The 115,343-nt window shown below is 61.0% G+C and carries 104 protein-coding genes (2 of these 104 cut by a window edge); 47 read left to right on the top strand and 57 right to left on the bottom strand.

Annotated elements, in window-relative coordinates:
* A protein-coding gene (gene argA, locus K0V07_RS14705; protein ID WP_220622145.1) for an amino-acid N-acetyltransferase crosses the window boundary here: on the top strand, positions 1-1,187 show its 3' portion. The gene continues 142 nt to the left of window position 1, outside the view; only the last 1,187 of its 1,329 coding nucleotides appear in the window; the start codon falls outside the window, past its left edge; the stop codon is at positions 1,185-1,187.
* A 23-nt stretch (positions 1,188-1,210) separates the two neighbouring features.
* Here argA and K0V07_RS14710 read toward each other — a convergent pair whose 3' ends face one another.
* From K0V07_RS14710 to K0V07_RS14730, 5 genes are read right to left on the bottom strand one after another with little or no spacing between them, the layout of a single operon-like run.
* The gene (locus K0V07_RS14710) at positions 1,211-1,744 is read right to left on the bottom strand and encodes a transglycosylase SLT domain-containing protein (RefSeq protein ID WP_220622146.1); all 534 of its coding nucleotides are present in this window, start codon (positions 1,742-1,744) and stop codon (positions 1,211-1,213) included.
* Positions 1,741-2,796 (bottom strand): hypothetical protein, encoded by a 1,056-nt coding sequence (locus K0V07_RS14715; protein WP_220622147.1) that lies wholly within the window; start codon positions 2,794-2,796, stop codon positions 1,741-1,743. Before K0V07_RS14715 ends, K0V07_RS14710 begins: the two co-directional genes overlap by 4 nt.
* 40 nt (positions 2,797-2,836) lie before the next feature.
* The gene (locus tag K0V07_RS14720; protein ID WP_220622148.1) at positions 2,837-3,724 is read right to left on the bottom strand and encodes an RNA pseudouridine synthase; all 888 of its coding nucleotides are present in this window, start codon (positions 3,722-3,724) and stop codon (positions 2,837-2,839) included.
* 2 nt (positions 3,725-3,726) lie between these two features.
* Positions 3,727-4,923, bottom strand: coding sequence for a hypothetical protein (locus K0V07_RS14725; RefSeq protein WP_220622149.1), 1,197 nt, complete (start codon positions 4,921-4,923; stop codon positions 3,727-3,729).
* A complete protein-coding gene (locus tag K0V07_RS14730) occupies positions 4,920-5,510 on the bottom strand; it encodes a Maf family protein (protein WP_220622150.1) in 591 nt (196 codons plus the stop codon). Before K0V07_RS14730 ends, K0V07_RS14725 begins: the two co-directional genes overlap by 4 nt.
* A 133-nt stretch (positions 5,511-5,643) precedes the next feature.
* Here K0V07_RS14730 and K0V07_RS14735 point away from each other — a divergent pair, with 133 nt between their 5' ends.
* Positions 5,644-7,284: an NAD+ synthase gene (locus tag K0V07_RS14735; protein WP_220622151.1), complete on the top strand. Its 1,641-nt coding sequence runs from the start codon at positions 5,644-5,646 to the stop codon at positions 7,282-7,284.
* Positions 7,274-8,581, top strand: coding sequence for a glutamate-1-semialdehyde 2,1-aminomutase (hemL, locus tag K0V07_RS14740; RefSeq protein WP_220622152.1), 1,308 nt, complete (start codon positions 7,274-7,276; stop codon positions 8,579-8,581). Before K0V07_RS14735 ends, hemL begins: the two co-directional genes overlap by 11 nt.
* Positions 8,582-8,699: 118 nt before the next feature.
* Here hemL and K0V07_RS14745 read toward each other — a convergent pair whose 3' ends face one another.
* The 7 genes from K0V07_RS14745 to lptD form a co-directional block, all read right to left on the bottom strand.
* The gene (locus K0V07_RS14745; RefSeq protein WP_220622153.1) at positions 8,700-9,038 is read right to left on the bottom strand and encodes a P-II family nitrogen regulator; all 339 of its coding nucleotides are present in this window, start codon (positions 9,036-9,038) and stop codon (positions 8,700-8,702) included.
* Between the two features lie 25 nt (positions 9,039-9,063).
* Positions 9,064-10,449: an ammonium transporter gene (locus K0V07_RS14750; RefSeq protein ID WP_255568006.1), complete on the bottom strand. Its 1,386-nt coding sequence runs from the start codon at positions 10,447-10,449 to the stop codon at positions 9,064-9,066.
* Positions 10,450-11,027: 578 nt separating this feature from the next.
* Entirely contained in the window at positions 11,028-11,357 is a 330-nt protein-coding gene (trxA, locus tag K0V07_RS14755) for a thioredoxin (RefSeq protein WP_220622154.1), read from the bottom strand.
* A 39-nt stretch (positions 11,358-11,396) separates the two neighbouring features.
* Positions 11,397-11,864 carry a hypothetical protein gene (locus K0V07_RS14760; protein ID WP_220622155.1) on the bottom strand — a complete coding sequence of 156 codons (468 nt, stop codon included), beginning with the start codon at positions 11,862-11,864 and terminating at the stop codon, positions 11,397-11,399.
* Between the two features lie 133 nt (positions 11,865-11,997).
* Entirely contained in the window at positions 11,998-12,237 is a 240-nt protein-coding gene (locus K0V07_RS14765) for a hypothetical protein (protein WP_220622156.1), read from the bottom strand.
* Between the two features lie 138 nt (positions 12,238-12,375).
* Positions 12,376-13,419, bottom strand: coding sequence for a segregation/condensation protein A (locus K0V07_RS14770; protein ID WP_220622157.1), 1,044 nt, complete (start codon positions 13,417-13,419; stop codon positions 12,376-12,378).
* 74 nt (positions 13,420-13,493) lie between these two features.
* A complete protein-coding gene (gene lptD, locus K0V07_RS14775) occupies positions 13,494-15,641 on the bottom strand; it encodes an LPS assembly protein LptD (protein ID WP_220622158.1) in 2,148 nt (715 codons plus the stop codon).
* A gap of 270 nt (positions 15,642-15,911) precedes the next feature.
* Here lptD and K0V07_RS14780 point away from each other — a divergent pair, with 270 nt between their 5' ends.
* The 8 genes from K0V07_RS14780 (at position 15,912) to K0V07_RS14815 (ending at position 25,717) form a co-directional block, all read left to right on the top strand.
* Entirely contained in the window at positions 15,912-17,528 is a 1,617-nt protein-coding gene (locus tag K0V07_RS14780) for a putative Na+/H+ antiporter (RefSeq protein ID WP_220622159.1), read from the top strand.
* Between the two features lie 208 nt (positions 17,529-17,736).
* Positions 17,737-18,393 carry a GPP34 family phosphoprotein gene (locus tag K0V07_RS14785; protein WP_220622160.1) on the top strand — a complete coding sequence of 219 codons (657 nt, stop codon included), beginning with the start codon at positions 17,737-17,739 and terminating at the stop codon, positions 18,391-18,393.
* Between the two features lie 253 nt (positions 18,394-18,646).
* Positions 18,647-19,957: a PLP-dependent transferase gene (locus K0V07_RS14790; protein WP_220622161.1), complete on the top strand. Its 1,311-nt coding sequence runs from the start codon at positions 18,647-18,649 to the stop codon at positions 19,955-19,957.
* Positions 19,958-20,192: 235 nt separating this feature from the next.
* Positions 20,193-21,227 carry a ferrochelatase gene (hemH, locus tag K0V07_RS14795; protein WP_220622162.1) on the top strand — a complete coding sequence of 345 codons (1,035 nt, stop codon included), beginning with the start codon at positions 20,193-20,195 and terminating at the stop codon, positions 21,225-21,227.
* Positions 21,228-21,278: 51 nt separating this feature from the next.
* Entirely contained in the window at positions 21,279-22,142 is an 864-nt protein-coding gene (ccsA, locus tag K0V07_RS14800; RefSeq protein ID WP_220622163.1) for a cytochrome c biogenesis protein CcsA, read from the top strand.
* Complete coding sequence (gene hemA, locus K0V07_RS14805) at positions 22,129-23,169, top strand: glutamyl-tRNA reductase (protein WP_220622164.1); 1,041 nt, start codon at positions 22,129-22,131, stop codon at positions 23,167-23,169. The genes ccsA and hemA overlap by 14 nt, the downstream gene beginning before the upstream one ends.
* 114 nt (positions 23,170-23,283) lie before the next feature.
* Positions 23,284-24,522, top strand: coding sequence for an MFS transporter (locus tag K0V07_RS14810; RefSeq protein ID WP_220622165.1), 1,239 nt, complete (start codon positions 23,284-23,286; stop codon positions 24,520-24,522).
* A 106-nt stretch (positions 24,523-24,628) separates the two neighbouring features.
* Entirely contained in the window at positions 24,629-25,717 is a 1,089-nt protein-coding gene (locus tag K0V07_RS14815; RefSeq protein WP_220622166.1) for a hypothetical protein, read from the top strand.
* 154 nt (positions 25,718-25,871) lie between these two features.
* On the opposite strand, the gene K0V07_RS14820 is transcribed toward K0V07_RS14815, so the two are convergent.
* The 6 genes from K0V07_RS14820 to K0V07_RS14845 all read right to left on the bottom strand — a co-directional run bounded on the left by K0V07_RS14820 (position 25,872) and on the right by K0V07_RS14845 (position 31,412).
* Complete coding sequence (locus tag K0V07_RS14820; RefSeq protein ID WP_220622167.1) at positions 25,872-26,636, bottom strand: sulfite exporter TauE/SafE family protein; 765 nt, start codon at positions 26,634-26,636, stop codon at positions 25,872-25,874.
* Between the two features lie 20 nt (positions 26,637-26,656).
* A complete protein-coding gene (gene recF / locus K0V07_RS14825; protein ID WP_220622168.1) occupies positions 26,657-27,742 on the bottom strand; it encodes a DNA replication and repair protein RecF in 1,086 nt (361 codons plus the stop codon).
* A 30-nt stretch (positions 27,743-27,772) separates the two neighbouring features.
* Positions 27,773-28,933 (bottom strand): cysteine desulfurase family protein, encoded by a 1,161-nt coding sequence (locus K0V07_RS14830; protein ID WP_220622169.1) that lies wholly within the window; start codon positions 28,931-28,933, stop codon positions 27,773-27,775.
* A 142-nt stretch (positions 28,934-29,075) separates the two neighbouring features.
* On the bottom strand, positions 29,076-29,903 hold the full coding sequence (locus K0V07_RS14835) for a LysM peptidoglycan-binding domain-containing protein (RefSeq protein WP_220622170.1): 828 nt from the start codon (positions 29,901-29,903) through the stop codon (positions 29,076-29,078).
* Positions 29,904-29,960: 57 nt separating this feature from the next.
* Positions 29,961-30,380, bottom strand: a complete 420-nt coding sequence (locus K0V07_RS14840; RefSeq protein WP_220622171.1) for a secondary thiamine-phosphate synthase enzyme YjbQ — start codon at positions 30,378-30,380, stop codon at positions 29,961-29,963.
* 105 nt (positions 30,381-30,485) lie between these two features.
* Positions 30,486-31,412 carry a hypothetical protein gene (locus tag K0V07_RS14845; protein WP_220622172.1) on the bottom strand — a complete coding sequence of 309 codons (927 nt, stop codon included), beginning with the start codon at positions 31,410-31,412 and terminating at the stop codon, positions 30,486-30,488.
* A gap of 232 nt (positions 31,413-31,644) precedes the next feature.
* Between K0V07_RS14845 and K0V07_RS14850 the strand changes: the two genes are divergently transcribed.
* On the top strand, positions 31,645-32,328 hold the full coding sequence (locus tag K0V07_RS14850) for an LON peptidase substrate-binding domain-containing protein (protein ID WP_220622173.1): 684 nt from the start codon (positions 31,645-31,647) through the stop codon (positions 32,326-32,328).
* A 165-nt stretch (positions 32,329-32,493) separates the two neighbouring features.
* Here the strand turns inward: K0V07_RS14850 and K0V07_RS14855 are convergent, their stop codons facing one another.
* Complete coding sequence (locus tag K0V07_RS14855) at positions 32,494-32,781, bottom strand: hypothetical protein (RefSeq protein WP_220622174.1); 288 nt, start codon at positions 32,779-32,781, stop codon at positions 32,494-32,496.
* A gap of 146 nt (positions 32,782-32,927) precedes the next feature.
* The gene (locus K0V07_RS14860; RefSeq protein ID WP_220622175.1) at positions 32,928-33,482 is read right to left on the bottom strand and encodes a PEP-CTERM sorting domain-containing protein; all 555 of its coding nucleotides are present in this window, start codon (positions 33,480-33,482) and stop codon (positions 32,928-32,930) included.
* 343 nt (positions 33,483-33,825) lie between these two features.
* On the opposite strand from K0V07_RS14860, the gene dnaK reads away from it, so the two are divergent.
* From dnaK to groL, 3 genes are all read left to right on the top strand, one after another.
* The gene (gene dnaK, locus K0V07_RS14865) at positions 33,826-35,790 is read left to right on the top strand and encodes a molecular chaperone DnaK (protein ID WP_220622176.1); all 1,965 of its coding nucleotides are present in this window, start codon (positions 33,826-33,828) and stop codon (positions 35,788-35,790) included.
* A 99-nt stretch (positions 35,791-35,889) separates the two neighbouring features.
* A complete protein-coding gene (locus K0V07_RS14870) occupies positions 35,890-36,189 on the top strand; it encodes a co-chaperone GroES (RefSeq protein WP_220622177.1) in 300 nt (99 codons plus the stop codon).
* Between the two features lie 119 nt (positions 36,190-36,308).
* Positions 36,309-37,958, top strand: a complete 1,650-nt coding sequence (gene groL / locus K0V07_RS14875; protein WP_220622178.1) for a chaperonin GroEL — start codon at positions 36,309-36,311, stop codon at positions 37,956-37,958.
* A gap of 176 nt (positions 37,959-38,134) precedes the next feature.
* Here groL and K0V07_RS14880 read toward each other — a convergent pair whose 3' ends face one another.
* The gene (locus K0V07_RS14880; RefSeq protein ID WP_220622179.1) at positions 38,135-39,172 is read right to left on the bottom strand and encodes a metal-dependent hydrolase; all 1,038 of its coding nucleotides are present in this window, start codon (positions 39,170-39,172) and stop codon (positions 38,135-38,137) included.
* A gap of 235 nt (positions 39,173-39,407) precedes the next feature.
* On the opposite strand from K0V07_RS14880, the gene K0V07_RS14885 reads away from it, so the two are divergent.
* The 10 genes from K0V07_RS14885 (at position 39,408) to K0V07_RS14930 (ending at position 48,977) form a co-directional block, all read left to right on the top strand.
* The gene (locus K0V07_RS14885) at positions 39,408-40,844 is read left to right on the top strand and encodes an MFS transporter (RefSeq protein WP_220622180.1); all 1,437 of its coding nucleotides are present in this window, start codon (positions 39,408-39,410) and stop codon (positions 40,842-40,844) included.
* 164 nt (positions 40,845-41,008) lie between these two features.
* On the top strand, positions 41,009-42,466 hold the full coding sequence (locus tag K0V07_RS14890; protein WP_220622181.1) for an MFS transporter: 1,458 nt from the start codon (positions 41,009-41,011) through the stop codon (positions 42,464-42,466).
* A gap of 74 nt (positions 42,467-42,540) precedes the next feature.
* Entirely contained in the window at positions 42,541-42,720 is a 180-nt protein-coding gene (rpmF, locus tag K0V07_RS14895) for a 50S ribosomal protein L32 (RefSeq protein WP_185676746.1), read from the top strand.
* A gap of 139 nt (positions 42,721-42,859) precedes the next feature.
* The gene (plsX, locus tag K0V07_RS14900; RefSeq protein ID WP_220622182.1) at positions 42,860-43,966 is read left to right on the top strand and encodes a phosphate acyltransferase PlsX; all 1,107 of its coding nucleotides are present in this window, start codon (positions 42,860-42,862) and stop codon (positions 43,964-43,966) included.
* Positions 43,967-44,108: 142 nt separating this feature from the next.
* On the top strand, positions 44,109-45,107 hold the full coding sequence (locus K0V07_RS14905; protein ID WP_220622183.1) for a beta-ketoacyl-ACP synthase III: 999 nt from the start codon (positions 44,109-44,111) through the stop codon (positions 45,105-45,107).
* A 21-nt stretch (positions 45,108-45,128) separates the two neighbouring features.
* Positions 45,129-45,620 carry a hypothetical protein gene (locus K0V07_RS14910; RefSeq protein WP_220622184.1) on the top strand — a complete coding sequence of 164 codons (492 nt, stop codon included), beginning with the start codon at positions 45,129-45,131 and terminating at the stop codon, positions 45,618-45,620.
* Positions 45,621-45,718: 98 nt separating this feature from the next.
* Positions 45,719-47,110: a tetratricopeptide repeat protein gene (locus K0V07_RS14915; RefSeq protein ID WP_220622185.1), complete on the top strand. Its 1,392-nt coding sequence runs from the start codon at positions 45,719-45,721 to the stop codon at positions 47,108-47,110.
* 10 nt (positions 47,111-47,120) lie between these two features.
* Complete coding sequence (gene lptE / locus K0V07_RS14920; protein WP_220622186.1) at positions 47,121-47,642, top strand: LPS assembly lipoprotein LptE; 522 nt, start codon at positions 47,121-47,123, stop codon at positions 47,640-47,642.
* A 6-nt stretch (positions 47,643-47,648) separates the two neighbouring features.
* Entirely contained in the window at positions 47,649-48,314 is a 666-nt protein-coding gene (gene rpe, locus K0V07_RS14925) for a ribulose-phosphate 3-epimerase (protein ID WP_220622187.1), read from the top strand.
* A 108-nt stretch (positions 48,315-48,422) separates the two neighbouring features.
* Positions 48,423-48,977 (top strand): hypothetical protein, encoded by a 555-nt coding sequence (locus tag K0V07_RS14930; protein WP_220622188.1) that lies wholly within the window; start codon positions 48,423-48,425, stop codon positions 48,975-48,977.
* A gap of 292 nt (positions 48,978-49,269) precedes the next feature.
* On the opposite strand, the gene K0V07_RS14935 is transcribed toward K0V07_RS14930, so the two are convergent.
* Positions 49,270-50,277, bottom strand: coding sequence for a hypothetical protein (locus tag K0V07_RS14935; RefSeq protein WP_220622189.1), 1,008 nt, complete (start codon positions 50,275-50,277; stop codon positions 49,270-49,272).
* Between the two features lie 89 nt (positions 50,278-50,366).
* On the opposite strand from K0V07_RS14935, the gene K0V07_RS14940 reads away from it, so the two are divergent.
* Entirely contained in the window at positions 50,367-52,001 is a 1,635-nt protein-coding gene (locus tag K0V07_RS14940; RefSeq protein ID WP_220622190.1) for a hypothetical protein, read from the top strand.
* A 67-nt stretch (positions 52,002-52,068) separates the two neighbouring features.
* On the opposite strand, the gene K0V07_RS14945 is transcribed toward K0V07_RS14940, so the two are convergent.
* Positions 52,069-53,001, bottom strand: coding sequence for a hypothetical protein (locus tag K0V07_RS14945; RefSeq protein WP_220622191.1), 933 nt, complete (start codon positions 52,999-53,001; stop codon positions 52,069-52,071).
* A gap of 157 nt (positions 53,002-53,158) precedes the next feature.
* On the opposite strand from K0V07_RS14945, the gene dnaG reads away from it, so the two are divergent.
* The 4 genes from dnaG (at position 53,159) to K0V07_RS16625 (ending at position 58,135) form a co-directional block, all read left to right on the top strand.
* On the top strand, positions 53,159-54,991 hold the full coding sequence (dnaG, locus tag K0V07_RS14950) for a DNA primase (RefSeq protein ID WP_220622192.1): 1,833 nt from the start codon (positions 53,159-53,161) through the stop codon (positions 54,989-54,991).
* A 39-nt stretch (positions 54,992-55,030) separates the two neighbouring features.
* Entirely contained in the window at positions 55,031-56,755 is a 1,725-nt protein-coding gene (gene rpoD, locus K0V07_RS16620) for an RNA polymerase sigma factor RpoD (protein WP_220622193.1), read from the top strand.
* A 34-nt stretch (positions 56,756-56,789) separates the two neighbouring features.
* Positions 56,790-57,737, top strand: a complete 948-nt coding sequence (locus K0V07_RS14960) for a hypothetical protein (RefSeq protein ID WP_220622194.1) — start codon at positions 56,790-56,792, stop codon at positions 57,735-57,737.
* Between the two features lie 110 nt (positions 57,738-57,847).
* Complete coding sequence (locus K0V07_RS16625; RefSeq protein WP_345778180.1) at positions 57,848-58,135, top strand: twin-arginine translocase TatA/TatE family subunit; 288 nt, start codon at positions 57,848-57,850, stop codon at positions 58,133-58,135.
* A gap of 290 nt (positions 58,136-58,425) precedes the next feature.
* On the opposite strand, the gene K0V07_RS14970 is transcribed toward K0V07_RS16625, so the two are convergent.
* Both K0V07_RS14970 and K0V07_RS14975 read right to left on the bottom strand, forming a co-directional pair.
* A complete protein-coding gene (locus K0V07_RS14970; RefSeq protein ID WP_220622196.1) occupies positions 58,426-58,821 on the bottom strand; it encodes a translation initiation factor in 396 nt (131 codons plus the stop codon).
* Between the two features lie 161 nt (positions 58,822-58,982).
* On the bottom strand, positions 58,983-59,207 hold the full coding sequence (locus tag K0V07_RS14975) for a hypothetical protein (RefSeq protein ID WP_220622197.1): 225 nt from the start codon (positions 59,205-59,207) through the stop codon (positions 58,983-58,985).
* Between the two features lie 77 nt (positions 59,208-59,284).
* On the opposite strand from K0V07_RS14975, the gene K0V07_RS14980 reads away from it, so the two are divergent.
* From K0V07_RS14980 to lpdA, 3 genes are all read left to right on the top strand, one after another.
* Positions 59,285-62,026 (top strand): 2-oxoglutarate dehydrogenase E1 component, encoded by a 2,742-nt coding sequence (locus tag K0V07_RS14980; RefSeq protein WP_220622198.1) that lies wholly within the window; start codon positions 59,285-59,287, stop codon positions 62,024-62,026.
* 62 nt (positions 62,027-62,088) lie between these two features.
* Positions 62,089-63,342, top strand: coding sequence for a 2-oxoglutarate dehydrogenase complex dihydrolipoyllysine-residue succinyltransferase (odhB, locus tag K0V07_RS14985; protein ID WP_220622199.1), 1,254 nt, complete (start codon positions 62,089-62,091; stop codon positions 63,340-63,342).
* Between the two features lie 147 nt (positions 63,343-63,489).
* On the top strand, positions 63,490-64,896 hold the full coding sequence (gene lpdA / locus K0V07_RS14990; protein ID WP_220622200.1) for a dihydrolipoyl dehydrogenase: 1,407 nt from the start codon (positions 63,490-63,492) through the stop codon (positions 64,894-64,896).
* Positions 64,897-65,134: 238 nt separating this feature from the next.
* On the opposite strand, the gene plsY is transcribed toward lpdA, so the two are convergent.
* From plsY to K0V07_RS15005, 3 genes are all read right to left on the bottom strand, one after another.
* On the bottom strand, positions 65,135-65,743 hold the full coding sequence (plsY, locus tag K0V07_RS14995) for a glycerol-3-phosphate 1-O-acyltransferase PlsY (protein WP_220622201.1): 609 nt from the start codon (positions 65,741-65,743) through the stop codon (positions 65,135-65,137).
* A gap of 33 nt (positions 65,744-65,776) precedes the next feature.
* On the bottom strand, positions 65,777-67,375 hold the full coding sequence (serA, locus tag K0V07_RS15000; RefSeq protein ID WP_220622202.1) for a phosphoglycerate dehydrogenase: 1,599 nt from the start codon (positions 67,373-67,375) through the stop codon (positions 65,777-65,779).
* A 157-nt stretch (positions 67,376-67,532) separates the two neighbouring features.
* A complete protein-coding gene (locus K0V07_RS15005) occupies positions 67,533-68,105 on the bottom strand; it encodes a hypothetical protein (protein ID WP_220622203.1) in 573 nt (190 codons plus the stop codon).
* Positions 68,106-68,199: 94 nt separating this feature from the next.
* Here K0V07_RS15005 and ffh point away from each other — a divergent pair, with 94 nt between their 5' ends.
* Complete coding sequence (ffh, locus tag K0V07_RS15010; protein ID WP_220622204.1) at positions 68,200-69,606, top strand: signal recognition particle protein; 1,407 nt, start codon at positions 68,200-68,202, stop codon at positions 69,604-69,606.
* A gap of 42 nt (positions 69,607-69,648) precedes the next feature.
* Positions 69,649-70,599, top strand: coding sequence for an alpha/beta hydrolase (locus tag K0V07_RS15015; RefSeq protein ID WP_220622205.1), 951 nt, complete (start codon positions 69,649-69,651; stop codon positions 70,597-70,599).
* A gap of 187 nt (positions 70,600-70,786) precedes the next feature.
* Here the strand turns inward: K0V07_RS15015 and K0V07_RS15020 are convergent, their stop codons facing one another.
* From K0V07_RS15020 to K0V07_RS15040, 5 genes are all read right to left on the bottom strand, one after another.
* Positions 70,787-71,428, bottom strand: coding sequence for a phosphoribosylanthranilate isomerase (locus tag K0V07_RS15020; RefSeq protein WP_220622206.1), 642 nt, complete (start codon positions 71,426-71,428; stop codon positions 70,787-70,789).
* A 187-nt stretch (positions 71,429-71,615) separates the two neighbouring features.
* On the bottom strand, positions 71,616-72,077 hold the full coding sequence (locus tag K0V07_RS15025; protein WP_255568011.1) for an RNA-binding protein: 462 nt from the start codon (positions 72,075-72,077) through the stop codon (positions 71,616-71,618).
* Positions 72,078-72,308: 231 nt separating this feature from the next.
* Positions 72,309-74,861, bottom strand: a complete 2,553-nt coding sequence (locus K0V07_RS15030) for a carboxy terminal-processing peptidase (protein ID WP_220622207.1) — start codon at positions 74,859-74,861, stop codon at positions 72,309-72,311.
* 73 nt (positions 74,862-74,934) lie between these two features.
* Positions 74,935-77,658: a hypothetical protein gene (locus K0V07_RS15035; RefSeq protein WP_220622208.1), complete on the bottom strand. Its 2,724-nt coding sequence runs from the start codon at positions 77,656-77,658 to the stop codon at positions 74,935-74,937.
* A 106-nt stretch (positions 77,659-77,764) separates the two neighbouring features.
* Complete coding sequence (locus tag K0V07_RS15040; RefSeq protein WP_220622209.1) at positions 77,765-78,634, bottom strand: rhomboid family intramembrane serine protease; 870 nt, start codon at positions 78,632-78,634, stop codon at positions 77,765-77,767.
* 165 nt (positions 78,635-78,799) lie between these two features.
* On the opposite strand from K0V07_RS15040, the gene K0V07_RS15045 reads away from it, so the two are divergent.
* A complete protein-coding gene (locus K0V07_RS15045) occupies positions 78,800-79,036 on the top strand; it encodes a ferredoxin (protein WP_220622210.1) in 237 nt (78 codons plus the stop codon).
* A 296-nt stretch (positions 79,037-79,332) separates the two neighbouring features.
* Here K0V07_RS15045 and K0V07_RS15050 read toward each other — a convergent pair whose 3' ends face one another.
* Both K0V07_RS15050 and trkA read right to left on the bottom strand, forming a co-directional pair.
* On the bottom strand, positions 79,333-80,808 hold the full coding sequence (locus K0V07_RS15050; protein ID WP_220622211.1) for a TrkH family potassium uptake protein: 1,476 nt from the start codon (positions 80,806-80,808) through the stop codon (positions 79,333-79,335).
* An 11-nt stretch (positions 80,809-80,819) separates the two neighbouring features.
* Positions 80,820-82,172 carry a Trk system potassium transporter TrkA gene (trkA, locus tag K0V07_RS15055; RefSeq protein ID WP_220622212.1) on the bottom strand — a complete coding sequence of 451 codons (1,353 nt, stop codon included), beginning with the start codon at positions 82,170-82,172 and terminating at the stop codon, positions 80,820-80,822.
* 172 nt (positions 82,173-82,344) lie between these two features.
* On the opposite strand from trkA, the gene K0V07_RS15060 reads away from it, so the two are divergent.
* The 4 genes from K0V07_RS15060 to K0V07_RS15075 all read left to right on the top strand — a co-directional run bounded on the left by K0V07_RS15060 (position 82,345) and on the right by K0V07_RS15075 (position 85,716).
* The gene (locus K0V07_RS15060) at positions 82,345-83,337 is read left to right on the top strand and encodes a purine nucleoside permease (RefSeq protein ID WP_220622213.1); all 993 of its coding nucleotides are present in this window, start codon (positions 82,345-82,347) and stop codon (positions 83,335-83,337) included.
* Between the two features lie 303 nt (positions 83,338-83,640).
* Entirely contained in the window at positions 83,641-84,156 is a 516-nt protein-coding gene (gene purE / locus K0V07_RS15065; protein WP_220622214.1) for a 5-(carboxyamino)imidazole ribonucleotide mutase, read from the top strand.
* Positions 84,153-85,286, top strand: coding sequence for a 5-(carboxyamino)imidazole ribonucleotide synthase (locus K0V07_RS15070; RefSeq protein WP_220622215.1), 1,134 nt, complete (start codon positions 84,153-84,155; stop codon positions 85,284-85,286). The genes purE and K0V07_RS15070 overlap by 4 nt, the downstream gene beginning before the upstream one ends.
* A gap of 25 nt (positions 85,287-85,311) precedes the next feature.
* Positions 85,312-85,716, top strand: coding sequence for a hypothetical protein (locus K0V07_RS15075; protein WP_220622216.1), 405 nt, complete (start codon positions 85,312-85,314; stop codon positions 85,714-85,716).
* A gap of 285 nt (positions 85,717-86,001) precedes the next feature.
* On the opposite strand, the gene K0V07_RS15080 is transcribed toward K0V07_RS15075, so the two are convergent.
* From K0V07_RS15080 to tgt, 14 genes are all read right to left on the bottom strand, one after another.
* The gene (locus K0V07_RS15080; protein WP_220622217.1) at positions 86,002-87,084 is read right to left on the bottom strand and encodes a class II aldolase/adducin family protein; all 1,083 of its coding nucleotides are present in this window, start codon (positions 87,082-87,084) and stop codon (positions 86,002-86,004) included.
* A 37-nt stretch (positions 87,085-87,121) separates the two neighbouring features.
* The gene (locus K0V07_RS15085) at positions 87,122-87,418 is read right to left on the bottom strand and encodes a EutN/CcmL family microcompartment protein (protein ID WP_220622218.1); all 297 of its coding nucleotides are present in this window, start codon (positions 87,416-87,418) and stop codon (positions 87,122-87,124) included.
* Positions 87,419-87,420: 2 nt separating this feature from the next.
* Entirely contained in the window at positions 87,421-87,675 is a 255-nt protein-coding gene (locus tag K0V07_RS15090) for a EutN/CcmL family microcompartment protein (protein WP_220622219.1), read from the bottom strand.
* Between the two features lie 52 nt (positions 87,676-87,727).
* Positions 87,728-89,188, bottom strand: a complete 1,461-nt coding sequence (locus tag K0V07_RS15095) for an aldehyde dehydrogenase family protein (protein WP_220622220.1) — start codon at positions 89,186-89,188, stop codon at positions 87,728-87,730.
* A gap of 29 nt (positions 89,189-89,217) precedes the next feature.
* The gene (locus tag K0V07_RS15100) at positions 89,218-89,529 is read right to left on the bottom strand and encodes a EutN/CcmL family microcompartment protein (protein ID WP_220622221.1); all 312 of its coding nucleotides are present in this window, start codon (positions 89,527-89,529) and stop codon (positions 89,218-89,220) included.
* A 94-nt stretch (positions 89,530-89,623) separates the two neighbouring features.
* A complete protein-coding gene (locus tag K0V07_RS15105) occupies positions 89,624-89,914 on the bottom strand; it encodes a BMC domain-containing protein (protein WP_220622222.1) in 291 nt (96 codons plus the stop codon).
* 49 nt (positions 89,915-89,963) lie between these two features.
* A complete protein-coding gene (locus tag K0V07_RS15110; RefSeq protein WP_220622223.1) occupies positions 89,964-91,154 on the bottom strand; it encodes a hypothetical protein in 1,191 nt (396 codons plus the stop codon).
* A 106-nt stretch (positions 91,155-91,260) separates the two neighbouring features.
* Positions 91,261-91,539 carry a BMC domain-containing protein gene (locus K0V07_RS15115; RefSeq protein WP_220622224.1) on the bottom strand — a complete coding sequence of 93 codons (279 nt, stop codon included), beginning with the start codon at positions 91,537-91,539 and terminating at the stop codon, positions 91,261-91,263.
* 27 nt (positions 91,540-91,566) lie between these two features.
* Positions 91,567-91,836, bottom strand: coding sequence for a BMC domain-containing protein (locus tag K0V07_RS15120; RefSeq protein ID WP_220622225.1), 270 nt, complete (start codon positions 91,834-91,836; stop codon positions 91,567-91,569).
* Between the two features lie 76 nt (positions 91,837-91,912).
* Positions 91,913-92,593, bottom strand: coding sequence for a phosphate propanoyltransferase (locus tag K0V07_RS15125; protein WP_220622226.1), 681 nt, complete (start codon positions 92,591-92,593; stop codon positions 91,913-91,915).
* A 189-nt stretch (positions 92,594-92,782) separates the two neighbouring features.
* Positions 92,783-94,684, bottom strand: coding sequence for an apolipoprotein N-acyltransferase (gene lnt, locus K0V07_RS15130; protein WP_220622227.1), 1,902 nt, complete (start codon positions 94,682-94,684; stop codon positions 92,783-92,785).
* Positions 94,685-94,720: 36 nt separating this feature from the next.
* Positions 94,721-97,846 carry a preprotein translocase subunit SecA gene (secA, locus tag K0V07_RS15135; protein ID WP_220622228.1) on the bottom strand — a complete coding sequence of 1,042 codons (3,126 nt, stop codon included), beginning with the start codon at positions 97,844-97,846 and terminating at the stop codon, positions 94,721-94,723.
* Between the two features lie 366 nt (positions 97,847-98,212).
* A complete protein-coding gene (locus tag K0V07_RS15140) occupies positions 98,213-99,187 on the bottom strand; it encodes a UDP-glucuronic acid decarboxylase family protein (protein WP_220622229.1) in 975 nt (324 codons plus the stop codon).
* A gap of 65 nt (positions 99,188-99,252) precedes the next feature.
* Positions 99,253-100,392 (bottom strand): tRNA guanosine(34) transglycosylase Tgt, encoded by a 1,140-nt coding sequence (tgt, locus tag K0V07_RS15145; RefSeq protein ID WP_220622230.1) that lies wholly within the window; start codon positions 100,390-100,392, stop codon positions 99,253-99,255.
* A gap of 317 nt (positions 100,393-100,709) precedes the next feature.
* On the opposite strand from tgt, the gene K0V07_RS15150 reads away from it, so the two are divergent.
* Positions 100,710-101,273 (top strand): aminodeoxychorismate/anthranilate synthase component II, encoded by a 564-nt coding sequence (locus tag K0V07_RS15150; RefSeq protein ID WP_220622231.1) that lies wholly within the window; start codon positions 100,710-100,712, stop codon positions 101,271-101,273.
* Between the two features lie 107 nt (positions 101,274-101,380).
* A complete protein-coding gene (gene nrdR, locus K0V07_RS15155) occupies positions 101,381-101,839 on the top strand; it encodes a transcriptional regulator NrdR (RefSeq protein ID WP_220622232.1) in 459 nt (152 codons plus the stop codon).
* Positions 101,840-101,872: 33 nt separating this feature from the next.
* On the opposite strand, the gene K0V07_RS15160 is transcribed toward nrdR, so the two are convergent.
* A complete protein-coding gene (locus K0V07_RS15160) occupies positions 101,873-102,856 on the bottom strand; it encodes a choloylglycine hydrolase family protein (protein WP_220622233.1) in 984 nt (327 codons plus the stop codon).
* 134 nt (positions 102,857-102,990) lie between these two features.
* Here K0V07_RS15160 and K0V07_RS15165 point away from each other — a divergent pair, with 134 nt between their 5' ends.
* The 3 genes from K0V07_RS15165 to K0V07_RS15175 all read left to right on the top strand — a co-directional run bounded on the left by K0V07_RS15165 (position 102,991) and on the right by K0V07_RS15175 (position 104,306).
* Entirely contained in the window at positions 102,991-103,458 is a 468-nt protein-coding gene (locus K0V07_RS15165) for a hypothetical protein (protein ID WP_220622234.1), read from the top strand.
* Between the two features lie 99 nt (positions 103,459-103,557).
* Positions 103,558-103,959, top strand: a complete 402-nt coding sequence (locus K0V07_RS15170) for a hypothetical protein (protein ID WP_220622235.1) — start codon at positions 103,558-103,560, stop codon at positions 103,957-103,959.
* 5 nt (positions 103,960-103,964) lie between these two features.
* On the top strand, positions 103,965-104,306 hold the full coding sequence (locus K0V07_RS15175) for a histidine triad nucleotide-binding protein (RefSeq protein WP_220622236.1): 342 nt from the start codon (positions 103,965-103,967) through the stop codon (positions 104,304-104,306).
* Positions 104,307-104,494: 188 nt separating this feature from the next.
* On the opposite strand, the gene dprA is transcribed toward K0V07_RS15175, so the two are convergent.
* The 6 genes from dprA to rnhC form a co-directional block, all read right to left on the bottom strand.
* Entirely contained in the window at positions 104,495-105,640 is a 1,146-nt protein-coding gene (dprA, locus tag K0V07_RS15180) for a DNA-processing protein DprA (protein ID WP_220622237.1), read from the bottom strand.
* Positions 105,641-105,645: 5 nt separating this feature from the next.
* Positions 105,646-107,184, bottom strand: a complete 1,539-nt coding sequence (locus tag K0V07_RS15185; protein ID WP_220622238.1) for an NAD(P)H-hydrate dehydratase — start codon at positions 107,182-107,184, stop codon at positions 105,646-105,648.
* Between the two features lie 131 nt (positions 107,185-107,315).
* Positions 107,316-107,729, bottom strand: a complete 414-nt coding sequence (acpS, locus tag K0V07_RS15190; RefSeq protein ID WP_220622239.1) for a holo-ACP synthase — start codon at positions 107,727-107,729, stop codon at positions 107,316-107,318.
* Positions 107,726-108,496, bottom strand: a complete 771-nt coding sequence (locus tag K0V07_RS15195; RefSeq protein WP_220622240.1) for a pyridoxine 5'-phosphate synthase — start codon at positions 108,494-108,496, stop codon at positions 107,726-107,728. Before K0V07_RS15195 ends, acpS begins: the two co-directional genes overlap by 4 nt.
* 165 nt (positions 108,497-108,661) lie before the next feature.
* Positions 108,662-109,363 carry a ribonuclease HII gene (locus tag K0V07_RS15200; RefSeq protein ID WP_220622241.1) on the bottom strand — a complete coding sequence of 234 codons (702 nt, stop codon included), beginning with the start codon at positions 109,361-109,363 and terminating at the stop codon, positions 108,662-108,664.
* Positions 109,364-109,535: 172 nt separating this feature from the next.
* On the bottom strand, positions 109,536-110,501 hold the full coding sequence (rnhC, locus tag K0V07_RS15205; RefSeq protein WP_220622242.1) for a ribonuclease HIII: 966 nt from the start codon (positions 110,499-110,501) through the stop codon (positions 109,536-109,538).
* Positions 110,502-110,739: 238 nt separating this feature from the next.
* Here rnhC and K0V07_RS15210 point away from each other — a divergent pair, with 238 nt between their 5' ends.
* On the top strand, positions 110,740-111,792 hold the full coding sequence (locus tag K0V07_RS15210; RefSeq protein WP_255568014.1) for an A/G-specific adenine glycosylase: 1,053 nt from the start codon (positions 110,740-110,742) through the stop codon (positions 111,790-111,792).
* A 293-nt stretch (positions 111,793-112,085) separates the two neighbouring features.
* On the opposite strand, the gene rpsU is transcribed toward K0V07_RS15210, so the two are convergent.
* Positions 112,086-112,286: a 30S ribosomal protein S21 gene (gene rpsU, locus K0V07_RS15215; protein ID WP_185674594.1), complete on the bottom strand. Its 201-nt coding sequence runs from the start codon at positions 112,284-112,286 to the stop codon at positions 112,086-112,088.
* 485 nt (positions 112,287-112,771) lie between these two features.
* Between rpsU and dnaE the strand changes: the two genes are divergently transcribed.
* Positions 112,772-115,343, top strand: the 5' portion of a protein-coding gene (gene dnaE / locus K0V07_RS15220) for a DNA polymerase III subunit alpha (RefSeq protein WP_220622243.1). Its footprint extends 1,181 nt past the window's final position; the window shows 2,572 of its 3,753 coding nt (coding positions 1-2,572); its start codon is at positions 112,772-112,774; its stop codon lies off the right edge, out of view.

Genomic DNA, 115,343 nt, shown 5'->3' on the forward strand with positions numbered 1-115,343 from the left:
CGGACATCGCCGTCCTGCGCAGCCTGAACATCGACATCGTGCTCGTGCACGGGATCGGGCGGCAGATCAAGCGTCTGGCCGAGGACAGCGGTATCCCCATCAGTGATGCCCATGGCAGCGGCCCGACGGATGAGGCCACGCTGGAGATGGCCGTCGCCGCCTCCTCGGAGGTAGCCGAGACCTTGACCCGTGCCCTCACTCAGAACGGCCTGCGCTATGTCGTGACCAACGCCGTGCGCGCCACCGAGATGGGCGTGATCCGCGGTAAGGACCTCGGCCACACCGGTAAGGTGGACCGGCTCGATGAGCGCTTGATCCGGCTCATGCTCTCCGAGGGGGTCGTCCCGGTGTTCTCGCCACTGGCCTTCGACCGCGACGGGCAGCCCTGCCGCCTCAACTCCGACCAGCTGGCCAGTGAACTGGCCATGCGCCTCAACGCCTCGAAACTGATCTACCTCACGCCCTTCCCCGGCCTCGTGGTCGAGGGCGCTCCCCTGCTGAACGTCCCGCTGGACGAGCTCCAGGCCCTCATCACCAAGCACAAGAAGAGCCTCGACGAGCGCCTGCTCTCGAAGGCTTCCTGTGCCGCACGCACGCTGGAGGCAGGCACTCCACGCGCCCACATCCTCGACGGGCGCATCTTTGGCGGGCTGCTGACCGAGATATTTGATAAGGTCGGGCTGGGCACGATGATCCACGCCAACGACTACCAGCAGATCCGGGCCGCCCGCAAAAAGGACGCAGCCAGCATCTTTGCCATCACCCGTAACGCCGCCAAGAGCGAGACGCTGCGCACCCGTACCCGCCACTCCATCGAGGAGGCGATCGGACACTTTTACGTTTACGAAATCGACGAGAGCATCGTGGGCTGCTTCAGCCTGATGCCGCTGGAGGACAAGACCGTCGAGCTCGGCGCTGTGCTCGTACAGCCCTTTTATCAGGGGCGTGGCGTCGGCCTGAAGCTGGTCGAGTTCGCCTGTCTGGAGGCTCGCCGGATGAAAGCAGACCGCGTGATCGCCCTGAGCACGCAGGCCGGGAACTTTTTCCGCGACATCGCCGGGTTCTCCGAAGGTAGCGAAACGGACCTCCCGAAAGCCCGCCGCGAAGACTACAAGGCCAACGCGCGCCGCTCACGCATCTTTGTCAAAGCCCTCGCCCCCGCGCGTAAAAAGCGCACCAAAGCGTAGACGGGCACCAGCCAGCGACCACATCAGGGCGTCTTGACCGGGGACGTATTTCCGGCGAAGAGCTGCTGGTAGATTCGGTTTGTCGGCGCGGGCAGCTTTGCTATCGAGAAGCCTTCGGCTTTGACCTTATAGGGGCCGTAGCGATAGCAGGCAGCCAGCAGGGGATAGGAGAATTTATTGTGCTGCTCCAGGAACTCCTTGCAGAAGGCCAGATAGTCGATGGCCACGTAGACGTTCGAGTACCAGTTCCAGGCAAACCGATAGGAGCTGTTGCTGACCTCGTGCCAGGCGACCTTGCTGAGCTGCATCATCCCGTGGGCGTAGCCGGAGTTCGCCATCGGGTTGAGACCGCTCTCGGCCTTCGCGATGGCATAAACGAATGCTGGATCGATCCCCTGCTTGGGAGCCTCAGAGGAAATATAGCTCCAGACTCGCTGCGGGGTAGCCTCTTTGCGGGCCAGGGGCCGGTAGGTCAAACCATCGACACAACCAAGGATCGCCCCCACTGCTAAACAGACCAGACAGAAACGAACGGGGTCCTGAAGCAGCTTTTTCATGAGGAGGGAGGTGTTGGGCTGTACTTGCGGCGAAGCTTCCAGATCTCGCGCGCGTCAGCGATGAGGCTTTTCAGCGTAGCCGGTGTGATCGACTGTTTCGGATCATCACCGATGCCGCACTTCGGGTCGATGTGTGTCTCCACGACGATGCCATCGGCCCCATAGGCCATCGCGGCAAGCGCCGCTCCCGGCACAAAGGCCGCACGCCCCACCGAGTGAGACGGGTCCACGATGACTGCGGCCCAGGTCTTTTCCTTTAAAAGCTGCGTAATGGACTCGTCCGGATGGTTACGGTAGCCATCCATCGAGGGGAGTGTACCGCGCGGACAAAGGAGCACATTCGGATTTCCGGCGGAGACGACGTACTCAGCCGCCGCCAGAAACTCATCGACCGGGGCCATCGGGCGTCCACGCTTGAGCAGGACAGTGGTGTTCGAGCCCGCCGTGCGCGAGCCGATGTGGCGCAGGAGCGGATAGTTAAGCGCATTGCGGGCACCCACCTGCACCACGTCGACGCCGGCGTCGAGCACGATGCTCAAATGCTCGGGCTCCATGACCTCGGTGTTGATGGCCAGGCCGGTCCGGGCGCGCGCCTCCAGCAGGATGTCGAGCGCGGCGTTGTCCCCCTGGTAGGAGTACGGCATGGTGCGGGGCTTCCAGACACCTCCGCGCAGGACATGGCCACCCGCTTCTTTGACCGCCTCAGCGGTTTCATAGAAAAGGTTCGGATTCTTCGGGTCGATGGTGCACGGGCCTGCGATAAAGAGCGGCTCAGCGCCGACCTCGACCCCACCGAGCCGGAGCTTACCGTCGGCCAGCGTGGACTTGATGTCCATCAGCTTGTAGGGAGAGTCGATCGCATCCACCCGCGCTACGTAGTCGAGGCCGAGGATGCGGTTGATCATGGTCTCGTGACGTTCGTCACCGAGGATCGCGTAGATGCTGCGTTCGGCACCGACGATGGTCTGTATGCGGCAGCCGAATTCGCTCACGATTTTTTCAACCTCAAGCAGTTGCTCTGGCGTGAGGCGGGATGCGCGGGGGATGATCATGAGAGAGAATGGGTGAGAGGATCAGGAAAAAGTCAAACGGTCAGCGGTGGTGCTTGCCGTGGTGAGGGGAGTTGCCGGAGCCATGATGTCGGTGCACATGGGGCACTCCGGCACGTGAAGGACGCACACCCGGCAGGTTAAATTTCAAGCGCGAGAGTTTAGCATTACCGCCCAGAATCTGCTGAAATTCATCCGGTAGCGGTGACTCGGCCCGAAACTTCTGGAGCTTGCCCTCATAGAGAAAATCAAAGGCGAGCAGCCCGGCATGGAGATAGAGCCGGTCCATATCCAGCGCCTGAGCGATGGTGCGATTCATGCGAAAATCTCCGTACGTCCGGTCTCCGAGGATGGGGAAGCCCCGCTTGGAGGTCTGGATACGCAGCTGGTGCGTACGCCCGGTGGCAGGTATCAATTGGATCAGGCTCAGGCCCAGGCGGTTGGCGTCATTTTTGACATAATGCATGCGGCAGCGCATTTCAACCGGGCGCCCTCCCCCGGTATTATGCCCGCCGGGCTTACCGCTGTAGGGCATGGCTGCCGGGCTCATCCGATCCACCCAGTTGTCCTGGGAAGGCGGACGACCGCGCACGATGGCGTGATAATGTTTTTCCATCCGGTGCGTGCTAAAGAGCTCTCGCACGGTTTGCGCCATCTCGGAGTTCTGCGCGAGCAGGATAACGCCCGAGGTAGCCGAGTCGAGACGATGGCAGAGGTATAGCTCATCACCGGCCTCGGGGAGATCGTAGTAGCGCTCGGTCTCGTGATCGTAGTGGGAGGCAACCAGCGAGCGGTGCTTGTCGCGGCGGCCATTCGGATGAGAGAGCACGCCGACCGGTTTCTCCAGCGCGATCAACCCTGCCGGATGCACCGCCAGCACTCGGACACCATCCCCGAGCGGATAACGAGTCTCCCATGCCTGATCGTCCATGGCTAACGATAGAGGAAAGTAATGCGGATGGTCTGGCTGTCGCCGAGGCTGGCCACCATCTCCTTTGTCCACGGGCCATAGGGGGCACGCGAGAGGATGGCATCCTGCACGATGAGCGTGGCCGGGCGGCTGGCACTCGTATAAAGCACCTTCAGGTCCACGACGCGGCCATCGCGGTTGAGCTCGTACTCGACCACGACCTTCGTACCGATGTCGGAATTGGCGTAGTTGTACTGGCGGCCGAGCAGGTTCCACTGCGCGGAGATCGCCTCCCGCATGCGCTGCAGGTAGCCGCCAAATTCGCTGAAATTCGAGTCAATGGCCAAGGCCCCCATGCGGCTGGCCGAAACGGGGTTCTGCATGAGCGGGCCGGGCGGCACCTTAAAGTTAATCCTTGGGCGGGCCTTCGGGACGGGCTGGCCCTGCGGGGCCTGCTGCGCGGGGGTGACCTCCTCCATCTGGACCTCGATCTGGCGCTGCGGACGCGGAGCCGGCGCGGGCTCGACGGTCTTCTCTGCGGGCGTCTCGGGCACTTCTTCGGCCTCACCGGCCTTATCAATACTGGGAGCGCCCTCCTCCTCGATCGCTTCCTGCTCAGGCATCCGGGGTGCCTCCTCCTGCGGGGCTTCGCGCGCATCGCTCTCGGCCGGTTCCTCGACCGGTTCGGTCATCTCCTGCGGCTCGGGCGGCGTCTGCTCGGCAGGCTCTGGCTGCTGTGGCATGGGCTGGGCATCGGGAAGCCCTTGCGGAACAGGCGGTGGTGAAGGCTCTTCGAACAGATCGCCGGTGACGATCTTCTCCGAGTCGGGCATCTCGCCGTCGACTTTCGGGGCGTCCGAGTTTTGAGTCGGATCGGGCTGCTCCTGCGCGGCTACCTGATCCTTGGAGGAGAAATTCTGCGTATCCTCGGGCTTTTCCTCGACGACGTTCGGATTCGTCTCGACGAAACGCTCCGGCGGGGGCGGCGCCTCGACCAGCTCCACCTCCATGGGCGGGTTGGGCTTATCCGGCTCAATGGTTTGAAAGGCGACATCCGGCCACGGCACCACGTAGATGAGCAGCAGGTGAAAGATGACCGTAGCGGCCAGGCCGATACTGACGGAGCGCCGGTAAGACTGCCGCCCATACTCGGATTCGCGGTCCCAGCGCGGCCATTGGGCGGGCTTGCGTTGGGGCGGCGGCAGCGGTGCGGTCGTCATGTCAGGCGGAGCTTTTCGAGCAGGTGCAGCCGGTCAAGCAAGTCCAGGAGGAACTCGGTCGGCAGGCCCATGACGTTGTTCAGGGACCCCTCCAACCCGGCGATAATCATATCTTTCCCCTCCTGAATACCATAGGCCCCGGCTTTGTCCAGCGGATTGACGAGCGAGAAGTATCGAGTGATGGCTTCATCGTCGAGTGGCTTAAAGGTAACGGCACTGGTAACAGCGTGGCATTCGTCGATCCCAGCAGTGGCTCCCAGCAGGCAGACACCGGTGTAAACGGTGTGCGTACGACCGGCCAGACGGCGGAGCATGGCCCGGGCGGCATCCATATCCGCAGGCTTGTGTAAAACCTCGTCATCGAGCGCGACAACGGTGTCAGAGCCCAGAACAAGGGCCTCGGGGCGGCGTTCGCTGACATGAGCGGCCTTGATCCGGGCATTGTGCAGGACGGTTTCCCGCGGGCAGGAGGCCGGGTCCTCGTGCTCCTCGACCTGGGCCGGGTCCACGGCGAAGCGTAGCCCCGCCTGCTCCAGCAGGTGGCGGCGGCGAGGGGATGCCGAGGCGAGAATGAGCATATCGAACATGGACGCCCCCAGCCTTGGCCCTCTCTCTTAAAAGACAAAGCCAAACATGCCTGTTGCACGGTTTTTTCTTTTTCGCCCTCTCAATCGTAAAAAGGGCTGGAACCGGCCTCAGGGATTGCGGATAGTTAAGGGAATGAAAATCGGCCTCGCGCAGATTAACACCATCGTCGGTGACCTCACCGGGAATTCGGACAAGATTTTACGCGCTTACCGCGAGCTGGTGGAAGCCGGGGCCGAGCTGGTGCTCACGCCCGAGCTCGCCGTGGCCGGATACCCGCCCCGCGACCTGCTTTTCAAGAGCCGCTTCGTGGCCGATAATGAGGCCGCCCTGCACCGCGTAGCCGCCGAGATCGGTGAAGTCCCCGCCCTCATCGGCTTCGTCGAGAAAAACCCCTCGGAGCGGGGTCGGCGCTTCTTCAATGCCGCCGCCTGGTGCGAAAACGGTGAGGTCCGCCACATCGTGCGCAAGTGCCTGCTGCCGACCTACGACGTCTTTGACGAGGACCGCTACTTCGAGCCCGCCCGCGAGACGGGACTGGTCACGTGGAAGGGCAAGCGTATCGGCATCACCATCTGCGAGGATGTCTGGAACCACCCCGCCGTCCCCACCCGCCGCCACTACGAGGTGGACCCCGTCGGGCAGCTCGCCGCTGCCGGGGTGGATCTGGTGCTCAACCTCTCTGCCAGCCCGTGGCACAGCGGTAAAAAGCACATGCGCGAACACCTTCTGGGGGAAGCCGCCTCGCGCTGCCGGTGCCCGCTGGTTTACTGCAATCTCGTCGGGGGTAACGACGAACTGATTTTTGACGGCCACAGCAAGGTCATGGCTGCGGACGGCTCTCTGCTGGCCGGATTCAAGGGCTTTGCCGAAGAGTGCCGCGTCGTCGATACTGCCGGGGCCGCCACAGAGCCCTCCCCCGGTTATAATCAGGACGACATGGGAGACATTCATGACGCCCTTGTCCTGGGCCTGCGCGACTACGCCCACAAGAGCGGCTTCCGCTCTGCCCTGATCGGCCTGTCCGGCGGGATTGACTCGGCAGTCGTGGCCGCGCTCGCCGCCAAAGCCTTTGGGCCGGAGAACGTCATCGGCGTCAGCCTCCCCTCCTCCATCTCCAGCCAGCACAGCCGCGACGATGCCCGCATCCTCGCCGAAAACCTGGGTATCCGCTTCGAGACGCTTCCGATCGCCGACATTGTGGAGGCCGCCGGTGGCGCTCTCAAAGACATCTTTGCCGGGACCGCACTCGGAGTCGCCGAGGAAAACATCCAGGCGCGGGCACGCGGCCTGCTCCTCATGGCCGTGTCCAACAAGTTCGGAGCGCTCCTCCTGACCACCGGCAACAAGAGCGAAGTTGCGGTGGGCTACTGCACGCTCTACGGGGACATGGCAGGCGGGCTGGCCGTCATCTCCGACCTGCCCAAGATGCAGGTCTACGAGCTGGCCCGGTACATGAACCGCAACGGTGAGGTCGTGCCGCAGAACACCATCGACAAGCCCCCCTCCGCCGAGCTGCGCCCGGACCAGAAGGACGAGGACTCCCTGCCTCCGTACCCGGTGCTGGACGAGATCCTGCGCCTCTATGTCGAGGAGGGTAAAGTGTCCGACGAGATCATTGCCGCCGGTTTCGATGAGGAGACGGTGCGCGACATCGTCCGCAAGGTAGATTTAAACGAATACAAACGCAAGCAGGCCGCACCCGGCCTGAAAATCACGCCGTTGGCCTTCGGGGTCGGGCGGCGCATCCCGATTGTGCAGAAATATGTCAGCTAACGATTCTCCCATTTCAAACGACCTGTTCGAACGCGCCCTCAAGCTCATCCCCGGTGGGGTCAACTCCCCCGTACGGGCCTTTCGGGCCGTGGGCGGCACGCCATTTTTCACCGAGAGCGCGATGGGCCCGCGACTCGTCACCGCCGACGGGCGCGAGTATATCGACTACGTCTGCACCTGGGGGCCAGCCATCCACGGGCATAACCACCCCGCCATCCGCGAGGCTATTGCCGAGGCGCTGGAGAAGGGCACGAGCTTTGGCACTCCCAATCCCTACGAGGTCGAGATGGCCGAGCTCATCGTGGACATGGTCCCCTCCATCGAAAAAGTCCGCATGACCAACAGCGGAACGGAGGCCACCATGTCGGCCATTCGTCTGGCCCGAGGCGCGACCGGCCGCGACAAGATCGTGAAGTTCGCCGGCTGCTACCACGGCCATGTGGACTCGCTGCTGGTCAAGGCCGGATCGGGAGCCCTCACCCTGGGGAACCCCGACAGCGCGGGCGTTCCGGCCGCTTTTGCCGGTGAGACCATCGTGCTGCCCTACAATGATCTGGGCGCGCTCCAGCTCGCTTTTTCCGAAAACCCCGACCAGATCGCGGGCGTCATCGTCGAGCCCTACCCGGCCAACTGCGGGCTCATCCTGCCGCAGACCGGCTATCTGGAGGGCTTGCGTGACCTCTGCACCCGCCATGGCGCGGTGCTGATCTTTGACGAGGTCATGACGGGCTTCCGTATCGCCGCAGGCGGCGTGCAGGAGAAAACCGGTGTCATGCCGGACCTGACCTGTCTGGGCAAGATCATCGGCGGCGGGCTGCCGGTGGGAGCCTTCGGGGGACGGGCCGACCTCATGGACCATCTGGCCCCACTCGGGCCGGTCTATCAGGCGGGCACGCTCAGCGGTAACCCGCTGGCCATGGCTGCCGGGATCGCATCGCTCAAGCTTTTGCGCGAAAACCCGCCCTACAAGATGCTCGAAGCGGCGGGTAAGCAGCTCGCCATCGCCTTGAAGTTCGCAGCCGCCAACCTCGGCGTACCGCTGCAGGTGCCGCAGGCCGGGTCGATGTTCAGCATCTATTTTTCGGATAAGCCGGTCACAAACTTCGAGCAGGTTATGGAAACTAAAGCTGAGCTGTTTAAGCCGCTCTTCCAGACTGCGCTTGAGTACGGCATCTACCTGCCGCCCTCCCCCTACGAGACGTGCTTCATCAGCACCACGCACTCGAAAAACGATATCGCCCGCACCGCAGAGATCCTCGCCACCGCGATCAAGGAAATCGGCCAGACAGGCGCGTAACACGAGAGACACTTACAGGGCGAAGGACTTTTCCTTTGCACAAAAAAGGCCGGCTCCAACAGGAACCGGCCTTTGCTATTCATAGAATCTGACGTATCGAAAACTCGCTACACCCGCCTTAAAGGACGTTGTCTCCGCTTTCTCCGGTACGGATGCGGATGGCATCCTCGACCGGCAGGACGAAGATCTTACCGTCGCCGATTTTACCGGTCTTGGCAGCCTCAGCGATGGTCGAGCAGGCCTTGGCCACGAGGTCATCGCGGACGGCCACGTTGAGCTGCACCTTGGGCAGGAAGTCCACCGTGTACTCACTGCCACGGTAGATTTCCGTATGTCCCTTCTGGCGGCCGAAGCCTTTGACCTCGATCACGGTCATGCCCTCGATGCCGATCTCGGACAGAGATTCCTTAACCTCCTCAAGCTTGAACGGCTTGATGATTGCTACGATCATTTTCATTGTATCGTTTCTCCTGGTTTAAGGGTTACTTGTGTTCGGATGAGGTGACAAAGTCCGGGTAGGACTCGGCGCCGTGCTCGGAGAGGTCCAGCCCCATGGCTTCATCTTCTTCGCTCACGCGCAGGCCGACCGTGGCCTTCAGGATCGAGAACATGATGAAGGCGCAAACGGCTACGAAGCCGAAGACCGACACCACACCCAGAGCCTGAATGCCCAGCTGGTGAAAACCGCCGCCGAAGAACAGGCCGTCCTGGATGCAGGTTTCGCTGTCCCAGTACATGACGTCGATCGCCTGCTGGCCAAAGAGGCCGACGGCGAGCGTACCCCAGGCACCACAGACGCCGTGGACGCTGATCGCGCCGACCGGGTCGTCGATCTTGAGCACACGCTCGAAGAACAGGCAGGAAAGCACCACAAGGATACCGGCAACCAGGCCGATGATGACCGCGGAGCTGGTCGAGACCGAAGCACAGGGAGCGGTGATACCCACCAGACCGGCCAGAGCGCCGTTGAGCGTCATCGACAGGTCGGGCTTTTTAAACATGAACCAGGTGGTCAGCATGGCAGCAATCGCACCACCGGCAGCAGCCAGCGTAGTCGTCACCGCAACGTGGGCGATACCGTCAACGGCCGCCAGCGTGGAGCCGGGGTTGAACCCGTACCAGCCGAACCACAGGATGAAAACACCCAGCGCAGCCAGCGGCATGTTGTGGCCGGGGATGACGTTGATCTTGCCGTCCTTGCCGTACTTGCCCTTGCGGGGTCCGATGAGGATACACCCGGCCAGAGCAGCCCAGGCACCCACAGAGTGCACCACGGTCGAGCCTGCGAAGTCGCGCATGTTCATCGCGCCGAGCCAGCCCCCACCCCAGATCCAGTGACCGGCGATCGGGTACAGTACTGCGGAGATCAGCAGCGAGTAGCAGCAGTAGGCCACGAAGTGCGTGCGCTCAGCCATGGCCCCCGAGACGATGGTCGCCGCCGTAGCCGCAAACACCACTTGGAACAGCCAGCTGGCGCTCTCGGACATGTCGCCCCCGGCATTCGCAGAGCCGAGGAAGAGCAGATCCTTGCTCCAGCCGATGAAGGCACCGTCACTGCCGTACATGAGGCTGTAGCCGATAGCCCAAAACGCGATGGCTCCCACGGAGAAGTCCATCAAGTTCTTCATCATGATGTTCGAGGCGTTCTTCGAACGCGTCAGACCGGCCTCGACCATCGCGAAGCCCGCCTGCATGAAAAACACGAGAAAACCGGCCAGCAGCAGCCACATGATGTCCGCAGTCACCTGCGGCAGATAGGCGACCGCCTCGGTGTCCTGGGCCTGCGCAGGCAGCGCCATGCCAACAGCTGACAAAGCGAGCAGCATCCATTTCAGGCGCCCGCCAAAGCAATTTCTAAGAGCTTTCATAAGCTATAATGTGTTCGTTTTAACTAGGATTTTGGTGGTTGAACTGAACAGCGGGCTCAGGAAGCCGGCAATGTCCCCCCGGGAGGGGACCCCGCCGGATGCCGCGGGCATGCTTTTCAGTTAAGAGAGCTCCTGCACCGAGGTCTTTCAGGACTGGGACGCCCCTCATCTCCGGCTCAGGCCGAAAGTGAGGGGCCCCTAATATCATGATAAGCCTCTTGGCAGTTACGCCCTCTGTACTAGCTTCACCCGTACCAATTAGAGTAGATATACTTATTCAATAAAAACATTACATCTTTTCATCTTATCAATAAGACAACAAGATAGACCAAGAATAATCCCGTAAACAATTTGCCTTTATAGACTTAGAGAAACACAACGACTACCAACCAGCAAGGGGCCATCCTGACGCCGTCCCACGGTGCGCTGGCGCTGGCTGCAAAAATGGCGTGAAAATCTTTGCTGGTGAAGCAGCCACCCGTGACAAAACAGCAAAAAAAATGCGCAGGCGAATCGCCTGCGCATGGAAAAATGTTGAGCCTCAACCTGTGAAACTCGTGGGTAGCTCCCCGGCTCGACTAGAGTTGAGCCTGCAGCTTGCTGGTAAGATCAGCCTTGCTGGTCATCCCTACAACCTGATCGACGACTTCACCGCCCTTGAAGATCAGGATCGTCGGGATAGCACGTACGTTAAACTTGCCAGCGAGGTCGCCGTTGCTGTCGACATCCACCTTGCAGATGCTGACCTTGCCGTCCAGCTCGTCAGCCAGCTCGTCCAGGATCGGAGCGATGGCCTTACAAGGGCCACACCAAGGGGCCCAGAAGTCCACCAGAACGGGCGTGGACGCCTCGCTGACCGCGGCGTCAAAGCTATCGTTGTCGAGATTTTGAATCTTTTCGGATGCCATAATAAGAATAGTTCGGAGGATAGAGTCGTACGGGGCGGCTTAACCTTTCATCCCAACGAAAATAAGTGCCGCAAAAACAACTGCGACGACGGCGCAGACCGCATCAATCGACAGTCCCAGCGCGCTGACAGAAGCGGACTCGGTGGACTCAAGCGGTTCGGCCGGCTTACCGGGGCGTGCCTTCGGCACGGGCTTGGCAGGCTTGGGGCGAGGAGTGGGAGCCGTAGGCTTCGGAATACCGGCAGCCACGGGTGAAGGCGGCTTAGGGGCAGCAGCAGGTGCCTCCGGGGAGGCAGGCTTCGGGGCTTCTCCCACCGGCTTGGGCGGGGTCGGGAGCTTCACCGGACCATTACCGGGAGCGCCGACCTTGGGCGTAAAGGGCGAGCGCGTCACCTTGAACTGGGGCTTCTCGGCGGGGGCGGCCGGTTGATCGTTACCGTCAGAAGGCGGCTTGGGAGCTGCTTTCGGAGCGGGGGGCGGGGTATCCTTGTTTTGTTCGTCGCTCATGCGTAAAATCGGATTGTTCGTGTTCGGCGGATAAAGTCAAGCGCCAGACGCCTAATCCGGCCTTCCAAGCCTGATAAAAACAAGGCAAACGCCCCTGATCGGGGTCGAAACTTCAGGAAGCCGGTGCGCAGGGCTACTGCGAATGCTTTTGCAGCAGATCGGCGACCTCGCGGTGCTCGGCCTGTTCGATATCCTTACCGCGACGCTTAAGGTCCTCGAAGGTCTTCATCACAGTTTCCGTCATGCGCTCATGCGTCTCTGCCGAGCCACCCACGATGGCAAACTTATCGGCGCGTGTGACACGCTTGTGACCGTCTTCGTTGTCGAGTCCGACACCGAGCAGGCCTGTGATTTTCTTTTCCTTGCGTTCCATAATCGTATCTACTGCTAAAAACGTGCCGCATGTGCACAAAAATGCAAGCCCTTCCGGTATTTAGAGGCTGCCGCTGAGGTGGGACATAAAGCCCGGCTAAGGAACGCCCCGAGCGGCTCAACGGTATAAGAGAGACAGCTAACGTTCGCGAGGCTCGTCTTCGCCCTCAGGCTCTTCCCCACTCTCTTCTGCGGCCTCATCCTCCTCGTCGATGTCTTCGGCCCAGTCCGCATCCAGGGCGTCCTCATCAGAGGTGTCATCCTCACCCTCTTCTTCGGCGTCAAAGTCTACGTCGTACTCCTCCTCCAGCTCGTCGGCAGCTTCGTCGAGATCAGAGTCGGTCGCGGCGGTTTCAGGCGCTTCTTCTTCGTCTTCATCCGGGAGCGGCGGCGGCTCCTCCTCTTCGGGGCGGGCCGCGCAGCGGATGTCGCCAAAGACTTCCTCTTGCTCGACGAAGAGCTTCTTCAGGCGGGCCAGCTCAAGAATCGCCAGCAAAGAGGCGACCACGAGCGGCACACTCACTTTGGGCTGATCTTCAAAGAGGTCGGTAAACAGAAACTCCGGGGTGACCTCCAGTTTCTCTAAAATATACTCCATGCGGTCAGCCACGGTGACCTGCTCATCGTGGATCTCGCCCTGCACGATTTTCTCGGCCAGGCGACGCAGGACGAGGTTAAAGACATTCCAGAGCTCGATGCGGTCGCTACTCTTGATCGGGCGCGGGTCGGTCTCCTCCTCATCGTGCTTGTAGAGGCGGGGCAGATAGTCCTGCTGCTGCTCGATGAGCTGCCGCACCTGCTCGGTGACGTCCTTGAAGCGCTTGTATTCGAGCAACTGCTCGACCAGCTCCCAGCGCGGGTCGGCCTCCTCAGCCTCCTCTTCGGGCTGGGCGTCCTGATCACTGACAGGCAGGAGCATCCGGCTCTTGATGTACATCAAGGTCGAGGCCATGACGAAGAACTCCCCTGCTACCTCCAGGTTGAGGTCCTCCATGGCGCGAAGCACCTCCATGTACTGCCGGGTGACGTCCTCGATCGGGATGTCGTAGATATCCAGCTCGTTCTTGCGGATCAGGAAGAGCAGCAGATCCAGCGGCCCCTCAAACACCGGCAGGCGAATCGCCATCTCCCGGCTTGGCAGCAGGGCATCCTGGTCGTCGGCAGTCTCGTTGGGCGGCGTCATGAGCGGTATAAATCGTTACGAATCCGGCTGGGCAGGAGCCGTTTTTCAGAAAGAGACAGGACCGGGGCCGCTTGTCAAATCCTCACGAGGCTGACGCTGACCTGGAACTTGAAGCCGTTCTGGCGCGAGGAACCCGAGGTGTGGATGATCGCGAAGGTCGCCTCCCAGGAGTTACCCAGCATGGTTTCCCAGAGGTAAGTCTGCTCGGTCAGCTCCCCCAGCCGTGCGTCGATCGACCAGTAGGCCCCGAGCTGGTTACGGCTGTCGAGCCGGTAGCGCGCATCGACCACAAACTGGTTGATAACGCCGCCGGAGACCCCGCTCACGTCGGTCACATAGTCATTACCGAAAAAGACCGTCCACTCTTCACCATCGGTGAATCGTACCCCCGTGGTGACTTCATCGAGGTTCAGCTTGTTGGGGTCGATCCGGAACAAAGCCCCGAAGTTGACCCAGTAGGCCGGCGAAAAGTCGATCACGAGATAGGTGTCGGAGTAGTCCTGCTGGGCAGGCGTGGCACTCTGCCCGAAGCGAGCCGGCTGAGCCGGGCGGGTCGCGAAACGGAACTCCTGATACAGATCGACCTCCAGCAGATCGCGTGAGCCATACTCGGGGTCACGGGTCTGGAAAATATTCTGCACGCCCACGCGAATGGCGTTTTCCTCGTAAAGGTCGTCAATATTGCGCTTGTTGGCCAACCCGATCGGCTCGAGATAGGTATCAAAGGAAGCCAGGCGGTCAATGGGCGGGATCTCGGTATCCCCGGCCTGAGCACCGGGGATGTAGCGGTACTGGATCGTGGGCTGCAGGAAGTGACGCAGGCCGTCGATCTCCCAAAACTCGTTCTGATAGTCCCAGACACCGACCGCACTCAGGTCAACATCGACCCCGAACTCACCCAGCACACGGGTGTAGCTGCCGTTGTTACCGAGCGTCACCGCGTAGTGAGTGGCCATGACGCCAGCTACCGGCGTAATCGTCATCCAGTCAGTGGCAGCGATCGGATAGGTCAGCCCATAGTAGGCGTTGACACGGTTACTCTCCAGCGTCTGAAAGGCACCGGTGGGTGAATTCTCCTGCAGGGTGGCGTAGCTGACATCAAGGCGCTGATAGGCACCGGTCTCGAATATCTCGGTCGGCATCAGGTCGAAACGGATTTCCGGCAGGCGCTGGGCTACGGTCTGGAAATTGTTGGGCTGGACGCGGGCGATGGCATCGAGGTACCAGTTTTCGCCGCGGTAGGTCGTCTCCAGGAAGCTGTCCGGCTGCTGGTTATCCTCGTAGAGACCCTCGCGGAAGTCGCGCTCCACGTAGGAGTCACTCCACCAGCTTAGGGAAGCCGTGATTTCGAGAGACTCGTCCTCAAGTGCGTACTGCTTGTGTCTCCACTCGATAAACCAGCGGTCGGGCTGAATCGGGCGGCCAAGCACGTCTGTGCCCAGCTCGGAGGGGCTCCCCTCGTCATGAATGTAACCGGTATCGAGCCAACCGGACATGGAGCCCAGGTCCGGGTCACTCCAGTTATAGTCGAGGATCGGACCAGCCAGCACGCCGCGTTTGGTGTACCCGTCGATGTTCAACCCGGCAGCCAGCTCAGGGATAAAGCGGAAGGCAATGGCATTCTGCCAATAGAAGCCCAGGTCATTCTGCTGACCGATGTTACCGGTATACTGGACGGGCGAGCCGTCCTGGACATCATACTCGACGTAGGGCAGGTAAAAGAAAGGAACCTCTCCGATACGGAAGACGACATCGTCCATCGCGACCGTCTCCTGATTGACGAGGGTCAGCTTATCGGCATTGAGGTTGAGCGCGAACATGTCGGGCTCCTGGATGTAAATACGTGCGTTGTCGACCTCGACGTTGTCCTTGTCGCCCTGGGCTTGCTTCCCCAAGACATATACCGAGTCATTCCCCAGTCGGAAATCATCCGCGTAGAATGTGCGGTTGAAGTAGTCGTACTCGGCATTATCCGTCAGCAGGCGGAAGTTACCGCTCTTGATCGAAACCTCCTTCTTCGCCTTCACGGTGGACTCGTCCTGCTCGAAGACGATCCTGTCCGCGCGCACGCGCATGTCATCATTGTCGAGGATCGCGTTCCCGCGAGCAGTCATGCGGTTATTCTCCGCGTCGAACTCGATCGGCTCGTCAGCGGATAATTCGGGGGGGACTACCTGCGCGTGGGCCAGCAGCGAACCGCCCAGCAGCGCGAGTCCCGTCAAGAGGTAGCAATGCACTCGCAGCACGGCACGAACTTTGGTCACCCGTCCGGCAACGGGCAAGGACTATTTTGCAGTGCTGTGACAGAATTCACCCTTCATAGCCAGCCCCCTGGTCCAGAGCCCGCTAAAATACTCGCTCACCGAAGAATCGTCACAGATTCGGCAGATCCGACTTGCCATGCGGGCTCTTTGCTTTCTCATAACCGTTGCGAGAACGGCTAATAAGCCGAACAAACAAACGACAACACGACCTCTCACCTGCGTCCAACCATGCCGAGATTTTTCCCGACAGTACTGGCCTGCCTTTGCCTGTTTGCACCCATTATTGCTAACGCTGCAGGCGCCGCCGCCGCCAAAGACCTCCCGACGTTTCCGCTTCCACTGGAAGATTACCGTCACGTCGAAGAAGAAAAAGCCACCCAGGAGGGCGTCGAAGAGCTTGGCTTGTGGGATACGCTTGTCATGCGTGCCGAGGCCGAGCCGATCAACCTGGTGGTGACGCTGCTGTTCTTCGGGGCGATCATTCACACTTTTTTCGCGGGCAAGTTCATGCATATAGCTCACCGGCTGGAAAAGGAGCATGCCGAGAGTGGCGAAGGCAAAAACAAGCGCTACGTCAACGGCAAGGAGCCGGTCAGCTTCCGGGCCACAGTTTTTCACTTTTTGGGCGAGGTTGAGGCGATTTTCGGCATCTGGGTGCTTCCTCTGTTCCTGATCATCACCTTCTGGAACGGACTGGGCCTGGATGTAGCCATCCACTACATCGACGAGCAGGACTACACCGAGCCGGTCTTTGTCGTGGTCATCATGGCCATCGCCTCCTCCCGGCCGATTCTCCAGCTGGCGCGTGACGCTCTCAGCATCGTGGCCGGTATCGGTAAGCACAGCCCGGCGGCCTGGTGGCTGTCCATTCTCACGATTGCGCCGATTCTCGGCTCTTTCATCACCGAGCCTGCCGCCATGACCATCGCCGCCCTGCTGCTGGGTCAGCAGTTCTATAAGTACAAGCCCGCTCCGGTCTTTGCCTACGCAACGCTCGGCCTGCTCTTTGTAAACGTCTCGGTGGGTGGCACGCTGACGCACTTCGCAGCACCGCCTGTCCTGATGGTTGCCACCGGCTGGGGCTGGGACTTGCCGCACATGCTGTTCACCTTCGGCTGGCGCGCCGTGCTCGGGATTCTGATCTCGAACGCCATCTACTTCATGATTTTCCGCAAGCAGTTCGCCACATTGCTGGCGGGTGCTCCCGAGCCTACACCTACGCAGGAGGCCGACCCCGAGGCCGACCCGGTCCCCTACTGGATCGTACTGGTGCATGTCGGCTTCGTGGCCTGGACGGTCATGACCCTGCACCACCCGCCTCTGTTCGTCAGTGGGTTCCTGGCCTTTATCGCCTTTACCGTGGGCACCTCCCACTACCAGTACCAGATCAAGCTTCGCGGCCCGATGCTGGTCGGCTTCTTCCTCGCCGCCCTGAAAATCCACGGCGGCTTGCAGGGCTGGTGGATCTCGCCCGTGCTGGGCAGCCTGGAGCAGATCCCGCTCTTTATCGGCTCGACTCTGCTCACGGCGGTGAACGACAACGCCGCCATCACCTACCTGGCCTCGCAGGTACCGATCTTTGACACCCATACCGCGACGGGCGCGCTGAAGGAAGGCGCAGACCTCCTGCGGGCTCAGGCCCTGCAGTACGCGGTCGTGGCCGGGGCTGTCACTGGTGGCGGCCTGACCGTCATCGCCAACGCCCCCAACCCGGCTGGCCAGAGCATCCTCAACAAGTTCTTCAAGGGTGGCATCTCACCCCTCGGCTTGTTGCTCGGAGCGGCCATTCCGACGATCGTCATGGCCTTCTGCTTCATGATCCTGCCTCACGTGCACTTCCGCTAAGCCGAAGAGCTTCCCATTTGCGAAACCCCGCGCGCAGTCCCGGATTTAAACCGGTCCGCCCGCGGGGTTTTTCATGGTGAGCGAGCACGCTCACCCACCATAAATTTGAATTGCTAAAGCAGTCTCAGCGCAGAATACTTCTGCTGTTGCCAGAAAGACAGCGCGGTCGACTCTCCCAAGCCGCCAACCCTTAACCCGATTAGCTCTCATGCCATTGCGTTTCGCCGAAGAAATCCTCCTGCTGGCTCTCGACGACTCCAGCGGGAAGCTCCATCCCCTCCCCGACCGGGCGCTCGACCTGGCTCTGGCCGGAGCGATCCTGATGGAGCTGGCCTTTCACAAACGGATCGATACGGACGAAAAAGAGCTGTCCGTCCTCGACCGCACCGCGACCGGAGACGAACTGCTCGACCTCGTGCTCGACGCCATGCCGCAAGACCGGGACCGCCTCCCGATCCAGAACGCCCTCTCGGCTGGCCTGCGAAACATCCAGGAGGTGCGCAAAAAACTTTTTCAGGGCCTCGTGGCCAAGGGAATCCTGCGACAGGAAAAATGTCGCTTCCTCTGGGTCATGCCCGAGCGGCGCTACCCCGTGATCGACGGGGCCGAGGAAGCCGAGGTCAAGTCCCGCATCCGTAAGGTCATTCTCAGCGATGCCATTCCCGACCCCCAGGACGTTGTCATCATCTGCCTGATGAAGGCCTGCGACCTGAGTCCCTACGTCTTTACAGAGGAAGAGCTGGAAAAGGCCCGCCCCCGCATCGCGGAAGTCGCCAAGATGGACTTCATCGGGCAGGCGCTCGCCCGCGCCATTCAGCACATCCAGGACGCCATCCTCGAAACCATCGCCTACATCGGCATGTAGCAGGGCGAAGGCCCTGCACCCTGGATGCTTCGCATCCTGATGGGGCTCTGCCCCATCGGCACTGCGTGCCTGCCCCGTCAGGATGAACTCCTGCTGGTGACTGAGTTTCGATGCGCAGTATCGAAAGTACAGGCTTCGCCTGGCGCGGGGTACGGGGGGCGCGCAGCCCCCGAAATCGCAGGCACGGGCTCACCGCGCAGCACGCAAATCGCGCTTGCCTTTGGGCGGGGAGGCTTTGGGATATGTCGTACCTATGAGCGAAAACACGATCCCCATGAAAGGTCTCGGCACCCGTGCCGTTCACGCCGGTCAATCCCCTGACAGCGATTTCGGCGCCCGCGCCGCCCCGATCTACCAGACCACCAGCTTTGTTTTTAAGGACACCGAGCACGCCGCTAACCTGTTCGGCCTGAAAGAACTCGGCCCGATCTACACCCGCCTCGGTAACCCGACCAACGACGTCCTGGAGGCCCGTGTGGCCGCTCTTGAGGGCGGGACTGCTGGTCTGGCCCACAGCAGTGGCTCGGCTGCCATCACAAACTCGATCCTGAACCTCGCCGGTGCCGGGGATCACATCGTCTCCGTTTCCCAGCTCTACGGCGGCACCTACAACCTCTTTCACTACACCCTCCCGAAGCTCGGGATCGAGGTCAGCTTTGTGGACGGCAACGATCCGGAGAACTTCCGCAAGGCCGTCAAAGCGAACACCAAGGCCTTTTTCGGGGAAACCCTCGGCAACCCGCGCCTGAACGTCTTCCCCATCGCCGAAGTCGCCGCCATCGGGGACGAGCTGGGCATCCCGCTCGTCATGGACAACACCGTCGCCCCCCTGATCTGCCGCCCCATCGAGCACGGCTGCAACGTCGTCGCGCACAGCACCACGAAGTTCCTCGGCGGTCACGGCGTGGCCATTGGCGGCATGGTTGTGGACGGAGGTAACTTTGACTGGGGCCGCGGGCGCCATCCCGGCTTTACCGAGCCAGACAACAGCTACCACGGCCTCGTCCACTGGGACGCGTTCAAGGCCTTCCCGCCCGCCGGTGGGGCCAACGTCGCCTTTGCCTTCAAGATGCGCCTGCAACTGCTGCGCGACACCGGTAACTGCCCTTCACCGCACAACAGTTGGCTCACTCTGCTGGGTATCGAGACGGCCCACCTGCGCATGCAGCGCCACTGCGAGAACGCGCTCAAGGTGGCCGAGTACCTCAACGCCCACGACAAGGTCGAATGGGTCACCTATCCCGGCCTCAAGGACCACCCGCATCACGAACCGGCAAAGAAGTACCTGAACGGTGGCTTCGGGGCGCTCCTGGGCTTTGGCATCAAGGGCGGTCTGGACGCGGGCAAAAAGTTTATCGAGTCCCTCCAGCTCTTCAGCCACCTGGCCAATATCGGTGACGCCAAGAGCCTGGCCATCCACCCGGCGACCACCACCCACAGCCAACTCAGTGAGGAAGAACTGATCTCGGCCGGGGTCACGCCGGACTTCGTCCGCCTGAGTGTCGGTATCGAAGACTTTGAGGACATCCACGCCGACCTCGAACAGGCACTGGCAAAGGCCTAAGCGGGGTGCGTGACCGCACCGGACAATGAGGGGCTCCGCCCCTACGCTTCTTTCAGTCGCTGCCCCGGCAACGGATTCTCTAAAACGGGGTGCCACCATTTTACAAGTAGCCCGTTAATGGGGCAGCGAACGCAGTGAGCGATGGGGCAGAGCCCCATCTATGCCACCGGGTGCAACCCGGCGGAAAACGGTGTACTAACGTTGCAAGGAACGCGTAATGTGTTTCTAGTGCGATATGGTCAAACCAGCCGTCCTGTTGCTCAACCTCGGTTCCCCCGACTCCACCTCCGTGCCGGACGTGCGGCGGTACCTGAAGGAATTCCTCCTCGACGAGCGCGTGATCGACGCTCCTGCGCCGATCCGCAACTTTGTCGTGCGCGGGTTGATCCTACCCTTTCGCCCGAAGCGCTCAGCCGAGGCCTACTCAAAGGTGTGGACGCCCGAGGGCTCGCCTCTGATTGTTTCCAGTGAGCAGCAGCAGCAAGCCGTCGCGGAGAAACACCCCGAGGTCATCGCCGAGCTGGCCATGCGCTACGGCACCCCCTCCATCCCCGAGGCCATTGGCCGCCTCAAAGCCGCCGGTGTGACGCACCTGTTTATCGTGCCGCTGTACCCACACTACGCCATGAGCAGCTACGAGACCGTGCTTGTGCGCGTGACCGATGAAATCGCAGCCCAGGATTTTTCTGTAAAAACAGCTACACTCCAGCCCTTTTATAAAGACGACGACTACATAGACGCGCTGATCGAGAGCGCCCGCCCCCATCTGGAGGAGCCCTACGACCTGCTGCTGTTTTCCTACCACGGCATCCCCGAGCGCCACGTCCGCAAGTCCGACCCCTCGCATGCGCACTGCCTGTGCGTGCCCGGTTGCTGCGAGACCGAGCACCCTGCTCACGGCACCTGCTACCGGCACCAGTGCTTCGCGACGACGCGCGCGTTCACCGAGCGGGCCGGATTATCCCCCGACAAGGTCGCCGTGTCCTTCCAGTCACGGCTGGGCCGCGACCCGTGGCTGAAACCCTACACGGACTTCCGGCTCCAGGAGCTTCCCCAAGAAGGCGTAAAGCGCCTGCGCGTGATCTGCCCGGCCTTTGTCTCGGACTGTCTTGAGACCCTGGAGGAGATCGCCATGGAGGGTAAGGAGACCTTTCTGGAGGCCGGGGGCGAGGACTTTAAGCAAATCCCCTGCCTCAACAACCACCCGGCATGGCTGGATGTACTCAATGGTCGGGTCGATAGCTGGCTGGCCACACTGCCCGCATCCTGAGCCCTATTGCGGTTGCTTTTGAAGCCTCTCAGCGTATAGATTACGCGTTTCATGACACCCGAACTCCATACCGACCATTCGCTTTTCTGGATCGGCAGCGTCCTGTACGCACTGTCGTTCCTGTTTGCGCTGGTCTCGATCAGTTCGGAGAAAAGGCTCATCCGGTCCATCTTTATGACGCTGCTGGTGGGCGGCTTTATCTTCCAGAGTCTGGGGCTGTACTTTCGGGGCATCGAGGAGCGGGCCTTTCCGCTGACCAACCCGTTTGAAATCCTCCAGGTACTCTCCTGGAGCGGCGTCTGCCTGAACCTCATCCTGCGGCCCCTGTTTCGGCTCAACCTGCTGAATTTCTTCAGCGCGGGGCTGGCCACCGTACTCGGGGCACTTTCGCTGGCCACCCCCGAGTGGGACTACACCGCCGTGCCCACCCACATCGGGACAAACCCGTGGGTCGGCTTCCACGCGGTGCTGGCGGTCTTCAGCTACGGGGTCTTCGGGGTGCTGGCCATCACCTCGCTGATGTATCTGATCCAGAACTACGGGCTCAACCGCCGCAAGGCCGGGGGTATCTTCTCCCTGCTGCCCGCCATCCGCCAGCTGGAGGACATCAACAGCAAGCTGATCATTTTCGGGGTCAGCGTGCTGACCGTCGCCGTGGCGATTGGTTGCCTCAACTGGATCGCCCTGCCGGGGACGATCGGCGCCCTCAAGCTCATCGTCGCCATCGCCGTATGGGCGGCCTACCTGACCCTGCTTTTCCTACGTAACTCCAACCGGCTCATCGCATCGCCCTTCGCACGGGCCTGCGTGATCCTGTTCGTCGCGGCCCTCGTCTCGCTGTGGCCGCTGATGCTCCGTACCGCCCCAGACGCTCCGGCGACGGGCACGGACCTTTACGACGATGCAAGCCGCTGACAATCCCCGGCTTTTTCTGCTCGGCAGCTCGCACCGGACAGCATCGCTGGAAGTGCGGGAAACCTTTGCGCTCAACACAGACTCAGCCCAGGCCCTCTACGAACGACTCCGCCAGGATGCCGGCCTGAGCGAGTGCCTCATCCTCAACACCTGCAACCGTGTCGAAATCTACGGCGTGGCCGACGCAGTCGGCAGCCGCGAGCAGCTGGAGGAATCCCTGCGCCGCTCGCATGGCTTCGACACCTCGGCCTTTCTCAAGCACGGGTTCTGGCTCACGGGCGAGGAAGTCGTGCAGCATGCCTTTGAGGTCGCCGCCGGGCTGGACTCCCAGATGGTCGGCGAGACCGAAATCCTCGGGCAGCTCAAGAGCTCCTATGCCGGGGCCTCCGGGGCAGCCGCCACTGGCCCGGTGCTGAACCGGCTCTTCCAGAAAAGCTTCCAAGCCGCCAAGTGGGCGCGCACCCACACCGGTATCGGGCGCGGCCAGATCAGCGTCGGTAATGTCGCTGCCGAGCTTGCCCAGCGTGTCTGCGGCGACCTCAAGGACGCCTCTGTCCTGCTCGTCGGGACCGGCGAGGTCGCCGAAAAGACCGTGCAGGCCCTTGTCAGCCGAGGTGCTTCCCGCGTCACCGTAGCGGGGCGAAACCTGATCAAGGCCCGGGAGCTGGCAGACGCCTTTCAGGGGCCGTGCATGAGTATCTCGGATGTGCCGCGCGTATTGGCATTTCATGACATCGTGATCTGCTCGACCGCCTCGACCGAACCCCTGCTGCGCAAGGACGAAGTCGCCCCCGCCCTGCGTCAGCGCCCCACCCGTCCGCTTTTCGCCATCGACCTGGCCCTGCCGCGTGACATCGAGGGCAGCGTCGGCAAGCTCAGCAACGTCTACCTCTACAACCTCGACGACCTCGCCGCCATCGCCAATGAGAACCTGAAAGCCCGGCAGGCCGAAGTCGAAAAGGCCCGCCACGCCCTGCTCGAGCGCGCCGCGCATCTCTGGGGCCACCTGTGCTCGCGGCCCAGCTAAGGCTGAAGCAGCCACACGCCATAGCGTAGCGGCATGACCACGCGCTTTTGAGGGTTGCCGCGGATGGGAGCGGACACCACTGTGGAGGGTTGAACCTCCCGACCCGCACCCAATATGAGACCCGAACCCGCCGTTGCCCCTACCCTTGCTGACGGGGCGGACCGGGCCGTGGCCAAGACCACGTACTTCTACGACCGCTGGCGGGGCTTTTTTTACGGGCTGCTGGAGCCGGGCTGGGTCACCTTTTCCCTGCTGATCGCGATCCGGTACTTTGACATGCCGGTCTATCTGAAGGCGCTGCTCCCGGCGGCGACGTTTATCGGGCTTCTGCTGAATACCTTCACCATCGCGGCATGCGGACGCACCGGTAAGCCCACCTCGTGGCTGATCTCGATCATCATGATCCTGTGCGCCCTGTGTATCAGTGGAGCCATGATCGCGCCCACCCTGGCGCTGTTTCTGGCCTTCTTCATGGCGGCCAATATCCTCTTTGTGCAAAACCCGCCGCTGCTGGTTCAGATTTATTCGGCGAATTATCGGCCCGGCGAGCGCGGCACCAAGGTGTCCACGGCCTTCATCCTGCTCGCCATGGGGGCTATCTGCGCAGGTTGGCTCGGGGGGGAGGCTCTCGACCGTGACATCACGTATTTCCCGATTATTCTGGCCGGGATGGCGGCGGTCTGCGTGGTCAGCTCGTTCATCGTGAGGCGCATCCCCTCGCAGCCGCTGGACCGCAAGGCCAACGCCAACCCCTTCAAGAGCCTGTCCGTGATGTGGAAGGACAAGCTCTTCGGCTGGCTGCTGCTGTGCTGGATGGTGATCGGCACCAGTAACCTGATGACGATCCCCCTGCGCATCGAGTACATGGCAGACCCGCGCTACGGCATCAATGCCACGAACTTCGAGATCGCGCTGGTGACCTTTATCGTGCCGATGATCATCCGCATGCTCAGCACGAAGGTCTGGGGTTTTCTTTTCGACAAGATCAACTTCATCGTCTGGCGCGTGTGCATCAACGCCTGCTTCTTTACCGGCTTCCTCATCTACTTCAACAGTCACTCGCTCCCGCTCCTCGGACTGGGGATGGCCTTCATCGGGGCGGCGATGGGCGGTGGTGCCATCGGCTGGACCCTCTGGGTGACGAAGCTCGCCCCCTCCAGTGAAGTCTCCAAGTACATGAGCGCCCACACCGCACTGACCGGCCTGCGGGGCACGCTCGCCCCCTTTATCGGGTACTGGGTGCTCGCCCACCTCGATCCGCATCTGCTCAGCTACGTCTGCGCAGGGGGCATGATCCTGGCCAGCACGATGTTTGCACTCGCCTGGAAGTCTCCCCGCATGCGGGCAGCATGAGCATCCCTTCTCTTAAGCGGTCGCCTGCCCTCTCATTTCTGGAACCAGCGTCAAAGGACTCTAAAAGCGCTGGACAGCATTTGTCGGTCTTTTATGGTCCATTAGCATGATGAGGCTCACCGCCATACGCTTCGTATTATTGACGTTCGTAAACCTCGCGTTCCTGCACCTGGGGACGACGACTGCCAGCGCCCAGAGTAAGGTCGAGCCCGGCATGCCTAACCCGCCCAGCCAGCCGACCGAGGTAAAGGTCGGGGTCTTTCTAGCCGATATCATCGATCTGGACGAGCTCAACGAAACCTTTGAGGTAGAGCTGATTGTGACAGCCGAGTGGGACGACAAGCGGCTGGCCTTTGACCCCGAGGAAGAAGGTGCCCCGTACAAGCTCTTCCAGGGCGCTTTTCAGTTTAACGAAATCTACTCGGCGTGGTGGCCGCAGCTGCTCTTCGTCAACCAGGTGGGCAGCGGCGATGTAAACGCGGTCAAGATCATGATCGCTCCGGACGGGCACGTCCGCTACCTGGATCAGCGCAGCGTGCTGCTGGAAACGCCCATGAAACTGCGGTCCTTCCCGTTCGATACGCAGACACTGGTGGGCACGATCGTCTCCTTTGGGGACTACAGCGACCAGGTCAAGCTGGTCGTCGATGAGCGCGTACTCGGTGCCAGCGAAGCCCATGCCGAGGCCAACGAAGACGTAAATATCGCCCAGTGGAAGCTGCTCGGCCTCGACCTCAAGGAGCAGGAAGCAGACTTCCGGTACTACGGCGGAAACAGGAGCTTTTCGGAGTTGAGCCTCGAAATCACGCTCAAGCGCCAGTCAAAGAATCTGATCTGGAAGGTGATCGTGCCGCTGATCATCCTCGTGCTGCTGATGTGGGCCGTCTTCTGGCTCGACCCGGAGAGCCTCTCCGACCGCCTGAATGTGTCCTTTATCGGCATCCTGACCATCGTGGCCTACCAGTTCCTGATCGACGGCTCCATGCCCCGGATCGACTACTTCACCTTTACGGACACGATCCTGCTCTACTCCTTTGTCGTGATGTGCCTGACCATCTTTGAAAGCCTGATGATCAGCTCCCTGCGCAAGCGAGGGTACACCAGCTTTTCAAACATGGTCGACCGGTTCTTCCGCTGGAGCTTCCCGATCATTTACTTTGCCGGACTGATCGCCAGCTACCTCTACTACCGCTAAGCAGCCAGCCAGGGCATAGCCCTGGACCCTAGATGCTTCGCATATGGATGGCATTTCTTGGAGTAATGCCATGAAGCAGGCCTATCGGCAACGAACTTGCGGGGCACCATCGATCGCACCCGATGTTGGTGCACTGCGCAGTGATTCCAGCCCCCTAGCCTACGATGAGCGAGAGGGAGGCCACGATGATCAGCGTCCAGATAACGGTATTATAGGCTTTTTGAGGGATGTATTTGACCACATGCGGGGCGATAAAACCGCCCGCTACCGCGAACACTCCGAAGCACAGGCTGATCTTGAGCGAGGACAAGTTCAGGTTGTTGACCCCGGCCTGAAACGGCAGCTTGAAGACATTGATCAGCATGAAGTACCAGGCGGTCGTCCCGATGAAGGCCAGCTTCGGCAGCTTGATCGCCATGAAGTAAAACGAGGCAATCGGCCCTGCGGCATTGGCCAGCATCGTCGCCACCCCACCGAGCGCACCCACTGACCCAAAGAACCACATCTTGTGCGGGACGGGGTCGTCGTGACCCTCCTCTTTCTTACGCATGAGCCACTGGCGAAAGAAGTGCAACGCCGTCATAAACAGCAGCAACCCGCCGATGACCTGCGCAAAGACATCCGCCGGGATCCACCCAAACAGCAACGTGCCGATGACCACGCCGACCATGCTCCACGGCATCAGCCGGAACACCTGCTTGAAGTCCGCATGCCGCCGGTAGGCAATCGTAGCCACCATATCGCCACAGATCAGCACGGGCAGCAGGATGCCCACCGAGGGCTTGGCCCCGAAGGCCGTCGCGTAAAACCAGATGGCGACGTTACCCAGGCCGGGCAGCCCGCCCTTACCCATGCCCATAAAAAGGGCTCCGGCGATGCCCAGCATCCACTGGTTAGCGGTGAGATCGGAAATATCCATAAAAGTGACTTCAATATGTTTTAACTGTCGCTGCGCGAGAAGGCCCCGTCGGCGACATGCAGGATGTCCCAGTCGCGTTCGCCTGCCGGAGGAGGCTCCGTACCGGTAGCGATGATCTGGCGATCCGGCCCGATCGCCCGCCAAAAGCGTTCACGCCGGGGCGGGTCCAGCTCCCCCAGCACGTCATCAGCCATGATGACCGGGCGCACACCCGAGCTTTGCTCAAAGCTGGCCATCTGCGCCAGACGCAGGCTGACCACGAGCGAACGTTGCTGCCCCTCGGAGGCGTATTCGCGAGCCTTTCGGCCCCCCACGCGCAGGTCCAGATCGTCGCGGTGCGGGCCGCGCTGGGTGGACTTGAGCATGAGGTCCGCGGTCCGGTTCTCGCGCAGGCACTTAAGCGCGGACTCCGTATCCTCAAAGACGGACTCCGGCCGATAGCGCAGCTCCGGCTCCTCGGCTCCGTCACTGATCACCGCATAGGCAGCGCGCAAGTCACGCCCCAGAGCCTCGACGCCCTCGCGGCGCAGGCGGCAGACGGTGACAGCGGCCGGCGCCAGTGCCTTATCAAAAGCGGACAGCTCGGCCTCACGCGGGCCGGTACCGGTCTTGAGCAGCTGGTTGCGCTCCTTCAGGGCGCGGTGATAGCGCCGCAGTGCCTCAAAGTAATCGGCCCGCATGGACGAGAGCGTCATGTCCAGAAAGCGGCGGCGCAGAGCCGGGCCGCCACGGATGAGCTGGATGTCCTCAGAGGAGAGCGTCACCGTCGGGAAGCGCCCCAGAAAGTCTGCCAGGCGGGTGACCTTCTCGCCGTCGCACTGGATGTCTTTTCCAGATGAGGAAAAGCCGAGCGTAATCTCGGAAGTGCCTTCGCCCTCGCGCTCGCAGACGACAAAGAGCCGGGCCTGTCGCTGGTGGTGGCGGATGAGCGCGCGCGTCTCCGTGGTCCGAAATGAACGCAGCGCGGTGACCATCCCCGCGGCCTCCAGCAGGTTCGTCTTTCCCTGGCCATTACGCCCGAGCAGAAAGGTGCTGGTTTTTTCAAAGCTCAGCGCCGCCTGTTCGATATTGCGGAAGTTCTCCGCATGGAGCCTGAGCAGTTTCATGCCGGGGATGTGAGAGCGAGCCGCCCCCCTTTAGATCGAGATGACCGTCGAGTTACTGGGAGCATCCTGCTCGGCACGGAGCTTTTTAAAGGCGGTGGCAAAGGCGTTGGCGAGGCCCTTCCAGTCATCCGGCGTGGTGTCCCACCCGGCGCTCACGCGTACGGCGCGCTTGGCTTCCTCCCCGGAGAGTCCGAGGGCGGCCAGCACGTGCGAGGGGGCAGCCTTACCGGTGCCGCAGGCCGAGCCGCGCCCGACCTGAAAGCCGAGCCGATCCAGCACGGTGACCCAGCGGGCGTTGGGAAACTTCGGCATGATCAGGCAGGAGGTGTTTCCGAGGCGATCAGCCTTTTCGCAGACCACACGCGCACCCGGCACGATGTCCTTAACCGTGTGCTCAAAGATCTGGCGTCCCACGACCCAGGCCGTGGCAGTTTCCTCAAGCGCGCGTTCGCGGGCCTCCAGCTGGGCGACCATGGCGAGGATGCCGGGGATATTCTCGGTGCCGGCGCGATGGCCGTCCTCCTGACCGCCGCCCTGGAAGCACTGGAAGTCGTTAAAAGCGTCGGAAATCTTGATAAAGCCGACGCCCTTGGGGCCGCCGAACTTGTGCGCGCAGCCGGTCACGAAGTCCGCCCGGCCCATGCCCGCGCAGGTGCGCTTACCGATCCACTGGGCCGCATCGAGGTGGCAGGGTACGCCCCACTTGCGGCAGAGTTTGACCACCTCGGGCCAGGGCTGCACGGCCCCGGTCTCGTTGTTGGCAGCCATGACGGAGACGAGCGCGACGCCGCCCTTTTTCAAAAGGTTTTCCAGCCCGTCAATATCCACCACGCCCTGCGCATTGACCGGGAGGATGTCGCACTGATTCGGGAAGCAGGTGCGCGCGCTGGCCAGCACACAGGGGTGCTCGACGGCGGAGACAATCACACGCCCCTGCGGATCGAAGCGCTGGAAGAACTGGAAAAGCGCGTTGTTCCCCTCAGTTGCCCCGGAGTTGAACACGATCTGCTTCGGGTCGGCGTCCATCATCTGCGCCAGGCGCTGCCGGGCATCCTCCAGCTTGTTGTGGGCGCGGGCGGCCGCGCTGTACGGGCTGGACGGGTTGTGCCAGAACTCGCGGTTGGCGTCCATCCAGGCCTTTTCGGCCACAGCGTCCATGCGGGTCGTCGCGTTGTTGTCAAAGTAGCTCATCGTCGCAGTCAAACACTATGCCCCAAAACCGCCTCACGCGCAAAACTATTTCACCAGCAATGGCAAAATGCCTGGGATGGGCTACCCCTGGGGCAGAGCCCTATCAAGATGCGAAGCATCTAGGGTGCAGGCCTTGCCCTGCCTACTGTGGCGGGATTTTGATCTGCTGGCCGAGGCGGAGGGAGTGAGGGCTGGCCATGATATCGCGGTTGGCGTTAAAGATGTCCTGCCAGCGGGCTGGCGTGCCATAAAACTTTGAGCTGATGCGAGAGAGTGTATCCCCCTCCTGCACGGTGTACATGCGCATCCCGCTGGTACTGGCGGATGCGGCTGGGGCCGCGCTCGGCCGGGAGGCGGTGCTGACCGGTCGGCTGGTTGTCGTCGTAGGAGCCGTGCGAGTGGTCGTAGTGGGTGTCGAGCTGCGGCTCGTCGTGGTGGAGGTGCTGGCTGAGGAGAAGGATGGCGCGGTGACGGCGACCCCCTCCAACTGCTCAACGCGGGCGCGGGCTCCGGCCAACTGGCGCTTGAGCTCAAGGTTTTCAGCACGGACGCTTTCGATGATCTCCAGCAGGTCCAGGCGCTCGACCTCGTCGTTGTAGGGCTGACCGGGCAGTTGCCGGGCGAAGTCCTTTTTCGCGGACTCGATCATCTGCTTGACCAGCGGGGCCTGATCGCTGTCGGGCTGGTATTCCAGATACTTGCGGTAGTGGTAGATCGCGGCTACGGGATCACCGAGGAAGTCCTGATACAGGCGACCGGCCTCAAGGTGAGACTCCGGGGCCTCCTTACGCTTCTCGATCACCTTCAGAAAGGCGTCCAGCGCCTCATCGTAGCGCTGCTCGCTGAGCTTGATCTGCCCACGGTTGAAGTGTTTTTCGTCCCGCTCGGGCACGACTTCAAAGCTGCTCTTGTCGGAGCAACCCACCAGCGAGAATAGGACGACGGCCAGGGCAAACCAGATTTTTCCCATCGGCAAACTATCTGCCAGCCCTCACACCGAAGGCAAGAATCTTTCGGCCCCGCAAGGCTACTCTCCCTGAAAACTGAGGACGATCCGGCGGGAATGTGAGGCGTCGCGGTGCTCCCAGAGGTATACACCCTGCCAGGTCCCCAGACACAGGCGCCCATCCACAAAGGGAACGACCTCGGCCGTGCGCGTGAGCGCCATCTTGATGTGGCTGGTCATGTCGTCGGGCCCCTCCAGCGTGTGCGTGTAGTGCGGGTCGTCGGTCGGCACGAGCTTGTTTAAAAAGTAGTGGAGGTCGTGCCGCGCGGAGGGGTCGGCGTTTTCCATGATGACGAGGCTGCAGCTGGTGTGACAGCAAAAGACCGTCACCGTGCCCTCCCGGAGGCCACTGCCCCGCAGCGCATCCGTGATCTCGTCCGTAAACTCATAAGTCCCCTGCCCGCTCGTACGCAGGCTGAGCATTTTCGTATATACCGCCATGCGTCCTTACTGCCCGGCCCGTCCCACCGAGTCAAGGATGCGGGATTGTCCCGGATATCATGGTTGGACCCGTTGTTCGCGTTTCACATCCCACTCAGATGCGAGTTATCGCACGACTGCGGCACGATAAAAATACGTTTGGGTAGGCTCCAGGCGATACGGGGAGGCCGAGTCTACGGCACTCCAGTTCTGCAGGTCGGTTGATTGGTAGAGCTTGCCGCGGTAAACAATCTCCCTCGTGCCCGTGTTCTGCCGGAAGAAGATGCTGGGCTCGCTCTCAGTGACACCGGTGTCCTGATTATTACTGATGACCGACCACATCACCTCCTGTGCCAGGGCCTGGTATGCCTGATCCAGCGGGACTCTCGCCACCTCCGAATCGATAGTAAAACTCGAGGGCTCAACACCAAGTAATGTCGAGACCACGGTACGATGAGCGATATACCGCCCCTGCCCTGCCATATGATAAATATCCCGGTACAGATCATACACACTGGTAGCCATCTCTCCGTCCTCTAATACCGGGATAGGGATTTCATTCAGTTTCTGATCCAACTGCGCGAGCACTTGCCCAACCGGTATCATCCGAATGTCCAGCTCAGGATAGGCCTCGCACATCATAGCAAACAGGTACTCGTAGTAAGCCTCACTCTTTATGATTTGCGCAGTCGGGTCTGTATAGGGGCGTGCCCACTCACTCTGCCACGATGCCACTGAGGACACGCTCGGCCAGGGCACATATAAATAAAAAACGCAGTCCTGATTCCGGTCATCCGCCGTCGCCATATCGATCATGACGGACACGGCCTCCATCTCAGTCTGCGCCGTAGCCTCCCCATAGGGATAAGACTGAAACGTGATCGCGTCCCAATCATAGTTTGCCAGCGCGTTTGGCCATGCCCCGTATGGCTCAGGAGGAGTCACGCAGGTGTATTCGGGGTCTTCCAACATGTAGGTGAGAGAACGGCTGCAGGCAATATGCCACCCGGCCTCCAGGCTCCAACCCGCTGACTCAAAGGCTTCGTCAAGCATACTTGGGCACATATCCCAGGTGAGAGAATTACCGACACAATAGAGCCGCATCCCATTAGCATAGAGCGAGTGCGCGCAACAGATGGCCAGAAAACAGATATAGATGAAGGTTCGAGACAGCTTATTCCGGGGCATTACACACCCTACCTATCACATAGTAATAGATGCTTACTGAGCATTTTCGATAAAATCCGTTCGCATGTGCCCGGAAAATGCTTAAACTATATTATCCATGAGCATGCAGGTGGACATTCCCGCCGAGATCCCCGTCATGACGCTGCCGGATGTGGTGCTGTTTCCGCATGCGATGTTACCGTTGTATATTTTTGAGCCGCGCTACCGGCAGATGCTTCAGGATGTGCTCAAAAACGACCGGCTCTTTGTCGTGGCCGGACAGGACTCCGAGAAAGAACGCGCCACCGGGGAGTTCGAGCCGCCCTTTGGCATCGCCTCTGTCGGCATCATCCGTGCCAGCCACCTGAACGAGGACGAGACCTCGAACCTGATCATCCAGGGGCTGGCCCGCGTCCGCATCCAGCAGATCATCTCCGAGGATCCGTACCGGATGGTGCGGATCGAGCCGCTGGCCACCGAGCCCGGCGCCCAGCAGGACTCTCTCAATGCCGACCGTGCCCGCCTGACCGAGCTGCTCCTGGCCCACGCCAAGCTCGGGGGCGAAGTCCCCGACGAGGTGATGGACTTCCTTGGCTCACTCGGCGACGACGACACCTTTCTGGATCTGGCCGCCTTTGCGCTGTGCCCGGACGACCGTGAAAAACAGCGCCTGCTCGAAACGCTCAGTACCGCCGAGCGCTTCCGGCACTTCCACTCGGTGCTTCAGCGCGCAAATGAGAACCTCGTCATCGAGCACAAGTTGCGTGGCGACCTGCCCGACGATCGCATCGAGCTGAACTAGGGTTGAGGGCGTGATCGCACAGGACACTCCGGCTGGTGCAGCATCAGGGGTGCCAGCCACCTACTGCGCTACGCGCCTACCCCGGTAACCGATAATGCCTAAAATGGTGCTGCCTTTGCGTCTTTGCGGTGAAATTTTTTCACGAAGAACTAAGCTGACACCACACTAGTTTTTCCGCCAGTGGGAGAGCTCCAGCATCGCGGGCTCGGGTGGCTTATGCTCGGCGCAGTACACCGCCAGACGGAAATAGGCCAGCAGCTCAGGGTCGGCGTTCGGCTTGAGCTTTTTGTAGTCGGCGAAAAGCGACTCTCCGGAGCGCCCCTCCAGCTCATAGGAGTACTTCATCCCGAGCGAGAGCAGCGCGCGCGCCGCCTCGACCTTCATCTTGGGGATACGCATGAAGTCCGAATTGAGCGCAGCGTAGTCGGTTTCCTTTTTCTTATTCGGCGGCATAAAAGCCAACAAGCTCGGCCAGGGCGGGCCAAGAGTCAAGCGTGCCCATCCGTCCCCCTGCACTGAGCACATAAAAAAGCCACCCCTGAGCAGGAGTGGCCGAAAAGAGTCGTTGTGAGCAAGGCGTTGAACAGTCGCCTCCGCTGCTATTCGCGTGAGCGTCGGCAGCGGCGTACAAAAAACGCCACGACCAGCACGGCGGCCCCTGCGATCAAGGCGTAGGTGGAGGGCTCGGGCACCGTCAGTGCCTTTTCGATACGGATGCTGCCAAAGCCGCTGCCGTCATACTGCCCCATGCTCAGGTCCTGTCCGATGAGAGCCTCAAAGCGCTCAATCGCCTGAGCCTCGCCATCTGCCCCCAGCCCCGCATACGAAATGAACGTACCGGTACCGGTGATGGCTCCGCTGATCGTGTCGGCGCCACCGAGCTGGGTGTACATGCTCAGGTTGATATTAACGTTTTCCGTTTCGCTGGTGAAGTCCATGTACATGGTCACCTCTTCGCCTCCAGAGACCACAAACTTCAGGGCATCGGAGACCCCCGTCAGATAGCCGTCTTCATTCCCATAGACACCGGCATTGAGGTTCTGAAAGGAGATAATGTAGTTACCGCCTCCCGAATCCTCGATCGTGCCATCAAACGATCCGACAAAGGCCATCGTTTTATTATCAGTGTTCACCTGCAGGGTCAGAGCAGCCATGGCTGATAAACACGGTGAGAGAAGACAGAGAGTAAGTAAGGTGAGTTTTTTCATAGCGAATAGCCTACACGAGTCCTTATGGGGGTTATTATTCCCATGAATGTCAAGAAATTGCCCCAGCAGGCCCGATACCAGTCGAGTAGACGCTCAGTGACACGCAAATCCGCTGCCTTGGCTCCTGTCACACTCACCGCGCCAACTGTGACACAGGTGGGACATTCTGCGCCACATTGACGATGTCCCAGTCGCCTCCCCAGCCGAACAAGACAACGGTATCATCCTGTTAGTAAGCAACTTAAACAAATAAAAATCCTAACGGCACAGTCCCTGCAAAGGGATTGGCATGAGCAAAGTTTTAGGAATCGACTTGGGCACGACCAATTCGTGCATGGCGGTGATGGAAGCCGGCGAGCCGGTCGTCATCCCGAACTCGGAAGGCGCGCGTACCACGCCGTCCGTAGTGGCATTCGCCAAGAATGGCGAACGTCTTGTCGGGCAGGCGGCCAAGCGCCAGGCGATCACCAACCCCGCCAACACCATCTTTTCGGCCAAGCGCCTCATCGGACGTAAGTACACCGAAGTCCAGGAAGAGGCGAAGGGCCTTCCCTACAAGGTTGTCGAAGGCAAGAACGGAGACGCCTGGATCGAATACGTCGTCAACGGCGAAACCAAGCAGAGCGCCCCGGAGGAGATCTCCTCCATGATTCTGCAAAAGCTGAAGGCCGACGCCGAGAAGTACCTCGGTGAAAAGATCGACAAGGCCGTCATCACCGTGCCGGCCTACTTCAATGACGCCCAGCGTCAGGCCACCAAGGATGCCGGTGCCATTGCCGGTCTTGAAGTCCTCCGCATCATCAACGAGCCGACCGCTGCTTCCCTCGCCTACGGCCTCGACAAGAAGAGCGACGAGTTCATCGCGGTTTACGACCTTGGCGGTGGTACCTACGATATTTCCATCCTCGAGATCGGTGACGGTCTCTTTGAGGTCAAGGCTACCAACGGGGACACGCACCTCGGCGGTGACAACTGGGACACGACCATCATCAAGTGGCTGGCCGAGGACTTCCAGAAGGAGCACGGCATCGACCTGCTCGGCGACCCGATGGCCAAGCAGCGTCTGAAGGAAGAAGCCGAGAAGGCCAAGATCGCCCTCTCCTCCTCCCAGAGCTACGACATCAACCTGCCCTTTATCACGGCGGACGCCTCCGGCCCGAAGCACCTCAACGTGCAGATCTCCCGCTCCAAGCTCGAGCAGCTGACCGGCGACCTCAATGCACGCACGAAGGAGCCCTTCATGAAGTGCCTGAAGGACGCTGGCCTCGACGCCGGGCAGATCAACGAGCTCGTCCTCGTCGGTGGTATGACCCGCATGCCCGCCATCGTTGACGTGGCCCGCGAACTCGCCGGTAAGGACCCCCACCAGGGTGTGAACCCGGACGAAGTGGTCGCCATCGGTGCCGCCATTCAGGGTGCAGTTCTTTCCAACGACCCGTCCGTGCGCGACGTGCTCCTGCTGGACGTGACGCCGCTGACCCTCGCGATCGAAACGGCCGGTGGCGTTGCCACCCCGATGATCGAGCGCAACAGCCGCATCCCGACCAAGAAGAGCCAGGTGTTCTCCACCTACGCGGATAACCAGAGCGCCGTTGACATCGTCATCACCCAGGGTGAGCGCCCGATGTCCAACGACAACAAGCGCCTCGGTAACTTCCGCCTGGACGGCATCCCGCCCGCACCGCGCGGCATGCCTCAGATCGAGGTCACCTTTGACATCGACGCCAACGGCATCCTCCACGTCACCGCCAAGGACAAGGGCACGGGCAAGGAGCAGAAAATCTCCCTGACCGGCTCCTCCGGCCTCGACAAGGACGAAGTCGAAAAGCTCCGCAAGGAAGCCGAAGCGCACGCCGCCGAGGACTCCAAGAAGCGCGACTCCGCCGAAGCCCGCAACCAGCTCGACGGCCTGGTCTTCCAGACCGACAAGCAGCTCGGTGAACTCGGGGACAAGATCCCGGCCGACAAGAAGGCCCCGATCGAAGCCGCCGTGGCCGAGGGTAAGAAGGTTCTCGAAAACCAGTCCGCCTCCGCTGACGAGCTCAAGGCCGCCGCGACCAAGATCACCGAGGAGTTCTCCAAGGTGGCTCAGGACATCTACGGCCAGGCCGGTGCCGAGGGCATGGACCCCGCCGCCGCTGCTGCAGCCGCAGCCGCCGGAGCGGGAACCGCTCCCCCCGCCGAGGAGTCCAAGTCCAGCGACCCGAACGTAGTTGACGCCGACTTCGAGGTCGTCGACGACGACAAGAAATAAAGTTTCAAGCCAGTCACTGGCCGGTCATTCACGCATCGGCCAGTGACTTTTCTTTTAGACACAACCATTCAAACTAAACCCAAGTTCTAACAACAAACCATGAGTAAAGCACCTAAGATCCAACCCCTCGGAGATCGCGTCCTCGTAAAGGCGGTCGAAGAACAGGAACAAATCAAGGGCGGTATCTACATCCCGGATTCCGCTAAAGAAAAGCCGCAGGAGGCCGAAGTGGTCGCCCTGGGCACCGGCGCCAAGAACGACAAGGGCGAAGCCCAGCCGTTCAACGTCAAGGTCGGTGACAAGGTCATCGTCTCCAAGTACGGTGGCACCGAGGTCAAGTTCGGCGACGACGTCTACACGCTGCTGCGTGAGGACGACATCCTCGCCATCGTCGGCTAACGGGTTGCACCCGCTGGCATTGATCATGGCTGCGCCATGATGCCGTATTCAAAAAATGAATACGAGTGCCAACAGGACCAAACACTTACAAACAAGAAAACAACAAACTTATATAGACCATGCCTAAGCAAATGGTATTCGATGAAGCCGCCCGCAAGAAGATCCTCGCTGGCGTCGAAGCTCTCGCCAAGGCCGTTGCCGTGACCCTCGGACCGAAGGGCCGCAACGTTCTTATCGACAAGAAATTCGGCTCGCCGACCGTCACCAAGGACGGTGTCAGCGTCGCCAAGGAAGTTGAGCTCAAGGACCCGTACGAAAACATGGGTGCCCAGATGGTTCGCGAAGTCGCCTCCAAGACTTCCGACAGCGCTGGTGACGGTACCACCACCGCCACCGTTCTGGCCGAAGCTATCTTCCGCGAAGGCCTGAAGAACGTCGCCGCCGGCTCGAACCCGATCTTCCTCAAGCGCGGGATCGACAAGGCTGTTGAAGCCGCCGTCGCCAAGCTCGCCAAGGACTCCAAGAAGGTCTCCAGCCGCGAAGAAATCAAGCAGGTCGCTACCGTCTCCGCCAACTGGGACAGCGAAATCGGTGACATCATCGCCGACGCCATGGACAAGGTCGGCAAGGACGGCACGATCACGGTGGAAGAAGCCAAGGGTATCGAAACCACCCTCGACGTCGTCGAAGGTATGCAGTTCGACAAGGGCTACCTCTCCCCGTACTTCGTGACCAATGCCGAGACGATGGACTGCGTCCTCGAAGACGCCTACATCCTCATCCACGAAAAGAAGATCAGCAGCCTCAATGACCTGCTCCCGATCCTCCAGAACGTGGCCAAGACCGGCAAGCCCTTCCTCATCATCTCCGAAGACGTCGAAGGCGAAGCCCTCGCCGCTCTCGTGGTGAACAAGCTGCGTGGCTCCCTGAATGTCGCTGCCGTCAAGGCTCCCGGATTCGGTGACCGCCGCAAGGCCATGCTCGAAGACATCGCCATCCTCACCGGTGGCCGCCTGATCACCGAAGACCTCGGCATCAAGCTCGAAAGCGTTCAGCTCGCCGACCTCGGCCAGGCCAAGCGCGTTGTCATCGACAAGGAAAACACCACCATCGTCGAAGGTGCCGGTAAGAGCTCTGACATCCAGGCCCGCGTGAAGCTGATCCGTCGCCAGATCGAGGAAACCTCCTCCGACTACGACCGCGAAAAGCTCCAGGAACGCCTGGCTAAGCTCGCTGGCGGTGTCGCCGTGATCAATGTTGGCGCCCCGACCGAGCCCGACATGAAGGAAAAGAAGGCCCGCGTGGAAGACGCCCTGCACGCTACCCGTGCCGCCGTCGAAGAAGGCATCTCCATCGGTGGTTCCGTCGGCCTGCTGCGCACGGCTGCCGCTATCGAAAAGGTTGCCGAAGAACTCGAAGGTGACGAACAGGTTGGCGCCAAGATCATCCGCCGCGCTATCGAACTGCCGCTGAAGAAGCTCTGCTCGAACGCCGGTGTCGAAGGCAGCCTCGTCGTCCAGGAAGTTCTCAAGTCCAAGGGCTCGAAGGGCTACAATGTCGCCACGGGCGAGTACGAAGACCTGGCCGCTGCCGGTGTCGTCGACCCGACCAAGGTGACCCGCTCCTCCCTGCAGAATGCAGCTTCGGTCTCCGGTCTGCTCCTGACCACCGAGTGCATGATCACCGATATGCCCGAAGAAAAGTCTGCCGGTGGCGCTCCCGATATGGGCGGCATGGGCGGTATGGGCGGCATGCCCGGCATGATGTAGGCGGGCTGCACCCGCGGGCAATGAAGAGGCTGCGCCTCTTGGTTCCCGCAGGTCACTCACTCAGCATCCTGTCAGCTGACCCTGACAACTCATCCTTTACAAGGGCGTCGCTTTCGAGCGACGCCCTTTTTGTTTACGCAGTACTCACTAGATGAGAATCGGGGGCTACGCGCCCCCTACCCCTCTGCTTGCCAGATACGGTCCCAGATGACATCGAGGGACCAGCGGTCGCCGCCGTTGTTACGGGGCAGCATGCGGGGGTCGATTTCGCGCCAGGGGGCCGTGGGGTCATCACGCTCGGCCACAGCGAAGTTAAACGCGTAGGAGGGCTCGGCGCCCATACGCAGATCCCGCAGGATCAGCCACTCCCCACCCTCGGGGGCTGGGACGACCTCGGCCTTGACGAAGCCGTGATTGAACCACAGCAGGCGCTGCACATTCGGGTAATCACGTACCTCTGCCAGCGCCGCCGTATCCGAAGCATTGCGACGGAAGCGCGTGGGGCCCTCATCAGCGACGAGCGAGCGTTCGCCCTCGAAGAAGCCGTCTTCAGTCATGGCAACAGAGCGCCACAGCAGGGTGTTCAGCGGCGTGGGCACAGAGAAGTACGGAGCATCCGCGTAGCCGAGACGAGCCAGCTCCGCGCGGGCCTCGCGGTCGGCCTGCGTTTTTGCGATAAAGGCCCACCCCGCATAGGCGGTACTGATGACGAGCCCGGCGACGAGGGCCTTTTGCGCGAGTGGGCGCGCTCCTGCAATCAGCGCGATGATACACCCGAGCAGGAGCCAGATCGTGTAGAGCGGGTCGATGATGAAGAGATTTGCCAGCATCACCGGCGGCGGCATGAAGGGCCAGAAGAGCTGGGTGCCGTACACCGTGCAGGCGTCGATCAGCGGATGCGTGACCAGCGCCGCCTCGATGGCCCAGAACCAGCGACGCGGAGCCGCCCGGACTCGGCCGCGCCGCCCATAGCGTTTACACAGCCACCAGATCAGCCAGCCGATGAGGGGCAGCACGAACAGCGAATGCGTAAAGCTGCGGTGCCAGGTCATCAGCACGACCGGGTTATCCGTGGCCAGGATAAGCGGCAGGCTGTCGAGGTCGGGAAGCGTCCCCAGAGCCGCCCCGGCCAGCAGGGCTGCCCGACGGTTTTCAGCCGGCGCGATAGCCGCACAAAAGGAAGAGGCGAGGACGATTTGAGTCAGAGAATCCATGTAACTTAAGTGAAAGCCAGCGCGAGAACGTACGCCTACCGGGCAGGGAATGCGGCCCCTTAAAAAAAGCAAGTGGGCTCGGCTGCTCAGGACAACCGGGAGTGCGTTCGCTGCTGATTGAGAGCTCACCGAACGGGTTCAGTTCCCAAACGCCCGTCAAATGGGTGTTTTTTTGCCAAATGGGCGTCCTTTAGCCTTGCAGGCGAGGAGCATGTTTTATCTGCGTTGTAGGGGTATGGACCCCCAAACGCGCAAAAACCTGCGCTGCAGCATTGCTGATGCTATCCTGGCTACCCCGTGGACGATTATCTCGGTCCCCGCAGGGTTTATCATCTCGGCGCTCCTGAACCTGCACTACGGTATCCGGCCGGGGATGTTCGGGCTCATCGTATCCCTGCCCGCCTGGGCGAATGCGTCGCAGATTTTGCTCATGCCCTTTATCGCGCGGTTCTTCAATGCGCGGGACATGACACTGAGCATGTCGTGGCTAAACCTCGGGCTGTGGATTATGCTGACGGGCGCGCTGCCATTCTTCCCCGAGGACAACCGCGTCGCCGCCGGGCAGATATTTCTGATTTTCTTCATTCTTTCCAGCAGCAGTGCGGCCTTTATGGGGTTGGGGTGGCTGGCATGGATGCGGCAGATCGTGCCGGGAGAAATCCGGGGGGAGTTTTTCGGGCGCCGTAACCGCTACATCGCATTTGTCACGCTGGGCTTCCTCTTCGTGAGCATGGGCCTGCTGGAGTGGTACCCGGACAACGTCAGCACCTACCAGATCCTGCTCGGGATCGGCATGGCCGGACGCTTTGGGGCACTGCTGGCCCAGCACCTGATCATGGACGAAAAGTCCAACAACGAGCCCCTCGTCCAAGGGAAGTGGTGGAGCCAGCTGCGCGTGACTCTCGTCCACCCCGGTTTCCTGGCCTTCATTTTGTTCAATGCGTGGGTGAACTTCTGGATGAACGTGACCGGCCCCTTCAGCACGGTCTTTGTCTACGAGCACCTGGGTCTGAGCCCCGGTCAGTTCGCGATTTTCAATATCCTGGCCACGATCACCGGCGCATTTGCAATGCCGCTGTGGGGCAAGTTCATCGACCGACATGGTTGCGTCCCGGCCATCGGCCTCGGACTGCTGCTGTGGCAGTGTCAGAACCTGATGTGGGCCGTGCTGACCCCGGAAAACACCTGGCTGCTGTACCCGATGTGGCTGTGGGGTGGCTCGGTAGCCGCAGGCTTTGTGCTGGGATCGTTTAACCTGCTGCTGAAAATCATCCCGCCGGGAGCCAAGACGACCGCGATCAGCCTGAACCTGGCCGCGACCTCAATCGCCGCGGGCTCGGCCCCGATCATCGTGGGGCTCCTGCTCGATATGGGTGATGACCGGGGCTGGTCGCAGGTGATGATGTACCGGGTCGGATTCGTGACAGCTCCCGTCGCCATCCTGCTATCGCTGATCTTTCTCAAGCGCATCCGTGAGCCTGCCGCCGACTCGCGCTACTCCACCGTGTGGGGCGCGATGCGCATGGTTCGCCAAAGCATGCAGAGCTTTGGACTGGCCACTTTAGGGAACATCACGCTCATCCGCCACAGGCGTAAGAACGAGCCGTCCGATGACAACGATCATGATGACTCAGACGGTCCGCTCTCCGATAATGACGACTCGGACAAGTAAAGCATCTGCTTGGAGACAGGGCGCTTAAGAAACTCACCGGCCATCACATTATCCGTGCAGAGGGCACAAATCCCGCGCGGCAGGTCTACCTGAGGCGGTTTTTTGCCGTTATTCTGGCTTTATTCTTGCAGCTCTGCCGAAGGTGTTATCTCCGTGAATAGAGTATGGACGCACGCACAGAAAAAAATCTGCGCGTCGTGATGGTTGACGGTATTCTGGCCACTCCCTGGACAATTCTGTCGCTGCCGGCGGGCTTCATCATCTCCGCTTTGCTGAATCTGCACTACGGGATCAGGCCGGGGCTATTCGGCTTGATTGTCTCGATGCCTGCGTGGGCCAATGCCTCGCAGATCGTGCTCATGCCGTTTCTGGCGCGTTTCTTTACGGCCCGAGACATGACGATCGGAATGTCCTGGCTAAACCTCGGGCTGTGGATCCTGCTGGCCGCGGTGCTCCCCTACCTGCCAGATCAGGACCAGGCGGTCGCGGGGCAGATTTTCCTGATCTTCTTTATCCTGGCCAGCCTGAGTGCCTCGCTGCTGGGGCTGGGTTGGCTGGCGTGGGTCCAGCGGCTGGTCCCCTCGGAGAGCCGGGGCGACTACTTCGGCCGCCGCAACCGCTACATCGCCCTCACGACGCTGGCGTTTCTCTTCATGAGCATGGGGCTGCTTAAGTGGTTCCCGGACAGCGTGTATGGCTACCAGCTGATTCTATCTGTAGGCGCGATCATGCGCTTTGGCTCCGTACTCTCGGAGCACCTCACCCGCGAAGACCCCAGCGAGTCCGACCAACCGCTTATCCAGGGTAAATGGTGGTCGCAACTGCGCCTGACGCTGCGACACCCGGGCTTTTTGACCTTCGTCGCCTTCAATTTCTGGATCAACTTCTGGATCAACCTCACCGGTCCCTTTGGGGCGGTCTATGCCTACGAGCAGTTGGGGATCAGCCCCGGCCAGTTCGCACTCATGAACATCTTTTCCACCATGACAGGGGCCCTCGCGATGCCGCTGTGGGGGAAGTTCATGGACAAGCATGGCTGCATGCCCGTGATCGGGCTGGGCCTGCTGCTGTGGCAGCTGCAAAACTTCCTCTGGGTCGCACTGACTCCCGGCACCACCTGGCTGCTGTACCCGATGTTTCTGTGGGGCGGCTCGGTCGCAGCGGCCTTCCTGCTGGGCTCCTTTAACATCCTGCTCAAAATCATCCCTCACGATGCAAAGACGGCTGGCATCAGCCTGAATCTGGCGGCGACATCCGTCGCTGCCGGGATGGCCCCGATCCTCGCCGGTCTGATCCTGAACTTTGGGCAGAGCATGGGCTGGTCCACGGTAGTCATTTACCGGATCGGGTTCACCATCAGCCCGGTGGCCATTTTGCTGTCGCTGCTGTTCCTGAAGCGTATCCGTGAGCCGGAGGCCGACCCACGCTACTCCACCGTCTGGGGGGCCACCCGCATGGTGCGCCAGTCTATGCAAAGTATTGGTCTGGCCTCGCTGGCCAATACCACGCTCGTGGGCCGTAAAATCCGCCGCCCGCGCCGCTCCGCGCGGAAGGCAGCCGCCAGCAAGTCCTCTCCCCCTCATAAGGATGCCAATACCGATCCTGAAAATAAGATTGAATAAATCCAGTAATAGGCTTGACGAGGGGCCGGGATAGCCCCAATTTCTACCGCTTTTCACAAGAACCCTTTCCGACGATGGCACAACCCAAACGTAAGCAGTCCAAGATGCGCAGCGCAAAACGCCGCGGCGCCAACCGATTCAAGGCCCCCTTGCTCGCCAAGGATCCCACCGACGGCACCGCCCATCTGCCGCACCGCGTCAACCCGGCCAACGGCATGTACCGCGGGCGTCAGGTGATCGAAGTCGATCTCTAAGAGATACGGTATCAACCTTTTTAGAAAACCGGCACGCCTCATGCGTGCCGGTTTTTTTATCTCCTGCCCCCACCCGTAAAAATGAGAACACACCGTTTTTCGTGCCCTGGGGTGATGGATAACTCCTTGACGCTTTTGAATGATCAACACAGCTTATGCTCCCATGGTTGATATGACGTGTGGAGCCACCGTTGCGGTGGATGCTATGGGGGGTGACCTCGGCCCGGCCGAAGTTGTTGCCGCCATCCAGCTGGGGCTTGGTAGCCCTGATTGGACCAAGCTGCACAAAATCATCCTGACAGGCCGCCAGGAAGAACTCTTGCCGCTGCTGCGTGAGGCCGGGCTGGAGAAGCACCCCAAGCTCGTGCTGGAGCACGCCTCTGACGTGATCGCCATGGACGAAAAGCCCAAGGTGGCCTTCCGGCGCAAGGAGTCCTCCCTGCTGCGCGTGATTGACCTGGTCCGCACCGGGCAGGCTGATGCCGCCGTGAGCTGCGGTAACACCGGGGCGCTGATGTTCTCCTCCACCCTGATTCTGAAAAAGATGTCCGGGGTCGAGCGCCCGGCCCTGCCCGCCGTCATCCCGAGCAAGAACCACCACTTTATCCTGCTGGACGCCGGAGCCCAGCCCGAGACGACGGCCCGCCAGCTCGCCCACAACGCCATCCTGGGCGAAGCCTACGCCCGCGCCATCTTCCCCATCGAGAAGCCCCGTGTCGGATTGCTGACCATCGGTACCGAGGAGGGTAAGGGCACGGCCCGTATCGCCGAGGCGCACGACCTGCTCAAGCAATTGACCGGTGAGATCAACTACATCGGGCTGATCGAGGGATTCGACACCTTTAAGAACGTGGCCGACGTGGTCGTCTGTGACGGCTTCACGGGAAACATCCTGCTCAAGACGCTTGAGTCCATGGTGGTGACCCTCAAGGACGTGCTCAAGGACGAGTTTAGCGCCACCCCGATCCGCAAGATCGGAGCCCTGCTCAACAAGGGCTCCTTTGCCAGCATCAAAAAGACCTTCAGCCCCGAGCATTACGCCGGCGCTCCCCTGCTCGGTCTCAACGGCCTCGTCGTCAAGGCTCATGGCTCCAGTAACCGCGAGTTTATCAAGAGCGCCATCCGTATCGCCTGCGATGCACTGGAGCACGACATGAACGCCCATGTCGGCGATGCTATCGAAAAAGCTAACGCGTTCGCAAAATCCTCTACAGAACCGGCTGCCAGCGTAGAATTTTCTGGTTAAGGCTGGCTTTTTTCGCCAAGGTCTTGCGCCATCAAGCCATTGCCCGATTTAAAACCGCTGCCCCATGGCTAAAACGGTTCTGAATCAGGTATGAGATCACTCCACACCGCCTCTTTGCGCGGTGACGCCTACACCCGAGTCAATGCCCGCAGACACAGCCTCCGTTATCGTAAAAGGAATTGGTGCCTATGTGCCCGCACGCATCGTTACCAACGATGAACTTTCCAAAACCGTCGATACCTCCGACGAGTGGATCCGCACACGTTCCGGTATCAGCGAGCGCCATGTAGCCGACCCGGACCAGGCCACTTCCGACCTTGCCACGCAGGCTGCCCTGGCTGCCATGGCCGATGCAAACGTGTCCCCCGAGGACATTGACCTGATCATCGTCGCCACCATGTCCCCTGACATGGCCTTCCCGTCCACCGCCTGCCTCGTACAGAGCAAGATCGGCGCGGGCTGTATCGCCGCCTTTGACATTACCGCCGCCTGCAGCGGCTTCCTCTACGCGCTGGAGACCGGCACCCGCATGCTGAAAGCCGGTGACTACCGCCACGCGCTCATTATCGGTGCCGAGAAGATGACCAGCCTGATGGACTGGGATGACCGCACCACCTGCGTGCTCTTCGGCGATGGAGCCGGGGCCGTTGTCCTCGGTAAGAGTGACGAGCCCGGCACCGGGGTGATCGACAGTATCCTGCGCGCCGACGGCGAGCGCCCCAGCCTGCTCTACATGCCCGCAGGCGGCTCGGCCCGCCCGGCCAGCGCCGAAACCGTGGCCAACCACGAGCATTTCCTCAAGATGAACGGCAAGGAGATCTTCAAGGTCGCCGTCCGCGACATGGGTAAGGTCGCCCTCGACCTGCTCGACAAGGTTGGGGTCAAGCCCGAGGAGGTCGCCTGCTTCATCCCCCATCAGGCCAATATCCGCATCATCGAGTCCATGGTGGCCCGGATGGGCGTGCCGATGGATAAATTCCTCATCAACATCGACCGCTTTGGGAACACCTCGGCGGCCTCCATCCCGATCGCCCTCGAAGAGGCCCGCCGCACCGGTAAGGTCAAATCCGGCGATTATGTGCTCATGGCCGCTTTTGGGGCCGGGCTGACCTGGGGCGCTTCGCTGGTCAAGCTGACCTGAGCACCGTTGAAATCCTGACAGATGCGCGCGACATTCTTTCTGCTGATCTGCCTTTGTCTGGCTCCTTTCGCCCAGTCCTGGGCTGAAACGGCCTCACCCCAGTCAGAACCGGGCATCGAGGTGCGCCTGCTGGGTAAAGGGAAGCCCGCTCTGTTCGCACTGGATAAAACCAGCCAACTGCGCGTGGGTAAGACCATTGCAGCCGACAGCGAAAAGGACGGCGTCTTCACCGGAACCATTCTGACCCTGAAGCCGACACTGACCGATAGCGGCGACATCGCCTACGAAGGCTCACTGCAAGTCATTGATTTTATGGGGCTTGAGCCCGACAAGGACGGCAATATGACCGTCCTGACCCAGTCTGAAACCGCCCCCGTCAAGGGCGTCCTCGGCAACCATCAGGCCGTGGCCGTACAGCTACCCAAGCTGGACCGCACCGTCTATTTCGCGGTAGACGACCCGGCCCGGCCAAAAAAAGATTGCGCCGCGTGCGGCCCTGACGACAAAGAGTGAACCCAATCCACCCCGATCATCAATTTATACCGGCAGCTCAATCCGTGCAAAGGAGGGCTTGCCAAGCCGGAAGGCAGCTAACACAGTCATTGATAAATATGCCTACGCGCATCCTGACATTTCTCCTGTTCCTGAGCACCCTCTGCGGCCTGCGGGCTGAGCTGGTGTGGACTCCCGATGAGGGCTGGCACGTCGTTGGCGGCGTGACCGAAAAACTCGTAGGCCCCTCCGGCGAGGACTTTGCCAATGCCATCGACATCATGAACGAGGCCCGCGAGGACCAGGAGAACGGTAGCCAATGGTCCGCCCTCGATCTCTACGACGATGTCGTCAGCGATTATCCGAACTCTATCTTCGCGCCCGAGGCCCTCTACCAGAGAGCCGTCATCTACATCGACCGCAACCAGTACGAAGCCGCCACCAAGGAGCTTCAGAAGATCGTCCGGAAGTATCCCAACTACGAGGATTTCAACCTCGTGGTTAAAAGCTTCTACGATATCGGCGAAAAGGTTCAGGACGGCTCCCTGCCCTACTACTGGGGCCTGATCCCCGGCTTTTATAACTCTGAGCTGTCCACCAAGGCCTACGAAGAGGTCGTCCAGAGCGCACCGTACAGCGACTACGCACCGATGGCCCTGATGAATCTCGCCATCGTCGCCAATGAAAACGAAGAGCCCGAGCAAGCCATTGATGCCCTCGACCGGTTGATCAACAACTACCCGGACAGCTTCATCACCTCCGACGCCTATCTCAGCCTGGCCCAGACCTACGGCTCCCTCGTCCAGGGCCCCGAGTACGACCAGGGCGCCACCCACCAGTCCATCTCCTACTATAAGGACTTTCTGATCCTCTTCCCGGATTCCACCAGTATCGCCGATGCCGAGGCTGGTCTGTACTACATGCAGGAGACCCTCGCCGGTAACCGCTACGACATGGGCACCTTTTACTGGGAGTATCGCAACAACCCGCGCGCTGCTCTGATTTTCCTGAATGAAGCTATCACCGTCGCCCCGGACTCGCCCAGTGCCCGCAAGGCCCGCGAGCTGATCATCAAGATCAAGTCCGGCGAAGAGCCGCCCATGACCCCCTACGACTGGGTCTTCGGCCGCTACCGCGAGCCCTCCGACCGTCAGTACGACGATCAGAGCGAGGTCGATATGCTCGAGAACGAAGGCTTCCAGATCGAGCAGACCGAGCAGTTCCTCGAAACGCCCGGCGACGAAGCAGTCGAGACTTACGATCCTGAAACCGGCACCACCCAGGACTACATGGGCGTAGGTGTGCCGCTGGCTGATCCTTACCTCGACGACCCGATCATGGAGCCCTACAACGGCGGTCCCATTGACCCGATGATCGGCCCCGAGTTTGAGGACGTGAACAACCTCTTCCCGGTCCAGCTCCCTGGCCCGAACACTCCCGAACAGCAGGCCGTAGACAAGCAGCAGACCGAAGCGGCTGAAAACGAAAACCTGCCCGCAGGAGCCCAGTAAAACCGCCCCCATGCCCTCTTCGACCCGCTTTCGTCCGATCTTTCTCGCTGTCATGGCGCTGATGCTCCTGCTGGGTGCCTGCTCGCACTATCAGCTCGGACCTCCCGGAGAGTTGCCCTTCCGCACACTCTATGTCCCTCCGGCGATCAATCGCACCTACGCTCCCCAGCCCGGTGCGCTGCTGACAGACCAAACCATCAGCGACCTGCAGGGGCACAGTAACGTCAAGATCGTCCAGAACGAGCAAGCCAACGCCACCCTGAGCATCTCTATCGTCGAGTACGAGCGCTCGGTGGGTGCCACGCAGAGCCAGGATACGGGATTGGCTCAGTCCTACATCCTGACCATGGTTTGCCTCGTCACCTTGACCGATAACCGTACCGGAGAAGTCCTCATGGAGGGTCGCCGTGTGACTGCCTCGCAGCAGGCTTACGTCCAGGGCGGCTTCCAGATTGCCGAGTATCAGGCCATGCCCGTGCTGACCCGTGAAATGGCACGCAAGATCAGTAACATCGTCGTCAGCGTCTGGTAATTTTTCATGTCCAAGCCCTTTATCGTAGCCCCCTCCATCCTCGCTGGTAATCACGCCCGCCTGGCAGAGAGCCTCGTACAGGCAGAGGAAACCGAAGGCGTTTCCTGGATCCATCTAGACATCATGGATGGGCACTTCGTCCCGAACCTCAGCTTCGGGCCGCAAACGGTGGCCGATCTGCGCGGAGGCAGCAATCTGTTCTTCGATGTCCACCTCATGCTGGACAACCCGCACCTCTACATCGACGCCTTTATCAAGGCAGGGGCACAGAACATCACCATCCACGCCGAGCCCGACTACCCCAAGGCGGAAACCCTGCGCCAGATTCGCGCAAGTGGTGTCAAGTGCGGCATCTGCATCAACCCCGGCACACCGGTGGAAATGCTCGAGCCCTACCTGGAAGCCGTTGACCTGATCCTTTTAATGACCGTGCAGCCCGGCTTCGGGGGCCAGTCCTTCCGTGAGGACGTCCTGCCCAAGATCGAGAAAGTCGCCAGCTGGCGTCAGCAACACGGCTACAAGTGGCGCATTGAGGTAGACGGGGGCGTGAACCTCGAAACCGGCCTCCAGTGCCGTGAGGCGGGAGCCGATACCTTTGTCGCGGGCACCGCGTTTTTCAAGCACCCCGACCGCGCCCAATTTGTCAGCATCCTGGAAAAACAGGACGCTTGAGCTGCCCCATTACCTCATTTTCTCAGAGGCAGTAGGCTAGCTACCAGTGTGCAAGCTGACAAAAATAGGCAAATGTCAAGGTTGACATCATTCATTTTTTACGGCTGAGTGAAGTTTGTGGGTCCGTGGAGAAATTATACCCTGCTTCTCCTGCTGTGCGTGATGTTTGGCGTACGGGCACATGCTGCAGAGCTGAATAAGCCCAATGAAACGATTACCGAGTATGTAGTCGGATTCGATGAAGACCCCGAGCAGGCCGAGAAAAAGGCCCTCGAAATGGCTAAGGCTCATGCCAAATACAGCCCGTTTGAGATCAAGTATGTCACCATGGACGCGGGTACCGGCGACTATTACTGCCGGATTCTCATCGAGCATAAAATTTACTCTAAGCCCAACCAGACCAAGAATTCGCAGGCTACAATCGGCTACGGCAACAGCTGCGAACGTGCTTACGAGGATGCCATCGAAAAGGCTGCTGAAATCCTCAAACAGTGTGATACCAACACCTCTCGGATCAACGACGAGAAAGACGATCGCGCCCAGACCCGCAACCGGGTGAACGACGAGAACTTCTGGGTAAAATCCCATACCTTCGAGAAATTCGGCTCAAAGTGGACCTGCATTATCAAGTTCGAATATCTCAAGGACAAAAAAGCCGACTAGGTTGTCGGGCTGATAAGCCATAAGGCATGTAGCATGCCCGGCCTTGAGCGTGAGGCAGCGCTTCGATAATCAAGTGTCATGGACTGCCCTCACCAGATCGGCAGCGATTCCAATCGGCTGATGAACTGAGCCTTTTTGAAGAGGCGGCAGCTGAATCGCAGAAGCCCCCCTCTAGCCTTGAAAGGCCCTAAGCGCACGCAATGGGGCGTATCCTGAGCATCAACATGCCCAGACAAGCCGGAAGCAACCCGGCCAATTCACTCAACCAGCAAAACGGATAGCCCTTGAGGGCCTAGTCTGCCTTTTCGAGGCGAACCAGCTTGAGCTGGTCGAGCTGGTAATTCCCCAGACCAACAGCCTGGGCATACTCGAACAGCTGCGGATCGCGCTCCGGTACGGGGAAACGCTCACGCACACGACCGTTGTAGATACGGCGCCACATCAGGTAGTCGATCGCGACCGGATTGGCACTGAGCCACAGCTTGGGCTCCTGCTCGGTATATAGAGAGTCAAAACGCGGCCCGCCCATGTACTGATAGCGCTCCAGTGTCTGAATGGTGAATATCCAGGTCTCACGCAGTTCCGGGATAGCAGCGATTTCGGCCGCAGCGACCGGGGCATTGGCCGGACTTGCGAAAAAGCGCATATTGTTGCTGATGTTCCAGAGCGTGGCATTGGCCAGAGCACCGCTGATGCCCAGCGCCTTGTCGTCCGAGGTCATAGGCAGATTGATCCAGAAGTCCACTTGGGATACCAGCGGATAAGCGAGGTAGCTCTTACGCTCCTCAGGGTCGCTCTGGTAGTCAAAGCGCGAGTTGGAGGATGCCATGGCGACCCGCTCGCGGGAAGGCAGGTTAGAGTCGTAGAACCAATCCTGGTTGTAGTAATCACCGGTATCGAGCGCATAGACGGGGATACCCTCAAATTCGCTGGGTAGGTTATCGCGGCGCGGGAGATAGCCGCTGTCGCGGAGGCGCTCGGAGTTGGCATCCAGCAGGAAAAGATTTTCTTTTTTAAAGCCGCGCTCCTCCAGTGCGGTCACCACGGCGCGCACGAGATTTTTCGGCGTGCGCAGTCCCGGACCCGAGGATGTGTAGATTTTGATGCCGACCACCCCTTTTTCGCCGGGCTCGATTTTCTTGTCGCCGGTACGCTCGTAGGCGCGGAAGAGCGTCTCAACTCCGGCCCGGTAGCCGTAGTAGTTAAAGCTCTTCATGGGGTACTCCCACACATAGGACTGGAGCTGCTCATCGGGCGTGTAGTCTGCCCCGACAGCGGGACGCAGCAGCACAAAAACCATGAATAGAGGGATCAATCGATAAAAGCCGGCCATTCTCAACACTTGACAGAGTTTACACTGGGCAAGACATTGTCCCAATCAATACGGGCATGTCTATAACAGTCGGCAAGATTGCGGCCATTTGTTTAGCAGTGGCAACCTTTTTCGTGGCCGGTTGCTCTCGCAGCGACCCCGAGGCCGAGCAGGCACGCATCGATGCAGAGGTCGCGACCCAGCTCGATGCCGCCAAGCGCCTGCTCTATAACGGCAATGTCGACCAAGCCGTCGTCATGCTCGAAACGCTCGACGCCGACTACCCGAACCGCCCCTCCGTCATCGAGCAGCTCGCCTTTGCCTACGCCGAGGTGCCCGATCCGGCCATGGCCGCTTTTTACTTTGACCAGGCCTACCAGTTGGAGCCTACCCGCTCTGATCTGGCTCTGTTCGCCGCCCAGGCCCATGCCAGCATGCAGGACTGGGGCGCAGCCGCCACCGCCTACCAGAACTATCTGGAAGATGAGCCGATGGACGCCTCCACCTGGAAGCAGCTCGCCCAGGCCCAGCGCTCCGCCGGTAAGGTACGCCCCTCGCTCGAAGCCTGGCTGCGCGCCTTCAAGGCAGAGAAGAGCAAACCGACCGTCACCGAGGCCGTTGAGCTGGGTAACCTTTACTACGAGCTCGATAACAAGGCCCAGGCCGGGGATTGGTGGAACTACGCACTCAAGCTTCCCGACGAGGGCGATTCGCACGCTCAGGCACGTCTTGGCCTGCTCCGCCTGGCTCTCTCCCGCGAGCACTGGGATCAGGCCAACGAACTTGTCTCCCGGCTCGATGAGCAGTCCCCCACCCTCATCGACAGCAGCGACCTGGCCGGTATCCGCGAACAGCTTCAGCAGCTACAGGCCAGCACGGTGATCAAGACCCCCTCAGCCGAGCCTCCCGCAACTCCCACCGCGACACCACCCGCTTCCGCCAACGAGACCGCATCTACCTCCACCAGTGACAGCACGCCTGCCACGGGTACGATGACCACCAACGTGGCCGATCTGCCCGATGGTGGCACCAAAGTCGTCGACAGCGAGGATGTCGTCCCCGCCGGTCAGGACATCGTGACGGAGGGCAATACAACCACCGGCGGCACGGACGAGCACGTCATCACGGCTACCTGGGGTCAGGGTGAAAATGCCGGATCAGCCACGGTCACAGTCGATGAGGCCGAGGGCTCCGTGGCCCCGACCCCGCTGGCCGCCCCTGAAACGGATAACCAGCCGGAAATGCCGCAAACCTCGAACGAGTACGAGCGCGGCATCATCGCCTACCAGGAGGGGAACTTCCCCGCCGCCGTCCGGCACTTCCAGCTCTCACTCGCCAATGAGAACATCGAGAGTGCCCCGACCTACTACGAGCTTTCCCGCGCCTACTACGCGATCGGTCAGTGGCAACAGGCTGAGCTCTACGCCTCCGAGGCCATGCGCCGCCAGCCCCGTAACATCCAGTACCGGGCCCAGTACCTGCGCACGATTCAGAAGAGCCAGACCCGCCAGCGCCTGATGGAGGAGCTGGTCGCCGCCTACGAAGCCTTTCCCGATAGCCCGGACATCGCCCTGGCGCTGGCCCGCGGCTACGACAAGATCGAGGGCAACCCCCGCAACGCCCGCATCATGTACGAGACCTTCCTCGACATGGCCCCGCCTGACCACCCCAAGCGCGCTGAAATCGAGGAGCTGCTGGTTTACTATCCGTAGGCACTAAGCAGCGAGAGCTGCTCCGGCACGGCGGACATCTGCACTTTACGGCGCTCCAACAGGGAGCCTATGCCTGCCGACGACGCCACAGGCATAGCCCCAGCGCAGCCAGGCCGACCCAGGCAGCCCAGGTTTGCGGCTCGGGAACGACATTGATGCTGAACACTGTGTCAATGATCAGGTCCGTCTGCTCATCGTATTTGGTATGATCGTAAGGAAGATCGCCATAATATTGGTCATAGCGCATCTTCAGCACCCCACCCTCGGTATCGTAATAGAGGTGCCCCGAGGTCATCTTGGGGCCGGAGGATGGCTCCCCGGAGCTGTAGTAGGCCGGATCAAGCGGGTCCACAAAGCTCAAGGCAGCGTTTTCTGAAAACTGGATGATGCCGTCGTTATTGGAGTCATCCCAGACCAGGCCCGAAGCCAGCAGATAGTGCCCGCCACCACCCTCGCTGGAGGGGTACAGGATGGAAAACAGCGTTGCTGCGCCGTCTCCCAGCGAGTTCAGGAAAAACGAAGATGTGGGTGCGGAGTCCGTGATGTAGCCGGGATTGCTCCAGGTGGGCGGGTCCCAGTAGTCCGAGGATAGATACATGCCGCTGAAGAGCGTCTGCGTAAAGCCGTAGTCCGAGACGATGTATTTGTTCAGCGCATAGGGGACACGCTCGTAGGCTGTCCCTGAATTCGTCGTGTCCATATAGTCGCTCCCCATCAGCACCTCAGCAGTCGCCTCCCAGGAGCTGTACGTCGTACCTGTAAGCGTCGTACCGTAGTAGCCGGAGTAGGCATTTTGCAGGTAGGTCATGGCGTTGGTCGATGAGGTCGGCACGCAGGCCTCATTGCCAGGGAGGTCAAACGTATCGAGGCTGTATTGGTCTAGCCAGCCAAAGTACGAGCTGTTGAGGCTGACACTGTAAGTCGTAGCATGAAGCGGAGCAGTCACCAGCGCGAGAGCGCCAGCCGCGAGAGTCAAACGGTTAAGGTATGGCACATTCATAGTATTAATACGTGAGAGTAGTTAAGCGAATACCGAAATGATGAGCACCTAGCGAGCCAAAATCTCCCCCGGAGCACCTTCTGATCATGAATGCTCATCAGGTACAGTGCAGACTTGCATGGGAGGCGATAGTGGTTTCTTTTCCGGTAATAAGGGCATGCCCAGGGTCAAACGTAGTAGCATCGAAAATCTCCGACAGCGGGTCAGCCTCCTGGATGTGGTTGCCCCGTACACGCAGATGAAGCGCGCCGGTGCCCAGTTTCGCGGATTGAGCCCTTTTAACGCGGAGAAGACCCCCTCGTTTTACGTCCATCCGGAGAAAAATGTCTTCATGGACTACTCATCCGGTAACGCCGGGGACCTCTTCCGCTTCGTCCAGCTGAAGGAGAACCTGGAGTTCGGCGAAGCGGTCGAGCTGCTGGCCGAGCGCTTCAGCGTGCCGCTGGAGTACGAGGACGACGGCATGCCCCGCGAGCGCCTCTCCCTGCGCAAGGAGTTGCTCAGCCTGCACGAATTCGCCACCGACTACTACCATCGCTGCTTCCAGGCCGAGCACGCCGACTCCGCCGCCATGCGCGAGTATTGGACCGCCAACCGCCGCTTCCCCCTGGAGCTGGCGGACGAGTTCAAGATCGGCTTTGCGCCCGCTGGCGGCGGCAAGCTCCCCGACCTTTTACGGCAAAAGGGCTTCTCCGCCGAAGCCCTGCACCAGTGCGGCCTCTTTTACATCAACGACCACGACACGGAGGCCCGCAGCCCCCGGCCCCGGTTCCGCGGACGGCTCATGATCCCTATCCGCGACGTGCAGGGCCGCGTCATCGCCTTTACGGCCCGGCAGACGGACCTCACCCCGCAGGACGATCCTTCCCGCGAGGCCAAGTACATCAACTCGCCCGAGACTCCGCTCTTTAAGAAAAGCGATGTGCTCTTCGGGCTGGAGCGCGCACGCCAGCACCTCAGCGACGGGCAGAGCCTGATCCTCGTCGAGGGGCAGCTCGACTGCCTCCGCTGCGTGGAAAAAGGCATCCTCAACGCCGTGGCCCCACAGGGCACCGCCATTACCGAGCACCAGCTCGCCCTCCTGCGCCGCTACAGTAACCGCGCCGAAGTCCTTCTCGACGGCGACCGCGCCGGGCAAAAGGCCGCCCTGCGCATGCTTCCGCTCGCCCTCAAAACCGGGCTCGATGTGCGCTTCCTGTGCCTGCCCAACGGCAGCGACCCTGACGAGCTCCTGCGCGAAGGCGGCGCTGACGCCCTGGAGGCCCTTTACCGGGAGGCCCTCGGCTGGGTAGAGTTCGCCGTCTCGACCCTCCTGCCTGCAGGCACGGTCCCCGGCAGTCCAGAAGAACGCCGTGGGCTGGACGAGATCTTTAGCATCATCGCCCAGAGTGAGAGCGCCGTCATCCGCGAGCAGGCTCTCTCCGAGCTGGCCCTGCGTATGAGCCGGGTTGACCGGCTCGCCCTGCAGCGGGACTTCGAACGCTTCAGCAGCGGGCAGACCCGCCCGGCCCCACAGGCCGAGCAACCCGCCCCGCAGAAAGTATCCGAGGCATTGACAAGCGCTGAGTCTCAGCTATTGTTAATCGCTTTGCATAGCGATAGACTGGCTCATTCTATTTCTAATACTGTTGATCACCAGTGGGTTAACGGCAAATCAATAGAGGGCGGGCTATTGCGTAAACTGATAATAGAGTTCCAGAGTGAAAACTGGAACGGCCTTGATGATTTTATTGAACTGCTTGAGTCCGACGAAGAAAGAAACTATCTTTATTCCCTGCTCAACCGGGATGTGGAGCTGGACGAGCCCGAGCAAACTGTGCTCGGACCCATTCAGGCGCTCTATCGCCGGCACGTTATGCAGCTACAAAAGGAGCTCGATCTCAAGCTCATGAATACGCCCGCTGACGACGCCGAGAGCATCCGCGCACTGCACCGCCAGCGGATCGAGCTTCGCAGTCAGCTAAGAAATCCCCCCGCGATCAGCCTTTAATTCCCCTTTTTAATTCCTCCTGTAACCAGCCGTTCGAACATGTCCAAGAAATCTACCGAAGCCACCGAGCCGAAGAAGAAGGCGTCTGAGAAGGCACAAGCCCGTCTCAACGACAAAATCCGGGTGCTCATTCGCCAGTCGAAAGAACAAGGGTACCTGACCGTCCAGGACATCAACCGTGTCCTGCCTGAAAGCGTCAACAACCCTGAGGAGATCGAGAATGTCATCTCGATCCTCGAAAACCTCGAAATCGACATCCTCGACTCCGAAGAGGTCGAGGCCTACAAGCAGCGCGTCGAAAACGAGGAGGAAGCCGAGTCCAAGAATGCCAGCATGGACATCCTGGACGACCCGGTGCGCATGTACCTCAAGCAGATGGGCCAGGTGCCCCTGCTCACCCGCGAGCAGGAGGTCTCCATCTCCAAGCGCATTGAAAAGGCCGAGCAGAAGGCCGCCGACGTGCTCTTCTCCGTCGGCCTGACCACCCTTTACCAGATCGATCTGGCCAAGAAGCTCATCGACCGCGAAGAGCGCTTTGACCGCGTCGTGCTCGACAAGAAGATCGACAGCCGCGAGAACTACTTCAAGGGCCTGCCCAAGCAGATCGAGCTCGCCGAGGCCGCCGAGGCCAAGTGCGAACGCGCCTGGGCCGACATCCAGAAGCACGATGACGACTCCCCCAACGAGAAGCGCGCCAAGACCCGCCTCTCCAAGTACGAGTCCTCCCTCAAGCCGATTTTCCGCAAGTTCTGCTTCAAGCTGAAGGTCTTTGAAGAGTTCCTGGACAACCTCTCTCCCACCCTGCGCGAGATCGAGGACCACCTGGAGCACCTCAAGCTCGCCAACAAGGTCAAGTCCAGCCGCCACCGTAAGCACGACCCCGAGACCATCCGCAAGCGCCTCGAAGACATCAAGCAGATGTACCGCATCGAGCCCGAGGAGCTGCTCAACCTGGTCCGCGAAGTCCGCAAGAACATGCGTGAGGCCCATCGCGCCAAGACCGAGATGGTCGAGAGTAACCTGCGCCTCGTGATTTCGATCGCCAAGAAGTACACCAACCGCGGCCTGTCCTTCCTCGATCTCATTCAAGAGGGTAACATGGGCCTGATGAAGGCCGTTGAGAAGTTCGAGTACCGCCGCGGTTACAAGTTCTCCACCTATGCCACGTGGTGGATCCGCCAGGCCATCACCCGCTCGATCGCCGACCAGGCCCGCACCATCCGTATCCCGGTGCACATGATCGAGACCTTGAACAAGGTCATGCAGGTGCAGAAGCAGCTCCTCCAGGAGCTCGGCCACGAGCCCACCCCCGAGGAGGTCGCCATCGAGATGGACCTGCCGGTCGAGCGTGTCCAGGCCATCATGAAGATGGCCCAGCAACCGATTTCCCTGCAAAGCCCCGTCGGCGACTCCGACGACACCAACTTCGGTGACTTCATCGAGGACAAGGGCGCGGAAAACCCCTACGACATGACCGCTTACTCGCTTCTGCGCGAGAAGATCATGGACGTGCTCGACTCCCTCACGGAGCGCGAGCGCCGGGTGCTCTCCCTGCGCTTCGGCCTGCAGGACGGCTACAGCCGCACCCTCGAAGAGGTCGGCCGCCAGTTCAAGGTCACTCGCGAGCGTATCCGCCAGATCGAGGCCAAGGCCCTGCGCAAGATGCGTCACCCGACGCGTATCCGCCAGCTCCACGGCTTCTTTGAGGGCGAGATCGACACCTCCGGTCCCGGCTTTGACAACTTCCGTCGCCCCGGCGAGTAAATCTACGTCCGCACGGAGAACCCCCCTGATCACCATGCGCGGGATTCGCACCGCCCTGCTTCTTTTGGCCGCCTTTTCCCTGGCGGGTACAAGCGGCTGGGCTGCTCCCCGCAAGGCTAAGCCACCGATCTCGCTGGAGCGTCAACCCGTCCAGCCGGACAGTGATGAGGCAGAAACACCGGAGCCTGCCGATGCAGCGCCGACGCCTGCCACTTCTCCTGCTAAGCCCAGTCAGGCCTCTCCGGCAGCGACGACCGACGTATCGACAGCGGGCATGCCCCCCGGCGCCAGCTTGACCCGAGGCTATGTGACCCAGATCAAGGGTGATGGTGTCGTTGCCCAGGATCGTACGCCCGGTCAGCCCGTGCGTAGCGGCCCCGCCCCCGACATCGTCGTGCAGGCGGTCCCGGTCGATGCAGACGGCAATCCCCTGTCCCCGGAGCCGACACCGGCGTTTGGACCATCCCCGGCTCAGCCAGAAACGGCCCTGAACGAAGCTGATTCAACTCCTGCCGAGTCCCCTCAAGAAGATGAAAAAGCCTCCGACGAGGGCGGCTTTTTCAGCTTTCTTTTCGGTTCTGACGATGATGAGGAGGAGCAGAAAGAAGAGGCTGCACAAGAGGAGACCATTCCCGTCCCGGACCTCTCCCCCGCCTCGCGTAACATGCGCATAGGCGAGCTGGTCACGATTGATAATGACCGCAGCCTGGGCGTCGTCTGGCTGGAGAGCCGCTACCTGGCGTTTTATGGACGTGAGCTGGTTCTCTCCCGCGCCGATGACCTCAGCGTGACCGGTGTGCTTCAGCTCACCACCCTGCGCAACGGCAAGGCCGTCGGCCTCAAGCGCCTCACCGGCACTCCCCGGCGCGGAGACGAGATCATCCTGCCCGGCCCCCAGTACACCGACTACATCAACGAGCTCTACGACACCGGGCAGATCGCCCACACCCGCGACGACCTGGACGCGGACAACGCCGAGTAGACCGTCCGGCAGCTCCCACCGCAAAGCGCATTTGGGAGTTGTTTTAGCACCCTTTTGCGCGTAACTTAATCCTAACAATTCCCATGAACGCACTTAGCTCTCTCGCCTTTATTCAAAATCTGGGCTGGCAGGAAATCCTGCTTATCCTGATTATCATCCTGCTTTTGTTCGGCGCCAAGCGCCTACCGGAGCTGGCCAAGAGCCTGGGCAAGTCGATGAAGGAATTCAAGAAGGCCACCTCTGAGGCCGAGCAGACCTTTAAGAAGGCGCTCGACGACGAAGACCAAAAGCAGCAGGCCCCCAAGCCGCAGCCCGCGCCCACTCAGCAGGCTGAAGCCGAAGCCTCCAAGGAAGCCGAGACACCCGCCTCCACCGAGACCACGACCAAGCAGTCGTAGGCACAGAGGGGATATCTTTTTTTGGGGCAAACGCTCGGCGTTTGATCCGATCAAGGAGCTGAGCTCCTGGCGCATGACCGAGTGGTGCAGTTTTGATGTTATCATCGTGTCAGCAATCGCTGAGCAGAGCATCAAAATTGGGCCGCACCATCTCGGGGAACCCTGCCAAGAGTCACGACGTACCTTCATGGCATTTTCTCCTGAAAATGCCACAAGATGCTCACCCCTTCAAATACAGGGCTCTGTCCTGCGTAGGGGCAGCGCCTCTCAGTGCCAGCGGGGGCACCCCGTTAGCCGCCGGCGAAGACCACGCGGTAACCGCGGCTCTCGAATTCGGCAGCGACAGCCTCGCGCATATCCCCCTGGATCTCGATCGACTTCCCCTTGACTGCCCCACCGGTGCCGCAACGGGTTTTCAGCGTCTTGACCAGGGCGTCCAGCTCCTGCGGGCCGGTGTGCAGCAGCCCTTCGCCCTCGCAGAGGGTCACGGTCTTGCCACCGCGTCCGGCCTTGACGCGCTTGATGTCCACGCGACCCCGCTTTTTCTGCGGTTTGGCCACGGGGGCGGACTTCGGAGCGGGCACGGGCTTGCCCTCCGGTAAGCCGGATGATGAAAGCGCGCCAAAGGGATTGTCCGCGCTTAAATCCTGCCCGCCGTCGGTCGAAAGTTTATCTTTTTTGGCCATGGAAAAATCGTTCGTTCTGTCTGCTTCAATCCTGCCACCCCAAACATAAATCTCAAGCGCAGCTTTAGACGGATCATAAAACCCCGGATGTACCGAGCCCCTATCAAAACGCATTCATGGGGGCGTAGCCCCATCGGGATGCGAAGCCCCTTGGCCCTGCGTTACCCCTTAGGGGCGCACTTTCCACGCGCAGCCTGTTTCCCCTCGTTGAGCCACATCCAGGCTTTTTCGTAGCTGCGATTCTCTAAATAGTGAGCGAGGTCGCCCGGGATTTCTGCCTTATGGTCGCGGACGAGCTCGTCGAGGGCTGCAACTGCCTCGGCCACATTTCGCTTATACACCACAACGGATTCGATAAGCTGATAAATACTATCTCTTAAGCTCATAGAAAACATACGTAAATACTTGTCACAGAGGGCAGGTCAACGTATATCCTAACAATTGGCCTTATCCCCCAAACGCGATGAAAAATCTCACATTCGCCAACCGCTGGAACGCGGACCTGATCGATGAATATTACCAACGCTGGCTCGAGAGCCCCGACGGGCTCGAACCGCAGTGGCGTGCCTTTTTTGAAGGCTTCGAGCTTGCGCAGAACGTAGCCGCCCACGGCGGAGAGGTACCGGCCGGTGTCCCCGCCGATGCCGACCCGATCACCCAATCGCGCGTTATTGGGGCGATCTACGCCTACCGCTCTATCGGCCACACGGAGGGCCACTTCAACCCGCTGCGGAAGCAGATACTGGAAAACCCACGCCTGAAGCTCGACCGGCTTGGGCTAGAAGGAGCCGATCAGGATAAAAAATTCCACACCGGCAATTACCTCGGCGGCACCTTCATGACCGTGCCCGAGCTGCTCGGCCGTCTGAAGCGCACCTACTGCGGCCACGTCGGCTGCGAGTACATTCACATCCAGGAGACCCCGAAGCGCCGCTGGATTCAGGCCCGCATCGAGCCTAATGACAATCAGCCCGTTTTCGAGCCCGACCAAAAAATCCGCATCCTGCGCAAGGTCATGGAGGCCGAGCAATTTGAGCGCTTCCTGCACACCCGCTACGTCGGCCAGAAGCGCTTCTCTCTCGAAGGCGCCGAGACGCTCATCGCCGCTCTCGACACGCTGATCGAGTACTGCCCGGAGATGGGCGTCGAGGAGATCGTCATGGGCATGGCCCACCGTGGCCGCCTCAACGTGCTGGCAAACATTTTAGGCAAGTCCTACGAGTACATCTTCCGCGAGTTCTCGGAGAACTACATCCCCGACACCATCCACGGTGACGGCGACGTGAAGTACCACCTCGGCTTCGAGTCGATCCGCCCGACCAGCTCCGGTAAGGACATCGAGCTGCGTCTGGCCGCCAACCCGAGCCACCTGGAGGCCGTCGACCCCGTCGTCGAGGGTAAGACCCGCGCCCGCCAGCGCATCCGCGAGGACTGGGACCGCAAACGCGTCCTGCCCTTCCTCGTACACGGGGACGCCGCCTTTGCCGGACAGGGTGTGGTCATGGAGACCCTTAACCTCTCCCGCCTCAAGGGCTACCTCACCGGCGGCACCATCCACTTTGTCATCAACAACCAGATCGGCTTCACCACGGACCCCCGCGAGTCGCGCTCCAGCCGCTACTGTACCGACATCGCCAAGATGATCGAGGTGCCGATCTTCCACGTCAACGGGGACGACCCGCTGGCTGTGGCCCACGTCACCCAGATCGCTCTGGAGTACCGCCAGCAGTTCGGCGACGACGTGGTCATCGACATGTACTGCTACCGCAAGCACGGGCACAACGAGTCCGACGAGCCGGTCTTTACCCAGCCCGGCCTGTACAAGCAGATTTCCCAGCACCCGGCCATCAGCGCCGTCCTGCGCCAGCATCTGGTCGAGGAAAAGACCCTCTCCGACGAGGACGCCGAAGACCTGACCAAGGAGTTCCAGCAGGCCCTCAACGACTCCTTCCTGCGCGTCAAGAAGGAGGAAGAGGAGAAGAGCAGCAAAAAGAAGAAGACCTTCGAGGGCTCCGCCGCCGTCAAGCAACCGGGCTACAACTTTGACCCGGTCAAGACCGGCGTCACCCGCGGTATGCTCACCCGCGTGGCAGAGACCCTGACCACCATCCCCGAAAACTTTAAGCCCAACAACAAGATCCAGCGCCAGCTTGAGACCAAGTGGAAGAACTTCCAGGACGGCGACGGGATCGACTGGGCCTTCGCCGAGCAGCTCTCCTGGGGCACGCTCCTGCTGGAGGGCACCCCGGTGCGCCTCTCCGGGCAGGACAGCGAGCGCGGCACTTTCAGCCAGCGCCACGCGGCCTTCTACGATGTCGAGACGCGGGTACGCTACGTACCGCTGCTCAACCTCGACCCCGAGCAGGCCACCTTCTGCGTCCACAACTCCTCCCTCTCCGAGGCCGCCATCCTTGGCTTCGACTTCGGGTACTCACTGGACTACCCGGACATGCTCGCCATGTGGGAGGCTCAGTTCGGGGACTTCAGCAACGGCGCGCAGACGCACTTTGACCAGTTCATCACCTCCAGCGAGTCCAAGTGGGGCCGCGTCTCCGGTCTGACCATGCTCCTGCCGCACGGCTACGAGGGTCAGGGCCCCGAGCACTCCTCGGCCCGCCTGGAAAGGTATCTTCAAGCCTGCGCCGAGGATAACATCCAGGTGTGCATGATGACCACCCCGGCTCAGTACTTCCACGTCCTGCGCCGCCAGATGAAGCGCTCCTTTACTAAGCCGCTCGTCATCATGGCCCCCAAGAGCCTCCTGCGCTACAAGGACTGCGTCTCCAGCGTGGACGACCTGATCAAGGGCCGCTTCCACGAAATCCTCGACGACGAGCAGCCTGCCAAGAAGACCGACCGCGTCATCTTCTGCTCGGGCAAGGTCTACTACGACCTGATCAACTACCGCGCCGAGCACAAGATCACGGACGCCACCATCGTCCGCGTCGAGCAGCTCTACCCGGTCAACGAGCAGCGCCTCTCCGAACTTCTCGAAAAGTACAAGGGCTACAAGCACCTCGTCTGGTGTCAGGAAGAGCCGCAGAACATGGGTGCGTGGACACACATCTACCCGTATCTGCTCAAGGCCGCCGGACAGGCTCCGGTCTTCGCCGGTCGTCAGGCTGCTGCCAGCCCCGCTCCCGGCTCGCTCTACCAGCACAAGCAGGAGCAGCAGACCCTCGTCGAGGAAGCCTTCACCCTCTGATCCATATCGATTTAGCCTGACAGCTAACGCGCATGCGCCTAGCCTTATCTTAACCTTTTCTCATGGCCACCGAAGTTAAAGTCCCCTCCCTGGGCGAGTCCATCACCAGCGGAATCCTCGCCTCCTGGCACGTCAACGACGGCGATTATGTCGCCAAGGACCAGCTCCTCTATGAGCTGGAGACCGACAAAATCACCTCCGAGGGCTTAGCCGAAACCGCCGGCACCGTCTCCCTCAAGGTCGCCGAAGGCGACGAGGTCGAGATCGGCGCCATCGTCGCCGAGATCGACGAGTCCGCCAAGAAGCCGGCGGGCGGAGATGAGAAAAAGGAGGACGCACCTGCCGAGAAGAAGGACGCCGAGTCTGCCAAGGCCGAGGAAAAGCCTGCGAAGGAAGAACCGGCCCAGGAAGCGGCTTCGACCAAGAGCAAGGGCCTGCCCCCCTCCCCTGCCGTGCAGCGCATCGCCGAGGAGACCGGGATCGATCCCGCAACGATCGAGGGCACCGGCAAGGATGGTCGCGTGACCAAGGGTGACATGCTCAAGGCCGCTGAAAAGCCGGCCCCCGCCAAGAGCTCTGCTCCGGTTGCCGCGCCCGCTGCCTCCGCTGAGGACGACGGCCGCGTCACCCGCAAGAAGATGTCCCCCCTGCGCAAGAAGATTGCCCAGCGCCTCGTCGCCGCCACTCAGGAGGCCGCGCTGTTGACCACCTTTAACGAGGTGGACATGAGCCGCGTGATGGGCCTGCGCAAGAAGCATCAGGAGTCTTTCGTCGCACAGCACGGCATCAAGCTCGGGTTCATGTCCTTCTTCGTCAAGGCCGTGGTCCACGCGCTGCAGGCCGTTCCGCAGATCAACTCACAGATCGACGGCGACACGCTGATCCAGAATCACTACTACGACGTCGGCGTGGCTGTCGGCACGGACAAGGGCCTCGTCGTCCCGGTCGTACGTGATTGCGATAAGAAGAGCTTCGCGCAGATCGAGCAGGACATCGCCGACTACGCCAAGGCTGCCCGCAACGGCAAGCTCACCATCGACGACCTCCAAGGTGGCGTCTTCACCATTTCCAACGGCGGCATCTACGGCTCCATGCTCTCGACGCCGATCCTCAATATGCCCCAGAGCGGCATCCTCGGCCTGCACAACATCCAGCAGCGTGCCGTGGTGGTGGACGGCGAGGTCGTCGCCCGCCCGATGATGTACCTCGCCATGAGCTACGACCACCGCGTCGTCGATGGCAAGGAAGCCGTCACCTTCCTCGTTAAAATCAAGGAAGCCATCGAAGACCCCGACCGCCTGCTGTTCGGGATCTAATACGATCACGAAGGATACGAAGAGGCTTCATCCAGTTTCATCCTTTTGCCTGTTTCCAGAACCAGTAGAATTTCTCATTAACCACCCATTGGCAGTTTGAGATAATCCTTTGTGCCTTTGCGTCTTTGTGGTTAAAAACTAAAAGTCATGCCTGAAAACACTTACGACCTCATCGTCATCGGCAGCGGCCCCGGCGGCTACGTCGCGGCCATCCGTGGAGCCCAGCTCGGCCTGAAGACCGCCCTGGTGGAGAAAGACCCCGTGCTCGGCGGCACCTGCCTGAATGTCGGCTGCATCCCCAGCAAGGCACTCCTGCACTCGACCGAGATTCTACACACGCTGGAGCACAATGCCGCCGCCAGCGGCATCACCGCCAAGGACATCAAGACCGACATCGCCACCCTCATGAAGAAGAAGGAGGGCGTGGTCAAGCAGCTCAACGGTGGCGTCAAGACGCTCGTCACCAAGCGCAAGATCGACATCGTGCAGGGTAAGGCCCGACTCGGCGGAAACGACCACCAGGTCATCGTCGAGGGCGAAAAAGGCGGCCAGACTCTCAAGGGTAAGCACATCCTCATCGCCACCGGTTCCGTGCCGGTTGAGCTGCCGTTTATGAAGTTCGACGGTGAGACCATCGTCAGCAGCACCGAGGCCATAGCCTTTGACAAGGTACCGGAAAAGCTCGTCGTCATCGGCGCGGGCGCCATCGGGCTGGAGATCGGCTCGGTCTGGTCGCGCCTCGGCAGCGAGGTCACCGTGGTCGAGCTCCTCCCGCAGATTTCCCCCAACTACGACAAGGACGTCTCCAAGCTCGCCGAGCGCCTCCTCGCCAAGCAGGGGTTGAAGTTCGAGCTCGGGGCCAAGGTCACCGGCGTCAAGACCGAGAAGGGCAAGAGCGTCCTCACCGCTGAGCGCGACGGCAAGACCCTGGAATTTCCCGCTGACAAGATCCTCGTCGCCGTGGGCCGCAAGCCCTTCACAACCGGTCTCGACCTCGACAAAGCAGGCGTCCAGCTCGACGACAAGGGCCGGATCAAGACCGACGAGCACTTCCGCACCACCGCATCGGGTATCTACGCCATCGGCGACGTGATCGCCGGCCCCATGCTCGCCCACAAGGCTGAGGAAGAAGGCGTGGCCTGCGTCGACCACATCGCCGGTAAGGCCGCCCACGTCAACTACGACCTCGTCCCCGGTGTCGTCTACACCGAGCCGGAAATCGCCGGTGTCGGTCTGGGAGAAGACGCCGCCAAGGAAAAGGGCGTCAAGGTCAATGTCGGCAAGTTCCCCTTTATCGCGAACGGACGCGCCATCGCCACGGACGCCACGGACGGCTTCGTCAAGGTCATCGCCGATGCCGAGACCGACCGCCTCCTGGGCGTACAGATCATCGGCCACAATGCCTCTGAGATGATCGCCACCGCCGTCGCCCACATGGAGTACTCCGGCAGCGCCGAGGACTGGGCCCGCACCATCCACGCACACCCCACCCTCTCCGAGTCCATGAAGGAAGCCGCCATGGCCGTATCGAAATCCTCGATACACTCGCTGTAGCAGAGTGTATGGGGAGAACTGGGGGCTCCGCGCCCCCACACCCCGCGGCAGCCGAAGGCTGCACCCTCGGTCCAGCGTCCGTGCTGCGCACAAACCCTGGACCGACTTTGAGGTCTCCCTGACACGAGGCAGCCCCAATAGCTGCGTGTGACTTGCGGCGTATCCAATGGTGGCGACCCAGTTTTGATGCTCCCTCGGCTGCCGCGGGGTTCGGGGGCGCGCAGCTCCCGAAAAAAGCCTACTTCTTGGTGAAGCGGTTTTCGGTGCCGTTGAGCAGACGCTGGATATTCGAGCGGTGGCGCACGATGATCAGTACGGCCAAGGCGACGAGGAAGGCCATCAACCAGGCGTCTGCCACGAAGAACAGACCGCACACCGGCAGAGCCACCCCAAAGGCCAGGGACGCCAGCGACACGTAGCGCGTCGTGTAGAAGATAACAACCCAGGTCACGATGCCGATGAGCAGGACCAGCGGCGCAAGCGCGAGCAGACCGCCCATGGTGGTGGCGACGCCCTTGCCGCCCTTGAAGCCGAGGAAGAGCGAAAAGCTGTGCCCGAGGATAGCGGCAATGAGGCCGATGATCCCGAGGTGGACCGGCTCGCTCGCCCCGATAAAGGGCAGCATCGGCCAGCCCGCCGCCACCAGCCCCTTCAGGAAGTCTAACGCGAAGCACAGGTTCCCGGCACGCTTGCCGAGGACACGCTTCACATTCGTAGCGCCCGGATTACAGCTACCCTCTTTCAGGATATCGACGCCCATCCGCCGTGCGATGAGCACTGCGAAGGACACCGAGCCGATGAGGTAGCCGACGAGGGCAACTCCGATAACTTCGATCAGGTTGGGCATGGTGGATGCGGGGGCGCTGTAGCCGAAAATGGACTACAGCTCGATAATGCGGAACTTGAGGATCGCCTCGTGCTTGATGATCTCGGCCTGCGCCTTTTCGGAGGGCACGCTGTCGAGCTCAAACACGCTGATCGCCCAGCCCTCGCCGCTATCGCGGCTCATGGACATATTGGCGATGTTGACGCCGTCCTTGCCCAGCTCGGTGCCGAGGAAGCCGACGATACCGGGCACGTCCTTGTTCTTGAAGACGAGGAGAATACCCTTGGTGTTGACCTCCACGCGGTGGCCGTCGATGGCGACGATGCGCGGGCTCTTACCGATGAGGGTACCGGAGGCGGTGCGGGTCTTACCGTCAGCGCAGACAGCCTGGACCTCGACCAGCTCGGTGTACTCGGCCTCCTGGTTGCTCTTGATGGTCTCCAGCTCGATGCCGAGTTCCTTGAGCTTCTTGGGCACGTTGACGTCGTTGACGTGGTCGGAAATCTTGGCGAGGAACCCACGCAGCACGGCCCGGTCGAGCGGGAGCGTGTCGAGGGAGTTCATCTTACCGGTGTAGGTGACGCGAAGCTTGAGCACTTCGGGCGGAGCGAGCTGCTGCACAAAGCTGCCGAGGGCCTGACCGAGGTCGAGGTACGGCTTGAGCACTTCGAGGCTCTTGGCGTCCACGGAGGGCATGTTGATGGCGTTGCGGACCATCCCACCACTGAGGGCCTCAGCGATCTGGTGGGCGATCTCCACACCGACGCTTTCCTGCGCTTCCTTCGTGGAGGCACCGAGGTGCGGGGTGAGCACGACCTTGTCGAGGCTGCGCAGTTCGCTGTCCTCGGCGAGAGGTTCACCCTCATACACATCGAGTCCGGCTGCGGCGACCTTACCGCTCTTGACGGCCTCAATCAGCGCCGACTCCTTGATGATGCCGCCACGGGCGACATTGAAGACGCGCACGCCGTCCTTCATCTTGGCGAAGGCGGCCTCGTCGATCATGTGCTTGGTGTCCGCGGTCAGCGGCATGTGCACCGTGATGTAGTCGGACTGGGTAAAGACTTCATCGAGCTCGACCTTTTTGATGCCCAGCGCGTCGGCGCGGGACTGCGTGAGGTACGGGTCAAAGGCCAGCACCGTCATGTTAAAGGCGATGGCGCGCTTGGCCACCTCTGCACCGATACGGCCGAGGCCGCAGACGCCGAGGGTCTTACCGTTGAGCTCGTAGCCGGAGTACAGCTTGCGGTCCCAGCGACCGGCCTTCATTGAGGCACAGGCCTGCGCGATCGGGCGCGTACCGCTGAGCATATGCGTAAAGGTCAGCTCCGCAGTGGCAATGGTGTTACCGCCGGGGGTGTTCATGACAATGATACCGCGCTCGGTGGCGGCCTCGATGTCGATATTGTCCACACCCACACCGGCACGGCCCACGACCTTGAGCTTCGGGGCGGCAGCGATGATTTCAGAGGAGATCTTGGTCTCAGATCGGACGGCGACCCCGTCCACATCCCCGATCAGGGACTTAACCTGCTCGGGCGCGGCCTTCCAGTCCGCGATGGCATCCCAGGCGACGACGACTTCGAAGCCAGGTTGTTGTTTCAAGAATTCGATCCCAATGGGCGATATTTTGTCAGCTACCAGAATTTTCATGGCAAAGGGTGGGAGTTAATCGCCGCTACGAGAAATTGCAACCCTCCAGCGCAGCCATTGGCAAGATAGGAAAAAGAACCCCCTGACTGCGTGCCGTCAGGGGGTCTCAGGGCTACATCAGCTACGCTGAGAAGCCAGGTGGGGGAAAGAATCGGGCTCAGTACGGCAGTTTACCGTCATCGCTGTCCTGATCCGTGGAGGGCGGTCCGTCACCGCGCCCCTCAGGCGGGCCACGACGACCGCGAGGGCCACCGTGCATACCGGCGAGCTCCCGCAGCTGCTCAGCGGTCGGCTCAAAAGCACCATCCGTCAGGTCGAGGTAAACCAGTGGCGGGAAGCCCTCGACATCGGCGAGGCGGACGACTCCGCGCATGCTCTTGGTCTCGACATCACGCCCCTGATGCTCAGGGGTGGTGCCATAGCGGCCGACGAGCTTGTCCTTGTCGTCCTTATTGGCGATCACGAGCATTTTGCCACCACGGGAGTTGTTCTCGTCGTCCCAGGTACCGGCCCCGAGCACCACGAAGCTCTCGTTAGTGGTAAAGGGGCGCATCAGGCGCACAGCGACAACATCGAGAGAAACGGTCTTGCCGTCGAGCGTATCGATGTGGGCCGTAACGTACGAGGCGGTGTTTTCGCTACCAGAGGCAGCACGCAGACAGAGGGGGCTTCCCAGCGCGACCAGCGCCAGAAAGGCAGGGAGGTATGACTTGAGGTGTAGGCAGATCATGTCACGGGTAAACCCGCCTCTGCGGAGAAAGTTTCGCCGGTGAGCGTATTTTACCCTTTGCACGAGCCTCAAGAACCCTACCCTGTAAAGGTTCATGCTCGAGAACCTGACAGACCGCATGTCGAAGGCCCTGCGCAACCTGCGCGGCATCGGCAAACTGACCGAAGACAACATGGCCGAGGCCCTCAAAGAGGTCCGCACCGCCCTGCTTTCGGCCGACGTGCACTTCAAGGTGGCCCGGCAATTCGTCGAGGATGTCAAGGCAGCCGCGCTCGGTCAGGAGGTATTGGCAAGCGTCACCCCCGGTCAGCAGATCGTCAAAATCATCAATGACGAGCTGGAAAATCTGCTCGGTGAAGGTGCCGGCAAGCTCCTGGACAAGAAGCCCTTGCGCATCATGTTGGTCGGCCTCCACGGCTCCGGTAAGACCACCACCTCGGTCAAGCTCGCCAAGCGTCTGGCCAAGGAGGGCTACAAGCCCGCGCTCGTCGGCTGTGACGTGTATCGGCCCGCCGCCATCGACCAGCTGGAGACCCTTTGCCGTCAGGAAGACCTCCCCTGCTACACTGACCGCGACTCGAAAAACGTCCCCAAGATCGGCCGCGCCGGGATGGACTGGGCCAAGGACCAGGAGCGCAACCTCATTATTTTTGACACCGCCGGCCGCCTCCAGATCGACCACGACTTGATCGATGAGGTCAAAAAGCTGCGCGACAAGGTCATGCCCGACGAGGTGCTCCTCGTCGCCGACGCCGCTCTCGGCCAGGAGGCCGTTAACGTCGCCCAGCACTTTAACGAGGCCGTCAATCTGACCGGTATCGTGCTGACCAAGCTCGACGGTGACGCCCGCGGCGGTGCCGCCCTGTCCATGAAGACCATCACCGGCGTGCCCATCAAGTTCATGGGTACGGGCGAAAAGATGGACGACTTTGACATCTTCCACGCCGACCGCATGGCCCAGCGCATTCTCGGCATGGGCGACGTTGTCTCGCTGGTGGAAAAGGCCCAGGACAACATCGACGAAAAGGAAGCCCAGCGTCTGGCCGAAAAGATGCAGCGCGCCGAGTTCGACTTTGAGGACTTCCTCGCGCAGATGCGTCAGGTCAAAAAGATGGGCTCCATCGGCTCGCTGGTTAAAATGATGCCCGGCATGAGCGGTCTCGAGGTCGGCGACGCCGAGGAGAACAAGCTCAAACAGACCGAGGCCATGATCCTCTCTATGACCGTGCAGGAGCGCCGCAAGCCCCTCATCCTGAACGCCAGCCGCCGCAAGCGTATCGCCGACGGCTCCGGCACCACCGTGCGCGACGTCAACCAGCTCATCAAGCAATTCGGCCAGATGCGCAAGATGATGAAGATGATGCGCGGCTCCAAGGGCCGAAAGATGATGAAGAAAATGGGCGGTATGGCAGGACTCGGCGGCGGCAAGGGCGGCATGCCCGACCTCGGCAGCCTCGGTGGCGGCGGTAAAGGCGGCCTCCCCCCCGGTCTGGGGATGTAACCATCCTGCGGCTTTCTTTCTCATAACCTCACTCTCTCACCTATGAAAAAGTCGATCCCGCTCCTGTGCATTCTCCTATCCACCTGCATCGGCCATGCTGCCGATAGTCTTCCCGAGGGTCTCCCCTCACTACCAGACACCAGCAGCTATCCCCAAGGCTTTAATCGCGCGCTCCAGGCCGTGCAGGCAGCCCCGGTGCAACACGTCGATGTAGAGGACATCACCATCGCCTACAAAACACTTGGTGAAGGTGAGCCGCTGTTCTGCATCACCGGCAACGGCGATACCATGGACCTGTGGAGTCCGATATTCATCTACCGTCTGTCGTTGACCCACAAGGTCTACATCTTTGACAACCGCGGAGCCGGGCTGACCACCGAGGGCACGGCGCCCTTTACCATCGAGCAGTTTGCAAAGGATACCGCCGGGTTCATCCGCGCCATGGGCTACGAAAAGACCGATCTACTCGGCTTCTCCATGGGCTCACGTATCGCCGCCCAGCTCACCATCGACCAGCCTGCGCTGATCAAAAAAGTCGTTCTCTATGGCTGCGCCCCCGGCGGTAAAGTCGAGATCAAGCGCTCCGCCGCCACCCAGAAGATATTCTCCGACACCTCCGGCACCGAGCAGCAGAAAGCCGAGCGGATGTTCAGCGTGCTGATCCCTGCGGATTGGCGAGCGGCCCACCCCGACACGTCCAGGTACTTCCCCAAGGTGACTGAAACCATCACCCCCGAGGTCCGCGCCAAGCAGATGAGTGCGGTGGCAAACTGGCCGGGCATTTACGATCAGCTCAAAACGATCCAAACGCCCACCCTGATCATGGCCGGTACGGCGGACGAAGTCGTCCCCCCCGGTAATGCGCTCCTGCTGGTCGAGCAGATCCCGGCCTCGTGGCTGGTGCGCTTCCGTGACGGCGGCCACGGCATGATGTTCCAGTTCCCCTCCCAACTGGCACGCGCCGTCGATACCTTTCTGGCCACCTCGAACTAGATTTAACCACAGAGGACATAGAGAGCACAGAGATTAAAGAGAGAGAGCCCTGGCCGTGCTCATGCTTGAGGAGTAAATTCAGTTAACCACGGATGGCACGGATAACACAGATGAAAAGTTATCCGTGCTTATAATAAATCCTCGGCGTGCGCTGTGGTTAGTGCACTTTCGTTAAGCGCTGTCAGCCCTACTCCTTTAGCGCAGCAAAGAGGTCGCGCAGCTTGGCGTGATCTTTGATACCGGGCTGGCTCTCGACGCCACTGTTGACGTCGATCATGGTCGCACCGCTCTTGCGGACAGCTTCAGCCACATTATCCGGGCCCAGCCCACCAGCCAGCACCCAGCGCTTGTGCTGGTAGAGCGTGGAGAGCTCCGCGAAACGCTCCCAGTTGCCCGTTTTACCGGTACCGCCGTACAGGCCCTTGCTCGGGCTATCGAGGACAACCGTATCCGCGAACTCCAGCACCGCCTGCGGGAACTCCTCCCCCTCGGGTAAACGCGGGGCCAGCCACAGCGACTGCGCCCCCACAATCCCGGACCAGGCAGCAACGGTGGCGAGTCCAAGATCCAGGTCAAAGTGCAGCTGAAAGGCATCGAAGCCGAGGTCGGCGAAGTTCTCCAGCTCGTCGGTGCCAGTGGCCACATCGACAAAGACGCGCTTGCCCGCCGGGATACGGTTACACAGGTCACGCGCCTGCTCCAGCGTCACAGATCGGGGCGACTTGGCGTAGCAGATCATGCCCACATAGTCCGCCCCCAGCTCCAGGGCGAGCTCGGCGTCGGCCATCCGGGTGATGCCGCATACTTTGACGGTGAGGTCGTTGATCACGCGCCCAAAGTGGACCAACTGCGAATCCCGCGCAAGCTTCAGATAAAAACAGAAACAGCGTCCACCGGCATGCCGCATATATACCCGCACGGAAGCTAGACCGTTCCATAACTACAAAAAAAAGACCTGCGTGGAAATTCCACGCAGGCCCGAAATCTGTAGATGAGGTTAGAGAGGTAGAACTGAATCAGTCTCCGAAACCGTCCTGGTAGCCGCCACGACCGCCACGACGATCGCGACCTCCACGATGGCCACCGCCACCGCCGCCGCCGTAGCCGCCGCCACCGCCGCGCTTAAAACCGCCCGGCTTGCGGAAGCCACCGCCACCACCGCCGCCGAAACCGCCGCCACCGAAATCACGGCGGGGACGTTCCTCACGGGGACGTGCTTCATTAACTTTCATGGGACGGCCATTGAGCTCAGCGCCGTTAAGTTCGGCGATAGCATTCTGGCCTGCTTCATTATCCGTCATGGTAACGAAAGCGAAGCCCTTGGAGCGGCCCGTTTCATGATCCATGATGATTTTTGCTTTTTCGACTTCACCGTAAGCGGCGAAGGCTTCCTGGAGCGTCTGCTCGTCTAGTTCATAGGGGAGGTTCCCCACGTAGATGTCCATTGTATTCCTTTTGGCGTCTAGCCCTTGAGACATATCCGGCTTGAGGGATTCAATACCCGGACACATCCCAATAATTCATATGAGGGGCCATTCTGTTAAGGCCTCTGCATCAATTAGCAATAGCTAAATTACGAATGTGATGAAAGACCTCTGCGAGCAGGTGGCCCTATCGGCAGGGCCATGGCGTGATTAAACCTGCTAGCACAAAGCATTTATAAACATAAAAGACAGGTAAAGAGCGATGGATAAGCCCCTTTTTCCGGCCTAACCATTTTTATCGGATTTCTCGGTGGCGGCGAGCGATGCGGACCGCTCAGCCTGCACGCCGATCTCGACCCAGTCCGCCATAATGCGGAGTGCCTCACGCAGATGGATGTCGAAGTTTGGCAGGTCGTCTTCCTCTTCATCGACCTCGATCTGCACCGTTTCGGTGTCCCCTTCTTCGCTTTTGGTCACCGTGACGGATTCACTCTCCTGCGCATCAGCATCCGGATCAAAAGATTCCTTGGGTGTGTATACGACCTCAGCCGCGGATTCGAGGCTGTCCACCTCGAGCTTCGACTTGGGCTTAAATTCGGCAGCCGTTGAGGCGGCATCTTCGGCCCCAACGGTATCGGGGCCAGCATCCGGGAGGATTTTGATCTCTTTCTCATCGGAGGCATCGCGCTCTGCCAGCTCCGCCAGGTAGGCTTCGTGTTCGGCGTTCTGCTCCTCGGTTACACGCAGGAGCACATCCTGCGAGGTGTAGTTGAGCGAGGCCAGCTCGCGGAGCCCTTCTTCCATTTTATCCTGGAAGATCTCGTCCTGCTTACGCAGGGCGAGGCGCTGGTTCAGGTTCAGCGAGTAGTCGGTCTGCTCACGACGCTTTTTCACCCAGTCGATATTCTCCTTGAGATAGATAAACTCTTCCAGCTTGTCCTGACGCTCGGCGCTGCGGCTGCGCAGGTCCTCAATCAGCGACTGGCTGATCGGCTCACCGGTCGGCTCAAAGTCGACCCCGTAGGCCCAGGTCATCGGGTTGATCGAGTCCCAGGCCATGGCATTGGGCAGGTCGTCCTCCCCGATGGGCAGGAACATGTTTGCCGAGGGCAGGATAATGTCTGAATTCACACCCTTGATCTGGGTCGAGGTGCCGTCGGGCAGGTAGTACTTTTGGACGGTCACCTTGGCCGCGCCACGGCGGGGCTTGACAGAGGAGAGGAAGTTCGAGCGGTTCATCTCGAAGATCGCCTGCACGGTACCCTTACCGTGCGTTTCCTCGTCACCGACGATGATGGCGCGGTTGTGGTTTTTCAGGGCACCAGCCACGATCTCGGAAGCCGAGGCGCTGAAGCGCGAGACGAGCACGATGAGCGGGCCATCCCAGGCCACTCCCTCATCCTCATCTGCACGGCCCATGATCTGCCCCATGGCGTCACGCACCTGCACGACAGGCCCATCCGGGATAAAAAGTCCGGTCAGGCCGATAGCCTCCGTCAACAGGCCGCCACCATTGCGGCGCAGGTCCAGCACGAGGCCCTTGACGCCCATTTCCTTAAGCTTACCGATCAGCTCCTTCACATCGTGCGTGGTGCTGGGCTCGTCAGAGGCCGGATCGCCGGAGCCGTAAAAAGCGGGCAGCTCGATCACGCCGATGGGCACCGTGGTATTACCGGCCGGCACATCGAAGACCTCCGCGCTGGCAAGGTTGGCGGTGAGCTTGATCTCATCACGCACGAGGTTGACGGTCTTGCGGTCGGAGGGGTCGCCCTTGGCGGGGCGCACAAGCAGGCGCACCAGAGTGCCTTCCTTGCCACGGATCATTTTGACGATCTTGGTCAGCTTCATCCCGACCACATCGACAAACTCACCGTTTTTGCCCTGGGCGACGGCGAGGATCTTGTCCTCGGGGTCAAGCTCACGGCTGCGCTCAGCGGGACCGCCGGGGAGCAGTTCCTTCACGGTACAGTAGCCTTCCTCGTCCGAGAGGACGGCGCCGATACCGACCAGCGAGTTACGCATGGCGATCGAAAACTCTTCCAGCGAGGCGGCGGAAAAATACGTCGAGTGCGGATCGTACATGTGCGTCAGCGCGGTGAGGAAAATCTCCTGCACTTCGCTGGCCTCCAGCTCAGTGACCGACTTCTCCATGCGGTCGTACTGCTTGGAAATCGCGTCACGGGCTTCGCTAAGCATCTCCGGGGTGATCTCGGGGACCTCCACCTGCTCGGCCACCACTTCCGTCACCTTGTCATCGGCGGACTTCTCGACCTCCTCGCTCACAGCGACCTCGTCGTTATCAATCTCGCTCAAAATCTGGTCGAGCACCTGGTACTCGATGCGCTTTTCCCAAAGGGCCTCCGCCTCGGCCTCGGTCGTGGGCCATTCGGTCTTCGAGCGATCCGGCGCAAAGGTATCCTCGCTCTCGAAGCTGAAGTCCTCCTTCAGACGCTCCTGAGCCCAGGCCACGCGCTTGATAACACGGTCCCGGTAATCCTCAAAAATCACAAATGCCGGGTAGAGTCGCCCGCGGTCCAGAAACAGGTGCAGGCTGGGACCAAAACGCGCCTCGTAGGCATCCACTTCGCTCTGGAGAAAAAACAAATGCTGCGGATCAAGGTCCTGGATGTACGACTCGATAAAACCGGAGCTGTCCAGCTCAGTCAGGGGCTGGTTCAGGTAGTGCTGGGTTTCCAGGCACTGGATCAGGTAGCGGGTCTCCTCCCGCATGGTGCCTGTCGTCTCGAATGGCACACTGCTGAGAGGCTCAGCCCGGAGGTTGACCCCGGCAGCACAGAGCAGAACGAGGGCAAGGGAGAGAGTTCTGGCAAATATCATGGTAAAAAGGGAGAGGTTCAGCCGTGGCGCACGGAATTAAAAAGCATATTGGAGTCCCCGAATTTGTCGAACGCTATTTCGATTTCGTACCGGGGCTGCCGAGAAGGTTGAGAAAGTGCTCCCGCACGCGCTGGGTGTGCATTTCAAGGGCATGACGAAGCGCTTCAAAATCACCATAGCCCATCCAGCGGGCCAGCGATCGGCGCGCGAGCGACGACTCCGGCAGGCGGGTAACCCCGGTAAAATCAACACGTCTTAAATTCAGTTCCATCAGGCGCAAAAAGCTATGGGCATTGAGCAAGTCTTCAGCCACCTGTGCATCCAGACAGCCGATTCGGGCGGCGGTTCGGAGAATTTTTCGCGTTGAGGTGCCGCGGAGCGCCTTTTCAGAGCGCCCCAGGGTCATTTGCAGCCACTGAGCGGCGAAATCGATGTCCACCCGCCCACCGGGCCCGGACTTGAAGTCATCGGCCCCTGCCGCACGCTCGATTTTCGCCCGCATCCGGAGAAACTCATACGCCCTCGGCGACTCCCCCTCATAGAGCAGCCGCTCCCGCTGCGCCTCAAACGCCGCCTGCAAGCCGGGATTTCCGGCCACAGGACGACAACGGCACAGGAGCTGTCGCTCCCAGGACTGCGCGCCGCCCCCGGCGTGGTAATGCTCAAACGCCTCCGGTGTCACCACCAGCGGACCATCCTGCCCGTGCGGACGCAGCCGCTGGTCGACCTCAAAGATTTTCCCCAGCGGCGTACCGTAGCCCAGTAGCTGAGCCAGCGCCCGCGCCTTATCCACGAGCTTGGGCAAACGCTGCCGGTGTCCCCATACCATGAGGTCCAGATCCGAGCCCGGTGTCAGGCCGCGCCCCCCCAACTTACCCGCCGCGATCACCGCGAGTTCGCCTTGCGGATCAACCTCGGCCAAACAGGTTTCCACCACGGCCTCGGCCAAATCCGTTAACGAGCGGACGGTTAACCCCGTCTCCACGCCATAGAGCAGCTCACCCATCGTCAGGCGCACCTGCTCGGCCTTGACGTATAGCCACAGCAACCTCGGAAAATCCTCCCCACGCGGCAGCAGATCGATCTCTTGGCGCATTTCCGCGCGGCTTTTACGGCGTCGCGGGGCCTCCACCATTAGCTCCTCCACCATCTCAGGATGGGCGCAAAAAAGCCGAAAGATGAAACTACTGCGGTCGAAGAGCGTGCAGAGGGTACGCACGCCGCCCGGATCGGCTCCAGTCTGGAAAAACTGGCGTCGGGAGCTGTAGCGATCAGCAAAGTCCCCCACCCGCTCCAGCGTTCGTAGCGGACGTGCCAGAGTCGGCAAAAGCTCCTCCCAGTGCACGGATACGTCCAGAAATGCCCGTACCTGATCTCGCGTAACGAGATGCCGCGCCTCCCCCAGTACAAATCCGCGTAAACGCTCAGCGGCATCATGCGCATCCGGGAACCACCGCCGCAGGCATTCGCTCACCTCGGGCTCAGGCTCGGCCCCGGCAAAGAAAGCGCACCACCCCTGCAGGAGCGCTTCATCCCGACTGGCTGCAAAGTGCTGGGAAAAGCACGCCCGCACATAATCCCGATGGCGGGCGAGCTCGGACTCAAACGCCGCGGCATCTGGCATCCCCAGACTTTCGGCCAGTGCCGCGCGCTGGGCCGGGTCGGCGGGCAAGTGATGGCAGGGACTGTCGCCGCGCATTTGCAGGCGGTTCTCGACCGCCCGCAGGAAACGATACGCCTCGGCCAAATTCTCCGACTCTGCTGCGTCCATACAGCCATAGCGGGCCAGCCGCTCAAGCGCCTCCAGCGTCGAAACCGTTTGCAGGAAAGGGTTTTGCCCGCCTTCCAGCAGTTGCAGGGCCTGCACCCGGTACTCGATCTCGCGGATACCGCCGGGCCCGCTTTTGATATCGGCCTCCAGCCGCGTCTCGCCCACGACTTCGTGCTCGATGCGGGCTTTGAGGGCGGCGACTTCGTCCAGCAGGTTGCCGCTAAAGCTGCGTGGATAGCGAAACGGGTTGAGCTCATCGAGGATTTCGCCCCCCAGCGCAAAGTCTCCCGCCACGGGGCGGGCCTTCAGCCAGGCCAGACGCTCCCAGAGCTGACCCGTGCTCCAGTAGTAGCCACTGAGCGCCGTAAAGGTCCGCACCAGCGGACCGGAATCCCCCTCGGGGCGCAGGCGCAGGTCCAGCCGATAGAGCTGACCTGCGGGGGCACTCTGAGTCAGCCGGGCAGACAAATCCCGGAAAAAGCGCCCGTAAAAGCGCTGACTGTCCCAAGACCCCTCACGCCCATGCCGGAGGCAGGGCCCGTGACCATCGACCACGTAGATCAAATCCAGGTCGGAGCAGAAGTTCAGCTCCCCACCACCCAGTTTACCCAGTGCCAGGACACACCAACGCACCGGGCGGCCCGTCTCGTCATTCATCGGCTGGCCGTGGCGCTCAACGAGGGCCGGGTGCAGCCAATTCCCGAGCTTGCGCAGGCAAAACTCCGCGAGGAGCGTCATCTCGCGCAGAGAGGTTTCCACCGGGGCCAGACCACTGATCTCCCGGGCAGCGACCCTGAGCGAAACCTGCTGGCGAAATCCCTGAAGCGCCCCCAGCACCGCATCCGTGCAGGCCGTCGGCTCCTCCGGGCATAGCGCACGCCAATGTTTTTCCAAATCCGCCGTATCCCAGTCGCCTCCATGCGCCAGCTCTTCACACAGCCAGTCACGCTCCTGCGGGTAGCGATCCAGACGCTGCGCAAAATGCGGGGACCCGGCCCGCAGCCGATCCAGTACCGACGCCACCATTTTCCGTAAGCTAGTGCCCTACCTCACCCCACGCAACCCCAAGGTGGGGCGTTGTTTCGGGGGCCTATCCCCAGCATTATCCGGTGCGGCCTCGCAGGCAACCGGGCTATTTGTTCAGGATGTCCTTGGCCTGCTCCAGGATGTCGCGTTCCTCGGCATTGAGGGCGCCGAAGCCCTCGTGATTGATCTTATCGAGGATGCGGTCCACCTCCTTGCGCAAGGCACTGCGATTGCTGATATTAAGCTTAAAGGGACGGGCTGAGCCAGCGGCGGCTTTTTTCCGGCGCATCCAGCTCGGCGGCTCGATTTTCACACTGCGGCGGGGCATCCACGGTGCGCTCACACCGCGCATCACAAAGGCGTAGTAGAGGTATCCCACCAGCATACCACCCAGGTGCGCGGACCAGCCCACCGGCCCCATATCCAGCAAGGGCGGAGCGCCAAAGAGCATGGGGATCTCATAAAAAAGGAAACCCGCACCGTTAATCGCAAGCGCTCCCCACAGCAGCCACTTGGGCTGGAGGCGCAGCGGCAGGATAAAAAACAGCAGCAGCGTAATCGTCTCGTCCGGATGCAGCAGGCAGAACAAAGTCAGCAGCCCGAGCGAGGCCGCCGAGGCCCCGATGAGGACGCTTCCCGGCGAGGTCAGGTGAACCAGCGTCCAGAGCACTCCACCCGCTACGATCATGACCACACTCAGCTGCGTAAGGCGCTTATGCCCCACCTCGGGCAGCAGCGCGCGCCCCAAAAAGAAAATCCCCAAGCCGTTGCCCAGCAGGTGCCAGAAGCCCCCGTGCAGCAACGCGTAGCTGGCCAGCGTCCAGACCTTAAAGGACATCAGGCCACTGGGGCTCAGGGCCACCCAGCTACTGAGGACGCCGCTCATGCGGAACCACGCCACCAACATCATCTGCAGCACAAAGCCGCCAACCAGTACCCCCAGGAACCAGTACAGATACGGGGGATTCTTGCCCATCGGCTCCGCCCGCATATATGGTCGATCGTAAAGCATTTTTCTGTAAAACAGGTCCTTCCGTGCCCGTAAAAAGCGAAACAGTGCCCAAAAGCCTTCTTCTGGCAAATATATATTCGAAAACATAACTTGACTACCCGCCCGCCTAGCAAGTATTGCATGCTTCTTATGGCTGATATAGGAGACAAGTGGCCCGAAAACATCTCTGGGAAATTTTATGTCGATGAACAATGCATCGACTGCGACCTGTGCCGTGAAACGGCGCCGGATTATTTCGCTCGCAATGACGACGGTGGGTATTCCTACGTCTATAAGCAACCTGAGTCGCAGGACGGTATCGACCAGTGCACGGAAGCCCTCGAAGGCTGCCCGGTCGAAGCTATCGGCGACGACGGCGACGACTAAGCCCCCTCCCCGCGCATTTCCCCTTTTCCCTCTCCTGAAACTTAAGTCTGCGGGTATTTAACCGTAGGTGTCCTAATGCCGCGCTCTCACCGGCCCAGACATCGAGTCGTTAAGACAAACGTAAGACGCGTCGTAAAGTGGCGCGCCAAACGTAACTATGCGCCCTATATCATACTGGCGCTGCTCTTACTGATGGGCGTATTGGTCGTCCTCTTCTACGACTATCTGCGCTGAGGCGGCACCCTGGTGGCGAATCCAGTTCGCCACATCACTTTTTTACGCCCGATCTTGTCGGATCAGGAGAACCGCTTCCACAGGGAGGGAGCGAACAGCACCAGTACGGCGTAGAGCTCCAGGCGCCCCATGATCATCAGCAGTGACAGGAACAGCTTGGCGGCCTCGGAAAAGTACGAGTAGTTCTGCGTCGGCCCCACTTCGTTAAAGCCCGGCCCCACATTGAAGAGGCAGGCCAGCATGGCCGAAAAAGCCCCCTCAAAGCTCAAGCGATGCTGGAAGAGCGACACGATGGGCACTGAGACCACGCACACGATCGTCAAGAGCACGATGTAGTTCATGACGTTGTCCTGATCGTCCTTGTCGAGCACCCGGCCGTTCATGGTCAGAGGCCGAACCACCCGCGTGCGAAAGGCGTGCTCGATCTGCCGCCGGGCCATTTTCAGAGCCACCACCACGCGCACGACCTTGGTCCCGCCCCCGGTCGAGCCGGAGCAACCGCCCACGATCATCGCCGCCAGCAGGAGCGTGTGCACGGCGTTGGGCCACATCTGGAAGTCCGCCGTCGAGAACCCCGTACTGGTCATCAGCGAGACCGCCTGAAAGGTACTCAGCCGAAACGCCTCCTCAAAATCGCCATAGGTGCCCTCCGCCAGCAGGATCAGCGTAATAACGATACTGAAAGCGGCCATAATCACCAGATAGGAGATAAACTCGGTGTTCGAGCGAACATAGCGGACGTCCCCGCGGACCATGCGCAGCATGACGAAGAAGCTCGTCCCGCCCAGAGCCATAAAGAGCACCACCATCCACTCGATCAGGGGGCTGTTAAAGGCCGTCACGCTGCTGTTGTAAGTCCCAAATCCCCCCGTGGAGACCGTGGCAAACATATGGCAGAGCGCGTCAAACCAGTCCATCCCGCACAGGTGGTAAACCACCGCGCAGATGGTGGAGAGCCCCAGGTAAACATACATGATCTGCAGCACCCCGTGCTGCACCCGGCCCGACTCGATATCCGTCGAGTGTCCCGAGGATTCATTGGAGAAAAGGATCTTGGCCCCGGCCCCCAGTGAGGACAGCAGCGCGACGAAGAAAACAACGACCCCGAGACCACCGATCCACTGGCTCAGGCAGCGCCAGAACAGCAGGCTGGTCGGGATGCTCTCCAGGTTCCCAAAGACGGAGGCCCCCGTCGTCGTCAGGCCGGAGGCCGTCTCGAAGATCGCGTCAGCCATCGAGGCCTCCTCCAGGATCAGGTAGTACGGCAGAGCTCCGACCACACTGGCCAGGATCCACCCCACCCCGATCACAGTCAGGGCCTCCTTGCGCAGGAGCTTTTTACCTGAGTGACGCCCCAGCATCACAAAGACCAGCGTCAGGACACACGCGATGGTTGAGCAGATGAGCCATTCGTCCAGAGTCCCGTCCTCGCGCACCGATTGGTCAAAGACTTGGCCCATGCCGAGGCAGATGAGAAAGGCGACAGCCAGCGTAGCGACGATGACGCTGAGCAGTTTGCTGATGATACGGTAGTTCACGGCAGAAGGACCTATTCGGTCAGCATTTTCAGGAGCGGCTTGAGGCTATCCTCACGGACAATCGCCACCAGTCGGTCCCCCGGCAGGATCACATCATCAGGCCCCGGCATCTTAGCCTGAAACTTATGCAACAGCACGACAATGATCGCCCCCCGCGGCCAGGAGATATCGCGAATCTTCCGGGAAACGCAGGGGCTGTCCGAGCTGACGCGCAGCTCGATGATTTTCCCGCCCCGGTCCGGCAGCGTGGCCAGCTCGGTATAGCGGTCGAGCGTGAGGTAGCGCAGCAGCTCCTCCATGGTCGCCTTACGCGGAGCCACGGCCAGCTCGACCCCGAGGGTCTCCTTCAACTGGTCGAGCACATCCTCGTAGTCAGGCTTGTTGATCACGAGCTGCACATGGCGGGCGCCGAGCTTGTTGGCCTGCAGGCAGGTCATGATGTTGTCCTCGTCGTCCTTGGTGCAGGCCACAAAGTAGTCCACGCTGCCGATCTGCTCCTCCTCCATCAGGCGGAGAGAGGTCGCCGAGCCGTTGATCACCGTGATGTGCGGGAAGCGTTCGGCCAGGGAGCGGCAGAGCTTGGGGTCGCTCTCGATGATGCGCAGCTTGAAGCGCGGGTTCTTCAGCAGGCGCACCAGCGCAACCGCTGTCTCCGACCCGCCAAACAGCACCACGCGGATATTGTCGGCCAGCTTCTCGGGCTCGAAGTACGGGCGCACCTTCATGAGCACGTCGGTCAGGCCAAAAAGTGTCAGCAAATCCCCCGTTTCAAGAACGGAGTCGGCATCGGGCACCTGGGTCTTCCCCTCACGCTGGACCATCCCGATACGCATCCCGGCGGGCAGGTGCAGCTCCTTCAGCGGCTTACCCGTAAAGCGGGACTTGCGGGCGATACGCAGCTGGTGCACCTCGATCTCGCCACGGGCGAAGTTCTCCACTGCCACACGACCGGGGTGGCGGATGCACTTGGCCAGCTCAACCGCGCTGAGTGCTTCCGGGTTGAGCAGAAAATCGATCCCGAAGTGCAGTTGGTAGTTAACCAGCGAGTTGTCGCTGTAGGTCTGGTCGTGGATGCGGGCGATGGTCGACATGGCTCCCAGCGCCTTGGCCAGCGAGCAGGCAATCAGGTTCGTGCGGTCGTCACTGGTCATGGCCAGGAAAAAGTCGCAGTCGCCCGCCCCGGCCTTTTGCAGCATCTGGGCCGAGGCACCATTGCCCTCGACCACTTTCACGTTCGCGGACTCGTCCACCTCCTGCGCCGTGGTCTCCGAAGTCTCAATCACCGTGACGTTGTGCCCTACGTCGCTCAGCGTCTGACTGAGAAACCGGCCCACATCGCCTGCCCCTACCACCAATATCTTCATAAGCCTGCTGTGCTGATACGCCCGGTTTTGCCACAGCCACCGGAATACGGTCGCTTATGCAGGGGCGTAACCATCATTTGCATATTCGTGCTATCTTCTCGCATCCGGCGGCCCAATGAAAGCCTTTTTTCGACCCCCGGATGTGACAGATAGCATCGACAACAGTCCCAAAATGTTGCTCAATAAGGCCATGCCCGTTTGCCCCAAAGTCGTTCTGGTCACCATGTTTGAACCAGCCGGCCGCCCCGGCGAACTCTCTTTGTTCAAGGAGCGGCTCGATCTCACCCCCGTCGAGTTGGCCGAAACTGGCCTGCGCGAGGTCCACCTCGGCGCCGAGGGCGACCTGCTCGCCCTGTGCACCGGCGTCGGCACTGCTAACACCGCCATATCCCTCACCTCACTGGGCTTATGTCCCGAAATCGACATCTCGGAGAGCTTTTTCATCATCGCCGGCATCGCCGGGGCCGACCCGACCGCGGCCACCCTCGGCAGCCCTGTCTGGGCGGACTGGTGCGTGGACGGTGACCTGGCCTTCGAGATCGACGCGCGGGAGATCCCTGCCGACTGGCCCACGGGCATCCTGCCCCTCGGGTCTACTCGCCCCTTTGGCCCCTCTGACAACCTCCCCCAAGACGACCTCGGCTCGTCCTATCAGGTCTTCGAGTTCAACCACGCGCTGGTCCAGGCAGCCTACGACCTGAGCGCCAAACTCGCTCTGGAAACCTCCCCGGCTCACGAGACGTATTTAAAGAAATTCCCCGATAACTTTGCCGCCCGTCAGGCCCCGACCGTCCTGCGCGGAGACTGCCTGAGCGCCGCCCGGTACTTTCACGGTGAACGCGCCACCACCTGGGCCCGCGAATGGGTGAAACACTGGACCGGCGGCCAAGGGCGCTTTGCCACCTGCGGTATGGAGGACTCCGGCACCCTGCACGCCCTCAAGGTGCTCGGCACGACCGGCCACGCCAACCCCGCCCGCGCCCTGCTCCTGCGCACGGCCAGCAACTTTACCCAGCCCCCGCCCAGCGAACCGGCCACCGAGCACTTCACCGACGAGAATACCTTCCCGGCCTTCGACCTGGCCCTCGAAAACGGCAATCGCACTGCCACCGCCGTCATCGACGACATCCTCGAAAACTGGCCCGAGTGGAACAGCCGGTTTTAGCAGAACTCGTCCTGCACCTGTGATCCTCTGGATCACTCTGGCATTTTCAGGAGAAAATGCCATGAGCAGTTCGTCCCCATTATATGGCGACCAATATGGTGCAACCCAGTTTTGATGTTTGCCCCTCGGCGATTGCTTGAACCAGCAAAGCTGGTTCAAGCAATCGCCAACACGATGCACAGCATCGAAAGTGCAGGCTCTGCCTGCTGCGGGTCTGGGCTGCATAAGCCCAGGAAAAATCCCTCACCGGACTTCCCCAGCCTAGGCTTGATAAGTCCGGCCAACTCTCCACACTGAGCGTTTATGGCGAAAAGTACGAAAAGCGCGGCGGCCAAGCCCGTCGTCGGCATTATCATGGGCAGCACCTCCGATTGGGAGACGATGCAGCACGCGGCCGAAACCCTGGCCACGCTCGGCGTGCCCTTTGAGAAAGAGGTCGTCAGCGCCCACCGCACCCCTGAGAAGCTTTACGACTACGCCAAGACGGCCGAAAAGCGCGGCCTGAGCGTGATCATCGCCGGGGCTGGCGGTGCCGCCCACCTGCCTGGCATGACCGCCTCCATGACGACTTTGCCGGTCTTCGGCGTACCCGTGCAGTCCAAGGCCCTCAGCGGTATGGACTCGCTGCTGTCCATCGTGCAGATGCCCGCTGGTATCCCCGTGCCGACGCTGGCCATCGGCCGCGCCGGTTCCATCAACGCCGCCCTCTCCGCCGCTGCCGTCATCGCCCTCTCCGATACCAAGGTACGCCGCAAGCTCAAGGCGTTCCGCGAGAAGCAGACCGCCACAGTAATGGAAGCCGAACTGCCCGCGTCATGATCCAGCCCGGAGCTACCATCGGTATCATGGGCGGAGGGCAACTCGGCCGCATGTCCATCCTCGCAGGGCGCCAACTCGGCTACCGCTTTCGCGTTTTCGAGCCCAAGGCTGGCTGCGCCGCCGGCATGGTGGCCGACGAGGAGATCAACGCCGACTACACCGACGAGGACGCGCTCATGCGCTTCACTCAGGGCCTCGGTGCCGTGACCTTTGAGTTTGAGAACGTGCCCGCCGAGCCGCTCGCCGTGCTCGCATCCGGCGCCCCTGTGCGCCCGCGACCCGAGGTACTTTACGTGTGCCAAAACCGCCGCCGCGAAAAGGAGTTCCTCCAAGGGCACGGTTTCCCCTGCGCTCCCTTCCGCGTCGTAGATAGTGCCGAGTCGCTCGCCGCTGCCGTCAGCGCGATCGGTCTGCCCTGCGTTCTGAAGACCGCGGACTTCGGCTACGACGGCAAGGGCCAGATCAAGCTCTCGGAGGAAAAAGACTGGGAGCAGGTTTGGAAGACTTTTGACGCACCGCTGGGTGTATTGGAAAGCTGGATACCGTTTGTGGCCGAGTGCTCGATCATCGCTGCACGCACCCCCGACGGGCGCATCCGCTGCTTCCCGCTGGCGGAAAACATCCACCGCAACCATATCCTGCACATGTCTATCGCGCCCGCGCGGCTAAGTGAGCAAGTGCACGAGCGCGCGGAGGAAATCGCGCGTGACATCGCCGAGGCGCTCGGCGTCGTCGGGCTGATCGCGGTGGAGCTGTTTGTAACCGACAAGGGTGACGTACTCGTCAACGAGCTGGCTCCACGCCCGCACAACAGCGGGCACCACACCATCGACGCCTGCATGACGAGCCAGTTCGAGCAGCACATCCGCGCCGTCTGCGGGCTCCCGCTGGGGGCGACAAATCTCCATACGCCCGCCGTGATGGTCAACCTGCTGGGCGACGTCTGGCCGCAAGGCAAAGATCCCGACTGGTCACACCTGCTGCGCAACCCGCGCCTCAAGCTCCACCTCTACGACAAGGGCGAGCCGCGCCCCGGCCGCAAGATGGGCCACTTCACCCTGCTCTCCCGCGACGACAAGCCACCCGTGGACGAGGCCGCCCGCCTCTTCGACGAGTTCTTCCCGCGCTAACAGCAGCGTGCATGGATCGGAGATATTGAAGACCATCCGAAACGTATTCCGGATATTTCTCATCCTGTTTCTGGCAGGGCTATGCGCTGTATTCTTTCTTAGGCTACCCTCGTGGCCGTTCGGTGGCGACATCGACAGGATCGACATCACCTACTCGTCGGCAGGGAAAGATAACGATACGCCTTATACCTTGACCCATGAAGCTGACATCGCCGCGATACGGGAGGCCGCCGGCATCGTCTGGTTCTCCCCTTTTACCCTGAATTCGCTCGGGGGTCTCGAGCGCTGGCGGATCGAAGTCCACCACCCGAATGACAGCTCTGAATGGTACTGGGTCACGCCAGACGAATTCGCTGACCGCGGCAGCACCCCACAGCGTCTGCGTGAGCTACTACAGCAAAAGTACCGGGAAAAGCCTCACGCTGAGTAGTCTCCACGACTTCCTTCGCGCCAAGCACAGCGGCCAGACTGGTAAAGAATAACGTGTGGCAGTAGTCCCTCGTTCCACCGTAGGGTATGGTAAGAAATAGTGCGTCCACAGATTACACAGATGGGCACAGATTATTTCAGACCTATCTGTGTGCATCTGTGTAATCTGTGGATATAGATCAAGCCATCGGTCGCTACGAGCACGCTAATAATAAAAAAGGGCCGGTTGCCCGGCCCCATGACGCAGTTACTTGGAAAAGCGTTTATCGATCAATAAAGCTGCGGCTCAGGAGCCGAGCTGCTTCATGATCATATCGGTGACTTTCTGCACGAGGGCTTCGGTCTCGTCCTTGCCACCGGGCTTGAAGCTCATCGGGTTGATCACGCCGGTATCAGCCTGGCAGACGACGCCGGGGCGGAACTCCACGTTGTCGCACAGTTCGCATTCCTTCCAGTCGGCACGCTTTTCGGGCATCCCGAGGCTGGTGCGGATGTTCATCAGGTCCTTGAGCTTCTGCGGCCCGTAGGTCTTCATGCCACCGAGCTGCGAGGCCACGTAAACCGTCTGGCAGTACGACTCGGTGTTTTCCATCTTCCAGTAGGCGTCCTCGACGTCCTTACCCCAGACGATGACGCCGTGGTTTTCCATCAGGATCGACTGGTGGTCTGGAGCCATCGCGCCGACGGTCTTGGCCATCTCGGCAGAGCCGGGAGTCTCGTACGGAGCCAGGCCAATCTGGCCGAGGAACACCTCGGGCTCAGGGATCAGGCAGGTCGGCGGGACCATGCCGCAGACGGCAAAAGCGGTGGCGTAGATCGGGTGCGCGTGCACACAGGACTTGGCTTCGGGCGTGGCCTTCATGATGGCCAGGTGCGTGTTACACTCGCTGGTACGCTTGCGGCGACCGGCGACCTGGTTACCGTCCATGTCCACCAGGGCGATGTCATCGGGATTGATGTAGCCCTTGGAGATCAGGGTCGGTGTGCAAAGCACGAGGTTGTCACCGACGCGGATGGTGATGTTACCGCCGTTACCGTCGCAGAAGCTGCGGGCCCAGATGCGGCGGCCCATGTCGCACATGCGCTCCTTGAGGACGCGGATTTCGGGCGAATTAAAGAAAGCCTGAATCGCCTCCGGGGTCTTCGGGTCGGTGCCCGGCTTCCAGTGAAATTCGTAGTCGGGCACGATCGGCTCGTCGGACTTGGAAGACGGGGCGGCGGCCTTACCGGAGGCGGCACCCTTCTTCAGAGCTTCGCGGATCGCGTCGCGTGCCGAAGGCGTGATCACCGCGCCCTCGGGGATGGCGGTAACGTCGCCACCGGCGGCTACGATGTCGGCAATGTCTTTGGCTGTGTAAACCTTCTTCATGGTAAATGTCGGTGTTGGGTAAGGAAGGGTAAAGGAATCAGCCCGCGGGCTGGTAGTTAAGATTTTCGATGATGGCGGCGTTATAGGCGTCGATGGGCGTGGGCTGCTCAAAGGGAGCGGTCGCCTCGGCACCCTCGACAAAGCCGATAATATCGCCACGGGTCGCGCCCATGTCGTCGTAGACAACGGTCGAGGGCGAAGCGGAAATAATCTCCTGGTCCGGCTGGCTCAGCTGCGGGCGGGACATCGGGCTGACCAGCAGCCAGCGCGCCCCGCGAAAGGCGGGGTCCTGACGGCTGAGGGTCACTCTGCCTATGACGCGTCCGAGTCTCATGGCTAGTCAACAATCCCCATCACCATGTTGCGCAGCGGCGAGTGCTCATCGCCTACGTGCTCGCGGGCACAGCTGCCATCGGTGGTGTAAAACACCCGGTCACCAATGCCCGCGCCCTGCTCGTCCATGGCAATGACGGGGTCGCCCTTTTCGCGACCCTCTTCGTCGATGCCCTGGAGGATGAGCAGACGCCAGCCCCTCAAGGTCTTGTGACAGACCGTCGAGGTGATGTTACCGTCTACTCGGGCTAGGATCATGGTGACTGGATGGAGTTTGGGTTATGCAAAAAAAACGAAACCTCTACGACCTCTAGTACATCTGGAGGTTATCCACCATCACGCAGCGGCGGCGGCGGGTAAAGGTGTCCGGCGTAGTAATGCCCTCACCGGTGGTGGTGGCGATGGAGAAGCTGGAGTAGCCCTCGCCGCCGGTACCGAGCCCGGCCAGGCAGGAGCCGTTCTTGACAAACACGGTGGAGTCCAGCGCGCGGGCCATCATGCCCATGTGCTCGACATTCAAAGAGTGGATCATGGAGGAGTGCTTGTATCCATGCTCGGATACACGGGCCAGCTCGATAGCCTCCTCGATGTCGCGCACCCGCACGACGGGAACCATCGGCATCATCTGCTCCTCCATCACAAAGGGGTGGTCCGCATCGGTCTCGGCGAAGAGCAGCTCGGTGCTCGCCGGGCAGCTTGCGCCAGCAACTTCAGCCAGGCGGGTAGCGTCAGCGCCGACCAGGTCGCGATTCAGCACCGGGTGGGAGCAGCCGCCGCCATCCTTCTTATAGGTAAAAGCGGCCTCGGTCAGCTTGCCCAGCTGAGAGTCGTTGATCTGGATCGCACCGGCATCCTTGAAGGCTTGCAGGAACGCGCCGTAGACCTTGTCCAGGACGAATATCTGCTTCTCACCGACGCAGAGCAGGTTGTTATCAAAGGCGCCGCCGACGATGATGTCGCGCGCGGCTTTTTGCAGGTTGGCGGACTCGTCAACGACGACCGGCGGGTTACCGGGGCCGGCGCAGATAGCGCGCTTGCCGCTTGCCATAGCGGCATTGACGACTCCGGGACCACCCGTCACACACAGCAGGTTGACGTGTGGGGACTTGCAAAGGGCGTCAAAGGATTCGAGGGTCGGCTTCTCGATGATTGTCACGAGATTTTCGATACCGACTTCATCCTTGAAAAGGCGGTTGTAGTAGCGGATGGCCTCGGCCGCGCAGCGGGCGCCACCGGGGTGCGCATTGAAGACCACACCGTTACCGGCGGCTACCATGCTGACGATGTTGCAGCTGATGGTCGGAATGGAGTGCGTCACCGGGGTGATCGCTCCGACAACACCGAAGGGCGTGTTTTCCTCCATGGTGATGCCGTGGTCGCCGCTCATGCCGCGCGGGGCGAGCCACTCGACACCGGGCAGACCGGGGATACCGGCGAGCTTGGCGACCTTGTGCTCCAGGCGGCCGATCTTCGTCTCGTCAAACTCGAGCTGGCCCCACTCCTGAGCCTTTTCGGCGCAGGTTTGCTTGACCAGGTTGACGATCTTGTTGCGACCGGCGATGCCGAGCTTGCGCAGTTGCTTCTGGGCGTGGGAAGCGGCCTCGGAGGCCTCACCAGCGTCCTGAAAAACACCGTCGCGGCCCTTGGCGGAAGCGGAGGGCTTAGAGCAGCCGCAATCCGAAGCGGCAGCGGGAGCTGCCTGCTGGCCGAGTTTTTTCAAAACATCTTCCACCACGGACTTTAGCGTGGCTTCATCAATATTCAGGCTCATGGGAGGGAGAGTTGTCGGTGGTGGGTTGCTCAGGGCTTATCCTTGTAGACCTGCTGGCCGAGGACGTCGACCGTGTCCACGATGCCGATCACGGCAGCGTCCACGGGGAGCGGTTTCATGCCTTCGGCCTGCCGGGCTGAGCTGCCCGAGCAGAACAGGACCATCTCGCCGACGCCGGCACCGAGCCGGTCCACCGCGATCACGGTACTGGAGCCATCGCGAAGCTCATCCGGGCTGTCTGCGCTGGCGACCTGAGGCCGCAGGATCAGCAGCCGCTGCCCGCGCATGGCGGGATCTTTTTTCGTCGAGACGACGTGGCCGATGACTTTGGCGAGAAACATGGGTACTAAGTGAGGTCGGGCGCCCCTGCTCCGGCCCCGGCTCGTCCCCTGCTCGGGGAGGGCGCGGAGTCCGAAACCTGGCGCGTCCGCCGGGTTACTTCTTGGCGGCGGGAGCCTTGATGATGCTCTTGGCCAGCTCTTCAGCCGGGCGGGCAATGACGTGGGCGCTGACCACTTCGCCGAAGGCGGAAGCGGACTGGGCACCGGCGTCGATGGCAGCCTTGACGGCGGCGACATCGCCGACGATCGTGGCGCTAACCAGCGCGCTGCCGACGTTCTTCATCGGGCCGACCAGTTCGACATTGGCAGCCTTGAGCATGGCGTCGACGCCCTGCACGAGCGAGATGAGACCTTTGGTTTCGAGAAGTCCGAGTGCTTGGGACATGATTGCGTGAGTTAAGGTTTCTTTGGGTTGATTTTGAAAGTGGTGGTAATCAGTTGGCCGGGGCGAGGCGCGCCTGCATGAAGCGGTAAACTTCGCGGGCGACGACCAGCTCTTCGTTGGCCGGAATGACGAGCGCCTTGATGGCGGCGTCGGGGGTGGAGAAAATCCCCTCGTCCTTGAGGGAATCGTTGGTAGCGGTGTCGAGTTTCAGCCCGAAGGGCTCCAGACCAGCGCAAACGGCGGCACGCAGGCAGGGATTGTTCTCGCCGATACCGCCGGTGAAGGCGATAGCGTCGATGCCACCCATCTGCCAGAATAAGCCGCCCGCCCACTGGCGAATGCTGTGGATCAGGACGTCCATGGCGAGCTTGGCGCGCTCATTGCCTTCTGCGGAAGCATCCAGCAGGTCGCGCACATCGTTGCTCACGCCCGAGAGGCCGAGCAGCCCACCCTCCTTGGTCAGTTGGCGCTCGATCTCGTCGATCGAGAGTCCGCCGACCTTGGCCATGTAGGGCACAGCCATGGAGTCGAGGTCGCCCACGCGGTTGTTCTGCGGGAGGCCACCCTGCGGGGAAAAGCCCATGCTGGAGCCAATTGCCACGCCATTGCGGATACCTGTGACAGAGCTACTGCCACCGAGGTGGCAGGAGACGACGCGCAGCGGCTTTTCCACCGGCGTATCACCTTTCTGATACAGGCTCTGAACCTTGGCAGCGACATCGTCGCGACCCAGAAGTTGCGCCGAGCGCTCAGCCACAAACTTGTGACTCGCACCGTGGAAGCCGTAGCGGCGGACACCGAGCTCGAACCAGCTCTCCGGGACAGCGTAGCGGCAGGCCGCGGGGCTCATCCACTGGTAGAATGCCGTCTCAAACAGAGCCACACGCGTGACCTTTGGCATGACCTTGGCGAACATTTTAATCCCGTTCGCGTAGGCCGGGTTATGAGCCGGGGCGATAGCCTCAAAGCCCGCCAGGGCCGCGAGGACTTTCTCGTCTGCCTCGACACAGCCGCTCAGATCCTTACCGAGCACGGTTTTGAAACCGACCGCGTCCAGATCGTCAGCGCCTGTGAGGTGGCCCTCAGCTTCGAGGTTCTTGATACAGTCCTCGATGACCGGGCCGAAGTCCTCAACGCGCTCGTACCCTCCCTTGGCAAGGAGAGTCTCTGCCACGCCGTCCAGCTCGAAGAGCCGGTACTTGAACGAGGTCGAGCCGAGATTGGAGACGAGTATTTTCACCGCTGCTTAGGTAAGTCTAAAGCTGAATGGCTGGGCTGTGCAGGAAGTGGCCGGATATGGCCAAGACTTCTTCCACACGCCAGCACTCAAGCCGTAAACGTCTGTCTTAGCCGATCCAGGGGCCGAGCTTGGAAAGGTCGTCGTGGGGGCGAGGGATCACCTGCACACCGACCACCTGGCCGACTGCAGAGGCGGCCTCAGCACCGGCGTCAACGGCAGCCTTGACTGCAGCGACATCGCCGTGGAAGAACCCGGTGACGATCCCGCTGCCGATTTTTTCCCAGCCAGCGAGGGTGACGTCAGCCGACTTGAGGGCGGCGTCCGTAGCTTCGAGCAGGCTGATCAGGCCCTTGGTTTCGATCATACCGATAGCTTGTTTTGCCATTTTCGGAAATGTGTTGGATGTTGGATTTTACAGTTCGAACTGCTTGATGAGGTCCGCGTGCGGACGGGGGATGACGTGCGAGGAGACGAGCTCGCCCACGCGTGCAGCTGCTTCAGAGCCGGCGTCTACCGCCGCTTTGACGCTGCCGACGTCGCCCTTGACCATGACGGTAATGAAACCGCCGCCGATCTGGACGCTGCGCGAGAGGGTGACTCCTGCCGCCTTGACCATAGCGTCGCTGGCTTCAATGCTGCCAACGTAGCCCTTGGTTTCGACCATGCCTATTGAATCGCTCATGTGATGTTGTTGGGTTGGTTTTAAGGAGGGTTCTTAAAGTTCGGGGTGTATTGAAAATTAAATACGCTGGGCGGAACTACTTGATCAGCTCCACCTGGCTGTCCGGGCCGAGACGGCAGGCGTTGCCCTCGTCGGTGTCGATGTGGACCTCCAGCTTGAAGGACTTGTCCACGCGGACGAAAATCTTGTCGAAGGTCATGCCCAGCTCGCCGCCGACACGCATCTTCATAAAGTCGCCCTGCTTGACGCCGTAGTGCGCGGCATCTTCGGGGGCCATGTGCACGTGCGGGGCGGCGCGGATGACGCCCTTGTCCAGCTCCAGGAAGCCCTTGGGGCCCATCAGCATGCAGCCGGGGGTGCCCTCGATGTTACCGGACTGGCGCACCGGGATGTCGTAGCCCAGTGCGATCGCATCCGTAAAGGACAGCTCCACCTGATTGAGCGGGCGGCACGGGCCGAGGATGCGCAGGTTAGAAATAACACGGCTGCGCGGACCGACCAGTGTGACGGATTCCTGTGCGGCGTACTGCCCTTCCTGATAGAGCCACTTCATGGGCGTCAGCTGATGGCCGGGGCCAAAGAGCTTCTCAACGGCCTCGGGCGAGAGGTGGCAGTGGCGGGCGCTCACGTTGACCACGAGGGGGTTCGGAGCCTGGCTGGCAGCTGCCGGCGCGGACTTGCCGAGCTGCTTGTAAATACTCTCACGCACCAGCCGCTCAATAGCGGTACGGGTCAGATCAGGAGTAGTTTGGGCCATGTAAAATGAAAGGGGCTTGAAAGGATTCTAGAAGATTATGCACGAAATCTCTCAAAATCTTCCAAACCTGTCAATAGCAATCCTCTCCCCTTTCGCACGGTTTTTCAAAATAATTCGGCCCCTGCTAGATGTTACCTTTCGGTAACATAAAAAGCATTCAGGCGTATCGGAGTGCCAGCGATACTTGGCTCACTCAGCCCGCCGAGTCCGTATAGCAGCCCAGGCAAAGAGCAGCGCACTGAGGCCGACGAACCAGTCCCCGTAGCGCACATAGGGGGTCAGACGGCCCTCCCAGCGCAGATCCCGCCCCACATCCAGCACACCGGTGCCCTGAAAGTAGATCGACCCGTTCAGACCATGTAAAACATCGCGGACACGCCCCTGCTCGTCGATCCAGCCACTCCAGCCGTTATTACCGCAGCGGACGACGGGGCGCCGTGTCTCCACCGCGCGCAGAACCGAGTGGGCAGCGTGCTGGATCGCTCCGGCCTCCTGGCCGTACCAGGCGTCATTTGTCACCACCAGGAGAAAATCCGCCCCTCCGGCCACCATCTGGCGAGCCAGCTTCGGAAAGATATCCTCGTAGCACACCAGCGGACCAGCGGTGACAGTGCCATCCGGCAGGTCAACCGGGAGCACGACCGGACCCGGTCCCTGGGCGATATCCTCCGTGGGCACGAACTTCCCGAGGAAGGGCAGGAACTTGCGAAACGGCACGAACTCGCCATAGGGCACGCGCTTCTGTTTGGCGTACCAGTCCACATAGGTACCGGTGGCCGGGTAGATGAGAAAGACGCCGTTATACCAGCGCCCGTCCGAGATGGCGAGATTACCCGAGAGCAGCGGGCAACCGGCGGAGTTGACCACCTGCTCCACCCAGGCCTGCATACGCGGGTCGCGCGGATCGAGCAGCGGGCCGGGCGTAGCCGCCTCGGGCCAGATAATCAGATCCGGATCGGAGACCACCACGCGCTCGGTCAGCGAGCTGAGCGTCATGAGGTTTTCCCGGAAGTACTGGGAATCCCATTTTTTGTTCGGGTCCGTCCAGGGCTGCACGACCCCGGCCTTGAAGAGCGGAGCCATCTCCCCGGCGTGAGGCAGGGTCTTGAAAAAGAGCCACAGACTGCCTAAAAGCATGGCCAGCGCGAGCATCAGCTCCGGGCTCAACCGTAAAAACCGCGCGAAGCCGCCTCCCGGTGAGCGTGCCAGCGAAAACGCCCCACTCAGCGAAAGCGCATTCGTAATCGGGCGTTGAGGCCGGGAATGCAAAAGCGAGCGCCCCAGACTGCGATACGGGCGTCCGTCTTCATCCAGCTCATCTTCGTCGTCCTCATTATCGGTAGGACGGGGTGGAGACTCAGCTGCGACCGAGGCGGGGTCCTTTTGCGCGGATGCTCCCCCGCCCGCTTGAGCCAACTCCTCCCGAGGGGTGGTTTCCTCTGCCTCATCACCAGCAGCGTCTTCTTCGTCGTCTTCCGTCTCGCGGACAGGATGGCCGAGACGCCAGGCATAGGCTGCGAGCGCTAGGTTAAAAAAGATCAGGATAAACGACACCCCATAGGCTCCGGTCCAGGCAGCCACCGTCAAGACGGGCGGACGTTGCCACTGACTGGCGGCCAGCGTCGCCCAAGGGAAGCCAAAAAACATCCAGCTGCGGACCCACTCCATCACTACCCAGCCTCCGGCCAGCCCCAGCAGTGCAATCACTCGCGGGCGTGTAGAGAGGGCTACCGCGCGGGGGAATAACCAGCGTGCTGCCGCGTACCATACGAGATTAAAGCCCGACATGATGCCCGAGAGGATCACGAGCGCCACCCACCCCATGGGAGGCTCCATGTGCCGCAGCCAAATGAGCAGGATAAACCAGCTCACCACACCTGCACCCCAGGCGCCGAGCAGATACGTCCGCCAGCGCGGGCGGGACGATGCCCACAGCAGCAGCGGCACAGCCAGCACGTAGGCCGCCTCCGCCACATCGAAGGGCGGGAAGGCGATCACAGCCAGCAACACCGTAAACAGCAACGCCGCCCCCATGCAAAAGAGGCGCAGAAGCTTGTTTCTGTCGGGCTCGGCCCCCTCAGAGTGGTTCATGGTGCGGGCTCGGCTGACAGCATGCGGGCAGGCCGGTTATTTCTTGGCCGGCTCGTTGGACGGAACAATTTCCCAGCCCTCGTCACGTACCATGCCCTCGGCCTTTTTCCACTTCATGGACTCGACCTTACCCTCCTTGCGGATGGAGACCATCTCGTTGCGGCCGATCTTGGGCAGCTCGCGCTTAACGGGCTGCACCTTCGGCAACTTGATGGCCTTACCGTCGGCAGTACGGCCTGCGCCAGCGGCGGCGCGGCCAGCAGGGGCGACGGCTCCAGCGGCAGGGGCGTCCTCGGGGCCCGTGGTCTGAGCGCGCTTCTGCATCTCCAGCACGCGGCGGCGGGCAGCCTCCAGCTGTTCGGGGCTATGGATAATAGCCACGCGGAAAAGCCCGGTGCAGATGTCGGTCCGCACCCGGCCAATCATGTCCTGGAAGTAGGTAAACGCTTCGCTCTTGTACTCGACGAGAGGGTCCTTCTGGCCATAGCCACGCAAGCCGACGGCGCGACGGAGCTCTTCCATTTCCGTAAGGTGGTCCTGCCAGTTTTTGTCCACCGCGCGGGTGAGCACGTAGCGCTCCAGCCCCTTAAAGGCGGTGGGATCCTCGGCAGATGAACGCTGCTCGTAGGCCTTGGCGATGCGCTCTGAGAAGAGTGTGAGCAGCTCGGCGTGGGTCTTACCAGCGGCAAGCTCCATGTCGATAGCGACGGGGAAATGCGTATTGAGCCAGGAAAGCAGCATTTCCAGGTCTTCAGACTCAGGCTGCTTATCCGCACCGGGGGCGATGGTGTCGAGGCGGGACTCCAGCTCCTCCGTTACCATTTCCTGAATGACCTCGCGCGGTTCCTCGCTGTGGAGGGCGTCGTTGCGGATGCCGTAGATGACTTCGCGCTGCTTGTTGAGCACGTCGTCGTACTGGAGCAGGCGCTTGCGGATGGAGTAGTTCTGCTGCTCGACCTTCTTCTGCGCCGACTCGATGGAGCGGTTCAGCAGCGGGTGAGCAAGGACTTCACCCTCGCTAAAGGAGCTCTGGAGAATCTTCGAGATCGGCCCGGCGTTCGCGAACAGGCGCATCAGGTCGTCTTCGAGCGAGATAAAGAACTTCGAGCGTCCGTTGTCACCCTGGCGGGCACAACGACCGCGCAGCTGGCGGTCAACGCGGCGCGACTCGTGGCGCTCCGTACCGATGACGAGCAGCCCGCCCTTATCGTTAACGCTCTCGCCCAGCTTAATATCCGTCCCGCGACCGGCCATGTTCGTGGCGATGGTGACGGCGCCGGGGCTACCAGCCTGCGAGACAATCTCCGCCTCCTGCTGGTGGAACTTCGCATTGAGCACGCTGTGGGGGATCTTCGCGCGCTGAAGCATACGGCTGAGCACCTCTGAGGCCTCGACCGATGCCGTCCCCACGAGGACCGGCTGGCCGTTTTCGTGGGCAGCTTTGATATCCTCGATGACCGCGTTGTACTTCTCGCGGCGGGTCTTATAAATGACGTCGTTTTCGTCCACACGCTGGCAAGGCTTGTGCGTGGGGATAACCATGACCTCCAGGCCGTAAATGTCGTGAAACTCGCCCGCCTCGGTCTCGGCCGTACCGGTCATCCCGGCCAGCTTTTCGTAGAGGCGGAAGTAGTTCTGAATCGTGATCGTAGCGTAGGTCTTGGACTCCTTCTCGATCTTGACGCCTTCCTTGGCCTCGACGGCCTGGTGCAGTCCATCGGACCAACGGCGGCCCGGCATCATACGGCCGGTGTTTTCGTCGACGATGGCGACCTTGCCCTCGTGGATGACGTATTCCTTGTCACGCTCATACAGGGAGTAGGCGCGCAGGAGCTGGCTGATGCAGTGGATATCCTCCGAGCGTTTGCCAAAGATTTCCTCTTCCTTCTGCTTTTCCTTCATCTTCTCCTCGTCCGAGAATGAGGGATCGCGGTCGATCTCCATGAAGATGGTAGGCAGGTCGGGCAGCATGAAGGCGTCCGGATCATCCGGGCGCATGGCGGTGCGACCCTTTTCGGTCAGGTCGCTCTGGTGCTGCTTTTCGTCGATAGTGTAGTAAAGCTCTTCCTTGAGCGCATACATGATCTTCTTCTGGAAGTCAGAATGCATCTCGGTGTCGTACTTCTCGAAGGCGCGGCGCAGGTGCCCGTGCTCCATCATCTTCATGAAGGTACGGTTCTTCGGCATGCCAAGCTTGACCTGCACGAGCTTACTCAGGGCCTCGTCGCGGGCTTCCTTGTCCACGTTCTCCTTGGAGAGAATTTCCTGGGCCTCGTTGGCCAGATGGGTGCAAAGGCGTGTCTGCAGGGAGACGAGCTTCTGGACGGCAGGCTTGTGATCGAGGAACGGGGCCTGGCGATCTTCGGGAACGGGGCCGGAAATAATGAGCGGGGTACGAGCCTCGTCGATCAGGATCGAGTCAATCTCGTCCACGATAACGTAGTAGTGGTCGCTCTGCGCCTGATCTTCGCTGCGGGTGGCCATGCCATTATCGCGCAGGTAGTCGAAGCCAAACTCCGAAGCGGTCCCGTAGGTCAGGTCGCAGCCGTAGGCGGCCCGCTTTTCCTCGGGGTTTTGCTGGTTCTTGATCACGCCCACGGTCAGACCGAGGAACTTGAAAAGGTGGCCCATCCACTGGGCATCACGCTCAGCCAGGTACTCATTGACGGTACACAGCTGGCAATTACGGCCCGACAGCGCATTCAGGTAAAGCGGCAGTGTGGAGACGAGCGTCTTACCCTCACCGGTGGCCATTTCTGCGATGCGGTTGTCATGCAGCGCCATACCACCGATCAACTGCACATCATAGTGGACCATTTCCCAGCGCAGCATATGGCCCATGACGTCAACATCCTGGCCACAGAGACGGCGGGCGGCATTCTTCACCGTGGCAAAAGCCTCGGGCAGGAGCCCGTCCAGAATCTGCTGATTGGCTTCGGCCAGGCGGTCAGCATCGGGGTTGTCGCCCAGGCGGGAGCGAGCCTCCTCCATCTCCTTCTGATAACGGGCGCGGAACTCGTCCGTCTTGGCGCGCAATTGCTCGTCACTGAGGGACTGGTACTCCACCTCCAGCTTGTTGATCTGCACGATGATGGGCTGCGCTTTCTTCAGAAAGCGGCGGTAGTGGCTGCCCGCGAATTTCTTGAAAATCTTGGTGATCATGATCGGACCTATCCGTCTCGGAAAAGGAAAAGTGGAAAAGGTTGCCAACAAATCTTCCCCTTGGCAAGGCAGGACATAGTCCTGCACCTGTGATCCTCCGGATCACAAATGCCTTTGCCTGAAGCAAAGGCAGGAAGGGCCTCCCCCTCTTGGCAAGCTCCGGCTGGAGCAGCATTTAGGGACTGTGCTCCTACGCGGCCAGAAAGGCCGCTACACCGGCAACTCACCATCTATCCTCCCCCAATGGTAGCGACCCCGTTTCACTAAACGCTGAAGCGATGCGCAGCATCGAAGGTGCAGGCTGTGCCTGCCGCGGGTCTGGGCTGTGCAAGCCCAGCCAGTCTCTCCAGACTCCCCTGCCCGGGATCAGTCCTCGGTACGCTCGGGATCGGCGTAGCCGGTGTCGCCGGACTTGAGCAGATCGTCGAAGTACGCGATGGTCTTCTTCAGACCCTCTTCCAGTGCCACTGTGGGCTCCCAGCCGAGCTTTTCGCGGGCCAGAGTGATGTCGGGCTTACGTTGCTTGGGGTCATCGGAGGGAAGCGGCTCAAAGACGAGCTTCGAGCTGCTACCGGTCAGTTCGATGACCTTTTCGGCCAGTTCGCGGATAGTAAACTCGCCGGGGTTGCCGATATTGCACGGGCCCGTGAAGTCCTGATCGTTGTTCATCAGGCGAATCATCCCCTCGATCAGGTCGTCGCGGTAGCAGAAGGAGCGCGTCTGCTGGCCCTCACCATAGATGGTGATCGGGTCGCCCTTGAGGGCCTGGACGATGAAGTTGGAAACCACGCGCCCGTCCTTGGGGTGCATGCGCGGGCCGTAGGTGTTGAAAATGCGGATGACGCGGATCTCGATAGCGTGCTGGCGGTGGTAGTCGAAGAACAGTGTCTCGGCCACGCGCTTACCCTCGTCATAGCAGGAGCGGATGCCGATGGTGTTGACGTTGCCCCAGTAGCTCTCGGTCTGCGGATGGACGCTCGGGTCACCATAGACCTCGGAGGTCGAAGCCTGCAGGACGCGGGCCTTTACGCGCTTGGCCAGCCCGAGGACGTTGATAGCGCCCATGACGGAGGTTTTCACCGTCTTGATCGGGTTAAACTGGTAGTGCACGGGCGAGGCCGGACAGGCGAGGTTGTAGATCTGATCCACCTCGGCCTTGAAGCCGTCCACCACGTCGTGACGCACGAACTCGAAGTTGTGGTCATCCATCATATGGATGACGTTGGCTTTGCGCCCCGTAAAGAGGTTGTCGAGACAGATGACCTCATGCCCCTGAGCAAGAAGCCGTTCGCAAAGGTGACTCCCAAGGAAGCCTGCACCACCAGTTACAAGGATACGCATAGGGTCTTTAGTAGAGGAGAACTCCGTTGGGGGAAAAGCCTAAAGTGAGCGAAGTGACAGACTTGTCACGCGTCCTCAGCCTCCCCGGCCTCGTAGCGTGCGATCCAGGCTGCGGACCAGCTCTCGTAGTCGCCGGCCTCGATGTGCTCGCGGGCCTGCCGCATCAGGTCGAGGAAGAAGTGGGTATTGTGCAGGCTCAGCAGGGTGTGGCCGGTGATCTCGTTGGCCATGTTGAGGTGGCGCAGATAGGCGCGGCTAAACTTGCGGCAGGTGTAGTTATCCAAGCCCTCAACCAGCGGCGCGGGATCTTCCTTAAAGCGGTTGTTACGCAGGTTGATCAGGCCGTCCGGGGTGAAGGCGCTGCCGTGCCGCGCCAGGCGGGTCGGCATCACGCAGTCAAACATGTCCGCCCCCAGCCCGATCATTTTCAAAAGCTGTGGCGGCGTGCCCACCCCCATGACGTAGCGGGGCTTGTCAGCGGGCAGATGCGGGATGGCCGCGGCCACCTGCTTGAGCATTTCCGGCTCAGGCTCACCCACGCTGACACCGCCGATGGCGTAGCCGGGGAAGTCCATCTGCGCCAGCGCCTGGGCGCACTCGGCGCGCTGGTCCTCAAAAACCGAGCCCTGCACGATCCCGAAGGCATGGTGCCCGCGCTCGAAAAAGCCGTCCGCCGCCGCGATATCCCGGAACTGCTGCGCCCAGCGGATGGTACGCTCCAGAGCCTTGCGGCTGTCCTCCTCCGAGCAGGGAAACGGCGGGCACTCGTCGAGCACCATGGCGATATCGCTGCCGAGTGATCTCTGGATGCGGAAGCAGCTCTCCGGGTTGAGAAAAATCTTTGTCCCGTCGATGTGGGACTGGAAGCGGATGCCGTCCTCGGTAATCTTGCGGATCTTGGCCAGGCTGAAGACCTGAAAGCCGCCACTGTCGGTCAGGATCGGTCCATCCCAGCCCATAAAGTTGTGCAGGCCGCCAAACTTCTCGATCAGCTCCGGGCCGGGCCGGAGATTCAGGTGGTAAGTATTACCGAGGATGATCTGTGCGCCGACCTCTTCAAGCTGGTTGCAGGTCATGGCCTTGACCGTGCCCTGTGTGCCCACCGGCATAAAGATCGGCGTCTGGATCTCGCCATGACGGGTCTTGAGCACGCCACGACGCGGGCCATTAGAGGCAGGGACTTTTAACTGGAAACTCGACTCCACCCGGCCAGCGTGAAAGCTCCGTGCGCGGGCGCAACGCTATTTTCAGTTTCCCGCAAGGACTTACCGCTGCTGTCGCCAGCCCAAGAGTCCGAGCGGATGCCTGCGGCTGGACGGCGCAGAGGTGAGAGAGTCCATAGCGTGAGTGGATACGGGTGAGAGGACCGTACCCCAGCACCTTGCTGGCCACTTTAGCGAGGTCAACGGGAAGGCCCTCAGCCCTCGCTAAAGGGTGAATATGAGCGATTGAACCCATATCTAGTAAGGGCAAGGGGGCGCTTGACTATTTGTGGGGGAGCCCCCAGATTGATTCTTTACTGATGATACTGGTCATCGACAACTACGACTCTTTTACCTACAATCTGGTCCAGTACCTGGGCCAGTTGGGGGCCGAACAGCGCGTCTGCCGCAATAACGAGATCACGGTCGAGGAAGCTCTCGCCCTCAAGCCTGAGCGTGTCCTGCTTTCGCCGGGTCCGTGTACGCCTGATGACGCGGGCGTTAGCCTGGACATGATCAAGGCCTTTGCCGGTAAGGTGCCGCTCTTCGGCGTGTGCCTCGGCCACCAGTGCATCGGCCAGTACTTCGGCGGCAAGGTGATCCGTGCCCCGCGCCTGATGCACGGTAAGACCTCCCCCATCCGCCACAAGGACACGGATGTTTTTAAGGGCATGCCGCAGGATTTCGAGGCGACCCGCTACCACTCGCTGCTGGTCGAGCGTGAGACGCTCCCCGAGTGCCTGGAGGTGACCGCGGAAACGACCGAAGGCGAGATCATGGGCCTGGCCCACAAGGATCTGCCCGTGTGGGGGGTACAGTTCCACCCCGAGTCCTACGCCACCGACGGTGGCCTCAAAATGCTGGAGAACTTCTTAAAGCTGTAAAAGCCCCTGCGTTTTACCTTCACAGGCTGATATTTCCAGGAAGCTTTCGCCTTCACGAGACTCTAACCCGATAACGACCTACTTCCTACCAGACGGAGCCTTCTCTTATGTATTGCCCCAAATGTGGACATAAAGACACCAAGGTGCTCGACACCCGGATTGGTAAAAGCAAGCTCTCCATCCGCCGCCGACGCGAGTGCCTGGACTGCGGCTATCGCTTCACCACGGTGGAGGAAATCCTCCGCGAAGGCCTCGTCGTCATCAAGCGTGACGGACGCCGGGAGGACTTTGACCGCATGAAGATCCTCGATGGTCTGCGCAAGGCCACGGAAAAGCGCCCCATCCAGGCTGAGCAGATCGAGATGATGGTCGCCGAGATGATGGAAGCGCTCGATAGCGAGTTTGACACGGAGATCCCGACCAAGGCTATCGGCGAGCACATCATGAACCGCCTCAAGGCCATCGACTCTATCGCCTTCGTCCGCTACGCCAGCGTGTACAAGGACTTCCGCGACATCAACGAGTTCGCCAAGGAAATCAGCGCGCTCAAGAAGACCGCGCGCTAGCGCGCCTGCGGGAGACACCTAAAAGAGCACGCCTCAAGACGGGTGTGTAAACACCATCTCTTTCTTCGCCGGGAATGCCTGCGGGGTTTTGCTCTCCAGCAGCATCTCCGTGAGGACCACGCGCAGGACTTCATTCGTCCCGTAGTTGTTAAAGTAGTACGCGCGCTCGCTCAGGCTCATGACGCTGCGATACTGCGTATAGTCCGGGACGCCCCCGGGCTTGAGGTTCACCCCCTTGGGGATGGTGACAGGGTTGAGAATGCCCAGGATGGCCGCCACACCGGCTTCCGCGCCTGCGGGCCGCTCTGTGTACTCACGCAGAAAGGCCGTGCGCAGAAAACGCTCCGGGGGCGTATAACCACCGGGCAGGCCGAGCGTACCCGCCCCCTGCCCGAAGGGCTTCAAGGTAAGCGTACCGAGCGGGGTCTCAGGGGGATTCTCCGGGCGCAGGCCCAGCAGGTTATTGAGGTTTTTTAAATGCCACTCCAGCTCGGGACTGTTTGTCATGACGCCCGCCGGGTTTTCCTTGAGCTTGAGGCCGTCGGCAGTCGGCTCAATCACCACGCAGGCCCCGGTCGAGTCGCTGACGATAAAGTGCAGCGGCAGCACGGTGCCGAGAAGTTTGAACTCGTAGGAAACCAGCGCCAGCGCCTCGAAGCGCGCGCGCAGCTCCTGCACACTGCCAATCTCGCTCAGCAGCCACGTCACCAGCTCGTGAGGGGCGAGGTTGACCTTTCCAGCCACCAGCTCGGGCGCATAGCTCGCCTCATCGGGGAAGTATAGTTCGCACACGGCGAGACCCTTTTCATTTACGCCGTCGGCGAAAAAAAACTGCTCCAGCTCGCGCCCCGCACCGACAAACCCGTAGCGCCCCCGGTGCTCCTCCCCACTCTGGCTGCGCCAGCCGAAACGCCTCGGGTGCACGTGCGGCGTCCCCTCCAAAACGAAGGCAAAGTCCATGGTCCGGGCCAGGAAATGGAAACCGTCCCGGGTGGCGTAGGTCAGGCTCGTACACATGGGGCCAACATGGCGGGCTTTGTCCGCTTTGCCAAAAATATAAATCAAATCGCACAAAAACAGCCGTCCACAGCCCATCGTGAATAACTTTTACTTGTCGCCACGCGCGACCTGCGCAGTTGTTACACAGACACATGCCTACGGATAGCCTCAGTCAGCTTCGCACGCTCAATACCCTGTTGAGCGTCGCCACCGGCTCCGATCAGGAACTGGCCCGCCACATCGAGCAGGCGATCGAGTTCAGCCGGGAGCAGGTCGGCGAGTCCCACCCCTCTCACGAGATGCTTGCCCGCTCCGCCCGCCGCCTACTGGAGCTCCACCTCGACAACCGCGCCACCTGCGGCTTCCAGCACTGCGACCTGCACGGACACCCCAACGACCCGCTGTGGATTCGCGCGCACATCCTCAAGGCCCTCCGCAAGCTGGCTGGCTCGCGCGAAGCCATCCTGCTCGTCTCGGGGCTGCCCACACTCATCCGCCCGCAAGGCCGCCGCTGGTCCCCCAGCCGCCGCAAGTCCTACCAGGACCTCATCAACTACGTCCAGCACCTCGCCGCCGCCCACTGCTCCCCCCGCACACGCCTGCAGTTGCTTTTTCTGTGAAGAACAAGCGTTTGGGAAGGCTTGAATTGAGCCTTTTTTAATGCGTCCTGCACTGATTTGTTTTTGCGGCATGGGATGATATCGCATATACAAATTTTCATGAAAACGTTGCTGCTATCTCTGTTGTTTGTCGCAGGGCTCATTTCGTCCTCATCCGCCGACATTACTGAAGTAAAGCCGCGCCTGCTCTCCGCTTTTGGTAAAGTTTCGAAGATTGAGGCGTATTTTGTTGAAAAGCCTGATAGCTATTACGCTCAAAATATCGTCAACGAACCCTTCTTCCTGAAAGTCGTCGCCATTGATGGTCAGCAGCTTGCCGAACCTGTAGTCATAGAGTACTTGGGAGCACTTCCATTAGATATCCAGATGTCGAAGCGTTATCCATTGAGAGCTTACGAAACGTTAAGACCCCTTGGGGCTCCTCGTGGTTGGGAAGAGTATCCCTCGCAAATAGATTATGGCGTTTCGACCTACCTAATTATTCAGCTACTAAACAGATAAAAGCCATGTCCGAGAAAACCCTCTTTGAAAAGATCATCGACCGGGAGATTCCGGCCAAGATCGCCTACGAGGACGATAAGTGCATCGCCATTCACGACATCGATCCGAAGGCGCCGACGCACCTCCTCGTCATCCCCAAGCGCGTCATCCCGCGCATCGCCGAGGCCACCGCGAGCGACGCCGAACTGCTCGGCCACCTGCTGCTAACCGCGCAAAAGCTCGGCTCCGAGCACGGCCCGGAGGGCTTCCGCATCGTGATCAACAACGGCCCCCATGGCGGCGAAACCGTCCCCCACCTGCACGTGCATCTACTCGCGGGTCGTCCCCTCGAGTGGCCCCCCGGCTGAGGCAGGGCCGGGTTGCGCCCGGTGGCGCTCCGGCAGGAGCCGCATTCATACCTCCGCGAAGGCGTAGACCTGGACAAGGGCGGTTGACGCCGACTCAAACGAACTCCGCTTTAGCAACCGCAAGTGAAAGGGGCAGGCACGCAGTGCCGATGGGGATATCCCCATCATTGGCAGCGGGTGTAACCCGTCTATCCCCGCGCCTCGAAGGTGCCGTCAGCGCGTTTGACGACGCACTTTTTGAGTTCGAGCATCATGAGGGTGGCGGCGACGGAGGGCATCGGCAGGTCGAGACTTTCGGCGATAGTGTCGGGAGCGCACAGTCCCCCTTCACGCAAGTAGCCATAAATCCGGGCTTCGTCCCCGCTGAGGTCAACCGGTGGCCCGGAGGATGCAGCTGTTTTTTGCCCGGCACTCCCCTCCCCGTCCAGACCGGGGATGGAAAGCTGCTCGCCGGAGAACTGCAGCTCCTCCAGCAAATCCTCGACGCACGTCAACAGGGTCGCCCCGTCGCGGATGAGCTGGTGGCACCCCCGGCTGGAGGGCTGGTCGATGCGCCCCGGCACGGCGAAGACCTGGCGGTTCTGCTCGGCGGCCATGCGCGCGGTGATCATGCTGCCGCCATGCTCGTCACTCTCGACCACGATGACGGCGAGACTCATGCCCGAGAGCAAGCGGTTGCGCATGGGGAAAGTGTTCTTCGTCGCACGCGTGCCGAGTCGGAACTCCGAGAGAATGGCCCCGCTGTTTTCCAGACGGCGGTAGAGCTCGATATTTTCCGGCGGATAAATGATGTCCAGCCCGCAGCCAAGCACGGCCACCGTCGGCCCGCCCGCCTCCAACGCCCCCTCGTGGGCGGCGGTGTCGATACCTCTGGCCAGTCCACTGGCCACGCAGATCCCCAGACGCGCGAGGTCTCCGGCCAGACGCCGCGCGACCCCCTGCCCATAAAGCGTGGTGTGCCGGCTACCCACGATCGCCACCGTCTTACGCGAAAACTCCAGCGGCCCTTTTTTATATAAACCAATGGGCGGGTCGTAAATCTCCCGCAGCAGCGGCGGGTACTCCGCACTCTCGGCCGGGATGAAGCTCACCCCACCCTTGGCGAGTTTTTCCTCCTCTTTACCCAGGTCAAAGTGCTCGCTCCAGTTGGCCAGCAGACGGGCTGTCTCCGGGCCGACACCGGGCACCTGCCTCAGTGCGCTCACGCCAGCACCGAGGATGACGCGCGGGTCGTCCCCAAAGCAGTCAAATAGCCGCCGCAGCGTGACCGGGCCAATACCGGAGAGGCCGTTGAGCACGAGCGTAGCCTGAGCGCGGGTGAGTTCGGTAGTCATCGTCGCTAAAAAATCTCCCGCAGGACCGGCCCGAGGTGGTCGAGCAGGTCGGTGGTGTGGACACTGATCTGCCCCTTTGTCCGTGCCAGCCGGTCCGCCGCAGCCCCATGCCACAGAGGTGCCCGACAGGCTGTCTCAAAAGGCTCACCGGGGCGCTGTGCGAGCAGTCCGCCCGTAATCCCGGCAAGGATATCGCCACTGCCACCACGAGCCAGCACTGGCCCACCACGGGGGCTGAGCGCGACCTGCGCGCCGTCGCAAATGTGCGTGTGCGGCCCCTTCAGGATCGTGACGACGCGGTGTATTTTTGAAAAATCCATCAACGCCTCATGCGAATACTCGGCGCTCTCACGCCCGGCCAACCGCATAAACTCGCCCATGTGCGGCGTGAGGATGACCGACCCGGCGTTGGCGGGACGGGCAGCAGCGGCGTGCGCCATCTCCGGTTGCAGCGCGTCGGCGTCGAGCACCAGCGGCAGCTCGGTGCGCTCGACGAGGTCCTTGACCAGTTGCAGGGTCTCCGGCTCACGCCCGATACCCGAGCCGCACAGGATAGCGTCGGCGCGGGGCAGCCTCTCCTGCAGCAGATGCCAGCCCTCCAGTGCAAGTCCGCCCTCCGGAGTTTCCGGCCAGGGCACCCACATAGCCTCGGGTACGGCGGCAGCGTACTGGGCGCAGAGCGACTCCGGCGCAAAGGCGGTCAACAGACCCACCCCGGAGCTGAGCGCGGCCTTGACGCTCATCAGCAGGGCCCCCGGATACGAGCGCGAGCCACTGAGCACGAAAAGATGCCCGTAGGTGCGCTTGTCGCAGAGCGGTGAGCGCAGCCCCGCCAGCTCGGCCAGGGCACCGTCCGGCAGAATATTCTCCGCGCAGCAACGCTTCCCCTCGTAGGGAAGCTGAAAGAAACCGATATCGAGATAGCGCAAACGGCCGATCTTGGCGGCGTTGGCCGGGTCAAAGAGCGGGGTTTTCGCAATCCCGGTCGCGTAGGTAAAGTCCGCCTGAAACGCCTCCGGGTCCCCCAGCCCGCTGGGCAAGTCCACCGCAGCACGGAAGCGGATACCCGTGCGGGCATTGACCTCGGACAGGAGCGTGGCGAGGTCTTCGCGCAGGGGTGGTCGGAACTGCATCCCGAGCAGCCCGTCGATCACGATGTCAAAGGCTTCCTGCCGGTAGCTGAGCTCGTTACACAGACTCGCGCGCGAGCTTTTTAACAGATCGTCCAGCGGACGCAGCGTGAGGCTGCGCAGTTCTTTTTTATCCGAGCGCAACAGCACCTGCACCTCAGCCCCGCCGTGACGCTTGAGGATCTCATCAGCAGCCAGCAGCGCGTCCCCGCCGTTATGCCCCTTGCCCACCAGCACCAGCAACCGCAGACGCGAGGGCATCGCCGTCAACTCGCCAAAGTCCTCCAAAATCACCCGCCCGACGGCACGCCCGGCGTGGTTCATCGCAGTCCACTGCAGCTCACGGCTGGGCAGGAGCACCCGCTCCAGCTCCAGGGATTCGTCGGTCGAGAGAATGGGATGGGCAATCGGCATGGCGGTGAGTATTTGAGATATAATAAAGGGCGACTCTGCCACTTAAAGCCATTTCCCACCCGAAGTCACCCAGCTTTTTGTGGAGCACTACGCCCCGCCCCTCAATTCCTTGTGCGGTCACGCACCAGGGCTTAGTCCTGGCGGCGGACGATGAGGGCGACAGCGTGCCCGATGGTGGCGGTGTGCGAGAGCGAGAGTAGGACATTAGTCCCGCCGACAGCCTCCAGCAGTGCGCGAGCTTTATCATCGAGGACAGCAATCGGCTGCATGCGCGAGCCGTGCTCCACGCTGACCGAGGTCCACGCGAACTCTGCCCCGATGCCGGTCGAGAAGGCTTTGGAGACGGCTTCCTTGGCGGCGAAACGTGCGGCCAGATGCGGGTACGGGTTGCTCTGCGAGAGGCAGTACTCCTGTTCGACTGCGGTGTACAGGCGCTTGAGGAAACGCTCCCCATGGCGCTCGTGCGAACGCTGGATGCGCTCCACATCGACCAGATCGGTGCCGAGCCCGAGTACGATGCCGCCTTCTTCGAGTTCGATCTTCATCGCAGTTTCCCGTTCATCAGGGCCTTCATCTCGCGCACAGCCTCGGTGATGCCGGTGACGAGTGCGCGGCACATGATGCTGTGCCCGATATTCATCTCGTGCAGGTGCGGAAGCTCGCGTGCGAGCCGGATGTTGACGTAGTTGATGCCGTGCCCGGCATTGACCTTGAGCCCGCCCTCGTGAGCACGTACCGCACCGTGGCGCAGGCGCTCAAGCTCAGCCTTGGCCTGCTCGGGCGTTTCGTAAAAAGCATGGGCAAAGGCGCCGGTGTGCAGCTCAACATAAGCACAACCCGTCTCGACCGAGGCCTGAATCTGCGCAGAGTCCGGGTCGATAAAAAGACTGGTGGCGATACCGGCGTCTGAGAAGCGCTTCACCGCATCGGTGATCGCAGCCTGATTAGCGGCAACGTCCAGCCCACCCTCGGTCGTGACCTCATTACGGCCCTCGGGCACGAGCAGCACGACCTCCGGCTTCACCTGCAGGGCGATCTCGATCATCTCCGTCGTGCAGGCCATTTCGAGATTGAGCGGCACCTGGATCATCTTGCGCATCAGGTGCAGGTCACTGTCCTGGATGTGGCGGCGATCTTCGCGCAGGTGCATGGTGATGGCGTCGGCCCCGGCGCGCTGGGCGTGCAGGGCGATCTCGACCGGGTCCGGCTCGACCATCTTGCCGCGGTCGAGCGCATTGTCCCGATAGCGCGCCTGGCGGAGAGTAGCGCTGTGGTCGATATTGACGCCGAGAAGAATGTCTGGGGATTGCATGGTTGCGAAAAAGGGACCTATTCCACCGCTTTGTTGCGGTTTTGTGAAGGCTAATTTCCCGCGTGAGGATGAAAGGCAAAAGAGATAAATATCTTCAAAATCAGCTCCGATTCAGAGACGACTATCAAAGAGAAAACTCCGTGACCCTGTACCTCCGTGTGAGTTCTATTTTAGCACCTTACGCAGAAAAAGCGCCCGGTGGTGCGGACTGGGGCCGTACTGGCGAAGCGCCTCGCAGTGTGCGGGGGTCCCGTAGCCCTTATGCCCGGCGAAGCCGTAGGCCGGGAACGCCGCGTCCAGCTCGACCATGAGCCGGTCGCGCGTCACCTTGGCGACGATGGAGGCCGCCGCAATGCACAAGCTGCGGCTGTCCCCCTTGACCAGTGCGGCGTGCGCGTAGGGAAACTTTTTCAGGGGCTTACCGTCGATCAGGATGTGTAGGCGGGCAGCAGGTGCGACCTGCTCAAAGAGCGGCATCGCCTCGGACTCGGCGCGGGGGAGCTCGCGCCGGAGTGACTCCAGTGCCCGCGTCATGGCCAGCCGGGTCGCCCCGAGGATGTTCAGCTCGTCAATCTCCTGCACCGTTCCTGCGGCCGCGGCAAAGGCCACCCGCCCCTCGTTGCGCCAGCCTTCCAGTCGGGCCAAAATCTCCTCCCGGTGCGCAGGCTTGAGCAGTTTAGAGTCGGTGATGTCGGAGCAAAGCTCGCCCAGCCCGCTGTCTTCGAAAAAGCCTTCTCCGGGGCAAAACGCCGCCGCCACCACCGGCCCGGCCAAAGCGCCGCGCCCGGCCTCGTCCACCCCGGCCAGCGCCCCCTGCGCCGCTATCAACGCGCAGTCGTGCTCCCACAGGTGGCGGTTATTTTTCATTTTATGAATGGGTCACAAAGTATACGAAGGAGACACAAAGAGGGCAAAGGTTAATGTATTCAATATTCCAATACAAAGAGCCGTTTCTAAATCAATCTATCGACATTTTTTTTCAATCTTTCTTCTTCGTGCTCTTTGTGTCTCCCTCGTGGACTTCGTGACCGTATTTAAACTAGTACCGCTGCCAGGGCTGTTTCTCGGGGACGGGCAGGCCGAGCACCTCGTAGGCAGTGCGGAAGTGCAGCTTGGCGTAGTCGCCGAGGCAGTCGGGGCCGAACTTTTCCACCAGTTGCTTGCCCTGCTTTTTAACGGTGGCGCTGGCCCCCTTGCTGAGCTTGAACCCGGCCTGATCGGAGAGCTTCTCCATCTGCCGCACGTACTCGGCACGGGCGATGACGGAGGCCGCCGCGACCACGGGGTCCGACTCGGCCTTGGTCCGCATGCGCAGCTCGAAGTCCTCGACCTTGAGCTGGCGCTGCACCAGCGGCTGCTTGCTGAACTGGTCGAGCAGCCCCCACGGCACATGGCGCTTGGCCAGGGCGTTCTCGCAGGACTTGGCGTGCATCCAGGCCAACAGCTTGTTCAGATTGTTGCCAAATTTCTTATAAAGCTGGTTGTATTTGGCCATGCCGGCCCAGGTCGTCTCGATGACCACGCCCTTGGTCTGGCGGATGAGTTTCTCCAGCCGGTAGATGGCGGCGTCCGAGGTGATCTTTTTGGAGTCCTGCAGGCCCGCCTCGCGCCACTTCTCGATCATGGCCTTGTCAGCGATGACACAGGCCGAGATGAGCGGGCCGAAGAGGTCGCCCTTACCGCTTTCGTCGAGCCCGGCGTGGGTCTCGAACCATTCGGGGTTGAGCACCTCGTCGTAGCCGAGCTTCGGATCGTGGGTGATCTCACCCTCCAGCACATAGGTCACCCAATCCTCGGTCTTCTTGCCCTGCACCACGAGCTTTCCGCTGGCGTAGCCGACGATGTTCACGCCGTCGCCCTTGAAGGCGAAGCGCGCGTAATCGACCTCGTAAAAGCTCCACAGGCGCTTGTCGCACCAGGCCTTCACCTGGTCCATCTGCGCGTCATCGAGCTTGATCGTGTAGAGGGTCTTTTTCTTCGGTTCGCTGTCGTCGGTCTTCGCCATAATTGAAAGGCCCTAGCACACCGGCTGCCGGGGCGCTTGACAATGACTTTTCCCGCAAAATCCACCCCACCCTCCGCAGGCCGACCTACCGACAATTACCGGGCCTCATGCAGGAATACACCCAATCCGCGCACGCGGTACCCCCCGAAAAACCGCGCCCCTGCCCCCGCCTGGTGCCAACGCAAAAAAGCGAGTGGCGCGTTGACCCAGTGACAATCCCCGGCGAAGTTATCCCACCGTGAGCGCCCCCGATGTCATCCGCAATCACCGGGCCTTCCAGGCAGCCCTTGGGCGTTGGTACGAGCAGAACCACCGCAAGCTGCCATGGCGTACGCAGCCGAGCCTCTACCGGACCGTGGTCTCGGAGTTCATGCTCCAGCAGACGCAGGTAAACACCGTGCTGCCGTACTTCGATGCGTGGATGAAGCAGTTCCCGGACTTTGAAGCGCTGGCCGCCGCCGACGAGGATACCGTGGTCAAGGCCTGGGAAGGACTCGGGTACTACCGGCGCGCCCGTAATCTGCTGGCGCTCGCCCGCGCCTACGTAGACGCCGACCCCAAGCCCGTGACCGCCAGTGAGTGGCAGGCGCTGCCCGGCGTCGGCCCGTACACCGCAGCGGCCATTGCCAGCATCAGCCACCACGAGGAGATAGCCGTCATCGACGGTAATGTCGTACGCATCCTCACCCGTATCCTTGACGACCGCACCGCCTACAAGGACGCCTCACAGGCGGCCCGGCAGCTTGTCGGTCAGGCGAACCAGCTCATCAAGGGAGCGTCCAGTCCCGGCGACCACAACCAGGCCATGATGGAGCTCGGAGCAACCGTCTGCACCCGGGGTAATCCCCTGTGCCCGCTCTGCCCTGTGCAGGCCTACTGCCGCAGCCACCTCACCGGCGAGGCCGAGCTGCTCCCCATCTTCGCCAAACGCAATACCGTCTACCGCCAGATCAACCGCTGCTGGCTGGAGCGCGACGGCAAGCTCCTGCTGCAAAAGGCCCCCAGCGACTCCGCCCGCCTGGCCGGGATGCATGAGCTGCCCGAGGGACGCCTGCTCAAGTGCGACTACGACAAGGCACCCCTGATTTTAAGTAAAAAGCGCGGCATCGCCAACGAACTCATCGAGGAGCGCATCTATGCCCTCGCCGGCGATACCCCCGTCCCCGACTCCCCGCACCTGCTCTGGGCCGACATCGACGAGCTCGACCAGCTCACCCTCTCAGGCCCCCACCGCCGCTGGGTCAGCGAGATCCTCGGTACCCGCAAGCAGGAACTCTTTCCCGGTGCCTGACGTGGGCTTACGCAGCACGGGTTGCACCCGCTGGCATTGATGGGGCTCTGCCCCATTGCTCACAGTCAATGGTAATTCGCCTACAGGTTTCGTATCCTGCCTTTGTGGGGCGTGGGGCGTTCATTTAGGTTGGCGACAATGGCCGTTGTTCAGGCCGACGCTCCAAGCGGAGGCCTCAGAGCCCCCGGGTGCAACCCGGCAGGCTGTGCCCTGCCTGCAAAAAACCCGGTCCGCGAACGGGCCGGGTTCAAACTCTCAACCGACAAGGCGTCGGTCAAACGGAAGAAAGGGGCTTACTGATTCTCGTAGCGCTGGCGCAGCATATTGCTGAACGCGGAAGCCTTGTTCTTACGGCGCTTTACTTCCGAGGGCTTCTCGAAATAGCGGTTGGCACGGACGTCGCGGATGATACCTTCGCGGTCCAGCTTCTTCTTGAGGCGGCGGAGAGCCTTCTCCATGGTCTCGCCTTTGCGGATTCTGACTTCTACGGGCATGTGGATTGATTAAAATTCAGTTGCGGGAAAAGCGGAGATAAAGACGCGTTTTCCACAGCCCGTCAAGGCTTTTTAGCAGCACCCAACTAAAATACCACAGCAAGAATTTATTATTATATTATACAACACTATGAATTGACAATATCCATAGAAATAAACATAATTTCAATTTCAACCCTGTAACCACGGAGTAATAGCATGCCAGTAAAACATACACCCACGCAAGAAGTACATAAAGGCACTAAAGGTGGACATACCGGATGTGGCTTCGACACCAAAGAAAACCCTACACATTGGGTAAATACATCCGAGAAAATTACATGCAAAAAAAACGGTTGTAAAAACTAGCGAATACTAGACTGCCCGCTCAAGGCGAATCGCTATGCCACTTCTAGAGCATACGCGTTTACAATCATTACATTGTTAGTTTCTCGTGCTTGAAGCTACCGCGTTAACGCGGTAGCTTCTTTTCTTTTCTGCCGCCCATGTCCAAAGACAAAGAATTCGTCCACCTGCACGTCCACACCGATTACAGCCTGCTCGACGGGTGCAGCCGCGTGGACCGGCTCTGCAAGCGGGCGGAAGAGCTGGGCATGAAGGCCCTCTCGGTCACGGACCACGGGGTGCTCTTTGGGCTGGCGAGCTTCTTTAAGACTGCGAAAAAGTACGGCATCAAGCCTCTGCTGGGCTGCGAAATCTACCTCGTCTACGACGACCACCTCGGCGCCACCAACGAGGAACGCGCCAAGCAGAAGAGCTACCATATGGGCTTGCTGGCGAGGAACTTCCAGGGCTACCAGAACCTGACCCGCCTCGTCTCCAAGGGCCACACCGAGGGCTTTTACCGTAACCCGCGGGTATCCCTGACCGATCTGGCCGAGCATAAGGAGGGGTTGATCGGGTTCAGCGGCTGTCTGGCCGCCGTCATCCCTCAGATGCTGATGAAGGGCGACTACGAGGCCGCGCGCGAGGCCTGCGGCACGTTCGTGGACATGTTCGGCAAGGATTATTTCATCGTCGAGCTGATGGACCACGGGCTCAAGGAGCAGCAGTCGATCATCCCCGACCTGCTCAAGCTGGCCGGGGAATTTGACCTTAAGGTCGTGTGCACCAACGACGTGCACTACGTCAACGCCACCGACCACCGCCCGCACGACTCGCTCCTGTGCATCCAGACCGGCGCCCGCGTCTCCGAGGAGAACCGCCTGCGCTACGGCTCCCAGCAGTTTTACCTGAAAAGCCGCGAGGAGATGGAGAAGGTCTTCCGGGAGCGGCCCGACTCGCTGATCAACACCTCGGCCGTGGCCGAGATGTGCGACGTCAAGCTGCCCTTTGGCGAAGACCACTACCCGGTTTTCGAGCGGCCGATCGAGACCGTTTACCAGCCCGACGCGAAGAACTTTGACCGCGTGCTGGACATCTATGTCGAGCGCAAGAACACTGTCCTCACCCGCGAGGGGGACGACCCGATCAGCCTCGACGAGGAGGCCCGGGAAAAGTTTCGCGCCAACGGCCTCTACCTCTTTGACCTCTGCAAAAAGGGCCTGAAGGAGCGCTACGGCGTCAACTACGACGAAGTCCGCCAGCTGGTCGAGAACGGTAAGCTCCTCGACGGCGACGAGGAAAAGCATAAGCAGGCGCTCAGGCTCTGCGAGCAGCTTGAGTACGAGCTGGCCATCATCACGGGCACGGGCTTCGTGGACTACTTCCTGATCGTTTGGGACTTTATCAAGTGGGCGCGCGACCGGGGTATCCCGGTCGGGCCAGGCCGTGGCTCGGGCGCGGGCTGCATGGTCGCCTACGTTCTCAAGATCACCGACATCGACCCCTTCCGCTTCGGGCTGCTCTTCGAGCGTATGCTGAACCTCGAGCGCGTCTCCCCACCGGACTTCGACGTGGACTTCTGCATGCGCCGCCGCGACGACGTGGTCAACTACGTGCGCGACAAGTACGGGCGCGACCGCGTGGCCAACATCATCACCTTCGGCACCTTCGGGGCGAAAATGATCGTGCGCGATCTGGCGCGCGTCAACGACCTGCCCTTCGCCGAGGGTGACAAGCTCGCCAAGATGATCCCCGACGAGCTGAATATCTCTCTCGACGACGCCGTGGCCAAGTCCGGCGAGCTCCAGAGCGAGATCAAGCACAACCCGATCGCCAAGACGATCATCGAGGAGGGCAAGGTCATCGAGGGCATGGTCCGCAACACCGGTAAGCACGCCTGCGGCGTCATCATCGCCGACCAGCCGATCACCAACCTCATCCCCGTCACCCTGCAGGAAGGCGACCTCACCACCCAGTACCCGAAGGGGCCGAGCGAGGACCTGGGCCTGCTGAAGATGGACTTCCTCGGGCTGAAGACGCTGACCGTCATCGCCGACGCGCAGGAAAACGTCCGCCAGCTACCGGGGCAGGAAAACTTTGACATCGAAAAGGTCAGCCTGGAGGACCCCGCTACCTTCCAGCTTCTGAAGGACGCCAAGACCGTTGGCGTGTTTCAGCTGGAGTCCGGCGGCATGCAGGCACTCTGCCGTCAGCTGGAGACCAGCAGCATCGACGAGATCGTGGCGCTTATCGCGCTGTACCGGCCCGGCCCGATGCAGTTTATCCCACAGTACATCAAGGGTAAGAAGGACCCCTCGACCATGCAGGTCCCCCACCCGCTCCTGAAGGATCTGGTCGAGGAAACCTATGGCGTGCTCGTCTATCAGGAGCAGGTCATGCAGTCGGCCCAGATCATCGCCGGGTACACCCTGGGCGGCGCGGACATCCTCCGCCGCGCCATGGGTAAGAAGATCAAAGAGGTCATGGACGCCCAGAAGGACATCTTTATCAAGGGCGCGAAGGAGACCAACAACATTGAGCGCAAGAAGGCGGAGGAAATCTTCGGCATCCTGGAGAAGTTCGCGCAGTACGGTTTTAACAAATCGCACTCGGCGGCCTACGCGATGCTCAGCTACCGCACGGCCTTCCTCAAGGCGAACTTCCCCTGCCAGTTCATGGCCGCCGTGCTCTCCTCCGAGCTCGGCAACGCCGACAAGGTCTCCCACTTCATCG

The sequence above is a fragment of the Ruficoccus sp. ZRK36 genome (assembly GCF_019603315.1).
Lineage (GTDB): Bacteria > Verrucomicrobiota > Verrucomicrobiia > Opitutales > Cerasicoccaceae > Ruficoccus.

Bases quoted from the DNA above. Each gene is read 5' to 3' on its own strand.
- K0V07_RS15100 (WP_220622221.1), bottom strand. From the start codon at position 89,529: ATGTTTCTCGCCAAAGTCATCGGCCACGTCGTCTCGACGAAAAAAGAT.
- K0V07_RS15085 (WP_220622218.1), bottom strand. From the start codon at position 87,418: ATGAGACTCGGACGCGTCATAGGCAGAGTGACCCTCAGCCGTCAGGAC.
- recF (WP_220622168.1), bottom strand. From the start codon at position 27,742: ATGAAACTGCTCAGGCTCCATGCGGAGAACTTCCGCAATATCGAACAG.
- odhB (WP_220622199.1), top strand. From the start codon at position 62,089: ATGGCCACCGAAGTTAAAGTCCCCTCCCTGGGCGAGTCCATCACCAGC.
- groL (WP_220622178.1), top strand. From the start codon at position 36,309: ATGCCTAAGCAAATGGTATTCGATGAAGCCGCCCGCAAGAAGATCCTC.
- K0V07_RS14855 (WP_220622174.1), bottom strand. From the start codon at position 32,781: ATGCCGCCGAATAAGAAAAAGGAAACCGACTACGCTGCGCTCAATTCG.
- hemH (WP_220622162.1), top strand. From the start codon at position 20,193: ATGGTCAAACCAGCCGTCCTGTTGCTCAACCTCGGTTCCCCCGACTCC.
- K0V07_RS15195 (WP_220622240.1), bottom strand. From the start codon at position 108,496: ATGCAATCCCCAGACATTCTTCTCGGCGTCAATATCGACCACAGCGCT.
- K0V07_RS14890 (WP_220622181.1), top strand. From the start codon at position 41,009: ATGGACGCACGCACAGAAAAAAATCTGCGCGTCGTGATGGTTGACGGT.
- secA (WP_220622228.1), bottom strand. From the start codon at position 97,846: ATGATCACCAAGATTTTCAAGAAATTCGCGGGCAGCCACTACCGCCGC.
- hemL (WP_220622152.1), top strand. From the start codon at position 7,274: ATGTCAGCTAACGATTCTCCCATTTCAAACGACCTGTTCGAACGCGCC.
- K0V07_RS14820 (WP_220622167.1), bottom strand. From the start codon at position 26,636: ATGGATATTTCCGATCTCACCGCTAACCAGTGGATGCTGGGCATCGCC.
- K0V07_RS15150 (WP_220622231.1), top strand. From the start codon at position 100,710: ATGATACTGGTCATCGACAACTACGACTCTTTTACCTACAATCTGGTC.
- K0V07_RS15125 (WP_220622226.1), bottom strand. From the start codon at position 92,593: ATGGCCCAAACTACTCCTGATCTGACCCGTACCGCTATTGAGCGGCTG.
- K0V07_RS14760 (WP_220622155.1), bottom strand. From the start codon at position 11,864: ATGAGCGACGAACAAAACAAGGATACCCCGCCCCCCGCTCCGAAAGCA.
- K0V07_RS14945 (WP_220622191.1), bottom strand. From the start codon at position 53,001: ATGAATGTGCCATACCTTAACCGTTTGACTCTCGCGGCTGGCGCTCTC.
- K0V07_RS14785 (WP_220622160.1), top strand. From the start codon at position 17,737: ATGCCATTGCGTTTCGCCGAAGAAATCCTCCTGCTGGCTCTCGACGAC.
- nrdR (WP_220622232.1), top strand. From the start codon at position 101,381: ATGTATTGCCCCAAATGTGGACATAAAGACACCAAGGTGCTCGACACC.
- K0V07_RS15090 (WP_220622219.1), bottom strand. From the start codon at position 87,675: ATGATCCTAGCCCGAGTAGACGGTAACATCACCTCGACGGTCTGTCAC.
- K0V07_RS14745 (WP_220622153.1), bottom strand. From the start codon at position 9,038: ATGAAAATGATCGTAGCAATCATCAAGCCGTTCAAGCTTGAGGAGGTT.
- K0V07_RS14790 (WP_220622161.1), top strand. From the start codon at position 18,647: ATGAGCGAAAACACGATCCCCATGAAAGGTCTCGGCACCCGTGCCGTT.
- K0V07_RS14770 (WP_220622157.1), bottom strand. From the start codon at position 13,419: ATGACGCCGCCCAACGAGACTGCCGACGACCAGGATGCCCTGCTGCCA.
- K0V07_RS14750 (WP_255568006.1), bottom strand. From the start codon at position 10,449: ATGAAAGCTCTTAGAAATTGCTTTGGCGGGCGCCTGAAATGGATGCTG.
- K0V07_RS14885 (WP_220622180.1), top strand. From the start codon at position 39,408: ATGGACCCCCAAACGCGCAAAAACCTGCGCTGCAGCATTGCTGATGCT.
- K0V07_RS14815 (WP_220622166.1), top strand. From the start codon at position 24,629: ATGATGAGGCTCACCGCCATACGCTTCGTATTATTGACGTTCGTAAAC.
- K0V07_RS14710 (WP_220622146.1), bottom strand. From the start codon at position 1,744: ATGAAAAAGCTGCTTCAGGACCCCGTTCGTTTCTGTCTGGTCTGTTTA.
- K0V07_RS14840 (WP_220622171.1), bottom strand. From the start codon at position 30,380: ATGGCGGTATATACGAAAATGCTCAGCCTGCGTACGAGCGGGCAGGGG.
- acpS (WP_220622239.1), bottom strand. From the start codon at position 107,729: ATGAAGATCGAACTCGAAGAAGGCGGCATCGTACTCGGGCTCGGCACC.
- purE (WP_220622214.1), top strand. From the start codon at position 83,641: ATGGCGAAAAGTACGAAAAGCGCGGCGGCCAAGCCCGTCGTCGGCATT.
- K0V07_RS14715 (WP_220622147.1), bottom strand. From the start codon at position 2,796: ATGATCATCCCCCGCGCATCCCGCCTCACGCCAGAGCAACTGCTTGAG.
- K0V07_RS14960 (WP_220622194.1), top strand. From the start codon at position 56,790: ATGCGCGGGATTCGCACCGCCCTGCTTCTTTTGGCCGCCTTTTCCCTG.
- K0V07_RS15185 (WP_220622238.1), bottom strand. From the start codon at position 107,184: ATGCCGATTGCCCATCCCATTCTCTCGACCGACGAATCCCTGGAGCTG.
- K0V07_RS15060 (WP_220622213.1), top strand. From the start codon at position 82,345: ATGTTGCTCAATAAGGCCATGCCCGTTTGCCCCAAAGTCGTTCTGGTC.
- dnaK (WP_220622176.1), top strand. From the start codon at position 33,826: ATGAGCAAAGTTTTAGGAATCGACTTGGGCACGACCAATTCGTGCATG.
- ffh (WP_220622204.1), top strand. From the start codon at position 68,200: ATGCTCGAGAACCTGACAGACCGCATGTCGAAGGCCCTGCGCAACCTG.
- K0V07_RS15160 (WP_220622233.1), bottom strand. From the start codon at position 102,856: ATGTGTACGAGCCTGACCTACGCCACCCGGGACGGTTTCCATTTCCTG.
- K0V07_RS14730 (WP_220622150.1), bottom strand. From the start codon at position 5,510: ATGTTCGATATGCTCATTCTCGCCTCGGCATCCCCTCGCCGCCGCCAC.
- K0V07_RS15070 (WP_220622215.1), top strand. From the start codon at position 84,153: ATGATCCAGCCCGGAGCTACCATCGGTATCATGGGCGGAGGGCAACTC.
- K0V07_RS14970 (WP_220622196.1), bottom strand. From the start codon at position 58,821: ATGGCCAAAAAAGATAAACTTTCGACCGACGGCGGGCAGGATTTAAGC.
- K0V07_RS15165 (WP_220622234.1), top strand. From the start codon at position 102,991: ATGCCTACGGATAGCCTCAGTCAGCTTCGCACGCTCAATACCCTGTTG.
- K0V07_RS15200 (WP_220622241.1), bottom strand. From the start codon at position 109,363: ATGAAAAATAACCGCCACCTGTGGGAGCACGACTGCGCGTTGATAGCG.
- K0V07_RS14935 (WP_220622189.1), bottom strand. From the start codon at position 50,277: ATGGTTTTTGTGCTGCTGCGTCCCGCTGTCGGGGCAGACTACACGCCC.
- K0V07_RS14910 (WP_220622184.1), top strand. From the start codon at position 45,129: ATGCGCGCGACATTCTTTCTGCTGATCTGCCTTTGTCTGGCTCCTTTC.
- K0V07_RS14830 (WP_220622169.1), bottom strand. From the start codon at position 28,933: ATGAGCTACTTTGACAACAACGCGACGACCCGCATGGACGCTGTGGCC.
- rpe (WP_220622187.1), top strand. From the start codon at position 47,649: ATGTCCAAGCCCTTTATCGTAGCCCCCTCCATCCTCGCTGGTAATCAC.
- K0V07_RS14735 (WP_220622151.1), top strand. From the start codon at position 5,644: ATGAAAATCGGCCTCGCGCAGATTAACACCATCGTCGGTGACCTCACC.
- K0V07_RS15095 (WP_220622220.1), bottom strand. From the start codon at position 89,188: ATGAGCCTGAATATTGATGAAGCCACGCTAAAGTCCGTGGTGGAAGAT.
- rpoD (WP_220622193.1), top strand. From the start codon at position 55,031: ATGTCCAAGAAATCTACCGAAGCCACCGAGCCGAAGAAGAAGGCGTCT.
- K0V07_RS15045 (WP_220622210.1), top strand. From the start codon at position 78,800: ATGGCTGATATAGGAGACAAGTGGCCCGAAAACATCTCTGGGAAATTT.
- K0V07_RS15015 (WP_220622205.1), top strand. From the start codon at position 69,649: ATGAAAAAGTCGATCCCGCTCCTGTGCATTCTCCTATCCACCTGCATC.
- K0V07_RS14780 (WP_220622159.1), top strand. From the start codon at position 15,912: ATGCCGAGATTTTTCCCGACAGTACTGGCCTGCCTTTGCCTGTTTGCA.
- K0V07_RS14860 (WP_220622175.1), bottom strand. From the start codon at position 33,482: ATGGCTGCTCTGACCCTGCAGGTGAACACTGATAATAAAACGATGGCC.
- rnhC (WP_220622242.1), bottom strand. From the start codon at position 110,501: ATGGCGAAGACCGACGACAGCGAACCGAAGAAAAAGACCCTCTACACG.
- K0V07_RS14845 (WP_220622172.1), bottom strand. From the start codon at position 31,412: ATGCTTGACGAAGCCTTTGAGTCAGCGGGTTGGAGCCTGGAGGCCGGG.
- K0V07_RS15035 (WP_220622208.1), bottom strand. From the start codon at position 77,658: ATGGTGGCGTCGGTACTGGATCGGCTGCGGGCCGGGTCCCCGCATTTT.
- K0V07_RS15170 (WP_220622235.1), top strand. From the start codon at position 103,558: ATGAAAACGTTGCTGCTATCTCTGTTGTTTGTCGCAGGGCTCATTTCG.
- hemA (WP_220622164.1), top strand. From the start codon at position 22,129: ATGCAAGCCGCTGACAATCCCCGGCTTTTTCTGCTCGGCAGCTCGCAC.
- K0V07_RS15040 (WP_220622209.1), bottom strand. From the start codon at position 78,634: ATGGGCAAGAATCCCCCGTATCTGTACTGGTTCCTGGGGGTACTGGTT.
- dnaG (WP_220622192.1), top strand. From the start codon at position 53,159: ATGCCCAGGGTCAAACGTAGTAGCATCGAAAATCTCCGACAGCGGGTC.
- lnt (WP_220622227.1), bottom strand. From the start codon at position 94,684: ATGAACCACTCTGAGGGGGCCGAGCCCGACAGAAACAAGCTTCTGCGC.
- K0V07_RS14720 (WP_220622148.1), bottom strand. From the start codon at position 3,724: ATGGACGATCAGGCATGGGAGACTCGTTATCCGCTCGGGGATGGTGTC.
- K0V07_RS14810 (WP_220622165.1), top strand. From the start codon at position 23,284: ATGAGACCCGAACCCGCCGTTGCCCCTACCCTTGCTGACGGGGCGGAC.
- K0V07_RS14975 (WP_220622197.1), bottom strand. From the start codon at position 59,207: ATGAGCTTAAGAGATAGTATTTATCAGCTTATCGAATCCGTTGTGGTG.
- K0V07_RS15005 (WP_220622203.1), bottom strand. From the start codon at position 68,105: ATGATCTGCCTACACCTCAAGTCATACCTCCCTGCCTTTCTGGCGCTG.
- K0V07_RS15105 (WP_220622222.1), bottom strand. From the start codon at position 89,914: ATGTCCCAAGCACTCGGACTTCTCGAAACCAAAGGTCTCATCTCGCTC.
- plsY (WP_220622201.1), bottom strand. From the start codon at position 65,743: ATGCCCAACCTGATCGAAGTTATCGGAGTTGCCCTCGTCGGCTACCTC.
- K0V07_RS14880 (WP_220622179.1), bottom strand. From the start codon at position 39,172: ATGGATTCTCTGACTCAAATCGTCCTCGCCTCTTCCTTTTGTGCGGCT.
- K0V07_RS14765 (WP_220622156.1), bottom strand. From the start codon at position 12,237: ATGGAACGCAAGGAAAAGAAAATCACAGGCCTGCTCGGTGTCGGACTC.
- K0V07_RS15025 (WP_255568011.1), bottom strand. From the start codon at position 72,077: ATGTCTCAAGGGCTAGACGCCAAAAGGAATACAATGGACATCTACGTG.
- serA (WP_220622202.1), bottom strand. From the start codon at position 67,375: ATGAAAATTCTGGTAGCTGACAAAATATCGCCCATTGGGATCGAATTC.
- K0V07_RS15030 (WP_220622207.1), bottom strand. From the start codon at position 74,861: ATGATATTTGCCAGAACTCTCTCCCTTGCCCTCGTTCTGCTCTGTGCT.
- plsX (WP_220622182.1), top strand. From the start codon at position 42,860: ATGATCAACACAGCTTATGCTCCCATGGTTGATATGACGTGTGGAGCC.
- K0V07_RS14835 (WP_220622170.1), bottom strand. From the start codon at position 29,903: ATGGGAAAAATCTGGTTTGCCCTGGCCGTCGTCCTATTCTCGCTGGTG.
- K0V07_RS14725 (WP_220622149.1), bottom strand. From the start codon at position 4,923: ATGACGACCGCACCGCTGCCGCCGCCCCAACGCAAGCCCGCCCAATGG.
- K0V07_RS15080 (WP_220622217.1), bottom strand. From the start codon at position 87,084: ATGAAGAAGGTTTACACAGCCAAAGACATTGCCGACATCGTAGCCGCC.
- ccsA (WP_220622163.1), top strand. From the start codon at position 21,279: ATGACACCCGAACTCCATACCGACCATTCGCTTTTCTGGATCGGCAGC.
- rpmF (WP_185676746.1), top strand. From the start codon at position 42,541: ATGGCACAACCCAAACGTAAGCAGTCCAAGATGCGCAGCGCAAAACGC.
- lpdA (WP_220622200.1), top strand. From the start codon at position 63,490: ATGCCTGAAAACACTTACGACCTCATCGTCATCGGCAGCGGCCCCGGC.
- K0V07_RS15120 (WP_220622225.1), bottom strand. From the start codon at position 91,836: ATGAGCGATTCAATAGGCATGGTCGAAACCAAGGGCTACGTTGGCAGC.
- trxA (WP_220622154.1), bottom strand. From the start codon at position 11,357: ATGGCATCCGAAAAGATTCAAAATCTCGACAACGATAGCTTTGACGCC.
- K0V07_RS14980 (WP_220622198.1), top strand. From the start codon at position 59,285: ATGAAAAATCTCACATTCGCCAACCGCTGGAACGCGGACCTGATCGAT.
- K0V07_RS15175 (WP_220622236.1), top strand. From the start codon at position 103,965: ATGTCCGAGAAAACCCTCTTTGAAAAGATCATCGACCGGGAGATTCCG.
- K0V07_RS15140 (WP_220622229.1), bottom strand. From the start codon at position 99,187: ATGCGTATCCTTGTAACTGGTGGTGCAGGCTTCCTTGGGAGTCACCTT.
- K0V07_RS14940 (WP_220622190.1), top strand. From the start codon at position 50,367: ATGTCTATAACAGTCGGCAAGATTGCGGCCATTTGTTTAGCAGTGGCA.
- K0V07_RS14870 (WP_220622177.1), top strand. From the start codon at position 35,890: ATGAGTAAAGCACCTAAGATCCAACCCCTCGGAGATCGCGTCCTCGTA.
- rpsU (WP_185674594.1), bottom strand. From the start codon at position 112,286: ATGCCCGTAGAAGTCAGAATCCGCAAAGGCGAGACCATGGAGAAGGCT.
- K0V07_RS15115 (WP_220622224.1), bottom strand. From the start codon at position 91,539: ATGGCAAAACAAGCTATCGGTATGATCGAAACCAAGGGCCTGATCAGC.
- K0V07_RS14905 (WP_220622183.1), top strand. From the start codon at position 44,109: ATGCCCGCAGACACAGCCTCCGTTATCGTAAAAGGAATTGGTGCCTAT.
- trkA (WP_220622212.1), bottom strand. From the start codon at position 82,172: ATGAAGATATTGGTGGTAGGGGCAGGCGATGTGGGCCGGTTTCTCAGT.
- K0V07_RS14915 (WP_220622185.1), top strand. From the start codon at position 45,719: ATGCCTACGCGCATCCTGACATTTCTCCTGTTCCTGAGCACCCTCTGC.
- dprA (WP_220622237.1), bottom strand. From the start codon at position 105,640: ATGACTACCGAACTCACCCGCGCTCAGGCTACGCTCGTGCTCAACGGC.
- lptE (WP_220622186.1), top strand. From the start codon at position 47,121: ATGCCCTCTTCGACCCGCTTTCGTCCGATCTTTCTCGCTGTCATGGCG.
- K0V07_RS14850 (WP_220622173.1), top strand. From the start codon at position 31,645: ATGAGCATGCAGGTGGACATTCCCGCCGAGATCCCCGTCATGACGCTG.